At 57.8% G+C, this 115,343-nt stretch carries 96 protein-coding genes (2 of these 96 cut by a window edge); 50 read left to right on the forward strand and 46 right to left on the reverse strand.

Features of this window, described 5'->3' with window-relative positions; translation table 11 throughout:
- The 3 genes in view from DX909_RS05710 to DX909_RS05720 are tightly spaced (at most 44 nt apart) and all read right to left on the reverse strand, a layout consistent with a single transcriptional unit that may run on beyond the window.
- On the reverse strand, positions 1-1,978 hold the 5' portion of the coding sequence (locus tag DX909_RS05710; RefSeq protein WP_128544145.1) for a SusC/RagA family TonB-linked outer membrane protein. 1,478 nt of this gene lie to the left of the window's left edge; 1,978 of the gene's 3,456 nt are visible here — the first part of the coding sequence; its start codon is at positions 1,976-1,978; its stop codon lies off the left edge, out of view.
- A 17-nt stretch (positions 1,979-1,995) separates the two neighbouring features.
- Positions 1,996-2,982, reverse strand: a complete 987-nt coding sequence (locus tag DX909_RS05715) for a FecR family protein (RefSeq protein ID WP_128544146.1) — start codon at positions 2,980-2,982, stop codon at positions 1,996-1,998.
- A gap of 44 nt (positions 2,983-3,026) precedes the next feature.
- Positions 3,027-3,668, reverse strand: a complete 642-nt coding sequence (locus DX909_RS05720) for an RNA polymerase sigma-70 factor (RefSeq protein WP_128544147.1) — start codon at positions 3,666-3,668, stop codon at positions 3,027-3,029.
- Positions 3,669-3,842: 174 nt separating this feature from the next.
- Here DX909_RS05720 and DX909_RS05725 point away from each other — a divergent pair, with 174 nt between their 5' ends.
- On the forward strand, positions 3,843-5,465 hold the full coding sequence (locus DX909_RS05725) for a T9SS type A sorting domain-containing protein (protein WP_128544148.1): 1,623 nt from the start codon (positions 3,843-3,845) through the stop codon (positions 5,463-5,465).
- Between the two features lie 19 nt (positions 5,466-5,484).
- On the opposite strand, the gene DX909_RS05730 is transcribed toward DX909_RS05725, so the two are convergent.
- The 3 genes from DX909_RS05730 to rbfA form a co-directional block, all read right to left on the reverse strand.
- Complete coding sequence (locus DX909_RS05730; protein ID WP_128544149.1) at positions 5,485-8,049, reverse strand: M1 family aminopeptidase; 2,565 nt, start codon at positions 8,047-8,049, stop codon at positions 5,485-5,487.
- A 51-nt stretch (positions 8,050-8,100) separates the two neighbouring features.
- Complete coding sequence (locus DX909_RS05735; protein WP_128544150.1) at positions 8,101-9,327, reverse strand: ABC transporter permease; 1,227 nt, start codon at positions 9,325-9,327, stop codon at positions 8,101-8,103.
- A gap of 100 nt (positions 9,328-9,427) precedes the next feature.
- Entirely contained in the window at positions 9,428-9,811 is a 384-nt protein-coding gene (gene rbfA, locus DX909_RS05740; protein ID WP_128544151.1) for a 30S ribosome-binding factor RbfA, read from the reverse strand.
- A 186-nt stretch (positions 9,812-9,997) separates the two neighbouring features.
- Here rbfA and DX909_RS05745 point away from each other — a divergent pair, with 186 nt between their 5' ends.
- On the forward strand, positions 9,998-11,428 hold the full coding sequence (locus DX909_RS05745; RefSeq protein WP_128544152.1) for a hypothetical protein: 1,431 nt from the start codon (positions 9,998-10,000) through the stop codon (positions 11,426-11,428).
- Here DX909_RS05745 and rpiB read toward each other — a convergent pair.
- Entirely contained in the window at positions 11,425-11,859 is a 435-nt protein-coding gene (gene rpiB / locus DX909_RS05750; protein ID WP_128544153.1) for a ribose 5-phosphate isomerase B, read from the reverse strand. The two genes, DX909_RS05745 and rpiB, sit on opposite strands and share 4 nt — an antisense overlap.
- 214 nt (positions 11,860-12,073) lie before the next feature.
- Between rpiB and DX909_RS05755 the strand changes: the two genes are divergently transcribed.
- Positions 12,074-12,880, forward strand: coding sequence for an LOG family protein (locus DX909_RS05755; protein WP_128544154.1), 807 nt, complete (start codon positions 12,074-12,076; stop codon positions 12,878-12,880).
- A gap of 229 nt (positions 12,881-13,109) precedes the next feature.
- Here DX909_RS05755 and DX909_RS05760 read toward each other — a convergent pair whose 3' ends face one another.
- The gene (locus DX909_RS05760; RefSeq protein ID WP_128544155.1) at positions 13,110-14,063 is read right to left on the reverse strand and encodes a ComEA family DNA-binding protein; all 954 of its coding nucleotides are present in this window, start codon (positions 14,061-14,063) and stop codon (positions 13,110-13,112) included.
- 137 nt (positions 14,064-14,200) lie between these two features.
- Here DX909_RS05760 and DX909_RS05765 point away from each other — a divergent pair, with 137 nt between their 5' ends.
- The 6 genes from DX909_RS05765 to DX909_RS05790 all read left to right on the forward strand — a co-directional run bounded on the left by DX909_RS05765 (position 14,201) and on the right by DX909_RS05790 (position 20,557).
- Positions 14,201-15,700, forward strand: a complete 1,500-nt coding sequence (locus DX909_RS05765; RefSeq protein ID WP_128544156.1) for a glycine--tRNA ligase — start codon at positions 14,201-14,203, stop codon at positions 15,698-15,700.
- A gap of 78 nt (positions 15,701-15,778) precedes the next feature.
- Positions 15,779-16,216: an SRPBCC family protein gene (locus tag DX909_RS05770; protein ID WP_128544157.1), complete on the forward strand. Its 438-nt coding sequence runs from the start codon at positions 15,779-15,781 to the stop codon at positions 16,214-16,216.
- Between the two features lie 173 nt (positions 16,217-16,389).
- Entirely contained in the window at positions 16,390-17,640 is a 1,251-nt protein-coding gene (locus tag DX909_RS05775) for a dicarboxylate/amino acid:cation symporter (RefSeq protein WP_128544158.1), read from the forward strand.
- Between the two features lie 100 nt (positions 17,641-17,740).
- Positions 17,741-18,175, forward strand: a complete 435-nt coding sequence (locus DX909_RS05780) for a chromate transporter (protein ID WP_128544159.1) — start codon at positions 17,741-17,743, stop codon at positions 18,173-18,175.
- Between the two features lie 126 nt (positions 18,176-18,301).
- Positions 18,302-19,216, forward strand: a complete 915-nt coding sequence (locus tag DX909_RS05785; RefSeq protein ID WP_128544160.1) for an ABC transporter ATP-binding protein — start codon at positions 18,302-18,304, stop codon at positions 19,214-19,216.
- Positions 19,217-19,225: 9 nt separating this feature from the next.
- Positions 19,226-20,557: an ABC transporter permease gene (locus tag DX909_RS05790; RefSeq protein ID WP_128544161.1), complete on the forward strand. Its 1,332-nt coding sequence runs from the start codon at positions 19,226-19,228 to the stop codon at positions 20,555-20,557.
- Positions 20,558-20,571: 14 nt separating this feature from the next.
- Here DX909_RS05790 and DX909_RS05795 read toward each other — a convergent pair whose 3' ends face one another.
- The 3 genes from DX909_RS05795 to DX909_RS05805 are packed head-to-tail and all read right to left on the reverse strand — an operon-like array spanning position 20,572 to position 23,167.
- Positions 20,572-21,345: a LytR/AlgR family response regulator transcription factor gene (locus DX909_RS05795; RefSeq protein ID WP_128544162.1), complete on the reverse strand. Its 774-nt coding sequence runs from the start codon at positions 21,343-21,345 to the stop codon at positions 20,572-20,574.
- A 12-nt stretch (positions 21,346-21,357) separates the two neighbouring features.
- The gene (locus DX909_RS05800; RefSeq protein ID WP_128544163.1) at positions 21,358-22,362 is read right to left on the reverse strand and encodes a sensor histidine kinase; all 1,005 of its coding nucleotides are present in this window, start codon (positions 22,360-22,362) and stop codon (positions 21,358-21,360) included.
- 37 nt (positions 22,363-22,399) lie between these two features.
- The gene (locus DX909_RS05805) at positions 22,400-23,167 is read right to left on the reverse strand and encodes a head GIN domain-containing protein (RefSeq protein ID WP_128544164.1); all 768 of its coding nucleotides are present in this window, start codon (positions 23,165-23,167) and stop codon (positions 22,400-22,402) included.
- A gap of 184 nt (positions 23,168-23,351) precedes the next feature.
- On the opposite strand from DX909_RS05805, the gene DX909_RS05810 reads away from it, so the two are divergent.
- Positions 23,352-23,837, forward strand: a complete 486-nt coding sequence (locus tag DX909_RS05810) for a DUF4494 domain-containing protein (protein WP_128544165.1) — start codon at positions 23,352-23,354, stop codon at positions 23,835-23,837.
- Between the two features lie 35 nt (positions 23,838-23,872).
- On the opposite strand, the gene DX909_RS05815 is transcribed toward DX909_RS05810, so the two are convergent.
- A complete protein-coding gene (locus DX909_RS05815; RefSeq protein WP_128544166.1) occupies positions 23,873-27,511 on the reverse strand; it encodes a VCBS repeat-containing protein in 3,639 nt (1,212 codons plus the stop codon).
- A 390-nt stretch (positions 27,512-27,901) separates the two neighbouring features.
- Between DX909_RS05815 and DX909_RS05820 the strand changes: the two genes are divergently transcribed.
- Both DX909_RS05820 and DX909_RS05825 read left to right on the forward strand, forming a co-directional pair.
- Positions 27,902-31,144: a SusC/RagA family TonB-linked outer membrane protein gene (locus DX909_RS05820; protein WP_128544167.1), complete on the forward strand. Its 3,243-nt coding sequence runs from the start codon at positions 27,902-27,904 to the stop codon at positions 31,142-31,144.
- Positions 31,145-31,231: 87 nt separating this feature from the next.
- Positions 31,232-32,980, forward strand: a complete 1,749-nt coding sequence (locus DX909_RS05825) for a RagB/SusD family nutrient uptake outer membrane protein (protein ID WP_128544168.1) — start codon at positions 31,232-31,234, stop codon at positions 32,978-32,980.
- An 80-nt stretch (positions 32,981-33,060) separates the two neighbouring features.
- Here the strand turns inward: DX909_RS05825 and DX909_RS05830 are convergent, their stop codons facing one another.
- Positions 33,061-33,771, reverse strand: a complete 711-nt coding sequence (locus DX909_RS05830) for an SDR family NAD(P)-dependent oxidoreductase (protein ID WP_128544169.1) — start codon at positions 33,769-33,771, stop codon at positions 33,061-33,063.
- A gap of 102 nt (positions 33,772-33,873) precedes the next feature.
- Between DX909_RS05830 and DX909_RS05835 the strand changes: the two genes are divergently transcribed.
- The 8 genes from DX909_RS05835 (at position 33,874) to kynU (ending at position 41,919) form a co-directional block, all read left to right on the forward strand.
- Entirely contained in the window at positions 33,874-34,335 is a 462-nt protein-coding gene (locus tag DX909_RS05835; RefSeq protein WP_128544170.1) for an HYC_CC_PP family protein, read from the forward strand.
- A 77-nt stretch (positions 34,336-34,412) separates the two neighbouring features.
- Positions 34,413-36,635 (forward strand): TonB-dependent receptor, encoded by a 2,223-nt coding sequence (locus tag DX909_RS05840; RefSeq protein ID WP_128544171.1) that lies wholly within the window; start codon positions 34,413-34,415, stop codon positions 36,633-36,635.
- Positions 36,636-36,639: 4 nt separating this feature from the next.
- Entirely contained in the window at positions 36,640-37,218 is a 579-nt protein-coding gene (locus tag DX909_RS05845; RefSeq protein WP_128544172.1) for a helix-turn-helix domain-containing protein, read from the forward strand.
- A gap of 121 nt (positions 37,219-37,339) precedes the next feature.
- Positions 37,340-37,678: a four-helix bundle copper-binding protein gene (locus DX909_RS05850; protein WP_128544173.1), complete on the forward strand. Its 339-nt coding sequence runs from the start codon at positions 37,340-37,342 to the stop codon at positions 37,676-37,678.
- 16 nt (positions 37,679-37,694) lie between these two features.
- Positions 37,695-38,741, forward strand: coding sequence for a sialidase family protein (locus tag DX909_RS05855; RefSeq protein WP_128544174.1), 1,047 nt, complete (start codon positions 37,695-37,697; stop codon positions 38,739-38,741).
- Between the two features lie 25 nt (positions 38,742-38,766).
- Positions 38,767-40,191 carry a hypothetical protein gene (locus tag DX909_RS05860; protein ID WP_229310959.1) on the forward strand — a complete coding sequence of 475 codons (1,425 nt, stop codon included), beginning with the start codon at positions 38,767-38,769 and terminating at the stop codon, positions 40,189-40,191.
- A gap of 45 nt (positions 40,192-40,236) precedes the next feature.
- Complete coding sequence (locus DX909_RS05865) at positions 40,237-40,596, forward strand: heavy-metal-associated domain-containing protein (RefSeq protein WP_128544175.1); 360 nt, start codon at positions 40,237-40,239, stop codon at positions 40,594-40,596.
- Positions 40,597-40,656: 60 nt separating this feature from the next.
- Entirely contained in the window at positions 40,657-41,919 is a 1,263-nt protein-coding gene (gene kynU / locus DX909_RS05870; protein ID WP_128544176.1) for a kynureninase, read from the forward strand.
- Here the strand turns inward: kynU and galU are convergent, their stop codons facing one another.
- From galU to queG, 3 genes are all read right to left on the reverse strand, one after another.
- A complete protein-coding gene (gene galU / locus DX909_RS05875) occupies positions 41,920-42,789 on the reverse strand; it encodes a UTP--glucose-1-phosphate uridylyltransferase GalU (RefSeq protein ID WP_128544177.1) in 870 nt (289 codons plus the stop codon). It abuts the gene before it with no gap.
- Between the two features lie 132 nt (positions 42,790-42,921).
- Entirely contained in the window at positions 42,922-43,917 is a 996-nt protein-coding gene (locus DX909_RS05880) for a mevalonate kinase family protein (RefSeq protein WP_128544178.1), read from the reverse strand.
- A gap of 165 nt (positions 43,918-44,082) precedes the next feature.
- Positions 44,083-45,018 (reverse strand): tRNA epoxyqueuosine(34) reductase QueG, encoded by a 936-nt coding sequence (gene queG / locus DX909_RS05885; protein ID WP_229310960.1) that lies wholly within the window; start codon positions 45,016-45,018, stop codon positions 44,083-44,085.
- Positions 45,019-45,194: 176 nt separating this feature from the next.
- Here queG and DX909_RS05890 point away from each other — a divergent pair, with 176 nt between their 5' ends.
- Together DX909_RS05890 and dnaJ are read left to right on the forward strand one after the other, a co-directional pair.
- The gene (locus tag DX909_RS05890) at positions 45,195-45,782 is read left to right on the forward strand and encodes a nucleotide exchange factor GrpE (protein WP_128544179.1); all 588 of its coding nucleotides are present in this window, start codon (positions 45,195-45,197) and stop codon (positions 45,780-45,782) included.
- A 21-nt stretch (positions 45,783-45,803) separates the two neighbouring features.
- Positions 45,804-46,952, forward strand: coding sequence for a molecular chaperone DnaJ (gene dnaJ, locus DX909_RS05895; RefSeq protein ID WP_128544180.1), 1,149 nt, complete (start codon positions 45,804-45,806; stop codon positions 46,950-46,952).
- A gap of 75 nt (positions 46,953-47,027) precedes the next feature.
- Here dnaJ and DX909_RS05900 read toward each other — a convergent pair whose 3' ends face one another.
- Positions 47,028-47,291: a hypothetical protein gene (locus DX909_RS05900; protein WP_128544181.1), complete on the reverse strand. Its 264-nt coding sequence runs from the start codon at positions 47,289-47,291 to the stop codon at positions 47,028-47,030.
- Positions 47,292-47,354: 63 nt separating this feature from the next.
- Positions 47,355-50,330, reverse strand: coding sequence for a glycosyltransferase family 117 protein (locus tag DX909_RS05905; RefSeq protein ID WP_128544296.1), 2,976 nt, complete (start codon positions 50,328-50,330; stop codon positions 47,355-47,357).
- 338 nt (positions 50,331-50,668) lie between these two features.
- Between DX909_RS05905 and DX909_RS05910 the strand changes: the two genes are divergently transcribed.
- Positions 50,669-50,995, forward strand: coding sequence for a hypothetical protein (locus tag DX909_RS05910; RefSeq protein WP_128544182.1), 327 nt, complete (start codon positions 50,669-50,671; stop codon positions 50,993-50,995).
- A gap of 34 nt (positions 50,996-51,029) precedes the next feature.
- Here the strand turns inward: DX909_RS05910 and DX909_RS05915 are convergent, their stop codons facing one another.
- The 3 genes from DX909_RS05915 to DX909_RS05925 form a co-directional block, all read right to left on the reverse strand.
- A complete protein-coding gene (locus tag DX909_RS05915; RefSeq protein ID WP_374755859.1) occupies positions 51,030-53,123 on the reverse strand; it encodes a M3 family metallopeptidase in 2,094 nt (697 codons plus the stop codon).
- Positions 53,124-53,270: 147 nt separating this feature from the next.
- Positions 53,271-54,017, reverse strand: coding sequence for an FkbM family methyltransferase (locus tag DX909_RS05920; protein WP_128544184.1), 747 nt, complete (start codon positions 54,015-54,017; stop codon positions 53,271-53,273).
- Between the two features lie 5 nt (positions 54,018-54,022).
- The gene (locus tag DX909_RS05925; protein ID WP_128544185.1) at positions 54,023-55,087 is read right to left on the reverse strand and encodes a TolB family protein; all 1,065 of its coding nucleotides are present in this window, start codon (positions 55,085-55,087) and stop codon (positions 54,023-54,025) included.
- Between the two features lie 152 nt (positions 55,088-55,239).
- Between DX909_RS05925 and DX909_RS05930 the strand changes: the two genes are divergently transcribed.
- Complete coding sequence (locus tag DX909_RS05930) at positions 55,240-56,973, forward strand: DUF6909 family protein (protein WP_128544186.1); 1,734 nt, start codon at positions 55,240-55,242, stop codon at positions 56,971-56,973.
- A 39-nt stretch (positions 56,974-57,012) separates the two neighbouring features.
- Here DX909_RS05930 and fumC read toward each other — a convergent pair whose 3' ends face one another.
- Together fumC and DX909_RS29455 are read right to left on the reverse strand one after the other, a co-directional pair.
- Positions 57,013-58,416, reverse strand: coding sequence for a class II fumarate hydratase (fumC, locus tag DX909_RS05935; RefSeq protein ID WP_128544187.1), 1,404 nt, complete (start codon positions 58,414-58,416; stop codon positions 57,013-57,015).
- Positions 58,417-58,638, reverse strand: a complete 222-nt coding sequence (locus tag DX909_RS29455) for a hypothetical protein (RefSeq protein WP_164851175.1) — start codon at positions 58,636-58,638, stop codon at positions 58,417-58,419.
- A gap of 12 nt (positions 58,639-58,650) precedes the next feature.
- Between DX909_RS29455 and DX909_RS05940 the strand changes: the two genes are divergently transcribed.
- Entirely contained in the window at positions 58,651-59,007 is a 357-nt protein-coding gene (locus tag DX909_RS05940) for an Xre family toxin-antitoxin system antitoxin (protein ID WP_262707503.1), read from the forward strand.
- 167 nt (positions 59,008-59,174) lie between these two features.
- Here the strand turns inward: DX909_RS05940 and DX909_RS05945 are convergent, their stop codons facing one another.
- The 6 genes from DX909_RS05945 to DX909_RS05970 form a co-directional block, all read right to left on the reverse strand.
- Positions 59,175-60,143, reverse strand: coding sequence for an AAA family ATPase (locus DX909_RS05945; RefSeq protein ID WP_128544188.1), 969 nt, complete (start codon positions 60,141-60,143; stop codon positions 59,175-59,177).
- A complete protein-coding gene (gene pnuC, locus DX909_RS05950; RefSeq protein WP_128544189.1) occupies positions 60,140-60,808 on the reverse strand; it encodes a nicotinamide riboside transporter PnuC in 669 nt (222 codons plus the stop codon). The genes DX909_RS05945 and pnuC overlap by 4 nt, the downstream gene beginning before the upstream one ends.
- 1 nt (position 60,809) lies before the next feature.
- Positions 60,810-61,418, reverse strand: coding sequence for a pseudouridine synthase (locus tag DX909_RS05955; protein WP_128544190.1), 609 nt, complete (start codon positions 61,416-61,418; stop codon positions 60,810-60,812).
- 23 nt (positions 61,419-61,441) lie between these two features.
- A complete protein-coding gene (locus tag DX909_RS05960; protein ID WP_229310962.1) occupies positions 61,442-62,233 on the reverse strand; it encodes an exodeoxyribonuclease III in 792 nt (263 codons plus the stop codon).
- On the reverse strand, positions 62,217-62,720 hold the full coding sequence (locus DX909_RS05965; RefSeq protein WP_128544192.1) for a DUF6036 family nucleotidyltransferase: 504 nt from the start codon (positions 62,718-62,720) through the stop codon (positions 62,217-62,219). Before DX909_RS05965 ends, DX909_RS05960 begins: the two co-directional genes overlap by 17 nt.
- Positions 62,721-62,996: 276 nt before the next feature.
- A complete protein-coding gene (locus DX909_RS05970; RefSeq protein WP_128544193.1) occupies positions 62,997-64,217 on the reverse strand; it encodes a nucleoside permease in 1,221 nt (406 codons plus the stop codon).
- A gap of 205 nt (positions 64,218-64,422) precedes the next feature.
- Here DX909_RS05970 and DX909_RS05975 point away from each other — a divergent pair, with 205 nt between their 5' ends.
- Positions 64,423-65,547: a hypothetical protein gene (locus DX909_RS05975; RefSeq protein WP_128544194.1), complete on the forward strand. Its 1,125-nt coding sequence runs from the start codon at positions 64,423-64,425 to the stop codon at positions 65,545-65,547.
- A gap of 2 nt (positions 65,548-65,549) precedes the next feature.
- On the opposite strand, the gene DX909_RS05980 is transcribed toward DX909_RS05975, so the two are convergent.
- The 3 genes from DX909_RS05980 to mutS all read right to left on the reverse strand — a co-directional run bounded on the left by DX909_RS05980 (position 65,550) and on the right by mutS (position 69,970).
- Positions 65,550-66,308 carry an SDR family NAD(P)-dependent oxidoreductase gene (locus DX909_RS05980; RefSeq protein WP_128544195.1) on the reverse strand — a complete coding sequence of 253 codons (759 nt, stop codon included), beginning with the start codon at positions 66,306-66,308 and terminating at the stop codon, positions 65,550-65,552.
- 88 nt (positions 66,309-66,396) lie between these two features.
- Positions 66,397-67,311 carry a helix-turn-helix domain-containing protein gene (locus DX909_RS05985; protein WP_128544196.1) on the reverse strand — a complete coding sequence of 305 codons (915 nt, stop codon included), beginning with the start codon at positions 67,309-67,311 and terminating at the stop codon, positions 66,397-66,399.
- 1 nt (position 67,312) lies between these two features.
- Positions 67,313-69,970, reverse strand: a complete 2,658-nt coding sequence (gene mutS, locus DX909_RS05990; RefSeq protein ID WP_128544197.1) for a DNA mismatch repair protein MutS — start codon at positions 69,968-69,970, stop codon at positions 67,313-67,315.
- A gap of 90 nt (positions 69,971-70,060) precedes the next feature.
- Here mutS and DX909_RS05995 point away from each other — a divergent pair, with 90 nt between their 5' ends.
- The 3 genes from DX909_RS05995 to DX909_RS06005 all read left to right on the forward strand — a co-directional run bounded on the left by DX909_RS05995 (position 70,061) and on the right by DX909_RS06005 (position 72,972).
- Positions 70,061-70,603 (forward strand): RNA methyltransferase, encoded by a 543-nt coding sequence (locus tag DX909_RS05995; protein ID WP_128544198.1) that lies wholly within the window; start codon positions 70,061-70,063, stop codon positions 70,601-70,603.
- Between the two features lie 79 nt (positions 70,604-70,682).
- Positions 70,683-71,225, forward strand: coding sequence for a hypothetical protein (locus DX909_RS06000; RefSeq protein WP_164851202.1), 543 nt, complete (start codon positions 70,683-70,685; stop codon positions 71,223-71,225).
- A gap of 490 nt (positions 71,226-71,715) precedes the next feature.
- Positions 71,716-72,972, forward strand: a complete 1,257-nt coding sequence (locus DX909_RS06005; protein ID WP_164851203.1) for a sensor histidine kinase — start codon at positions 71,716-71,718, stop codon at positions 72,970-72,972.
- Between the two features lie 3 nt (positions 72,973-72,975).
- On the opposite strand, the gene DX909_RS06010 is transcribed toward DX909_RS06005, so the two are convergent.
- The gene (locus DX909_RS06010) at positions 72,976-73,185 is read right to left on the reverse strand and encodes a hypothetical protein (RefSeq protein WP_128544297.1); all 210 of its coding nucleotides are present in this window, start codon (positions 73,183-73,185) and stop codon (positions 72,976-72,978) included.
- A gap of 115 nt (positions 73,186-73,300) precedes the next feature.
- Between DX909_RS06010 and DX909_RS06015 the strand changes: the two genes are divergently transcribed.
- Complete coding sequence (locus DX909_RS06015; RefSeq protein WP_128544200.1) at positions 73,301-74,284, forward strand: GlxA family transcriptional regulator; 984 nt, start codon at positions 73,301-73,303, stop codon at positions 74,282-74,284.
- Positions 74,285-74,347: 63 nt separating this feature from the next.
- Here DX909_RS06015 and DX909_RS06020 read toward each other — a convergent pair whose 3' ends face one another.
- The 3 genes from DX909_RS06020 to DX909_RS06030 are packed head-to-tail and all read right to left on the reverse strand — an operon-like array spanning position 74,348 to position 80,152.
- On the reverse strand, positions 74,348-78,133 hold the full coding sequence (locus DX909_RS06020) for a PVC-type heme-binding CxxCH protein (RefSeq protein WP_128544201.1): 3,786 nt from the start codon (positions 78,131-78,133) through the stop codon (positions 74,348-74,350).
- Positions 78,130-79,275, reverse strand: a complete 1,146-nt coding sequence (locus DX909_RS06025; protein WP_128544202.1) for a Gfo/Idh/MocA family oxidoreductase — start codon at positions 79,273-79,275, stop codon at positions 78,130-78,132. The genes DX909_RS06020 and DX909_RS06025 overlap by 4 nt, the downstream gene beginning before the upstream one ends.
- A gap of 16 nt (positions 79,276-79,291) precedes the next feature.
- Complete coding sequence (locus DX909_RS06030; protein ID WP_128544203.1) at positions 79,292-80,152, reverse strand: sugar phosphate isomerase/epimerase family protein; 861 nt, start codon at positions 80,150-80,152, stop codon at positions 79,292-79,294.
- 135 nt (positions 80,153-80,287) lie between these two features.
- On the opposite strand from DX909_RS06030, the gene DX909_RS06035 reads away from it, so the two are divergent.
- Complete coding sequence (locus DX909_RS06035) at positions 80,288-81,160, forward strand: helix-turn-helix domain-containing protein (RefSeq protein WP_128544204.1); 873 nt, start codon at positions 80,288-80,290, stop codon at positions 81,158-81,160.
- Positions 81,161-81,220: 60 nt separating this feature from the next.
- Here DX909_RS06035 and DX909_RS06040 read toward each other — a convergent pair whose 3' ends face one another.
- A complete protein-coding gene (locus tag DX909_RS06040; RefSeq protein ID WP_128544205.1) occupies positions 81,221-82,084 on the reverse strand; it encodes an alpha/beta fold hydrolase in 864 nt (287 codons plus the stop codon).
- A gap of 69 nt (positions 82,085-82,153) precedes the next feature.
- Here DX909_RS06040 and DX909_RS06045 point away from each other — a divergent pair, with 69 nt between their 5' ends.
- Entirely contained in the window at positions 82,154-82,642 is a 489-nt protein-coding gene (locus DX909_RS06045) for a DinB family protein (RefSeq protein WP_128544206.1), read from the forward strand.
- Here DX909_RS06045 and DX909_RS06050 read toward each other — a convergent pair.
- Positions 82,639-83,700 carry a PA0069 family radical SAM protein gene (locus DX909_RS06050; RefSeq protein WP_128544207.1) on the reverse strand — a complete coding sequence of 354 codons (1,062 nt, stop codon included), beginning with the start codon at positions 83,698-83,700 and terminating at the stop codon, positions 82,639-82,641. The genes DX909_RS06045 and DX909_RS06050 overlap by 4 nt on opposite strands.
- A gap of 182 nt (positions 83,701-83,882) precedes the next feature.
- Here DX909_RS06050 and DX909_RS06055 point away from each other — a divergent pair, with 182 nt between their 5' ends.
- Positions 83,883-84,575, forward strand: coding sequence for a hypothetical protein (locus tag DX909_RS06055; RefSeq protein ID WP_128544208.1), 693 nt, complete (start codon positions 83,883-83,885; stop codon positions 84,573-84,575).
- 352 nt (positions 84,576-84,927) lie between these two features.
- Here the strand turns inward: DX909_RS06055 and DX909_RS06060 are convergent, their stop codons facing one another.
- Entirely contained in the window at positions 84,928-85,587 is a 660-nt protein-coding gene (locus DX909_RS06060) for an ABC transporter ATP-binding protein (protein WP_128544209.1), read from the reverse strand.
- A 104-nt stretch (positions 85,588-85,691) separates the two neighbouring features.
- Here DX909_RS06060 and sucC point away from each other — a divergent pair, with 104 nt between their 5' ends.
- Positions 85,692-86,912, forward strand: coding sequence for an ADP-forming succinate--CoA ligase subunit beta (gene sucC / locus DX909_RS06065; protein ID WP_128544210.1), 1,221 nt, complete (start codon positions 85,692-85,694; stop codon positions 86,910-86,912).
- A 66-nt stretch (positions 86,913-86,978) separates the two neighbouring features.
- On the opposite strand, the gene DX909_RS06070 is transcribed toward sucC, so the two are convergent.
- Positions 86,979-87,806, reverse strand: coding sequence for a M48 family metallopeptidase (locus tag DX909_RS06070; RefSeq protein WP_128544211.1), 828 nt, complete (start codon positions 87,804-87,806; stop codon positions 86,979-86,981).
- 146 nt (positions 87,807-87,952) lie between these two features.
- On the opposite strand from DX909_RS06070, the gene DX909_RS06075 reads away from it, so the two are divergent.
- The 9 genes from DX909_RS06075 (at position 87,953) to DX909_RS06115 (ending at position 95,103) form a co-directional block, all read left to right on the forward strand.
- Positions 87,953-88,564 (forward strand): fumarylacetoacetate hydrolase family protein, encoded by a 612-nt coding sequence (locus DX909_RS06075; protein ID WP_128544212.1) that lies wholly within the window; start codon positions 87,953-87,955, stop codon positions 88,562-88,564.
- 31 nt (positions 88,565-88,595) lie between these two features.
- Positions 88,596-90,593 carry a M23 family metallopeptidase gene (locus DX909_RS06080; RefSeq protein WP_128544213.1) on the forward strand — a complete coding sequence of 666 codons (1,998 nt, stop codon included), beginning with the start codon at positions 88,596-88,598 and terminating at the stop codon, positions 90,591-90,593.
- Positions 90,594-90,611: 18 nt separating this feature from the next.
- Complete coding sequence (gene bcp, locus DX909_RS06085) at positions 90,612-91,061, forward strand: thioredoxin-dependent thiol peroxidase (protein ID WP_128544214.1); 450 nt, start codon at positions 90,612-90,614, stop codon at positions 91,059-91,061.
- Between the two features lie 4 nt (positions 91,062-91,065).
- Positions 91,066-91,929 (forward strand): transketolase, encoded by an 864-nt coding sequence (locus DX909_RS06090; protein ID WP_128544215.1) that lies wholly within the window; start codon positions 91,066-91,068, stop codon positions 91,927-91,929.
- A gap of 15 nt (positions 91,930-91,944) precedes the next feature.
- Entirely contained in the window at positions 91,945-92,901 is a 957-nt protein-coding gene (locus tag DX909_RS06095; protein ID WP_128544216.1) for a transketolase family protein, read from the forward strand.
- 55 nt (positions 92,902-92,956) lie between these two features.
- Positions 92,957-93,517, forward strand: a complete 561-nt coding sequence (locus tag DX909_RS06100; protein ID WP_128544217.1) for an RNA polymerase sigma factor — start codon at positions 92,957-92,959, stop codon at positions 93,515-93,517.
- Positions 93,518-93,613: 96 nt separating this feature from the next.
- A complete protein-coding gene (locus DX909_RS06105) occupies positions 93,614-94,012 on the forward strand; it encodes a hypothetical protein (protein WP_229310963.1) in 399 nt (132 codons plus the stop codon).
- Positions 94,013-94,045: 33 nt separating this feature from the next.
- Entirely contained in the window at positions 94,046-94,459 is a 414-nt protein-coding gene (locus tag DX909_RS06110; protein WP_229310964.1) for a hypothetical protein, read from the forward strand.
- Between the two features lie 50 nt (positions 94,460-94,509).
- The gene (locus tag DX909_RS06115; RefSeq protein WP_128544220.1) at positions 94,510-95,103 is read left to right on the forward strand and encodes an HD domain-containing protein; all 594 of its coding nucleotides are present in this window, start codon (positions 94,510-94,512) and stop codon (positions 95,101-95,103) included.
- Here DX909_RS06115 and DX909_RS06120 read toward each other — a convergent pair.
- Positions 95,084-98,332 (reverse strand): cyclic nucleotide-binding domain-containing protein, encoded by a 3,249-nt coding sequence (locus DX909_RS06120; RefSeq protein WP_128544221.1) that lies wholly within the window; start codon positions 98,330-98,332, stop codon positions 95,084-95,086. The two genes, DX909_RS06115 and DX909_RS06120, sit on opposite strands and share 20 nt — an antisense overlap.
- 87 nt (positions 98,333-98,419) lie before the next feature.
- On the opposite strand from DX909_RS06120, the gene DX909_RS06125 reads away from it, so the two are divergent.
- The 6 genes from DX909_RS06125 (at position 98,420) to DX909_RS06150 (ending at position 110,829) form a co-directional block, all read left to right on the forward strand.
- Positions 98,420-101,836, forward strand: coding sequence for a methylmalonyl-CoA mutase family protein (locus tag DX909_RS06125; protein ID WP_128544222.1), 3,417 nt, complete (start codon positions 98,420-98,422; stop codon positions 101,834-101,836).
- A gap of 128 nt (positions 101,837-101,964) precedes the next feature.
- Positions 101,965-105,126, forward strand: a complete 3,162-nt coding sequence (locus DX909_RS06130; RefSeq protein WP_128544223.1) for a SusC/RagA family TonB-linked outer membrane protein — start codon at positions 101,965-101,967, stop codon at positions 105,124-105,126.
- 21 nt (positions 105,127-105,147) lie between these two features.
- Entirely contained in the window at positions 105,148-106,440 is a 1,293-nt protein-coding gene (locus tag DX909_RS06135; RefSeq protein ID WP_128544224.1) for a RagB/SusD family nutrient uptake outer membrane protein, read from the forward strand.
- Between the two features lie 123 nt (positions 106,441-106,563).
- On the forward strand, positions 106,564-106,959 hold the full coding sequence (locus DX909_RS06140; protein WP_128544225.1) for a DUF2267 domain-containing protein: 396 nt from the start codon (positions 106,564-106,566) through the stop codon (positions 106,957-106,959).
- Positions 106,960-107,263: 304 nt separating this feature from the next.
- Complete coding sequence (locus DX909_RS06145) at positions 107,264-109,957, forward strand: MGH1-like glycoside hydrolase domain-containing protein (RefSeq protein ID WP_374755858.1); 2,694 nt, start codon at positions 107,264-107,266, stop codon at positions 109,955-109,957.
- An 89-nt stretch (positions 109,958-110,046) separates the two neighbouring features.
- A complete protein-coding gene (locus DX909_RS06150) occupies positions 110,047-110,829 on the forward strand; it encodes a class I SAM-dependent methyltransferase (protein ID WP_128544226.1) in 783 nt (260 codons plus the stop codon).
- Here DX909_RS06150 and DX909_RS06155 read toward each other — a convergent pair.
- Together DX909_RS06155 and DX909_RS06160 are read right to left on the reverse strand one after the other, a co-directional pair.
- On the reverse strand, positions 110,826-111,719 hold the full coding sequence (locus DX909_RS06155; RefSeq protein WP_128544227.1) for a sugar phosphate isomerase/epimerase family protein: 894 nt from the start codon (positions 111,717-111,719) through the stop codon (positions 110,826-110,828). The genes DX909_RS06150 and DX909_RS06155 overlap by 4 nt on opposite strands.
- A 57-nt stretch (positions 111,720-111,776) precedes the next feature.
- The gene (locus DX909_RS06160; RefSeq protein WP_128544228.1) at positions 111,777-112,685 is read right to left on the reverse strand and encodes a ThuA domain-containing protein; all 909 of its coding nucleotides are present in this window, start codon (positions 112,683-112,685) and stop codon (positions 111,777-111,779) included.
- Between the two features lie 225 nt (positions 112,686-112,910).
- Here DX909_RS06160 and DX909_RS06165 point away from each other — a divergent pair, with 225 nt between their 5' ends.
- Positions 112,911-113,225 carry a hypothetical protein gene (locus DX909_RS06165; protein ID WP_164851204.1) on the forward strand — a complete coding sequence of 105 codons (315 nt, stop codon included), beginning with the start codon at positions 112,911-112,913 and terminating at the stop codon, positions 113,223-113,225.
- Positions 113,226-113,307: 82 nt separating this feature from the next.
- On the opposite strand, the gene DX909_RS06170 is transcribed toward DX909_RS06165, so the two are convergent.
- The 3 genes from DX909_RS06170 to DX909_RS06180 form a co-directional block, all read right to left on the reverse strand.
- Complete coding sequence (locus DX909_RS06170) at positions 113,308-113,652, reverse strand: hypothetical protein (protein ID WP_128544230.1); 345 nt, start codon at positions 113,650-113,652, stop codon at positions 113,308-113,310.
- Positions 113,653-113,835: 183 nt separating this feature from the next.
- A complete protein-coding gene (locus DX909_RS06175; protein WP_206512964.1) occupies positions 113,836-115,173 on the reverse strand; it encodes an MFS transporter in 1,338 nt (445 codons plus the stop codon).
- Positions 115,174-115,210: 37 nt separating this feature from the next.
- Positions 115,211-115,343, reverse strand: the 3' end of a protein-coding gene (locus tag DX909_RS06180) for an SDR family NAD(P)-dependent oxidoreductase (protein WP_128544231.1). Its footprint extends 653 nt past the window's final position; 133 of the gene's 786 nt are visible here — the last part of the coding sequence; its start codon lies beyond the right edge, outside the window — the gene reads right to left on this strand; the stop codon is at positions 115,211-115,213.

The raw sequence follows: 115,343 nt of genomic DNA on the forward strand, positions 1-115,343 counted from the left end.
CGGTGGTCGGCACCCAGCGGTAACGCAGGGTCTGTTCGTTGATCCAGGTGGTGTTGCGCCGATTGTCTTCGTAGCCGGTCGCCACGTTGCCCGGCCCTTTCCGGAGCTGGCTGTCGAAGTTGGCGTTGAAGGCCTGGTTATAGTCGATGCTCCAGCTCGTGCGGAAGAAGAAATTCCGGGCAATTTCGTATTCACCGAAGGTGTTGCTGATCAGACGAAGGCCGCGGCTGGTTTCGTCGAGTTCCCGCACCATCGCCACCGGGTTCAGATACAGCAGGTTATAATTATAGGACCCGTCCGAATTGAACAGGGGATACATATTGGCGGCTCCCAGCCCCACCAGCATGACCCCGACGGAATTATCGTTCGGTGCCGAGCGCCGGAAGGTGGTGGCTACGGTATTGCTGGTACTGATCTTTAGCCGGGGGTTCACGATCTGGTCGATGTTCAGGCGGCCCGTGGCCCGTTCGAAGCCGTAGGGACGCAGGATACCCTGCTGTTTGAACCAGGACCCGCCGATGAAAAACGAGGTATTTTTATCCCCGCCGGTCAGGCTGGCGTCGATGCTGGTCGTAGGGGCCGAACGAAACAGCAGCGGCAGCCGGTCGTAAGTAGATACGCTTTCCGGGTTCGGGTACGGCAGCGGACCGGCCGGCCGGACGCCGTCGGCGATGTCGTTCTGCCAGGCTTCGTTGAGCAGCTGGGCGGTTTGCGGGCCGTTGGTGATTTGGGGCAGTCGCCACGCTTTCGAGACGCCGGTGTAGGCCCCGATTGAGATTTTCGGTTTGGCGTTGTAATTCCCCCGTTTGGTGGTGATGATAACCACCCCGTTCGCTCCCCGCGATCCGTAGATGGAGGTAGCGTTGGCATCCTTCAGCACCTCCATAGAGGCAATGTCGGCCGGGTTGAGGTCGGCCAGCGGGTTGGCAATCTGCTGCTCCGTGCCGTAACCCGAGGTGCCGAGCGGCACGTTATTGACAAACACGCCGTCGATGACGTACAGCGGCTGGCTGGCCGGGGAGTTGGGCGAGAAGGACGACGTTCCCCGGATCCGGACGGTATTGCCGCTGCCCGGCACCCCCGAGCTGCTAGAAATCTGGAGGCCCGACGCGCGGCCCTGCAGCAGCTGGTCCGGGGCCGAAAGCGGAATGTTCTGGATGGTTTCCCCGCTCACCTGCGACACGGCGCTGGTCAGGTTTTTCCGCTCCTTCTGACCGTACCCGATCACCACTACCTCGTTCAGGGCGCGGATGTCGGCTTTGAGGGCAACCGCCAGCCGGGAGCGGTTTCCGACCGCCACTTCCTGGGTTTCATACCCGATGAAGGAAAAAACGAGCGTGGCGCGGTCGTCCGGCACGGATAGTTGGAAAGCGCCCTGGCCGTCGGTGGTGGTCCCGCGCTGCAAGCCTTTGACCACCACACTCACGCCCGGCAGCGGATCGCCGGTTTCTTCGGCCGTCACCACCCCCTGCACCATCATTTGCTGAACCATCGGCCCGGCAGCTTCGGGCGCTTCGGCCGTCAAAGCCCGGGCCGACGATTCGCGGGCGTCCGGCACGGTCAGCAGCGTCTGGTCCCTGTCTTTCGGAGCGGGGACTTCCCCGGCCGGTTTCCGGCCGCGCCGGGCCGGCTGAATCAGGTACGCACCTTCCTTTATTTTCGAAAACCGGAGTGGCGAGGTCTGCAAAATCTGCTCCAGCATCTGTTCTACGGAACGGCTGCGGTCGTAGGTCGGGGCTACCACCCGGAACCCTTTAATGGCTTTGTCCTCATACAGAATGTCTACGTTGTAGAAGGTTCGCAGTTCCTCCAGCACGTCGCGGAGCTGGCGGATCACGGGGGCGGCTTCCTGCCGGCTGAGCGGATGAGCGGAAGCCAGCGTCTGGCTGAACACCGGCGGACAGGCCAGAACAGCCAGCCAGCCCAGGACGATCCGGGCCTGAGTCAGCCGGGAAAGAGGGGGTAAACGGAGACTCATGAATACAGGGGGTTAGGTTATTCGTAGAAAGTCACTCGGTTCTCGATTCGGTCGAAGCTGATCTCCAGCAGATTGGCGATCACACGCAGCAGTTCTTCGGACGTTTCGGCCCGGAACGAACCCGATACGGTCCGCCGGGCCAGCGTATCCCCCCGGATCTCGACCTCCAGACCATAGTTCTCTTTCAGCAGGTCGGCAATTTCCCGGAGGGAGGTTTCGCTGAAGATGTAACGATGGTCTTTCCAGGCGGCAAAGGTCCGGGGGCGGGCCACTTTCCGGTAAGCCAGTTTCCCCCCTTTGTCCAGGCTGACGAAATCGCCCGGTTTGAGGGTCAGCTGGTGTTTTTCGGAGCCGGACGGGTAGTTGATCTTCACCTTGCCGGTATGCAGAACGACTCGGGTTTCTTTCGGGCGATCATAGACGGTAAATTCCGTTCCCAGCACCACCACCTCGAAATCCCGGGCGGTCCTGACCCGGAACGGGCGATGGTCGGGCGTGTGCGTTATCGAAAAGTCGGCTTCACCGGTCAGATACACCTCCCGTCCGAAACCGGTCAGGCTGAAACGGGGGTAACGCAGGCTGGAATGGGCGTTCAGAACCACCTTGCTCCCGTCGGGCAGGGTGAGCTTTTTCAGATTTCCGAAGGCGGTTTCTTCCGTTTTGTACAGGAAAGCGGTTCGGTTCCGGTACAGGCCGGTCAGCAGGCAACCGGCGAGGGCCGCAGCCGCCAGCCACCGAAGCGAGCCGAATCGTTGTTTTCCGACCGGCAGAACCGGTTCCCGCCCCTCTTCCCCGCCCTGCCCTGGCGCCCGGACTTTCAGAAGAGCGGCATCCGGGTCGGCCACATACTGCAGATGGGCAGCCTCCCACTCCTCCAGCCACCGGTAATACAGTTCCTGATGGTCGGGATGCCGGAGCCACTCGGCCAGCAGGGATCGCTGGAGGCTGGTCGTCCGTCCGGCGAAATGATCGAAAAGCGTTTGTTTATTGATTGAATTTTCCATCTACTTATCCTTTAATCGTCATTGCGGAATACCGGTCTCCAGCCTTAGGGGCAGGTAAGGAACAGGGCCAGGAATGCCCCCTCCCGGATGACTTTCCGGAGAAAGCTCAGGGCTTTACCCAGATGGGCCTCCACGGTTTTCAGGTTGATCCGCAACTCGTCGGCAATTTCACGGTGTTTCTTTCCTTCATAGCGGCTCAGCAGAAAGACCCGGCGGCACTGGGGCGAAAGCGTCTGGATGCCGGTTTCGAGCCGGTTGTACAGTTCGGTATATTGCAGAATCTGCTCGGGGTCGGCCTCTCCCGGAACCGGCGAACCGGCCGAAGCAAGCTGGTCGAGAGGTACATTCCGGCCGAACTCCTCCTGAAGGTAAGAATACGCCCGCTTCCGAACGGCCGCAAAGAGGTAGGCCCGGTAGGAGGTCGTGATGTGCCGATGGGCCTGGTTTTTCCAAAAGGTCAGAAACACTTCACTGACCAGGTCTTCGGCCACCTCCCGGGCATAGACGAACCGAACGGCATGGCTGCACAGGACGGTATAGTAGCGCCGGAAAAGCAGTTCAAACCCTTTCCGGGCCTCCTGGTCGAAGGCCTGTTGCAGAAACAACTCGCTGTCCATAACCCGGCCATCCGATTCGGCCGGGAAGCGGGGCAGTCGGGAGCTTTCGTCGGATTCGGTTTCTAACATGGGGTCGGGGAACAGGCATCTGACCGTGTAGTCAGAAAGTTTCCGAAATACCCTTAGTCGGAAAAAAGATTTTTTTACCGGAGGCAGCCCGCGCGTTTATGCGGAGCACGGGAGGATGGAAGGATTTTCGGGAAGAAGTGTACATTTGCACAAAATTTGTTTGTACACCTACCTATGAAGCATTTGTACCTTTCTTCCATTTTGTTCCTTTGCTGTATGGCCGGGCCGCTGGCCGCCCAGCGTTTTGTGGACGGGGCCGGCGGCTGCGGAGGCAACTCGCCCTGTTATACCACCATCCAGGCAGCCGTCGCAGCGGCCTCGGCCGGGGAAACGGTCACCGTTTATCCGGGCACCTACACCGAAAACGTCACGCTCTCCAAAAGTCTGACGGTGGTTTCTACCGGCGGCCGGGGCAGCACCATCATTCAGGGATTTCAGACCAGCCCGGCCCCCAGCGTATACGGCGCCGTGACCATCGAGGGCGTCACTTCCGGCGTCAGCATCGGCACCTCCTCGGCCGACGGGTTCACGATCATCGGCGTCGACTGGCCGACCAACGTCACCGACGTCGGGGCGGTTTACGTCCGGGGCGGGCCGCACACCGGCCTGAGCATCGTCGGGAACGATATCCGGGCCAATGGTGACAACGGCTTCGTGCTCCAGAGCAACACCCCCGTCAGCGGCTTTCTGTTCGACCGGAACATCCTCTCGGGAAAGACCTATCTGGGTTCCCAGCCCGAACAGACCTGCTGCAGTTCATCCTGCTATTTCGACAACACCTCCAGCAACGTCGCCCGGTCGCTGTTTACGCTCAATCCCGGTGCATCCAACGTGACCTTCAGCAACAACCTCATTACGGGATCGGCCGGGGCCGGCAGCAACGGGAACGTGCTGGTGCAGTTCGAAGCCGCCACGGCCCGCATCCAGTACAATACGTTTTCCGGTACGACGGTCAGTCCCGGCGGCACCTGCCTTCGCGGAAACCTGATCGTGCGGGGAAGTGCCGTCAGCGTTCACTGCAACCCCTTCCATGCTGCCGGTCTTTCCGGCAGCAACCGGTTTCATGTCCGGATGGATCAGAATACCGGGCCGCTGACCGGGGCCGACCCGATGGTGGACACCTTTACGGAAATTTCACAACAGAACAACTACGACCGGAACCCGGTGGCTTTCAGTAATGCCCTGCGAACCATTTTCATTTCAATGACCGATGCGAGTTCCCAGGATGGGGCCGCCCGAACGGCGAGAGGTTCCTGCACGGTACCCCTTCCGGTGCAGTGGTTCGGCTTTCAGGGAACCGTCATTGAAAATCGGGCGGTCGAACTGGTCTGGAAAACCGCCTGGGAGCAGGGCAACCTCAGGTTCGAAATCGAGCGGAGCCGGGATGCGGTCACCTATGAACCCATCGGACAGGTACCGGGCGCCGGAACCACCCAGCGGACGAGTACCTACCGCTTTCTGGATAATGAGCCGCCGGCCGGAATCGCCTACTACCGACTGAAGCAGGTCGACGCCGACGGGCAGAGTTCTTATTCAAGACCCATTTCGGTCAATTTCAAAGGGGCCGATCTCCTGACGGTCTATCCGAATCCGGCCTTCGACCAGATCCGGGTCCGCTCCGCTTCCGGCAGCGGCATCGAATCTCTGGGGCTGTATGACGCCGTCGGAAGACCGGTCCGGCAAAGCCGGGGCAGCATGGTTCTTTCCCTGACGGGACTGCCGCAGGGGATGTATCGGCTGGAAATCCGCCTGACGGGCGGTGAGGTTTACTGGAGGAAAGTGGTGAAAAGCCGGTAAGGTCCGTTGACCTTACCGTTTAGAAATCCTTGAACTGCTCATACATCTCCTTGAGCTTCGGATCGCGTTCGCTCAGCCGGATGTCCTTCCGCATGGATTTGACGCCCTCGATGTCCTGAAGCAGGCCCAAAACCTGGTAGGCCCCGAACCGGACGAAATAGGCCGGGTTGGTGCGGGCCATTACCTCCAGCATCGGAACCGACTGCCGCTGCATATCGGCCCCGGACCTGATGAGGTATTTGCCAAACACCTGCAGGAAGTTGTACAGGTCCTGCGACTTCATGGTCTGCATCTTGTTGATGAACCAGGTATATCGGCTCGTATCCGTTGAATTGGCGTAAAAGTTGGCCACCGCCGTGACGATATCGCCGTTGGGCACGTTTTCGAACCGGGCCGCAATCTCACCGGCATCGCCCGGTTTGGACATCAGGTAGGCGTCGAGGGCCGAGGACACCACTGCGTAGGACGTGTCGTTCAGCATTTCGCGGAACAGCGGGTCGTTGACGTTGTCGCCGAAAGAGGCCAGCGTATTGATGGCTTCCTGACGCACGTGGGATTTCTCGTCGTTGCGGGCTTTGCTCTGCACCACCCGCTCCACTTCCGAAAACTCCTGCCCGTCATATTCGGCAAAATTGGCAACGGCCAGCTGGCGAATCTTCCAGAACTTATCCGTCATGGCCGTCAGCATCATGTGCCGGACCGTCGAATCGATCAGGTTGGATTTGTCCTCCAGCCGCGTGACCGACTCATATTTGTCGAGGTAGGAATCCGAGTTGTAATACTGAAAAACCAGTTCGGCCTTGTTCTTTTCCTGGTCCACCGTGCCGACGATCCGGTGGTCGGCGTCGAACAGCACGAGGTCCGGCCGCTGCTCGACCGGGAAGGTCAGCGTCTGTTTGGCCCGGTCGATCAGCACGTCGTAGGATTTTTTCTGCCCTTTCGACCAGACGTCCACCTTCACCGGCAGGCGGTAGATGGGCACGCGGGTCGTATCCTGCTGCTGGAATACCGTCAGGCTGACCTGACCGGAACCGGGTTTGTAATCCTTTTCGACCTTGATCACCGCGTGACCGGGTTTCATGAACCACTGTTCGAAAAACCAGTTGAGGTCCTCGCCGGTCACCTCTTCAAAGGCTTCGCGCAGGTCACTCACCTCGGCGGTGCCGAAGCGATGGCGGTTCAGATACCGTCGGCAGGCTTCGAAAAAGGCGTCGTCGCCGACCTGCCGGCGGAGCAGGTGCAGGATGCGGCCGCCCTTGGCGTAGGAATGGCTGTCGAACATCTGCTCCCTGTCGGTGTAATGATACCGGATCAGCGGCTCCTGCTTGGTTTCGGCTTCGGCGAGGTACTGATTCTGGTCGTCGAGACCGTGCATATCGGCCGAGAAAGCGCCCTCCGTATGTTCCCGCCAGAGGTATTCGGCGTAGGTGGCGAAGGCTTCGTTCAGGGGCAGGTTGGCCCAGGACTCACAGGTGACCAGGTTGCCGAACCAGTGGTGAAACAGCTCGTGGGAGATGACGTCGTCGGAATTACCGTCGATCAGCTGCCGCTCATCCAGCTGGACAGTTTCGGCGTGGACGGTCGCCGTCGTGTTTTCCATGGCCCCGGAAACGAAATCCCGGACGGCGATCTGGCTGTATTTTTCCCAGACGTAGGGCACTCCGAATTTCTTTTCGAAAAAGTCGATCATCGCCGGCGTACGTCCGAAGATGGCGCGGGCGGCTTTTTCATAGGCGGGTTCCACGAAATAGCTGACTTCCAGCCCGCCCCGGTCGGCCGTCGCCGGAATGGAATCCCTGACATAGGCAAACTCCCCGACGGCAATCATAGCCAGATAGGGAGCGTGGGGGAGCGATTGTTTCCAGTAGTCGGTCCGGGTATTGTCGCCGTTGACCGTGGAGGAGATCAGTTTTCCGTTCGACAGCGTCCGGAACTTCGAATCGACGGTCAGGTAGATTTCCTGAGTCATTTTTTCATTCGGGGTGTCGATGGTCGGAAACCAGCAGGAATTGGCCTCGGTTTCGCCCTGCGTCCAGATCTGGCGGGGTTTGTTCCCTTCGGCTCCGTCGTGGTTGATGAAATACAGGCCCTTATCCTGGGTGATGGCTTCGCTGCCGCCGAGGGGTAATTCATTCGGCTTGGCGGTATACACGACCTGAACATCGAACGTATCGGCCCGGGTATACGTCCGCGGCAGAAGGACGTGCAGCTTCCGGCGATCGTTGTAGGTATAATTCAGCGTATCGAAAACCGTTTCGCCGGTTTTGAGCGTATCCAGCAGAAAAACGCCCTTGACGTCGAACCCCTTCGCGTCGATGTCGACGGTATTCTGAGGATAAAAATAGGGTTTGAACCGCAGCCGGGCCACCCCATGGACCCACTGCCGGACCCAGTCGAAGCGGAGGTCCAGGCGGGTATGGAGCAGGTCATTTTTAAGGGTTCGGCTGGGGTTATACGGACCCTGAGAGACGGCGGGGGCCGCTTTTCGGTCCGCGTCGGCTCCGCGGGCGCCCTGTCCTGCGGCCAACGGGCCGGTAAGGACGACCACCAGCAAAACACTAACGATTCGGATAACTGGATTCATAGAGTCGTTTCAACTTTCGGAATTCACAACGTTCTAAAGAGCAAAAACCGCTCAGGCACTGTCGGCGGCTTTGGCGATGGCTGCAGCGCGCCGGGCTGGAAACCAGGACACGATCAGGGTGACCGCAATCACGATCAGCGTGGTCAGCATCAGGTCCCTGGCCTCAAGCTTGACGGGATAGGCGTCGATGATGGCGCTTTCCATTCCCATCGACACCAGACCAAACCGCTGCTGCAGCAAACAGAGCACAATGCCCAGAATCAATCCGACCACCGCCCCGGTCAGGGCAACGATGGCTCCCTCGGCCAGAAAGATTCTCCGGACCAGCGTCGTCGTCGCACCCATCGCATACAGGATGGAAACGTCGGCTTTTTTTTCGATGGCCAGCATTGATAACGAGAAAAAGATGTTGATCGATGCCACCAGCATTAAAAAAGAAAGGGTCAGCGTCACAAAAAGCTTCTCGATCCGGATGGCCCGGAACAGATCGGGATTCAGGTCGTCGCGGTCCTGCACGACGACGGTCGGACCAAGCCGGGTCTGCAACTCCTGCTTAACCGCAGCCAGGTCCGCGCCGGCCTTTAGCTGGAGTTCAAGCGAAGATAGCTGATTTTCCTGATAGCCAACCAGTTCGCGGATCTCCGCCAGTGGAGCTAAAACGTAGTCGTCGAAATTTTGTTCGATAAAAAATACCCCCGAAACAGCCAGATCGGCCCGGTTGAAGGCGTCGGGCGTCAGGGTCGAATACGACTTGCGGTTCTGAGGATACCAGAGTTCGAGGGGCGTCAGGATGTCCTGAGGTGAGATCAGCAGGGCGTTGCGCACGCCTTCGGCCACAATGGCATAATTGACGCCGTTCTCCTGAAGCCGGAGTTTGCCTTCCACCAGGGCGGTATCGAGTTGCCGGCGCTCCAGGTAGGAGTTGTCGATGCCCTTCACTTTAATGACGGTCTGCGAATCGCGATAGCGGGCGAGGGCGTTGTCTTCAATCACCTGGGTTACCAGAGCCACCTCCGGCGTTTCCTGGAGGCTTTTCATCAGCGCCGGGGTAACCGTCAGGCGCTTACCGCTGCGGGGCGACACGGTCAGGTCGGCCTCGAAGGTTTTGAAGATCGTCCGGTTCAATTCCTCCATGCCGTTGAAAACGGACAAAACCACCACCAGCGCCATCGTTCCGACCCCCACCCCAAGCATCGAGATGATGGAAATCAGGTTGATGAAGCTACGTTTCCGCTTCGAAAAGAAGTAACGCCGGGCGATAAAGAGAGGAAGGTTCATGAGAAATTGTTGAATGATTGAATTGTTGAATGATTGAATTGGCTTCGCAAAGCTGGCCTGGCAGCGCGACATTCAATTATTCAACAATTCAACAATTCGATTATTGTGTCTCTTCTTCCTCCTCAGCCGGGGCGGGCGGGATGTCGAGGTTAGCGAAAAGGGCGTCCATTTTGGCGGCATAGTCCGCCGTATCGTCGATGTAAAAATTCAGTTCGGGTACGATCCGGAGCTGATGCCGGACCCGGTCGGCCAGTTGCTGACGGATGGAACGGCCTTTTTCCCGGATCAGGTCGAGCAGCATCTCTCTATTTTTTACAGCCAGAAAACTCAGATAAACCCGGGCAATGCTCAGGTCCGGGGAGATTCGCACACTGGTCACCGTGATGAAGGCGCCGTTGAACAGGTGACGGGCATCGCGCTGAAAGATTTCGCTCAGATCCTTTTGTAACACCCGGGCTACTTTCTGCTGTCTTTTCGATTCCATAGGATTCTTAGGTAATGAATAATCAGCGAAAAGGAGGCCGGAACGGAAACCGCCCACAGGCCGGATTTCGGCAGAATCATTCATCGTATATATCGCAAATATCCGACTTTTGTTCGATTTCTTTTACCACAATCCCGTAATTTCGTCTTTCCAACAGGAGTATCGCTTTTTAACCCGGAACGTCGATTGCTTAGTTTCTTCCGTACTTATTCCACCCTTCAGATTATCAGCCTGCTGGCCTTGCTGGCGCTGATCCGCCTGCCCTTTCTGCTGGCCCCACCGCCCCTTCTCATCCCGGAACTGAACTGGATGCTGGTCGGTGAACAACTCCGGAACGGAAACCTCCTGTATCGCGATATCTGGGACAGCCTCAGCCCGCTGTCGGCACTGGTCTACTGGCTGATGGACCTGGCTTTCGGCCGGTCGCAGCTGGCCTACCACATTGCCGGAACGGCCGTCGGCGCGTTTCAGGTGCTGTATTTCAACTGGGTGACCAACACCCGCGACATCTACCCGGACCGGAACCTCATTCCCGGCCTGATCTACGCCCTGTTCCTCAATATGTCCTTCGATTGCAGTACGCTGTCGCCGGTGCTGCTGTCGACCACCTTTCTGCTGCTGGCCTTCGGGACCCTCATCAAACAGATGGAACGGCGCGGAGCCACGGACGAGGTCTTCGAGGTGGGTTTTTACATCAGCCTCGCCACCCTGTTCTACCTGCCCTCGGCGCTGTTCATCCTCTGGGCGGTCATGGCCCTGCTGCTGTATACGGGCGCCAGTTTCCGGCAGCATTCCCTGTCGCTGTTTGGTTTCGCCTTCCCGATCCTGCTGACGGTCCTATATTATTACATGGCCGACAGCCTGGATGATTTCAACCGCAACCTCCTGGCCTCGGTATTCCGCGTGCGGCAGTACGATCTAACCGATTTCCAGACCCTGCTCGCGTCGCTGTTCCTGCCGCTGGCGATGGGTTCGCTGGGGGTGCTGAGCCTGTTCCGGCAGACCACCCGATTCAACAACTTTCAGCAGCGGTGCCAGCAGATCATGATGCTATGGGCAGTAACGGCCCTGCTTTCGGTGGCCCTGATGCCTTTTCTGGCCCCGATGATGTTCATCAGCTTCGTGCCGACGCTGGCCTTTTTTGCCGCCTATTACTTCCAGGGAATCCGCCGGGAACTGATGGCCGAAGCCATTTTCACGGGCGTGTTTCTCTTTACGCTCCTGATTCTGTACCAGGGCGCCCTTCAGTTCGTGCCCCGCTGGGAACTGGGGCGTCTGAGTGCCCTGCAGGTAAAGCCGTCGGCCATCGACGGGCAGGTTCGTCAGGAGAAGATTCTGGTACTGGGGGAAGACATCAGCCCGTACCGCTACAACCGGGCCGCCACGCCCTACCTGAACTGGGACCTGGCGAAATACGACCTTCGCAACCTCGACAACTACGAGAGCGTCATCAGCGTCTACGACCATTTCCGAAAAGACCCGCCCAATTACATCATCGACCGGGAGAAGGTCATCGAAAAACTATTTCAGCGCGCCCCGGCGCTGGGCGCGCTGTATGAGAAGACCTCCATCGAAGGCGTTTACCGCCGAAAAGGAGAAGCCAGAAAGTCGGTTTAACACGAAATTTTTCCAACTCTGCGTTCGTGACGTCCTCCCTCGAACGGAGTGGCCAGAAAGACTTTCACGCATTCGACGGCTTCTTCGGAGGAGATGTACCGCTCGGGCAGGCACAGGACATTGGCGTTGTTATGCTGCCGGGCCAGTTCGGCCAGTTCCGGCTTCCAGCAAAGGGCCGCCCGGATGCCCTGGTGTTTGTTGGCCGTGATGGCCACCCCGTTTCCGCTCCCGCAGACCAGAATACCGAGGTCGAACTGACCCGCTTCGACCGCCATCGCTACCGGATGTGCAAAATCCGGGTAGTCGGCCGATTCCTCGGAATAAGTCCCGAAATCCTTTATGGTATACCCTTCATTTTCAAGCAGCAGGACGATCTCCTGTTTATAGGCAAAGCCGGCGTGATCGGCCCCAACGGCGATGGACGGTTTCATAGATTGATTTTTGTTTACAGGTGAAACTAAAACGACAATTAAACGTTATTATGTTCCGGCTGAATTTAAGCGGGTTTCCGGCAGGCTTGAGAATCCTCCCCATTTTTTACAAATTAAAGAGGTAAAAAAGGCCCCGCCACGGAAATTGTAATAGAAATTTTACAAACGAGGCCCTACTTTCCTCCCACCCATCTTCAGTTATTTTACGAGGCATATGGAAGCAGAAAAAACAGAAAAAACAGTACAGCGGTCGGAAGCACAAAACGTATCTCAAATTGCAAAGGATCTACCCAAACGGGACGAACTCCTCCTCACTCCGGATGAACAACGAATCAAGGAAGCCTTTCAGGACCGAAACTGGAACGAAATAAAAATTGCGGACTCGTGGGTCATTTTCAAGGTTATGGCCGAGTTCGTGGAAGGATTCGACAAACTTGCCAAAATCGGACCCTGCGTGTCAATTTTCGGGTCGGCCCGGACCAAACCGGACAATGCGTATTACCAGATGGCCGAGGAAATTGCGGCTAAACTGGTCCGGCACGGGTACGGCGTCATCACCGGCGGGGGGCCGGGCATCATGGAGGCCGGCAACAAAGGTGCCTTCGAACAGGGCGGAAAATCGGTCGGGCTGAACATCAAACTTCCCTTCGAGCAGGAAAGCAATATCTACATCGACCCGGATAAGAACATCAACTTCGACTTTTTCTTCGTTCGGAAGGTTATGTTTGTCAAATACGCCCAGGGCTTTATCGTGCTGCCCGGCGGTTTCGGAACGCTCGACGAACTGTTCGAGTCGCTTACCCTGATTCAAACCAAGAAGATCGCCCGGTTCCCGATCGTGCTGGTCGGCCGTTCGTTCTGGAAGGGTCTGGTGGACTGGATCGAGGAGGTCATGCTCAACCAGGAGCATAACATCAGTCCGGGGGATATGTCCCTCGTCTCACTGGCCGACACCCCCGAGGAAGCCGTGAAGGCGATTGATGATTTCTACACGAAATACCTGCTGAAGCCGAACTTCTGAGAAGGACCGGCTTCCCTACTGCACCCCTGCCTAAAGCAGGGGTTTTGTTTTTTGCGAAGGGGCCGGGGGTAGCTCCGCCCTTTTCGTCATACCGAGGAACGAGAGATATTGTGGCTGAATCACCAGCCAGTTACGGGGCCGGGGTATAAGGTCCCTCCTGCGTCGGGATGACAAAGGGTGGCTTCGCACTCCCCCTCCTTGGTAAGGAGGGGGTTGGGGGGTGGTCCTCTCAGAACGCCAGATAAGGTGCCAGCCGCTCGATGGTTTTCGGGTCGAGCAGCCGGAGCGGCCGGAGGGATTCGACGGAGGTATAGGGCCCGTGCTGGCTTCGGTAGCTGACGATGGCTTCCGCCTGACGGCGGTTCAGATAGGGATGCCGGTCGAGCGCTTCGGCGGTGGCGGTATTGACCGCCAGTTTGCTGACGGGGCTATGGATTTGGCCGTAGCGGAGCAGTTCAGTCAGGGCCAGCGAGTCGAGTCCGAAGACTTCGGAGAACTGACCGGTGGAAGCAAAGCCGCCGAGGGCCTCGCGGAACTTCAGGATGCGGGCGGCCAGCCTGGAGCCGATGCCGCGCAGTTTCTTCAGGTCGGTGGTGTCGGCGTTATTGATGTCGAAGGGTTGAAGAACAGGCCGGGAGGGCCGTTCGTAAAGCCGGTTTTCTTTAGGCGGGAACGGATGGGGCTGCCGCTCCGGACGGTTCCCGGCTGCGGGTGTCTCCAGCCGTATCCAGGGTTCGAGTTCGGCGTAGAGTTCGGGCGGAAAATCGTAAATGCGCTTCAGGTCCTCCTTTTTCCGGAACCTGCCGCCCTTCGCCCGATACCGGTCGACCCGTTCCGCGAGCCAGCGGGGCAGGCCGAGTTGCTGCCAGCCCTCCACCGAAACGGTATTGGGATCGAACGGAAACCGCTTTATACGGGAGGAACCGGTTTTCGGTGAGAAAGCCGGAGATTCTTCGCTTTCGGCAGGGTCGGATGCCGGGCCGGCTTCGAGCAGGGCCACCAGACTGTCGAGCTTTTGCCGGTCTTCCCGGCTGGTGTCCTGAACGTGGTCGGGAAGCCAGAGCCGGAGCCCTATCGGCAGGATCAGCAGGAAAGCGATCAGGACCAGCAGCGCCAGCAACCCGCGCGCTTCCTGCTGCGATACTCCAAAAAAATCCCGGAGCAGCGATACTGCCTTTCTCATCACAGGTTAGATCGGAAAGATGGGGAGGACGAAACGGCAGGCGGCCTTTGTTTCGTCCGAACTTAAGACGGGGTGCCGGCCGGAAAGTAACGGAAGCCGGGCGCTTATTTGCCTATCTTTCTTATTTTTGCCGCACCATGGAAGAAGCATCGACGAAACAGGCTCCGGCCACCTCATTGCAAGACATTATTGCCCACGCCAAAGAATACGGTTTCGTATTCCCGTCCAGCGAGATCTACGACGGCCTCCAGGCCGTATACGACTACGGCCAGAACGGCGTGGAGCTGAAAAATAACCTGAAGACGTTGTGGTGGAAAGCCATGACGCAACTGCACGATAATGTGGTCGGCATCGATGCCGCCATTTTCATGCACCCCCTTACCTGGAAGGCTTCCGGCCACGTCGACTCGTTCAACGACCCGATGATCGACAACCGGGATTCCAAGAAACGCTACCGCGCCGACCAGCTCCTGGAAGCCAAAGCCGAAGAGTATGCCGCTGCCGGTCAGCCCGAAAGAGGGCAGGAACTGCTTCAGCAAATGGGCCGGCTGCTCGATGCCGGCGACCTGAACGCCGTCCGCGACCTGATCGTCAGCGAGGGCATCGTCGACCCGATTTCCGGCACCGCCAACTGGACCGAGGTGCGGCAGTTCAACCTGATGTTCTCGACCCAGGTGGGTTCCGTGGCCGAGGACGCCAGCCTGATTTATCTCCGCCCCGAAACCGCCCAGGGCATCTTCGTCAACTTCCTGAATGTGCAGAAAACCGGCCGTATGAAAATCCCCTTCGGCATCGCCCAGATCGGCAAGGCGTTCCGGAACGAGATCGTCGCCCGGCAGTTTACCTTCCGGATGCGGGAGTTCGAACAAATGGAGATGCAGTATTTCGTTCGGCCCGGCACCGAAATGGAGTGGTATGAAAAATGGAAGGAGACCCGGATGAACTTCCACCGGGCGGTGGGCATCCCGGCCGAAAAGCTGAAATACCACATCCACGAAAAACTCGCCCACTACGCCAACGCGGCCGTCGACATCGAATACCAGTTTCCGTTTGGTTTCCGCGAGATCGAGGGCATTCATTCCCGGACGGACTTCGACCTGAAAAGCCATCAGGAGCTGAGCCGGAAGAAGCAGCAATACTTCGACAACGACCTGGACGAGAACGGCAAACCGTACGGCAACTATATTCCCTACGTCGTGGAAACCTCCGTCGGTGCCGACCGGCTGTTCCTGGCCGTGTTCTGCAACGCCTATACGGAAGAGGTGGTAGGGGAAGGCGAAAACCAGAAGACCCGCACTTACCTCCGGCTCCACCCGGCCCTGGCCCCGATCAAAGCCGCCGTGTTCCCGCTGGTCCGGAAGGACGGCCTGCCCGAAAAAGCGCAGGAGATCGTGAAGCAGCTGCGCAGTGAGTTCCGGGTGATCTACGAAGAACGGGACGCCATCGGAAAACGCTATACCCGCCAGGACCTGATCGGCACCCCGTTCTGTATCGCCGTCGACTACCAGACGCTGGAAGACCAAACGGTAACGATCCGGTATCGCGACACCACCGAACAAATCCGGGTGCCCATCGCGGAACTGAAGCAGCGCATCGGTCACGAGGTGTCGATGGAGCGGATTCTGGAGAAGTTATAAGGGAGACAGGGACTTTAGCTCGATGTAAGTTTACGTCCGGCGCCGTAGGCTGATCGGGCTAAAGTCCGCCCTACTCTGATGAAAATAACCATCCGAACCACCGTAGAAAGCGATTACCGCCAGGTATGGGCCGGCTTTACCCGGGACCTGTTCGACGCCCTCAGCCCGCCGTTCCCGCCGGTGCGAGTCGTTCGGTTCGACGGCTGCCTCCGGGGTGACGTCGTTCACCTGGAACTGAATTTCTTGTTTTTCAGGCAAAACTGGATCAGCCAAATTATCGATCAGCAGGAATTGCCCGACGAAATCTTTTTCATCGATCAGGGGACCCGGCTGCCCTTCTTCCTCTCCTACTGGCACCATAAACACCGCATCATCCGGAAAGGAAAGGGTACGGTAATTGCCGACGAAATCCACTTCCGCACCCCGAGCCGCCTGACGGATTTTCTGCTGTATCCGCTGATGTACGCCCAGTTTGCCTACCGGATCCCGATTTACCGGAAATACTTCAGAAAATAAAGCCATCCTCCGGCTGTCCGCCAATAGACTTCGCCCAACCGGAGGTCAGCCGAGGTAAACCGGTTTTTAGCCGCTCTCGCCCGATTGTTGGCCTTTTTGGGCAAGGTTTCCGATTTTCCCTCTATTTTTGTTACAATTCGGCCTGTCGACTATTACACTTCCTGAGCATTTGGATGAAACTCAACATCACCACTAAAATCGTCATCGGCTTTGTGCTGGGCGTCATTGCGGGGCAGATTCTGCACAGTACCTCCGACCCGGAGACGGCCGCCGAAATCGGCAACAAGTTTCAGCTGCTGAGCAAAGTTTTCCTGAAGCTCATCAAGATGATCGTCGGCCCACTGGTCTTTTCGACTCTCGTGGTCGGGATCGCCAAGCTCGGCGACTTCCGGGTGGTCGGTCGGATCGGGATCAAAACACTGGCTTATTTTTACTTCGCCACGATCCTGTCGCTGGTGGTCGGGCTGGTGGTCGTCAACATCACGCGCCCCGGTACCATCCAGAGCTGGCCCCGCCCGGCCGCCGGAACAAGCGTCGGCATCGAGGGCAAAAAGCTGAATACCGTCGAAGACTTCGTCCTTCATATCTTCCCTGACAGTGCCTTCCGGGCGCTGGCGGAAAACGAGATCCTTCAGATTGTGGTGTTCTCGCTCTTTTTCGGGGTGGCGCTGGGAGCCATCGGGGAAAAGGGCAAAGGGCTGATGAAAGCGCTCGACGCCCTGAGCGAGCTGGTTTTCAAGATGGTCGGCTACGTGATGCAGCTGGCCCCGTTTGCGGTTCTGGGGGCTATGACGGCGGTGGTGGCGGCCAAAGGGCTGGAGATTCTGGTTTCCTACGCCTATCTGCTGGTCTGCTTTTACGGCGGTTTGCTTTTCTTCATTTTCGTGATTCTGGCGGGCATCTGCGCCGTGATGCGGATTCCGTTCTTCCGGCTCCTGACCCAGATCCGGGAAGCCCTGCTGCTGTCGTTCAGTACGGCCAGTTCGGAAGCCTCCCTCCCGCAGCAGATCAAAGCCCTCGAAGATTTCGGAATACCGCCCCGCATCATCGGGTTCGTGCTGCCGCTCGGGTATTCATTCAACCTCGACGGGTCGATGATGTACATGACCTTCGCGACCGGTTTTCTGGCACAGGCCTACGGTGTTTCGCTCACGTTGCAGCAGCAGATCGTGATGCTGCTGACGCTGATGATCACCTCCAAGGGGATTGCGGGCGTTCCGCGGGCCTCGCTCGTGGTGATTGCCGGTACGATGGCCATGTTCGATCTGCCGCCGGAGGGGCTTGCCCTGATCCTGGGCATCGACCCCTTCCTGGACATGGGCCGCTCGGCCACCAGCGTGGCCGGGAACGCCGTCGCCACCTGCATCATCGCGAAGTGGGAGGGCGATTCCCAGCCTACCGAAAAAGAGGGGGTAACCGTTTAAGAAAATCGCGGGTCGCAGGCATTGCAATTCATTGGGAGGATGAGTAAGTTTAGGGTTCTTGGAGTAACCGCTATTCCTCAAAACCAAAACTACCTTCCGTATGTCACAAGCAATTCTTGAACCCGAGCTGGCCCCCTACTTTACCGAAAAAGCACCCTTTCAGATTCCGGTCAACATCCGGGAAGGTTTCGTCAAATACTGGCCCATCGTATCCCTGGTTTTCCTGATCCTGGCGATTCCGGCCATTCTGCTCTTCCTGGGTCTGGGAACGGCCCTGCTGCCGGCCAGTTTCCTCGGCGGAATGGGAACCGGGTTCATATACACCATTACGATGGTTCTGTCCATCGCCGGCTTCGTTCTGAGCGTGGCGGCTCTGCCCGGCCTCTTTAACCGGCGCCGTCAGGGCTGGGTACTCAGCTACTATGCCCAGCTGATCAGTCTGGCGACCAGTATTCTCGGGATCAGCATCCTCGGCATTTTCTTCGGATTACTGTGGCTCCTGCTGCTGTTTCAGGTCCGGTCGTACTACAACTGACCGGGCGGCCGCTTGTGGAGCCGGGTAACATTTTATCATTTTCCACCACCAGTCTGCCGGGCTTCCCCTATTTTTGATTCGCAGCCCCGATCTCCTGACGGGGCTGCGAAAACTCAACCGACCCTGATGAATATTCTGGAAACCCGCGACATCGTCAAACAGTATGCCCAGCACCGGGCGCTCGACGGTGTCAGTATCAGTATTCCCCGCGGTACGATTTTCGGTCTGCTCGGACCCAACGGTGCCGGAAAAACTTCTCTCATCCGGATCATCAATCAAATTACCGGCCCCGATGAAGGGCAGGTTTTTTTCGACGGCAAGCCGCTTCACCCCAACCACATCGGCCGCATCGGCTACCTTCCGGAAGAACGGGGGCTCTACAAAAAGATGAAGGTGGGGGAACAACTGCTGTACCTGGCCCAGCTCAAAGGGCTCAGTGAACGGCAGGCGATGGACAAACTGAAAATCTGGTTCACCAAATTCGACATCAAAACCTGGTGGACCAAGAATGTCGAGGACCTGTCGAAGGGGATGCAGCAGAAAATCCAGTTCGTGGCCACGGTCCTGCACGAACCGGACCTGATCATCCTCGACGAGCCGTTCTCCGGCTTCGACCCCATCAACGCCAACCTGATCAAAGACGAGATTCTGGAATTGCGCCAGAAGGGCAGTACGGTCATTTTCTCTACCCACCGGATGGAATCGGTGGAAGAACTCTGCGATCACATCGCCCTGATCAACCGCTCCCGCAAGGTGCTCGACGGCCCCAAGAAAGCCATCAAGGAGCAGTTCAAAACCCACACCTACCGGGTCGAATACCAGGGCAGCCTGGACGGGCTGAACCCGGCCTTCAGCCTTCTGAGTACCAAACCCCTGGAAGACGGATTTCTTCGGTCCGATGTCCGGATACCGCCCGACGCGGCCGTCAACGACCTGGTCCGGGAACTGATCGGACACGTGGCGGTTCGTTCCTTCGGCGAAAACATCCCTTCCATGAACGACATCTTCATCCAGGCCGTCGGCGAGGTTCCGACCACCTAACCCAACCCTATGAAAACCATCTTTCTCATCCTGAAGCGCGAGTACCTCGTGCGGGTCAAGAAAAAGTCTTTTCTGATCATGACGTTTTTGACGCCCCTGCTGGTCTCAGGCATGTGGCTCCTGCCGGCCTATTTCGCCATGCGGGGCATCGACCAGAAAAAAGTGGAGGTGATCGATGAAAGCGGGCTCTTCGGGAAGACCTTCAAAAATACGAAGGAATTGAAATTCGTTCCGGTCAACACGCCAGTCGACCGGGCGAAACAGTCGTTCGCCAAAAGCGGCTATGACGTCATGGTGCATATTCCCAAAAACATCCTCGACGCACCCAAAGGACTGAAAATCTACGCCGAGAAGAACGTCAGTCTGGAGGTAAAAAGCGGTATCGAGAATGCCGTCGAGCGGGAAATTGAAAACATCAAGCTGCTGCAGGCCGGCATCGACCGGCAGGTGCTGGAAAGTACGCACGTCAACGTGTCGTCCGACACGTTCAGTCTCAGCGAGGAAGGCGAAAAAGACAGCAGTTCGGGAGCCGCCACGGTAATGGGTTACCTCGGGGCTTTCATTATCTATATCGCCATCTTTCTCTACGGTGCCCAGGTAATGCGGGGCGTCATGGAGGAAAAAATGAACCGGATCGTCGAGGTGATCATCTCCTCGGTGAAGCCCTTTCAGCTCATGGCCGGCAAGATCATCGGCGTCGCACTTGTCGGCCTGACCCAGTTCATGCTGTGGATCCTGCTCACCTTCGGCATTTCGACGGCGCTTTCGGGGATCCTGGGCGTAGACACCGGGCCGCAGCAACGGGCCCAGATCATGTCCCGTCAGCCCGGCATGGCTCAGGCTCCGACTGAGGAAATCACCAAAACGGAAAGAAAAGAAAACCCGGCCACCCAGGTTCTGAAAGCCGTAAATACGCTGAATATCACTCAGATCGTGATCTGCTTCCTGATCTATTTCATGGGCGGTTATCTGATCTACAGTGCCCTGTTTGCGGCCGTCGGCTCGGCCGTCGACAGCGAGACGGATGTCCAGCAGTTCATGTTCCCGATTACGATTCCGCTGATTCTCTCGTTCATCATGGCCCAGTTCGTCATCCGCGAACCGGACGGCACGGTGGCCTTCTGGATGTCGATGATTCCCTTCACCTCCCCGATCATCATGATGGTGCGGATACCGTTCGGCGTTCCGACCTGGGAGATTCTGCTCTCGATGGCGCTGCTGTTCGGCGGCTTCGTCGGGACCGCCTGGCTGGCGGCCCGCATCTACCGGGTGGGCATCCTGATGTACGGCAAGAAGCCGTCCTACCGCGAGCTGACCAAGTGGCTGTTTTATAAGGCCTGAGACTTCATTGACGCTCAGGTATTCAGCCAGGATTTGAAGGAATCGGCGCGCTCGCGGCTGACGGAGATTTCCTCGTCGGCCGGCCGGTTCCGCAGCCAGAGCCGAAGCCGGCCGTTGAAATACGGCTCGATGCGCTCGATGGCCGACAGGTGGCAGATGTACTTCCGGTTGATCCTGAAAAACAGCCGGGGGTCCAGCTTACCGTCCAGTTCGTCTAGGGTTTCGTCGATGATGTATTTCCGGTTCTGATTCGTCACCAGAAAAACCACCTTGTCGTCGGCATAGATGTACAGAATGTCGGTGGTTTCCACTACGTCGAAGCGTCCTCCCTGTTTGATCAGAAACCGGCTTTTGTAGGAAACCGGTTTGATGCCGAACTCCTCCAGCATCCGGACGAGACTGCCCGGCACGCCCTCCGCCGGTTCGGCCTGGGTCCGCTGGGCCCTGAATTTCCCGATGGCCCGCACCAGCTCCTCTTTTTCAATGGGTTTCAGCAGGTAATCCACGCTGTTCACCTTGAAGGCCCGGAGCGCGTATTCGTCGTAGGCCGTCGTGAAGATTACGGGGGTGCGGACGTCCACCTGCTGGAACACCTCGAAGCTCAGCCCATCGGCGAGCTGAATGTCCATCAGCAGCAGGTCCGGGGCGGGGTGGTTCTGCCACCAGCGGACAAACGCCCTTACGGTATCTATTTTGCCGACGATTTCGGCTTCGGGAGCCACCTCCCGGATCAGTCCTTCGATGCGCTTGACGGCCAGCGGCTCATCTTCTACAATCAATATGTTCATAGTAGTCTGGTTCTAAATCAGGGGTAATTTGACGATAAAATCCTGTTCGGTCTGTTCGATCACGACGGGCCGCCCGGCCAGCTGGGCATAGCGGTTTTGCAGATTTTTCAGACCAATCCCGGTGGAATCGGTTCTCAGGCGGTTTTTCGGCTGGAACGTGTTGGCAACGACGATGTAATCGTTCTCGGCGTATATCCGAAGGCTGAGCGGCTTTTCCATCGAGCACTCATTATGCTTCACCACATTTTCGACCAGCGTGAGCAGCCCCTGGGTTACGATCTGGCGGTGCAGGTCGGCGTCGGGCAGGTCGATGCCGTACCGAAAACTTTCCCCGAACCGCATGTGGTTGATGAACAGGTACGACTCCGCCACTTTCAGTTCCACGGCCAACTCGATCGTGTTCTGTTCCGAATGCTGGAGGCTATACCGGAAGACCTTGGAAAGCCGCTCCACGAACTGCACCGACTTACCGGTATCTTCCGGGATCAGGGCGCTGAGAATGTTGAGCGAGTTGAACAGAAAATGCGGGTTGACCTGGTTTTTCAGGGATTCGAATTCAGCTTTCAGAACCGCCTGCTTCAGCCCTTCTTCCATCAGCAGCAGCGCCTTCCACCGCTGCACGAACGACCGCAGCGAATACACGGCCGCGATCCCGGCGGTGATGAGGGCGAACTGGCCGCAGGTAAAAAAGTAATCGACGGTCCGGAACGTGACCCCGCAGAGCATCTCCAGGCCCCAAAGCGTCAGCAGGCCGGTCAGTACGGCCGAAATACCGCTGGAGGTCACCGTCAGGGCGACGAGTTTTTGGGGGGAAAGCTGCTCGGCCGAACGGTTCAGCAGGTACGGAAGAAACCAGGAAAGGGTCATGTAGATGACCATTCCGCTCCCCAGCACACTGCCGAGAATGAGGAGCTTCACCTCCATCGGAATGGTATTTTCGGTGACCAGAAGAAAATAAACGGTTATTCCCAACAGCACCAGCATGAACAGGGCTCGCCTTCTACTCTGATTTTTCATCGGGTATACATCAACGGCTTACGATGGGCGTCCGGTATTATACTTTTTTGATCGAACTGGCTCCGGTGCTGTCGAACTGCACGCTCGGGTCGCCCTGGTATTTGACCTGGCTGGCCCCGGTCGCGTCGGCTTTCAGAACGCGGGTGGCATGAATCTGGGCGGTGCAGGCCCCGGTCACCTCGATGGTGGCGTCCTCGACCGGATAGTCGAAGGCATATAACGTGGAAGCCCCCGTGATGTCGGCGGTCAGCCGCGTACCCCGCCCGATCAGCGTCAGTTTGGAGGCTCCGGTAATATCGACGGACATCGCCTGCGCTTCGCCCTCCACCGTCACGTTCGACGCCCCGGTGATGTCGATGTTGAGGTGGTTCAGTTCCCGGAAACCGTTCATCTGGACGATGCAGGCGCCGGACACGTCGAGTTCGTTCAGGCTGGGGGCCGTAACCGTCAGGACCAGGTCGCGCTGGCGGTGCCAGAACAGGAATCGCGAGCCGACCTCCAGCCAGCGCCCCCGCTGCCGGACTTTCAGGCTTCGGATGGCCCGGCGGGTTCCCCGGGCGGTGAGGGTATAGGCCGGTCCGGCCGTAATCAGCACGTTCAGCGCTCCCCAGAAATTCAGCTTTTCGAAGGCGGTAACGGAAAAATCCTCGGTAACCTCCTCGTAGGATTCGCGGTCGGCCTGCCACCACACGGTGGTGATCAGGGCAATCAGACCGAACGAAAGCAGGGTGAGCTGAAGGTAGTTCTTGATGGGTTCGGCAGGAAGTACGTCTGCGGCCAGCAGGAAACGGATGGCAGGTTCCATGACAGGGTTTACTTGTTTTTCCTTACAAAGGTGGCGGTTCCGGCCCCCTTCGGCAATCGACCGCCGACGAAACCGCCAAAAAACCGGATGAGCCGTAAGCCTATGGAAAGGTAGCGATTTTTCGGGGCGGTTTGCCTATTTTTGTTACAGCCGCCGTTGCGGTCGGACTTTAGACATTCGTATTATGCCGAGCTGGTATCAGGGAAAAATTCGCTATCAATTACAGGACCCCACAGGTAAACTCAAAACCATCAACGAAACGTATCTCCTCGACGCCGTTTCCTACACCGATGCCGAAGCGCGGCTGTATAAGGAAGTGGCCGCCAATACACCGGACTTTACCGTCACCAGCATCACCCGGATGCGGCTGGCCGACCTGTTCCATTTCGAGGAAGGCGGAGAGACGTGGTTCAAATGCAAGGTCATTTACGTAACCGAAGACGATAAAGGACGGGAGAAGAAGATCGTGAATCAGATGCTCGTCAACGCGGAAAACGTTCGGCAGGCTTACGACCGCATCGCCGAAAGCCTGAAAACCATGCTGATCCCGTTCGAGACGACCGACATCAACACCACGAAGATTCTGGATATTTTCCCGTATTCGGAGGAGGACCGGCTGCCGCCCAACCTCCGGCCCATCAGTGAAGTGGTCGATCAGGAAGAAGCCTGACCAAAAAGGCCCGCTTTCCGGCGGGCCTTTTTGCTTTACCGGCCGACGGCATACACCGTGACCGGAACGATTCTCCGGCGGCCCTTCGAGTCGGTAACCTCCACCGACCGGATGTCGGGCCCGACGGTCAGTTCCCGCGCCGACTGCGACAGGAACGACTGGCCGTAATAGAACTCCGTCCGCTGTTTCCGTATGGTCTGCCCGTCTTTCCCGGAATACACGAGGGTAGCGGCTACGTCGGTCGGCTGGAGCCGGATGGTCTGGCCCGGACGCCGGTAGCGGAACACCTTCAACGGCCCCCGGTTTTGGGTCGCAACGATCATCGAGGCCCCGTCGGCGGCCGTCAGGCGAACCAGCCCTTTGGCGTTCCCAGGAACATAAAAGCCGCTCTCCGCCGGGTTGAGTACCTTAAAGCCGCCTTTTCCGTTTCCTTTCAGAAACAGGCCGTTGAACGCATCCAGCCGCCCGACCAGCAGTTCGTTACTGAAGTCGTTCCCTACCATCAGCACATCGGGGTTGCCGTCCTGATCGAAATCGTCGGCGATCATCCCGAACAGCGGAGCCGTCTGGGCCATCGTGGGCAGTTCGTGCATTTCAAAGGCCCCGTCTCCCTTGTTTTCGATGTATGCCGACTTCATGTAATTGGCCTTCAGCACGATGGCATCCTTCAGTTCATCCTCCTTCAGCAGTTTGTCGGCCGTGGCGTTGGCGAAGTCCTTGTAGTAGGGAAACCGGGCCCGCATGGAAATGATCTGCTTGATGAGGTCTTCCCGGCCGTTGAAAGCCACCTCCCGGCGTTCGCCCTTTTCGTCGGGGAAATACACCGTCGGGATGGCGTCGTAAAATCCGTTGTTATCGAAATCCTTGGCGTATACGGTAATAGGTTCCTTCTCGGAAACCTTGTTGAGCGTATTGACGCCCAGGTTTCCGGCGATGTAATCCATGTCTCCGTCGCGATCGAAGTCGGCGGCTACCAGCGAGTTCCACCATCCGGTCGGGAGGGTTTGGGAGTCGGCGAGTTTGGGCGTCTGGGAGTCGTCCTGCCGGAGCATGCCGTTTTTGTTGCTGAAGACCAGAACCGGCATCCACTCACCGGCCAGCATGAGGTCGGGCCAGCCGTCGGCATTGGTGTCGGTCCAGAGGGCGTCACATACCAGTCCCAGGTTCTGCAAACCCGGAGCCATTGTTTTGGTAACGTCGGTAAATTTCGGCTGACCGGGCCGGGAATCGTTCCGCAGAATGAAGCTGGACACCGGCCGGGGGTACTGGTTCGGCACCACACGACCGCCCACAAACAGATCGAGGTCGCCGTCGCGGTCGAAATCGGCCGCCTTGACGCACGATTTACTGATCAGATTCCGGGGCAGCGCCTGCGCGGCCTCCGCAAAATTTCCTTTTCCGTCATTGACGTACAGCCGGTCCTGGAACGGTGCCGAATTCGGTTCGCTCTCGTAACCTCCGCTGGCGACATACAGGTCGAGGTCGCCGTCGGCATCCGCGTCGAACAGCAGCGTACCCATGTCCTCCTGCGGTTTCTGGTCGCCCCCGGCGCCGGGCAGAAGGTCTTTTTCGATCAGGGCCCCCGTCGCCGTCTGAATCAGGAACGTACCCTTGCGGTTCCGCGAGCCGCCGATGAAGAGGTCGTCGAGACCGTCGCCGTTGACGTCGCCGGTCGCTACGGCCGGCGCATACTGAGACAGTTTGTGGGGCAGCAGTTTTTGCAGGTTGAAGTCGATGTATTCCGGTTCCTGGTGAACGAACTTCACCTTCAGCGAATCCGTCACCTCCCTGAACAGGCGGCCGGCCGGTGCGGGCGACGGCAGCACCGCCGACTCGCGGGCATTGCGGATGTCGACGGTCAGAACCTGGTTGGCCCGGACGTTGCGGAGGGTCTGAACTTTGCCGTTCGGCCAGGTAATTCGCACCTCATCGACCGTCCGGAAAGGCCCGAGGCCGAAATGAGCGGCATTCTCGACCGTCGAGAGGTAACCCCGGTAGACCGTATGTTCGTAGACCTGCCGTTGGTTTTTGCCGTACCGCAGTTCTACCTCCGCCCCCAGGCCCATCCGGTTGAACTCACTGCCGCTGAAGCGGATCCGCAGGTAATTGGCATTTTCGACCTTCCGCTCGACCAGATTGTTGCGGTAGACGAAAGCCGAGTCGTTGATGTTGTTCACGACCAGGTCGAGGTCGCCGTCGTTGTCGAGGTCACCGTAGGCCGCCCCGTTGGAAAAGGAGGGCGTCTGAAGGCCCCAGTCTTTGGTTACGTCCTGAAAGCTCAGGGTACCGCCATTGTTCCGGTAGGCGTAATTGGGAATCCGGACTACCGGAATCTGCTCCAGCATGAACTGCTTGGTCGAGACGGAGGCACTGTTGGCCCGGAACTGCATGAAATCCCGGTCGGTGATGTCCTTCGGAAAACCGTTGGTGATGATCAGGTCCCGGAAACCGTCCTGATCGAAGTCGACCACCATCGGCGTCCAGCTCCAGTCGGTTTCCGCCACGTCCGCCAGCAGGCTGATTTCACTGAACACCGGGTCTTTGGTTCCCGGGCGGAAGCCCTGATTCAGCTGGAGGGTATTCCGGACGAACTGATAGCCGTATCCGAACTCTTCGTTGTTGAGATAGACCTGATAGTTGTTAGGGCCGACCAGCATCTTTTTACGGACATTATCGCGGGGAAGCATATCCACCGCGACAAAGTCCGCCAGGCCGTCGTTGTTGATGTCGGCCACATCGTTGCCCATCGCCGAACTGCTCGTGTGCTTGAAATACTGCCCCGCGCGGTCGGTGAAGGTGCCGTCCTGATTATTGATATAGAGATGGTCGTCGGTCAGGTAATCATTGGTCACATAAATATCCTTCCAGCCGTCGCGGTTGATGTCCGTAATGTTGATCCCGAGGCCGTACCCTTCGAGCAGGATACCGGCCTGGCGGGAAACGTCCACGAACAGGGGTCCGCCGGCCTTAGCTTCCTTTCCGGTGCCGCTTTTCCGCTCGACACTCAGGTTCCGGTACAGCTTGTCGGTAGTCGGGGAAGAGCCGTCGTTGACTTTGGCCCGGTAGACGTTCGGGTATACGTCGATGGTGTTGGTCAGGACATAGAGGTCGAGGTCGCCGTCGTTGTCATAGTCGAAAAAGGCGGAATTGGTCGAGTGCGAATTATCGGCGATTCCGTATTCGCCGGCCTGTTCCTTAAAAACCGGTATTCCCCGGCTGCCCTGATTGATAAACAGAAGGTTCTGACGACGGCCGGGAATTTTACTGACCGAGGCACTGACGTAAATGTCCAGGTTGCCGTCGTTGTTGATGTCCACGAGAGCCACCCCCGTACACCATTTTCCGTCTCCCCCGACCCCGGCCTTGTCCGTTACGTCCTCGAAACGGAAGTCGCCTTTATTTATATACAGGCGGTTGGCGACCTGGTTTCCGGAGAAGAACACGTCCTGAAGGCCATCGTTATTGAAATCGCCGATGGCCGCACCGCCCCCGTTATAGATATACTCGAAATCCAGGATATTCATCGTATCGTTCTCGGTGATCCGGTTCGAGAACGTGATTCCGGTCTGGTCGGCGGGCAGAAGACTGAAAAGAGGCTTGTTGAAAAACTGGCAGGAAGCCGTCAGACAACCGGCCAGAATAAGTAAAAAAAACTGAGTAGAGCGACGAAACATGGTAAAGGGCAAATGAATCGAATGGCTAAAATACAAAAAAGAACCTGAACAATGCTATGAGGAGGGCTGCAAAGTATGTCCAATTTTCAGAAAATCAGGTCGGGGAAGAAAGTGTAGGCAGGCGATCGGAGCCGATTGAGTAGAACCGCTCAGGCAAAGCGGCTTATTTACCTGTCAGACAAATATATTAACACGGAATGTACTCAGGGCCGGAGAATTTATTTAACCGCTTAATTAACTAAAAATCAATACCGTAAAGTACAATTATCCATCAATGACGCCTTTGGGAACAAGATAAAATTTAGAATATTCCAGAGAAAATTTTGAAGAATCTTGAAAGTAACCTTATTTTAGTACGATTTTTAACTTAAATATTTCTAAAGCCTATTTATGAAAGCAAAGATTTACCGTCTCTACCAGTTTGCTTTCCTGGGCGCCCTGATGTTACTCTTAGCTGGTAACATTTACGCTCAGGATCGTCGTGTAACGGGAAAAGTCGTTGGTGCCGATGGCCCGGTTCCCGGTGCAAACGTTGTTTTAAAGGGAACGACTACCGGTACATCTACGGATGCCAACGGTGAGTTTGCCTTGAGTGTCCGGGGAGCCAACCCGGTCCTTGTTATTTCGGCGATCGGTTTCAAATCAACGGAAGTGACCGTCGGCAACCGTAGTTCGGTCGAAGCCCGTCTGGATGACGACGTCACCGCCCTGAGCGAAGTCGTCGTTACGGGTTATACGACGGACAGCCGCCGGGAAACGACCGGCTCCGTCGCCATCGTCAAATCCCGTGACCTTACGGCCGTCCCCACCGGTAACGTTGAACAGGCACTGGCCGGCCGTGTAGCCGGTGTAACCGTAGTTACGAATGGTCAGCCGGGTACGACGAGCCAGATCCGCGTCCGCGGTTTCGGGGCCTTCGGCGGGAACGAACCGCTCTACGTCGTCGACGGGGTGCCGGTCGGTTCTACCGACTTCCTCGCTCCGGACGACATCGAGACCACGACCGTCCTGAAAGATGCCGCTGCCGCTTCCATCTACGGTGCACGGGCTGCCAACGGTGTGATTGTTTACACGACGAAAAAAGGTTCGAAATCAGCCCGCCGGCTGTCGGTTACGTATGACGGCCAGTATGGGGTAACGTTCCCCGGCAAAGGCCAGGAAATGCTGAACCCGACCGAATTTGCCGAGTGGACCTGGAATGCCTTCCGTAACTCCGGCCGCAAGCCGGGTGACGCCGACTGGACGCACCCCCAATTCGGAACGGGCGCTACGCCGGTGATTCCGGACTATATCAACATCGGCGGCCGCTCCGGCGTGGTCGGCACGGTCGATCTTGCTGCCGAAAAAGCCAAGTACAACGTCGATCCGACGGTCGGTTCCGTATATCAGGTGGTTCGTGCCAACAAGGAAGGAACCGACTGGTACAAGGCCATCACCCGCAAAGCTCCGGTACAGCGCCATACGCTGGGCTTCTCCGGCGGTACGGACTACTCCCGCTACTATGTTAGCTTCACCGCTCAGACTCAGGCCGGTATTATCCTGAACAACGACTTCAAACGGTATACCTTCCGGGCCAACACCGAATTCAATATTTCGGACAAAATCCGGGTCGGTGAAAACCTGCAGTTTACTTACCGCTCCGTACTCGGTCTGACGGGTGACAACGGTGGTCAGGGGGTTGCGGACGACGAAAACGACATCCTTGCCGCCTTCCGGATGCCTTCGATCATCCCGGTTTATGACGAATTCGGCGGATATGCCGGTACGGCCGCGAAAGGTTTCAACAACCCGCGGAACCCGGTAGCCTCCCGCCAGGGAGTTGCCAACAACTTCGGTTTCAACGGGAACGGCTTCGGGAACATCTACGCGGAATACGACCCGATCCCGGGCCTGACGCTGCGTTCCAGCCTCGGCGGTCAGTATGACAACTTCTACAACTGGGGTTATTCCCGTCTGCAGTACGAAAACTCGGAAAACAACTCGGCTTTCGGCTATAACGAAGGCAGTGGATATGTGTTCCGCTGGGTACTGACCAACACGGCCAACTATAAGAAGAAATTCGGTGTACACGGCGTCGACCTGCTGATCGGTCAGGAAGCGCTCAACACCGGGAAAGGCCGGAACGTAAACGGGAACGGTCTGAACCCCTTCTCGACCGACATCAACTACGTGACGCTGTCGACGGTATCGGCCAGCGGTCGTCAGGTGAACTCCAACCTCTTCAAGGGCGTCAACTTCTACTCGCTGTTCGCCCGTGCGGTGTACAACTACAACGACAAGTACATCCTGACCGGGGTTGTTCGTCGCGACGGTTCTTCCCGCTTCGGTGCCAACAACCGTTACGGGGTGTTCCCGGCCTTCTCGGCCGCATGGCGCGTTTCCAGCGAAGAGTTCATGAAAGGCCTGACCTGGATTACCGACCTGAAAGTTCGGGGTGGTTACGGTACGATGGGTAACTCCAACAACGTCGACCCGAACAACCAGTTCAGCCTTTATGCCGCCAACATCGGTCAGTCGGCCTATGACATCAACGGTACGAACAGCAGCACGCTGGAAGGCTACTACCGGACCCGTATCGGTAACCCGGACGCCAAGTGGGAAACCTCGATCACCAAGAACATCGGTATCGACGCTACCTTCCTGAACGGGAAACTGGACGTCATCCTCGACCTGTGGCAGAAAGACACCAAGGACCTGCTGTTCCAGGTGCCGGTAACCGCTACGCTGGGCTATCGGGCCTCGGCTCCTTCGGTGAACGTGGGTAAGATGACCAACAAAGGGATCGACATCCAGATCATCAACCGGGGTAAGATCACCGGCGACCTGGCCTACGAAGCTACCCTGACCGGTGGTTTCCTGAACAACAAGATCGAATCGCTGGCGCCGGGTCTGACTTACCTGACGACCGTCAACCCGGGCTACCGGGGCATCAACCCGATCCGGAACCAGATCGGCTACTCGATCTCGTCTTTCTACGGGTATAAGGTAGTCGGCCTGTTCCAGTCGCAGGAAGAAGTGAACGCGGCTCCGGCCCAGGATGGGAAAGGGGTCGGCCGCTTCCGGTATGCCGATCTGAACGGCGACAACAAGATCGACGCCAACGACCGTACGTATCTGGGCAGCCCGGTTCCGAAATTCAGCGGTGGTTTCAACCTGAAACTGAACTACAAGAACTTCGAGCTGAACACCTACCTGAACGCCTTCGTAGGAAACAAGATCTTCAACGTATCGAAGTGGTTCACGGACTTCTATCCGTCGTTCGCCGGGGCCGCCATCAGCGCCCGCGTGAAGGATTCCTGGTCACCGACCAACACCGGTGCCACGACGCCGATCTTCGAAGCCGCGTCTAACTTCTCGACCAACACCCAGTCGAACTCTTTCTACGTGGAAGACGGCGATTACCTGCGGATGCAGAACATCTCCCTGTCCTACAACCTGCCGAGCTCGATCCTGACCAAGGCTAAAATCCAGCGGGTGAAAGTGTTCGTCTCGATCAACAACCTGTTCACCCTGACGAAATACCAGGGTCTGGATCCGGGTGTAGGCGGTAACGTGGATACGCAGTTTGGTATCGACGTAGGAAACTACCCGCTGACCCGTCAGCTCCTGGGCGGTCTGAGCATCGGCTTCTAATCGACAATACCGGGACCGGAGAGGCCGTGCTGACCGACGGCCTCTCCCACCCACCGAAGTAAAAAGTTTTTAAAAGCTAACAGAAACATGAAAGACATATTTAAAAAAGGAGTGATTACGGCGGGCGTGACAGCGACGCTCACCCTGATTGGTTATTCCTGTAAAGATTCCTTCCTGGAAGTGCCGCCCACCGGCCAGGTCAGCGTTTCTCAGCTGACGTCCAAGAAAGGTCTGGAGGGTGCTTTGATTTCGGTCTACGGCCAGATCAACGGCCGGGACAACCGGATGGCCAGTCCGTCCAACTGGGTATGGGGAAGCGTACGCGGGGGTGACGCCAACAAAGGCACCGACCCCGGTGACTTCAGCGACATCAACCCGATTCAGCGCTTCGAGTACCTCTCCACCCAGGGGGTCATCAACGATAGCTGGAACGGCCTCTACGAAGGGATCGCCCGGGCCAACAACGTCCTGAAACTGATCGGCGAGGCCGGTCCGGACGTGACCGAAGCCGACAAAAAGCGAATCGGTGCCGAAGCCCGTTTCCTGCGCGGTCACTACTACTTCCAGCTGAAGCGGAACTTCAACAACACGCCTTATGTCGACGAGACGATGGACTACGGCGGAGGCATCGAGAAGGTCAAAAACGACAAGGATCTGTATCCGCTGATCGAAGCCGACCTGAAAGCCGCCTATGACAACCTGCCTGAAACGCAGTCGGCCGTCGGCCGGGCCAACAAATGGGCAGCGGCTTCCTATCTCGCCAAGGTGTACATGTATGAGAAGAAGTTCGCCGAAGCCAAAGCCCTGTTCGACCTGATCATCGCCAACGGAAAGACCTCCAACGGCAAGAAATACGGTCTGGTGGCAAGATACGCTGATCTTTTCAAAGCGTCGAACGACAACAACGAAGAGTCGATTTTCGCTACGCAGGCAGCCGCCAACACGGGCAGCGTGAACAACGCCAACCCCGAGTTTGACCTGAACTATCCGTACAACACGGGTCCGAATGGTCCGGGTAACTGCTGCGGCTTCTTCGCACCGAGCTTCGAACTGGCCAACTCGCACCGGACCAACGCCAACGGTCTGCCGCTGCTTGACGGCTCCTACAATGCCGCCGGCAATGAAGTGAAAACCGACCAGGGCATTCTGTCGAAGGATGCGTTCACGCCGGATGCCGGCAACCTCGATCCGCGCATCGACCACACGATCGGCCGCCGGGGCATTCCGTTCCTCGACTGGATCGATCACCCGGGCTTCGACTGGATCCGGAACCAGGCCAACGCCGGTCCGTACTCTCCGAAGAAATTCGCTTACTACAAGTCGGATGTAGGTTCACTGCAGGATAACAGCTCCTGGACACCGGGTTACACCGCCCTGAACTTCCCGATCATCCGCTTTGCCGACGTGCTGCTGATGGCTGCGGAAGCCGAAATCGAAGTCGGTTCGCTGACCAAGGCTCTGGAATATACGAACATGGTCCGGAAACGGGCTGCCAACCCGGCCGGTTTCGTGACCAAGGCCGGCGCTCCTGCCGCCAAATACGTGATCAGCGAATATCCGGCCGCCAACTTCGCCAACAAGGATATCGCCCGCACGACGGTTCGTTTCGAGCGGAAGCTGGAGCTGGCCCTCGAAGGCCACCGCTTCTACGACCTGGTTCGCTGGGGTGTTGCCGACAAGGAAGTCAACGCGTATCTGCAATATGAGCAGAAGAAACTGGTAGGTGCCCTGGGCGGTGCGAAGTTCACGCCGAACAAGAACGAGTACCTGCCCCTGCCGCAAGGCCAGATCGACCTTCTGGGAACTGACGTTCTGAAGCAGAACCCGGGTTATTAATCAGTCTGAAAAAAAGTCAGTTTGAAAAGAGATGGAGCGTTTTGCTCCATCTCTTTTTTGTTTCCGGCCGGAAGCCGCCGTTATTTCAGATTGCTCATCCCGCCGTCGACCCCGATCACCTGCCCGGTGATCCATCCGGCCTCCTCGGAGAGCAGGAAAGCCGTCATTCCGGCAATATCCTCAGGCGTCCCGACCCGTCCCAGCGGATGCCGCTTATCGGCCGCGGCCCGGCGGTTATCGTCGAGCAGGCCGGCATTGCGGGCCAGTGGGGTGTCCGTCAGCGATGGCGCCACGGCATTGACCCGGATGCGGTAGGGCGCCAGCTCGGCCGCCAGCGATTTGGCCAGCCCCTCGACGGCCGATTTGGCTACGCTGACCGACGCGTGCAGCCCGAAACCCATTTTGGCCGCCACCGTGCTGAACAGGACGACCCCCGCCGACCTGGACTGGATCAGCGCCGGCATGGCGGCTTTCAGCAGGGCCACCGCCCCCAGCACATTCAGTTCGAAGTCTTCCCGGAACTGTTCGACGGTCAGCTTCCCGAACGGGGCCAGCCGGATCGAGCCGGGGGCGTAGACCAGCCCGTGCAGCGTATCCGGTAACCCACTCAGATCGTTCTCACCGGTCCGGAGCGCGTCCCAGACCAGGTGCGTCGACTGAATGCCTTCGGGCTGACGGCGGCCGGCCGTGAACAGGGTGGCGCCCTCCTTCTGAAGCTGAAGGGCCAGGGTGTGACCAATTCCGGACGAAGCGCCCGCGATCAGCATGTTTTTACCTTGAAATCGACTCATGTTGAGATTTTTAGAACTCCTATACAGAGGGGGCAACCGCCTGTGTAATCCTTCGGTTTCGGATTTGCTTTTTTCCCCGCAGGATTCTACCTTTGGGCCGCTATGAAGCCTGTTTTATTCCGATTGTTCAACCTCCTGATGGCCTTTATCGTGCTGATGAGCAGCACCGGTTTCGGCCTGGTCGAACACTCGTGCCGGATACGCGGGAAACAGGTTTCGCTCGCTGTCAGTTACGAGTCCCGCAAGACCTGCCGGATGCACGAATACCGGAAAACCGCGGCCCAGGCAGGTTCGGATTCCGGTCTGGTGATTAAAAAGACCGACTGCTGTACGGAAGATTCCCGGTACGAAAACGTGGATGTCACCTCCTCCATCAGTCACCTGGTCGCCAAGTTCATCAAGTCCATCTCGGATTCGGCGCTGGCCGGGGTGACCGCCATGATCAGCTGGCTGGCTGATCTGGTGTTCTCCACCGATGCCCAACTGGCCCTTCCCGACAGTAAGGCCCCTCCCCTTCCCTTTGGCCGAACGCTGCTTTCCTTCGTCCAGAGTTTCCTGCTATAGGTCGCTACTGAATTGAAAAAGAGCCGATGCCCCAAGGGCGTGGGCTGTTCGTTTTTTCGATCTTTAGCTGACTTATCATGAAATCCACCATTCGCTATAAAAGTCTGGCAGCGGCCTTCTGGCTCCTGTCCGGCCCTCTGGCCTTCTCACAGGCTCCTGCCGTTCACGGCCTCGTCACCGAACGGGTCAACGGCAAAACCAATCCGCTGACCGGCGTCAACGTCTACTGGGCCGGCACCGGCCTTTCCGCTGTCACCGACTCGTCCGGTCATTATGCCATCCAGCGGCCCGACACCCTGAACCGGCTGGTCTTCCGCTTTGTCGGGTTCAGAGCCGATACCCTAACCGTCACCGACCAGACCCGGCTGGATGTGACCCTGACCAGCGACAATACGCTTCAGGAGGTGACGGTCCAGGGCGCTTCGACGCAGATCGACCGGATGTCGCCGATCCAGACCGAACTCCTGACGACCCGCACGCTGGCGAAAGCCGCCTGCTGCAACCTCTCCGAATCGTTCGAAACAAATGCTTCGGTCAACGTGTCCTACAGCGACGCCGTCACCGGTGCAAAGCAGATCCAGATGCTCGGCCTGAGCGGCAATTACGTCCAGACCAACATCGAAAACATTCCGACCATCCGGGGGCTGGCCTCAACCTTCGGGTTGAATTACGTTCCGGGCACCTGGATTTCTTCCATCGACATCGGCAAGGGCGTCGGTTCGGTGGTGAACGGGTACGAGGGCATGACCGGGGCCATCAACGTGGAGCTTCAGAAACCCGATGCCCGCGAACGGGTCTATGCCAACGCCTACGTCAACAGCTTCGGCCGGGTCGAGGGAAACCTGAACCTGTCGAAACCACTGTCGGAGGCCTGGAGCGTCGGCTTCCTGGGCCACGCCAGCACCCTCCAAACCAGAATCGATCAGAACGGTGACAACTTTCTGGATCTCCCGCTGTACACCCAGTATAACGGCATCCTGCGGGCCAAATACAGCCGGGAGCGGTTCATGACCCAGTTCGGGGTCAAGGCGCTGTATGAAGACCGCACCGGCGGGCAGAACGTTCTTCCCAACGGCCGGCCGGGCTACCGGTTCGGGGCTGAAACCCGCCGGATGGAGTGGTTTTCCAAAACCGCCCGGCTCTACCCCGAAAAACCGTACAAAGGGCTCGGCTTTATCCTGAATGCGGTGGTTCACGACCAGAAGTCGTACTTCGGTTTCATTCCCTACGACGGCCGCCAGAAGTCACTGTATGGGAACCTGATCTACCAGTCGATCATCGGAACTACGAACCACTCCTTCAAGGCCGGGGCCAGCTACCTGCTGGACGATTACCGGGAGTGGTATCGCGACACGCTCATGACCCGCACCGAGTCGGTACCCGGTATTTTCGGGGAATACACCTATAAATACCTCGAAAAGCTGACGCTGGTCGCCGGCGGGCGGCTCGACTTTCACAATCGGTTCGGCACCCAGTTCACCCCCCGTTTCCACGCAAAATACGACCTCACCGACAACCTGACGCTCAGGGCCTCGGCAGGCCGGGGCTTCCGGGTGCCGAATGCACTGGCCGAAAACTACGGTTATCTGGTCAGTTCACGCTCCATCGTCTGGAACCAGAAGCTGCGGCCCGAAATCTCCTGGAATTACGGCGGCAGCCTGACCAACGAGTTTCAGCTGTTCGGGCGAAAAGCCACCTTCACCGCCGACTTCTACCGGACGGACTTCCGCGCGCAGCTGTTCGTGGACCTGGAACATCCGGGCGAGATCCATTTCCATAACCTGTACGGCAAATCATTCGCCAACAGCCTTCAGTTGGAGTTGAACTATGAGCCGGTCAAACGGCTGGAAGTAAAACTGGCCTACCGGCTTTTCGACGTCCGCCAGTCGATGACCGTTCCGTCGGAAGATACGCTGCTGCTGCCGAAGATGATGATCAGCCGCGACCGGGTGCTGTTCAACATCGGGTATGCCCTGCCCTACGACAAATGGAAGTTCGATCTGACGGTGCAGTGGAACGGGCGCAAACGCATCCCCTACCTGCGGGCCGGAGATGCCTACGCCAGCGTGCCGCTCGATTACGCCCCCGGCTTTTACAACATAAATGCCCAGGTGTCCAGGGCGTTCCGGACCTGGGAAGTCTACCTCGGCGGGGAGAACCTCGGCAATTTCCGGCAGGCCAACCCCATCGTGAGCGCGAGCGACCCGTTCGGGAAGGACTTCGACGCGGCCGCCCGGGTGTGGGGGCCGATCACCGGCCGGATGATCTACCTCGGATTCCGGTATAAAATCAAAAACTGACCCCATGAAACTGTTCATCAAACACATGGTCTGCGGTCGCTGCCGGCGGGTCGTCCGTGAAGTTCTGGAAGAGCTGGGGCTGACGGTTCGTCAGGTCGAGCTGGGCAGCGCCGAAGTGGACGAGTTTCCCGAAGGCATCACGCCGGATCACATTCGTCGGGCGCTGGCCGAAAACGATTTCGAGCTGCTCGACGACCGCAAGGCCGTCCTGATCGAGCAGATCAAAAAGATCATTATCAACGAAGTGCATCACAACCGCCGGGAACGCCCTGAGTCCCAGAATCTTTCCGATTACCTGGCCCAGAAGATCGGTTATGACTATTCCTACCTGAGCCACCTCTTCTCGGCCATGGAAGGACTGACCATCGAAAAGTATGTGATTGCTCAGAAAATCGAGAAAGTGAAAGAATATCTGCTGTACGACGAGTTAAGTCTGAGTGAGATCGCCTGGCAGCTCGGCTACAGCAGCACACAGCATCTGTCGAATCAGTTCAAACAGGTGGTGGGCCTGACACCAAGCGACTTCAAACGGAGCGGCCGGGCCTTCCGGAACGACCTCGACAAGATCGGAACTGCCAAATGATGTAAACCCGCAGCACGATTCTGTACGACGGAAGCAACCCGGGCCGGTTACTTTTGCATTACCCACCGTGACGTGAAAAATAAGTGCAACTAATTTTCCAACTATAAAACCAATTCACGTTATGGAAACAATGCAGAGACATGCCCGTCACATTCAGATCTGTTTCGAGTGCGCGGCCGCCTGCGAACACTGCTCCACCGCCTGCCTGCAGGAAGAGCACGTGGACATGATGCGCGACTGCATCCGGCTTTGCCGCGATTGTGCCGATTTCTGTAAACTGTGTGCCAGCCTGACCGCCCGCGACTCCCTGTTCATGGTGCCCTTCATGCTCCAGTGCGCCGAGGTGTGCGAAACCTGCGCGGCCGAATGCGGAAAACACGAGGACGAGCATTGTCAGGCCTGCGCCGAAGCCTGCCGCCGGTGTGCGGACGACTGCCGGCGGATGGCGGCCAACGGATGAAACTTTAAACAAACCCATGAAGAATTCTTTTCTGTACCCCCTCCTGCTGATCTTCTTCGTTCCGGTTAAAATCCAGGCCCAGAAAGCCGTCGGAACGGGCCTCCATCCTTCCGTTTCGGTGGATCCGGGCGGGGCCGTTCATCTGGTGCTGGGGCAGAAAAACACGATTCTGTATAGTGTTTCCAAAGATAACGGGCAAACTTTTTCGGCGCCGGTCGCTATCGACAGCCTGTCCGGATATCATATCGGAGCCTCCCGCGGGCCGCAGATTGCCGCTACTCCCCGGCACGTCGTCATCACGGCCATCGACCGGGCGGGCAACGTGCTGGCCTGGTCCCTCGACCGGCCCTCGGGCCGCTGGACGAAGCGCATTCGGGTGACGGACCAGCCCGACATCGCCAAAGAGGGGTTTGTCGCCCTCGCGGTCGATTCGGCCCTGAATTTTCACGCCGTCTGGCTGGACCTCCGCAACGACCGCCGGAACAAACTTGCCGAAGCCCGCTCGACGGACGGCGGACGGACCTGGTCGGCTAACCGGATTCTGTACCGGTCGGCGGCCGGAACCATCTGCGAATGCTGCCAACCCACAGTAGCCGCCCGCGGCAGACACGTAGCCGTCATGTTCCGCAATAACCTGAACGGCTGCCGGGATATGTACCTGCTGGCCTCCTCCGACTACGGTCAAACCTTCGGCGATACCGTCCGGCTGGGTCAGGGCACCTGGCCGCTCGAGGCCTGTCCGATGGACGGCGGAGGCATGGCGCTCGGTCCGGCCGGCATCCCGGCCACCATCTGGCGCCGGCGCGAGCAGCTTTATACCGTCCATCCCGGAGAGCTGGAAGCCGAAGCGGGGACCGGCCGGAACCCCAAGGTGGCCGTATCGCGCCGGGGTGAAACCTACGCGTGGCAGGCCGACGGTCGGGTCTGGGCCCAGATGCCGGGCAGCAACAGCCCGGTTCCGCTGGGGTCGGGCGGCTTTCCGAAACTGGCGACGCTGGCCGACGACCGGGTTCTCTGCGTCTGGGAGCAGGACGGAAGCGTTGTAAGCCAAATACTTAATTAATTGAATACAACCTGAATACAATCTAATGAACGCCACACTGAAGATTCTCACCGTTCTGGTCCTGACCGCCCTGTATGACGCGGCCGGGGCCGCCACCGGCGAAATGCCGGCCGACACGAGCCGGAAACGTCCGGTCCCTTCCGCCCGAAAAGTGATGCGGCAGGACAGCATGAACCACGCGGCCATGGGCCACGCCATGATGGGAATGGAAATGCAGCACAGCCTGTCGATGATGTCGCATCTGTATTCCCGGAGTCTGCCCATGAACCGGAACGGCTCGGGAACATCCTGGCATCCCGACCAGACCCCGATGTATATGTATATGCTGCATACGCCGAAATGGATGTATATGCTCCACTATAGCGTCTTCCTCCGGCATACGAACCAGAACTTCAACAACCCCGGCAAAAAAGGCCGGGACACCCAGTTCGATGCGCCCAACTGGTTCATGGGCATGGCGCAGCGGCAGATCGGCGCCCGGGGCCTCCTGGCCTTCAAGGGGATGATATCGCTCGATCCGCTGACGGTCGGGGCCAACGGCTATCCGCTTTTGTTTCAGTCGGGCGAAACTTACAAAGGCCGGCGGCTGATCGACCGGCAGCACCAGCACGACCTGTTTTCCGAGCTGTCGGTCGGGTATACGCACGCCTTCAGCCCGACCACCGATCTGTTTGCCTACGTGGGCTTCCCCGGCGAACCCGCCCTCGGCCCCCCGGCGTTCATGCACCGCATCTCCTCGTTCAATAACCCGGATTCGCCCCTGGGCCACCACTGGACGGACGCTACCCATATCACTTTCGGTGTCGCCACGGTGGGCTTCCGTTACAAAATCCTGAAACTGGAGGCTTCGAACTTTACGGGGCGGGAACCGAACGAAAACCGCTTCGGCTTCGACCGGCCGCGTTTCGACAGCTACTCCTACCGCCTGTCGGTGAACCCGTCCCCGACGCTGGCGATTCAGTTTTCGCAGGGGTTTCTGAAAGGTCCGGAAGCCCTGGAGCCGAACGAGAACGTCACCCGCACGACGGCATCGCTTTTGCATAGTAAATCACTGGCCGGCCGGCCGGACCAGTACGTATCCTCGGCGCTGGTGTGGGGCATGAATTCGCACGACGGGCATAACGAGAACGCCTACCTGGCCGAAAGCAGCCTTCAGCTCGGGCGGCTGGCCCTGTTCGGGCGGTACGAGAACATCGCGAAGTCGCCGACCGAACTGGGTCTGGTCAGTTCCGACACGCCGTACATCGGTCCGGAACAATTGACCGTCAATAATTTGACTTTAGGTATAAATTACCGGCTGGTTCAATACCAGCGCACCGACCTGGTGCTGGGCGCGCAGCTGACGGGCAGCAAACCGGAGCGATTTCTGGAACCGATTTATGGTAAAACACCGTTATCAGGACAGATTTACCTCCGTATCACACCGTCCCTGATGCCTCCCATGCGCTGATTGAGGAATTACCAAATACGTTCCGTTAAAAAACAAACCATTCCGATGAAACGACCACTGTTTGGACTGATTGCCGTACTGCTCTTCGCGCTGGGATTCACCACCCGGGCTGAAGACGATAAGGAGAAAGAGGTAAAAATCAAGACCTCGGCCGTCTGTGAGATGTGCAAGGAGCGCATCGAACGCAACCTGGCCTTCGAAAAAGGGATCAAAGAATCGAACCTGGACCTGAAATCGAAAGTCATCACGGTGAAATACAACCCGAAGAAAACGGACGTCAACCGCATCAAGGCCAACATTTCCAAAACCGGGTATGATGCCGACGAGGTAACGGCCGACGAAAAAGGCTACGCCAAACTGCCCTCCTGCTGTAAGAAAGGCGGGATGGCTTCCCACCCTCAGTAATTCCGAAAAGGCCGGTCTGTGCCGGCCTTTTCTCTTTCCCGGCTTTCGTATCTTTGGGGTATGCACTTCCAGAACACCCTTGCCTTTGCCCGGGAACTTGACCAGACCGACCCCCTCCGCTCTTTTCGTGATCGCTTTCACCTCCCGGCCCCCGACGGACGGCCGCTGATTTATTTCTGCGGGAATTCGCTCGGCCTGCAACCCAAAACCGCCGGGCCGGTGCTGGAAAAGGAAATGGCGATCTGGCGAAATCACGGCGTGGAAGGCTGGTTCGAGGGCGGGGAAACGTCCTGGTACACCCTGCACCGCCAGTGCAAGGACCCGCTGGCCCGGATCGTCGGCGGCCGGCTTTCGGAGGTGTGTCCGATGAACAACCTGACCATCAACCTGCACCTGCTGCTGACCACCTTCTACCGCCCGACTCAGGAAAAATACCGCATTCTGACGATCGGTGGAGATTTTCCGTCGGACCAGTACGCCCTGGAAACCCATCTCAAAGCCCGCGGCCTCGACCCGGACCAAACCCTCGTCGAAGTATTTCCCGAAACCGGAAATCAAACCTGGAAAACGGAAGAGATCCTCCGGGCCATCGACGAAAACCGGGAATCGCTGGCGCTGGTGCTGATGAGCGGGCTGCACTACTATACCGGCCAGGTGTTCGACATGGCGGCCATCTCCCGAAAAGCCAGGCAGTACGGCATAACGGTCGGTTTCGATCTGGCCCACGCCGTCGGCAACGTGCCGCTGCGTCTGCACGACTGGGAGGTGGACTTTGCGTTCTGGTGTTCCTATAAGTACCTGAATTCGGGCCCGGGCGGGGTATCCGGCATGTTCATCCACGAGAAACACCACACCGCCGACCTTCCGCGGCTGGCGGGCTGGTGGGGCTATGAGGAGGCCCGGCGGTTCGAGATGACCAAAGGGTTCATACCGATGCCCGGAGCGGACGGCTGGCAGGTCAGCACGCCCAACATTCTGGCGATGGCCGTCCACAAAGCCGCCATCGACATCACGGCCGATGCCGGGATGGAATCCCTTCGGAGCAAAAGCGAACGGCTCACCGGTTTTCTGGAATATGTGCTGAAGGACTCCGGCTTTCCGCTGGAGATCATGACGCCGTCCGACCCGGCCCATCGGGGCTGTCAGCTTTCCCTGCTGGTCCGGAAAGACGGAAAAGCCGTGTTCAACCGGCTGCTCGAACAGGGCATCATCGGCGACTGGCGCGAACCCGACTGCATCCGGCTGGCCCCCACCCCTTTGTATAACACCTACGAGGAGGTGTGGCAGGTGGGGCAGGTTTTCGCGGCCGCCGGCCGGGACTGATCAGGAATGCTGGGCGACGATTTCCTTCAGAAACTTCAGGAATGGCCCGGCGAACTCCTTCCGCTTCAGCGCAAATTCGACGGTGGTTTTCAGGAAGTCCATCTTGTTGCCGATGTCGTGGCGCCGGCCCTCGATGCGGTGGGAGTAGACGCATTCGCGCTTGAGCAGGAGCCGCATGGCGTCCGTCAGCTGGATCTCATTGTTTTTGCCCTTCGGGGTCTGCTCGATAGCCGAAAAAATATCGGCCGTCAGGATGTAGCGACCCGCGATGGCAAGGTTGGAGGGGGCAGACTCAACGGCCGGTTTTTCGACCAGCGTATTCAACTCCATAATGCTGTCGCTCAGGGAAGAACCGCCCACGATCCCGTACCGGTTCACCTTATCGGCCGGCACCTCCTCCACGGCGATGACCGTCCCCCGGTATTGCTCGTAGGTGTCGATCAGCTGCTGGGTCACCGGAATCACCGAGTCCATGATCGTATCGCCCAGGAGCACGGCAAACGGTTCACTCCCGACGTGGTGACGGGCGTAGTAGATGGCGTCTCCGAGGCCGTTCAGCTCCCGCTGGCGGACAAAGTGAATATCGGCCATATCCGACAGCCGGCGCATCTCGTGCAGCAGGGCTTCGTCTTCCTTCTCCTCCAGCCGGGTTTCCAGCTCGTAGTTCCGGTCGAAATGGTCTTCGATGGACCGCTTGCCCTTGCCGGTAATGATCAGAATATCTTCGATACCGGAGTCGACCGCTTCCTGCACCACATACTGGATGGTGGGCGTGTCGATGATGGGCAGCATTTCTTTGGGTTGCGCCTTCGTAGCGGGCAAAAACCGGGTCCCCAGACCCGCAGCAGGGATAACAGCCTTCTTGATCATAAATTTTCGAATTGTTGAATTGTTGAATGATGGTTCGCCGTTGCGATTGAATGAAGCTCTGCAAGGCTGGATTAGCAGCGCCCATTCAATCGCAACGGCGAACCGTCATTCAACAATTCAGTCATTCAACAATTAACTTACGTAGGGTTTGATGACGCGGGCGTTGAGGTGTTTCATTTCGACGAACAGGCGGTTGAGCATCTCGTCGTCGCGGTAAATGCCGACGATGGCCCCGCCCGACCCGGCGAACGAGGCCGAGGCCCCGATCCGGCGGGCCGCCGAGATCATTTCCAGATTGCTCTCGCTGATGTTGTAAATCTTCCGGCGCAGGTCGAAATTCCGATTGACCAGGTCGTGAAGCCGGGCGGTGTCGCCTTCCAGCAGCGCTTCCCGGCCCTGTTCGGCCACCCCGGCAATGTCCTTCAGTGTTTCCACGACCAGTTCCTCCCCTTTCAGCCAGCGCGACCGGACGTCGTTATGCACCCGGCCGGACTGCTTCCCCAGCGAGGTTTTATAGGCGATGTAAAGCTTCGGCAGCAGACGCGGGTCCAGCGATTCGTAAAGGCCATGGCCGCAGGTTTCCACCATTTCCCGGTCGAAATTCATATAGACCAGGCCCTCGTAACACTGAATGACGCGATCCTGAAGGCCGGCCGTGATGCCCAGCTCCTCCGTCTCGGTTTTCATCACCAGGGTCGGAAGATACGGCAGCGGAATGTCCATTCTGTAAAACTTCATCAGGGCCCGGAAGGTCGCCACGATGATGGCGCTGGAGCCGGAAAGCCCCACCTGACGCGGAATGGAAGTGGCATAGCGGATGGTGAAGTTCCGGTTCGGCAGCCGGATGTTCTGTTCGTCGCAATACTCGCAGAACCGCTTCAAAGCCGCCTTGATCAGAGGAATACCGCCGTGATACCCCAGCGAGGCCACGGCGTCCCGCAGGTGGTACAGGCTTTTAAAGGAGTTGGTATCCTGCTCCTGCGGTTCGACGTTCAGCTCCGGCGACTGGTACAGGGAGATGGTAGCCCCGAAATTCCGGACGGAAATGGACATCGTTTTGCCGTAAAAGCCGTCCGATGGGTTGCCCAATAGCCCGGCACGGGCATAGGCGCGGGTTTCAATGATCAAGTCTGTGCGGTATTGGTAAGGTCGGGCGGCAATTTAGGACTTGGAACGGAAAAACGGATACCTTTCAGGCGATAATGGTCACAATACGAGCCCGCGCCAATCGTTTTATTCGTAATTCAACATTCATTATTCAATATTCACTATTCCTCCACTCCGTATATCCACCTACGTTTCCTTCACAAACCCGATATTCCGTTTAAGCCCTTCGAGTTTGGTTCGCTTGACCGCCGACCGCCGGAACAGTTCCTGAAAGACTTCCCCGGTAATTTCTTCCCAATCGGACCCGGTCATGCCGGCCAGCTGCGGATCGGGGTTGAACTCGGGCGTTCGGTGGGGCCGGGCGAAGCGGTTCCAGGGGCAGACGTCCTGGCAGATGTCGCAGCCGAACACCCAGTTCTGAAACTTGCCCTTCACCTCGTCGGGGATAGCCTCCTTCAGCTCGATGGTAAAGTAAGAAATGCACCGGCTTCCGTCGACGACGTAAGGTTCGGTGATGGCGTCGGTCGGGCAGGCATCGACGCAGCGGGTGCAGGTGCCGCAGTAGTCGGCCATAGGTCCGTCGGGTTCGAGTTCGAGGTCCAGAATCAGCTCCCCAATGAAGACGAAACTTCCCATCTCGCGGGTAATCAGGTTGGTATGTTTACCGACCCAACCCAGGCCGCTGCGTTTGGCCCAGACCTTGTCCATGACCGGGGCCGAATCGACGAATACCCGTCCGTTCACCTCCCCGATCTCCTCCTGCACGAAAGCCAGCAGGTCTTTCAGCTTGTCCTTCATCACGAAGTGATAATCGACACCGTAGGCGTATTTGGAGATTTTGTAGTCGTCGTCCCCGGCAGGGAGCGTTTCCGACGGGAAATAGTTCAGCAGAACCGTCACGACCGATTTGGCCCCGTCCACCAGCAGCCGGGGGTCGAGCCGCTTGTCGAAATGGTTGGCCATGTATCCCATCTGCCCGTGCATCTGCCGGTTGAGCCAGGCTTCCAGCCGGGGCGCTTCCTCTTCCAGAAACTCCGCCCGCGAAACGCCACAGAAATCGAAGCCCAGTTCGGCCGCCCGGGTTTTCAGCAAACGCGTATGTTTTTCAATGAGATTCAGCACAAAAACAAACTTCTGATTCGCTTCCACTTATCTTTGCCCGGTAAACCGGACCTACACCCAAATTTACGGGTACCGGCTCAGGAATAAAAATGTCAACTTGTCAGTTTTGCGTAGTTTGGCAGTGAAATTGAGACCGGTACCGTATCATGTGGTGGCGAAGAAATACAACCAAGCGTATGGAAAATAAAGACACTCTGAACACTCAGGAAGAAGAAACGACTCAACACACTGACAAAAACAACGAAGAATCGACGGCTCAGGCTGCCAATCCGGCGGCAGAAGCTCAGAATGACGTAACCGAAGAACAACTCGTTTCGGAGTTCGACAAGGTGAGCCGGGAGTTAGGTGAACTGAAAGATAAATACCTGCGTCTGTACGCAGACTTTGAAAACTTCCGTCGTCGGACGGCCAAAGAAAAGATCGACCTGATCTCGACGGCCAACGAAGGCCTGCTGGTGGCACTGCTGCCGGTGCTCGATGATTTCGAACGGGCGATGAAATCGGCGGAAACTACTACCGAGGTCGATGCGTTGAAAGAGGGAGTGCAGTTGATTTACAACAAATTCAATAAAGTTCTGGAAGCGAAGGGGCTGAAGCCGATGGAATCGAAAGGTCAGGTGTTCGATGCCGACCTGCACGAGTCCATCACCCAGTTCCCGGCCCCGACGGACGACCTCAAAGGCAAGGTGATCGATGAGGTGGAAAAAGGGTACTTCCTGAATGAGAAGGTGATTCGATTTGCAAAAGTGATCGTCGGCAGCTAATCGCCGGATCCGAATTTATACATGGCAACGAAAAGAGACTATTACGAGGTATTGGGGGTTGACAAGAATGCATCTCCGGAGGATATCAAAAAGGCCTACCGGAAGATGGCCATTAAATACCACCCCGATAAAAACCCGAACGACCCGTCGGCCGAGGAGAAATTCAAGGAAGCCGCCGAGGCCTACGACGTGCTGAGCGACGCCCAGAAAAAAGCCCGTTACGACCAGTTCGGGCACGCGGGTATGAACGGGGCGGGTGGGGCAGGCGGTCCTTCCATGGACGATATTTTCTCGCAGTTCGGGGATATTTTCGGTGACGACAGCCCGTTCGGCAGTTTCTTCGGCCGCGGGGGCGGACAGCAGCAGGGCCGTCGCGTCCGGCGCGGTTCCGACCTGCGTATCAAGCTGAAACTGAACCTTCAGGAGATTGCCAACGGCGTCGAGAAAAAAATCAAGGTCAAACGGCACGTCGCCTGTTCGACCTGTGGGGGCAACGGTTCCAAAAATGGCACGGCCACCACGACCTGTACGACCTGCAGCGGCTCCGGCCAGGTGCGGAAGGTGGTCAATACGATGCTCGGGCAGATGGTTTCGACCAGTACCTGCCCTACCTGTAACGGCGAAGGCAAACTCGTGACGGAACGCTGCGACGTCTGCTTCGGCGAGGGCCGCGTCCTGCAGGAGGACGTCATCCCCATCAAAATTCCCGCCGGTGTCACGGAAGGGATTCAGCTCTCCGTAACCGGCAAAGGGAACGTGCCTCCCCGGGGCGGTGTCGCCGGCGACCTGCTGATCGTCGTCGAGGAAGAGGAAGACGAGTTCCTGAAACGCGACGGCAATAACGTCGTTTTTGACCTGCACGTCAACTTTGTCGATGCGACACTGGGAACGTCCGTCGAGGTGCCGACCATCGAAGGGCGCGCGCGCATTACGCTCGACCCGGGTACGCAGGGCGGCAAAATTCTCCGGCTGAAAGGCAAGGGAATCAAGGAACTCAACGGTTACGGCCGGGGTGACCAGCTGATTCACGTCAACATCTGGACGCCCAAAACGCTGACGTCCGAAGAACGGTCGACACTGGAACGGCTGAGAAATTCACCGAACTTCCAGCCGAAACCCGGCAAGAACGAGAAAGGATTTTTCGATAAAATGAAAGACTTCTTCCAGTAAGAACCGGAAGAATGTCGATACGAAAAAGCCCTCCCGAATCGATTCGGGAGGGCTTTTCGCGTCTTAAAAGGGCCGTCAGCGCGGGTTGGGAGGGCTGCCGGGCCGGGTAGCTTTCGGAGGAATCGGAACTTCCGTTCGGTAGGTGCCGTATTTCGGACTCGGCATCGGAATCAGCCGGCTTTCATCCGGTTTCCGAACCGGCATGTTCGACCGGAATTCCGGTCTGGCGTTGGGCATCAACCCGACATTTTCGGTCGTGTCCCGGTCTTTCACGGGGGGCAGCGAATCGGCCCGGACTCCCCCTGGGCCGAAAAGCATCCAGCACAATAGAGTCAGCATAACGAAATGGTTTTAACAGAAAACGGGTAACGGTTCTGCACCGTTACCCGTTTTATCGTTCCGTCATCCCAGAGCGTTCAGGTGCTTCTGGAAGATCGTATCGTACTTTTTGGCCTGCGCTTCGTTTTTGGTTTCACGGAACGCATTCACGATGGTTTGAAGGTTGTAAAGGTCGAAGTTGGCGTCGTTGCTGTTGCCGCCGGACCCCTTGATGTAGGTCAGGCTCTGGTCGGCCCGGGTAGCGATGACGTCGGCCATCTCCTGCGCTTTCTTCGCGTCGCCTACTTCCAGCAGCAGCCGGATGTAGTTGGTCGAAATCTGGTCGTACGGAACGGCCTTGTCCGGAATGACGGCCAGCGACCGGTTCATCACTTCCTTCGCCCGGTCGTTCCGGCCTTCACGGATCAGCTGGTCGGCCAGCCGCAGGAAAGCGATGCGGGCGGAGATGACCGGCGAACCCCGGTAGGTATCGTCATAATAGGAATCCGGGTTATCCATGTCGCGCCAGAACGTCTTCTTCATCATCACGTCGTACATGGCGTCGGTGTTGACGAAGCCGTCCGAAGCGCCCGGCACCTGCACCGGCATCAGCCGGAACGCGTAGCCTTCCAGCTGCATGTGGTCTTTCAGGTTCAGGTAGTTCGACTGAGCCAGCGTCGTCGAGAAATACAGCGGGCGCTTCCAGTTGTTGGTGGCGATGATGTCGAGCATGATCAGGTCCGGCTTGTAGATGTCCTGCTTGCCGTAATTCCAGACCAGCGTGTCGCGCACCGCCGAAGCGAACTTTTGGGGCACGAAACCCAGTTTCTGAACCTCCGCCTTGTCGATCGGCAGGAAGAAGGTCGATGCGGGCAGAATGTTAGTCATTTCCCCGGTCGTCAGGGGCACCTGGATGGCCGGGTTGTTCTGCTTGACCAGGCCGACGTATTCCTTCAGGTTGATGCCGTTTTTAACCGCCGGCACCTCATAGAACGGAATGACGTCGTTCTTCCCTTTATTGAACTGCGCATAGTCGAGCGAGATCGGAAGGGCTTCCGACTGGTAGGTCGGGCGTTTCATCTGCTGGATATACCATTCCGTACCGAGCAGGCTGAGGTTACAGACCCGCACGTCGGTCCGGAAGCCTTCCACCTCCTGAGCATACCAGAGCGGGAAAGTATCGTTATCCCCGCCCACGAACAGGATGGCGTTGGGAGCGCAGGAATTCAGCAGGTTCTTGGCGAAATCCACCGAGTGGTACCGGTGCGAGCGGTCGTGGTTGTTCCAGCTTTTCGCAGCCATCATCAGCGGCACGAGCAGGCAGAGGCCGGCGACCAGCGCCACCCTCGTTTTCTCATTCTTCAGATAAGCCGCCAGCCCGTCGACCAGGGCCACCACGCCCAGACCCACCCAGATGGCGAAGAAATAGAACGAACCGACGTAGATATAATCCCGCTCCCGAGGCTCGGAGGGCGGTGAGTTCAGGAAGATCTGAAGGGCGATCCCGGTAAAGAAAAAGAGCAGCCCGACGATCAGCAGGTCCTTGGGCCGCCGGAAATACTGGATGACGATCCCAAACAGGCCCAGCAGGAACGGCAGCATGTAGAAGTTATCGCGGGCCTTGTTGTTCTTCATCAGGTCCGGAATGCCCGCGTCGCTCGACCAGGGCAGCAGGTAACCGGAACCCTCCTGATCTCCGGCCCGACCGGCGAAGTTCCACATCAGATACCGCCAGTACATATGCCCCAGCTGGTAGTTGAAGAAGAACGTGAGGTTATCGCCCAGGGTCACTTTCCGGGTCGGCTGGCCGGTCTGCGGGTCCAGCGGAATGCCCAGCATCTGGGAGTACAGCTGCGGGTGGTTGTTCTGGCTGCTGTAAATCCGCGGGAACAGCGTCTGTTTATCGCTGTCGTAGACATATTCCGGCGTGTAATCATAAATTTTATACTGGCCGTCCCGCTTCTCAAACTGCGGAGCGCCCTTTTTCTGGTCGACGGGCCGCGAGTAGAACAGCGGACCGTAGATCAGCGAGCGGCTGCCGTATTGTTCCCGTTTCAGGTACGACACGAAGTTGATCACATCGCTCGGGTTGTTCTCGTTGATCGGGGGGTTGAAGTTCGACCGCACCAGCACCTGAATGTAGGAAGCATAGCCGATCAGGACGAAGGCCAGCGCGAGCAGGGCGGTGTTCAGCATCGGCCGGTTTTTACGGGCCGACCAGATGATGCCGTACACCAGGGCGCCGAGGAACACCACCGTAAAGAAGATGATCCCGGACGTAAACGGCATCCCGAAGTTGTTGACGAAGAAACGCTCTACTGCGAAGGCCGCACTCGGCAGCCCCGGAATGATGCCGGAATTGATGATCCAGAGGATGACCATACCGACCCCGAACGCCATCGCACCGCCCCAAAACGAGATCTTTTTGCCTTTTTTGAAGTAGTAGACGAGGGCCAGTGCCGGAAGCGTCACCAGGTTCAGCAGGTGGACGCCGATGGACAGACCGATGAGGTAGGCGATGAACAGCAGCCAGCGGTTGGCGGCCGCTTCGTCCTCGATCAGTTCCCAGCGGAAAGCCGCCCAGACCACGATGGCCGTAAAAAACGACGACATCCCATAAACTTCGGCTTCGACGGCCGAGAACCAGAATGTATCCGAGAAGGTGTAGACCAGCGAGCCGACCAGAGAAGCCCCGATCACCGTCCAGGTTTCGGCCTGGGTCAGGGCGTCGAACTGCTTGCCGATCAGTTTCCGGCCCAGCATCGTAATGGTCCAGAACAGGAACAGAATGGTAAAGGCGCTGGACAGCACCGACATCATATTTACCCAGTAAGCCACCTGAGTCACGTTGCCGAAAGCCAGCAGGGAGAAGATTCTCCCGACCAGCAGGAAGAAGGGCGCGCCGGGAGGGTGCGGTACCTGAAGTTTATACGCACAGGCGATGAATTCACCGCAATCCCAGAAACTGGCCGTCCGCTCGACCGTCAGCGTGTACGTTACCAGCGCCACGGCGAACACCAGCCAGCCGGCATAGGTGTTCAGCCGCCGGAACGACGACAGGGGTTGAGAGGAGTTCTCAATCGTACTTTTAGAATCTGTAGCTTTCGTTGTTTGCATCGGGTTACAGCCTTTGCCGCATGATAATTTCCCCAAAAATAACAAATAAACCCCGCCCGGCTGAGAAGGTGGCCGTTAAAGTTTGTTAAACCCGAATTGTTAGGGAGTTGGGTATGGCCGGTTTCCGCTTCTTATCGCCCGGTTCCCGCCAGTTATACATTTCGTCTTGGCCGGGCCGGAGTATAGATTTAATTTCGAATTATCCGGTTGCCGTTCCAACGGTTTCGGGCGGTTTTGACTCTCTACCCGTACCGGAATATCTCATCACCCATCCTTACTCCATGAAAAACCTTCTTAAACTCGGCGTAACCATCGACTGTGCGGCCGTTCTGCTCGGAGTTTATGACGCGCTCGCCGATGCTTTCGCCTGGCCCGGAGCCATTTCCAGCCATGGCACCCTTCTGGTCCTTCTCGTCTGTACCGGCCTGCTGCTGGCCGTAACGCTTTATCTTAAATCCAGCGACGGCCTGAGCTTCAACACCCTGACCGCCCGGCTTCCGGCTTTTCCCCTGCTCGGCTTCGGGCTGGCCATGCTCCTGATCGTAGCCCTGAAACCGGCTTTCCGTCATTCTTCCCTGAAAACAGTAAAGTCACGGATGAATCCGTGACTTTACCTTTATCCATTCGATAAGACCGTCGGGCCTACATGGTCAGACCGCTTCGGCGGAGCATGGCCTGGGGTGACGGTTCGCGGCCACGGAACTTCTTGTACAGTTCCATCGGCTTTTCGGTTCCGCCTTTCTCCAGCACGTTTTTCCGGAACTTATCGGCCACCTCGCGGTTCGACAGCCCTTTCTCCTTAAAGAACTCGAACGCATCGGCATCCAGCACTTCCGACCACTTGTAGCTATAGTACCCGGCCGAATAGCCGCCCGCGAAGATGTGGGAGAACGCGGTGCTGAAGGCCGTTCCCGGAACCCGAGGGAACAGGTTCACCAGTGAATCCACCTTACTCTCGACGTCGGTCACCTTCTCGCCGTTCGGCTGGTTGCCGTGCCAGTACATATCCACCAGACCGTACCGCAGCTGGGTCAGGTTCGAAATGCCGGCCATGAAATTCTGGCTGGCGCGGATCTTCTCGATCAGGTCGTTCGGGATCACCTCGCCGGTCTGGTAGTGCTTCGCGAACAGCTTCAGGGCTTCGGGGTCATAACACCAGTTTTCCATCACCTGCGAGGGCAATTCCACAAAATCGCGGTAAACGCTCGTTCCCGACAGGCTTTCGTATTTGCTGTTCGCCAGCATCCCGTGCAGGCCGTGCCCGAACTCATGGAAGAGGGTCGTCACCTCGTCGAAAGTCAGCAGCGACGGTTTGGTTTCGGTCGGGCGGGTGAAGTTGCAGACGTTGACCACGTGCGGACGGACGTTTTCGCCGTTGACTACCCGCTGCCCCTGAATATCGTTCATCCAGGCTCCGCTGCGCTTACCGGTCCGCGGGAAATAGTCACCATAAAATACCGCCAGAAATTTACCGTCCTGATCGAATACGTCGAACGTTTTCACTTCCGGGTTGTAGGTCGGGATGTCTTTCCGCTCCTTGAAGGTGATGCCGTACAGCTTGTTGGCGACCGTAAAGACACCTTCCAGCACGTTTTCCAGCTTGAAATACGGTTTCAGGATTTCATTATCCAGGGCATATTTCTCCTTCTTCAGTTTTTCCGAGAAGTAGTTGTAATCCCAGCGCTCCAGTTTTTCGTCCTTAAAGCCGTTCTCCTTCGCATACCGGGTCAGCTCCAGCAGCTGCTTTTCGGCCACCGGTTTGGCATAGCCGACCAGTTCGCTCAGGAACTGCTTCACCTTCTCCGGCGACCCGGCCATACTTTCTTCCAGAATAAAGTCGGCGTGGGTCTTGTAACCCAGCAGTTTGGCGCGGTCGTAGCGAAGCTGCACCAGCTTGCTGATGATCTGCTGATTGTCGTTCTTATCGCTGTGAAATCCGCGCGAGTTGTAGGCCAGGAACAGCTGCTTTCTCAGGTCGCGGTTGTCGGCATACTGCATGAAGGGCACGTAGCTTGGGGCCTGAAGCGTGAACACCCAGCCTTCCTTGCCTTTCTGCTTGGCGGTGGCTTTGGCGGCCTCGCGGGCAAATTCCGGCAGGCCGGCCAGATCCTTTTCGTCCCTGATCTCCAGCACGTACTCGTTGGTTTCGTTCAGGACGTTTTCGCCGAATTGCAGCGACAGCTGCGAGAGTTCCTTGTTGATGGCCCGGAATTTCTCCTTGTCGGCCGCCGACAGGTTGGCGCCGTTGCGGGCAAAGCTCTTGTAGGTCTTTTCGAGCAGCATCCGGTCTTCGCCGTCGAGTTTCAGTTTGGCGCGCTGGTCGTAGACGGCTTTGACGCGGGCGAACAGCTTCTCGTTCAGGGTGATGTCGTTACCGTATTCGGTCAGCAGGGGCGATGCTTCCCGGACGATCTTCTGGAGGTCGGGGCTGGTTTCGGCGCTGTTGAGGTTGAACATCACCGACGATACCCGGCTGACCATCTCACCGGCCCGTTCCAGGGCCACGATGGTGTTCTCGAAAGTCGGTTTGGTGGTGCTGCCGGCGATGGCGTCGATTTCCTTCCGGCCCAGCACCATGGCTTCCTTCAGGGCGGGCAGATAGTGTTCGTTCTTGACCAGATCAAAAGGAACCGTCTCGTGCGGTGTTTTGAACGGTTGCAGCAGGGGATTTTCACTCATTTTCACTTTTTCGGGAGAGGGCTGTGCCAGGGCGGCCGGTGTCAGGGCGGCCAGCATCACAGCGGTTTTTGTCAATTGCCGAAGGGTAGACATGGATTTATGGCTCATAGGGTATAACGCATTTTACAAAAATACGGAAAGATCAGGAAAACAATCTGGTATCAACGGCGGATCTGCCGGAAAAACGGGAGAGACGCCAGGGCCTCACAGGTCGGTCCGGACGTAAACCTCGTTTTCACCGGTGACAGTTCGCCGGAAAGGATAGGAAGAAACCGCTTTTAGAAAGCTGGCGGAGCTGCCGGCTTTCATCCATTCGTGCAGTTCGATGATGAGGGCCCGGGCCTGCGGCAGCCAGCCGTCGGTATTCTGCCGGAACAGTTCGGACTCACTGCCCTCGATGTCCAGTTTCACCACGTCGAAGCGGGGCCAGCCGGTTTGCTCCAGCAGGCTGTCGACGGATTCGGCCGGAACGGCCCCCGGCTCCTCAGAGTCGGTTTCCTCCACCACGAAGCCCCACTCCCCCGCCCCGATGTTCCGAACGGCCAGATGGGCCTTCCGGGGCCAGAGACCGGCCAGAACCGCCCGGATCTGGGGATAACCGGCGATGTTTTTCTGGAGGATGCGGAAGTTTTCCGGCTCCGGCTCGACGGTCAGAATCCGGGTCCGGGGAAACCGGTTGGCGAAATACACAGCCGCCAGACCGATGTTTCCACCCCCGTCCAGAAAGGTTTCCGGCGCAAAATCAAGCCGAACACCCTCATATTCACCGTACAGAAAAATCTGGTTGAAGACCTCATGGTCGGAGGTACCCAGCCGCAGATGGATCGGATGCGGGACCTGCGGGATTCGGAACGACACTTCCCGCTTCCGCTTCGATTTAAGAAGAAAATAGAGATAGCCCCCTTTCAGGACACCGAAACGGCGGAGGTAGATGGGAAGTTTACTGCTCATCGGGTTTATTTCGGAACACCCACCAGATACAGGTCGAAACCGCCTTTCCCACCAGGGCGGTTCGAGGAAAACAGCAGCAGACGCTGTTTGTAGTTCGGCGGCTCGCGGAGGATGGGGCGGTATTCGTCATACGGGGTATTGACGGACGGACCAAAATTAACCGGTTCCGACCATTTTCCGTCCGCAAACCGCGAATAATAAAGATCATAACCTCCCAGCCCGCCGGGGCGGTTCGAGGTAAAAACCATGAGATCGCCCAGAATATAGGGGCATTTATCGTTCGAAGCCGACGACAATTCCGTCACCCGTTCAACGGACGCGGTTTTCAGGGCCGGCAGACGGTGGTGCAGTTCCGTGACCGGAATGCCCGGCAGGGTGGCTCTATAGATGTCGAACGAACCCTGGCGGTTCGAGGTGAAATAAATCGCATCGTATTCCCGGCTGAAGGTCGGATAGGCATCGTCGGCTTCGGAATTCAGGAATGGGAGTGGCACCACCTTGGAAAACAGCTTGTTGCCCGCCCGGTTGCCGCCGGCCGTCGGGGCTACCGGCGTTTCCTGAAAGTTGTGGGTGAAATAGATATCCATATTGCCGGTCCGGTCGCCGGCAAACATCATCAGGTATTCGCCGTAGTGTTTTCCCCAGCCGTCGACGATCAGTTCATGGTCGTACGACCGGAGGTAAGGCCCCAGTTCATTGCCTTCGGAGTTCACCAGGTTGGGCAGCCAGTGGACCGGAGCCTGCTCCCCGAGGATATCCAGCCCGCCGTAAGGCCGATTGTCGAGGGTAAACCTGCCGGTTTTCCGGTCGAAGCTGTAGTTGAAATTTTCAGAAACCAGGTTGAAATCGGACCGGTTGCCGCGTTTGGAGGAAAAGATCAGCGGAACCACTTCCCCATAAAAAGGGATATCGGAATTATAATCATCGTCGGCCGAGTTGATTTCGCCCAGATTGACCGGCCGGTCCGGAAACGAACCCTGATTGTATTTGTACCCGGACAGGCCCCACCGTTCGCAGGAGGTCAGGCCGAGCAGCACCATCAGATAACCGAAAAGGAAAAGGGGTTTCATAAGCCGGACAAAAACGGTTTTCGTCGGTTGTAAGATACCAAATCCCGGTTTCCGGTTGGAAAGGATTCATGAAAATATAAAATGCTTTCCATCCGGGTTTCGGCCGGAACCGATCCGATGTTCTATCTTGCGGCCTTAATGTTTACTTCGTCATGACGACTGATTACTCACCTCCGCTGACCCGTGCCCAGGAATCCCGGCTTGCCATCGAACGGCTTTACATCACGATGCGCCACCTGTTCAACCGGGGCTTTTATAAACCCTCGGGCGTTTCGGGCGAGGAAATGCGTCGCGCTCTGCTGACGCTCAGCCCCGAAATCTACGGGCTGGTCAACGACCCGCAGCGCGTGGAACTCGACGGGCTGGTGTATGTCATGGACCGGCTCCCGAAGGGTATCGAAGCCTGCCGCATCATCACGCTGGCGTCGCGGGAAGGCTACGAAAACGCCCATTTCCAAGTTTTGATCCCGGCCAAACGGCGACGCAACTGTTACCGGATCGACGAGGAACAGATGGTGATCGAGGTCACCAACGGCCGCAGTGAAATCTACGACATCCTGACGCACCTGACCTTCATGTTCATGGAGGCCGACAAAATCCGGCGAAACGCCTTTGAGGAACGGGGCAGCAAGGTACGCGAGTGGCAAAAACTGGAAGCCATCGTGCAGGCCGGCGGAACGGTGAAGGATGAAGACCGCGAACTGGCGCTGACCTACCTGAGTTCGATTCTGGGCCGGACGTTCGAAGAAACCCAGCGGGCCTATCTGCGCTTCGAGGAAACCGCCGGCACCAACAACGGCCTGTTCGGCATCGTCTACAGCCTGGGCCGGACCTCCCTGCTGGAGATGCGGGAGAAAGTCGACCGGGAGATCAATTTTACGCCCATGCTCCGGGAGCGCATCGGCCAGCACCTCTACGGCGGACGATGGGCCACCCGCATCAAAGAGTTCATCCGGAATAACGGCCTGAGCGACCGACCGGTCCATATCATCAGCGCTAACCCGCACAGCGTCGTCAACAGCCTCTACGCCCCGGCCGCCCTGGCCGGAACCGTCAATTTCACCGACCTCAGCGATCTGGTCCTGCAACTGAGCCAACCCACCCAGCGGGCGGTGAACCAGCAGGTGATGCGGTATGCGGCCGAACACGGCCTGCACATTCTGGAAGACCATGCCGGTACCAGCCTCCTTGTTCAGCTGATCGACACCGAAAAACTGGACGTTTCGCAGCTTCCGCCCGAGGTGGCGCATGACCCGAAGCTAATCAGAAAGGAAAAACCGCTGCTTCTGGTGATGGATTACGCCTTTGGCGAGCAGGCGTTCGAAACGATGGACGAGCTGCTCAAACCGCTCGAATACCTCGACGAAACCGGGGAGCCGAAAACCTGTCCGCTGAATGTGGCCTCGATCTCGATCATGGGCAAAGCCGGCATCCTGACCGGCGACAAGGGCGATCTCATGATCCCGACCTCCCACATTTTTGAAGGGACCGCCGACAACTATCCGCTGGACAACGACTTCACGGTCGCCGATTTCGAAGGTTTCGGGCTGGACGTCTACGAAGGCGCCATGATCTCGGTGCTGGGCACTTCGCTTCAGAACAAGGAAATACTGAGTTATTTCAAAAACTCGTCCTGGAAAGCCGTGGGGCTGGAGATGGAAGGCGCTCATTATCAGAAGGCGATTCAGGCGCAGGCCCGAATCCGGGGCAGCGTCTCCCCCGCCGTCAAAGTCCGGTATGCCTATTATGCCTCGGACAACCCGCTGATTACCGGCGCCACCCTGGCCTCCGGCAGCCTCGGCACCGTCGGCGTCAAACCGACCTACCTCATCACCGTGAAGTGTCTGGAGAAGATTTTTACGCAGAAAGGAGAGGAAATCAAATAGGTGGAGTTGAGCCGTTCCGGCTCAACTCCACCTATTTGATCACACCTTGATCTCTCCGACCATATCCTCCGGCCGGACCCACTCGTTGAACTGCTCCTCGGTCAGATAGCCCAGGCCGATGGCGGTCTCCTTCAGGGTTTTGCCTTCGCGGTGGGCGGTCTGGGCGATTTCGGCGGCCTTGTAATACCCGATTCTGGTGTTTAAGGCCGTCACCAGCATCAGCGAGCTGTCGACGTGCTTTTTGATGTTTTCCTCGATCGGACGGATGCCGACGGCGCATTTCTCGTTGAACGAAACACAGACGTCGCCGATCAGCCGGGCCGAGTGCAGGAAGTTATAGATCATCATCGGCTTGAACACGTTGAGTTCGAAGTGACCCGTTGCTCCCCCGACGTTGATCGCCACGTCGTTCCCGAGCACCTGCGCGGCCACCATCGTGATGGCCTCACTCTGCGTCGGGTTGACTTTTCCGGGCATGATGGAAGAACCCGGTTCATTGTCGGGAATGAAGATTTCCCCAATCCCGGCGCGCGGCCCCGACGACAGCATCCGGATGTCATTCCCGATCTTCATCAGGCTGACCGCCACGGTTTTCAGGGCGCCGTGGGCTTCCACGATGGCGTCGTGGGCGGCCAGGGCCTCGAACTTGTTCTCCGCCGTCACGAACGGCAGGCCGGTCAGACCGGCGATGTGTTTCGCCACGTTTTCGGGGTAGTTCGGCGGGGTGTTGATGCCGGTTCCGACGGCGGTGCCGCCAAGGGCCAGCTCGCTCAGGTGGGCCAGTGTGTTGCGGACGGCCCGCAGCCCGTGATCCAGTTGGGACGCATAGCCCGAAAACTCCTGACCGAGCGTCAGCGGGGTGGCGTCCATGAAGTGGGTCCGGCCGATTTTCACCACATTTCTGAATTCCTGCGCCTTGGCGTGCAGGGTGTCGCGGAGCATTTCAATACCCGGGATGGTCACCTCCACCAGAATCTTGTAGGCCGCGATGTGCATGGCCGTCGGGAAGGTGTCGTTCGACGACTGCGACTTGTTGACGTCGTCGTTCGGGTGCAGGAATTTCTTTTCGTCGGTCAGCCGGCCGCCCTTGAGCACGTGCCCCCGGTAGGCGACCACTTCGTTGACGTTCATGTTCGACTGGGTGCCGGAACCGGTCTGCCAGACCACCAGCGGAAACTGGTCGTCGAGTTTGCCTTCCAGAATTTCGTCGCAGACCTGACCGATCAGGTCGCATTTGTCCTGGGGCAGCACCCCGGCGTCGAGGTTGGTCAGGGCGGCCGCTTTTTTCAGGTAGGCAAACGCCCGGATGATCTCGCGGGGCATTTTATTGATGTCCTGAGCAATCCTGAAATTTTCGATGGAGCGCTGGGTCTGGGCGCCCCAGTACACATCGGCCGGTACCTGCACCTGGCCCATGGTGTCTTTCTCAATGCGGTATTCCATTCAAATAAACACGTTTGACTTGACGATTGTGACCGGCCGGGTCCGCCCGGTTCCGGCCGCAAAGGTAAACCAGACCGGGAAGAGATTGCAAGGAATTTGAAGGTTTGTATAATTGTTGTCAATTGACAAGAAGATTACTCGTTTTTGACCATGAATGTTGCCGTCCACCAGATCGTTTCTGCCCTCGGAGGGGAAGCCCTGATCAGCCGTTCCGTGAAGCATGAGTTTGATTAACTGGAAGTTGTACGTTCCGGACTTCCCATGGACTCAGTAGCCTTTCTTCAGAAGAACCTGGGATTTACCAATAAAACGATGAGTCACATTCTGGCCATTTCGGAAAGCACCTACCAGCGAAGAATCAGAAACCACGCCCGGCTGAGTCAGGATGAAACCGAGAAGGCCATTTCCTTATCCGAAGTTTTTGCGAAGGGCATGGAAGTCTTCGAAAACAGGGAGGATTTTGAGGACTGGCTGAACGCGGAGGTGTCGGCGCTCCAGAACCGGAAACCGGTGGCTTTTCTGGATACGATGGTCGGGCGCAAACAGGTCCTGAACGTCCTGAACGCCCTTCTGCATGGTATTTATCTGTAATCGATGCGGTTATACCGGATAACGAAAGCCGTGTTTGCATCCGATCTGAGTGAGACGGGCGGTTTGTACGGTCCCGGCCGATGGCATCGCGAAGGCACCCGGAGCATGAAACCCTTCAGATCATCTCCATTGAATCCCACCCGTTCGATCCTCGTTTAAAATAGTCATTACCCGGCCAGCAATCGGTCGATGGCGTCGGTGACGGTTTTCCGGCGCTGCTCCCAGTTTCCGGAGACGAGCGTGTAATCAATCCCTCGCTCATCCAGGGCGGTCTTGAACCGCTGAAACAGTTCTTCCCGCCGGTGACCGAGGTCCCGCAGGCCGTCCGCTACCCAGGGCACGTCGATGTTCAGGAGGAAATACCGGTCGTAGCGGACCCGCTTCTCCAGTTCATACAATACCGGCGGAACGGCGTTCAGATAATGCTGTGAGTACAACTCGGTAGTAATGGCGTCGGTATCGCAGAACAGGATTTTATTGGCCCTATGGGCAGCCTCCTCCACCGCTTCCGCCTGGGCGTAGCCGATCCGCTCGATGTCCTTCAGGGTAAAATCGTTGGTCGTGATCAGGTCCCTGGCCACTTCATGGACGAATACCGTATCGTAGCGGGCGGCCAGTTCCCGGGCCAGGGTGGTTTTTCCGACGCTCTCGGGGCCATAAAGGCAAACCTTCTTTACGAAAAACGGTCGAACCGTTTGCGGAATATAGTCCCAAAACCGGAACGGATGGTTTCGAATCTGCGTCGCCGAAACCGGAAACTGCTTTCGTTCCCGGTCGAACCAGATACAGGGTCGGCCGAGATGCTGCGCCAGCGGCTCGCCGTATTCCTCGGAACAGAAAAAGCCGTCGAGGTCCGGAAAGCGGCTTCGGATAAAGTCGGCCCAAAGGCGGGTCCGCTCCCACAACGGCAGCGAATCGTCGGAAAAATCATCCTCGACGGCCACCAGTTCCACGTTCGGAATGTTTCCGAATACCGCCTGAAGCCACTCCATCCGGCGTTCCGGGTCGATGGGATCGGCCGGGGTGCAGGTCATGGACACGGTCAGTTGCTCACAACGGGACAGGGCAAACTCGATCAGGGCGATGTGGCCCCGGTGCAGGGGCATGAACTTCCCGAAAACCAGTCCTTTTTTCATGCCGCCGGAACCGAATAACTGCGGTATTCGCGGGTCCAGTGCCAGGCCCCGACAAACGCGATCAGACAATAAAAGCCGTATTCGATACCCAGCACCTTAACGCCTTTGACAAAATACATATACGTGCTGATCAGGTCGACCAGCAGCCAGACGTACCAGCACTCCAGCTTTTTCCGGATCAGCATAAACGTAGCGACGATACTCATCACGCTCGTGAACGAATCCAGATACGGGAAGGCGCTCGGCTGATTGAACAGGATCGGAAACCAGGCGTGCAGATTCTCGGCAATGGTACCGAGCAGGCCGGTCGCCAGGCCGCCCCCGGCCAGCAGCAGGAGAAAATTCCGGGTGGAAAGCGGGGTGATTCTCAGCTCGTTCCGGCGGTCTTCCTCCCCGGCTTTCGGGTGCGTCCACTCCCACCAGCCCAGCAGGTTGGTGATGAAGAAGAATACCTGAAGGAACATATCCGGGTACAGCTGGATCTGGTAAAAAAGAAAGAAAAAGATCGAGACGCTGACCATTCCGACCGGCCAGCTCCAGATATTGGCCCGTGCCGACCACCAGGTAGCGAGGGCGCCCGTCACGGTTCCGAAAAATTCGAGGTAACTCATCGGGTACCCCAATACCGTAAAAAAGATGGAATCGATATCGAACAGGTTTTTCATGTCAGAGGATCGGGAGCCGAAGGCCGGCGGTCAGTTCCCAATAGGTGATTTCACGAATTTCTCCGGGCTGCATCCCTTCGGCAGTCAGGTTCTCGATGGCCCACCGGACCAGCCTCAGCGTCGGGAACCCCACGGCTGCGGTCATTTTCCGGACCTGCCGGTTTTTTCCTTCGTGCAGGGTCAGCGACAGCCAGGAGGTCGGGATGGCGGCCCGGTAGCGGATCGGCGGGTTTCGTTCGGGCAGTTCGGGTTCTTCCAGGGTCAGGGCGCGGGCCGGCAGGGTCTGGTAGGACTTGCCGTCTACGGAAATGGCGACTCCTTCGGTCAGCAGCCGGCAGGCTTCGTCCGTAAGCCGTCCTTCCACCTGGGCATAGTAGGTCCGAGTATGCCGGAATCTGGGATCCAATAGCTTATGGTTCAAACGCTTATCGTTAGTCAACAGAAGCAGCCCTTCACTATCGGAATCCAGCCGCCCGACGGGGTAGACGTCTTTGGGGAAGAGAAAGTCCAGATCGGCCAGGGTGGGCTTTTCCCCTTCCCGGCTGAACTGCGAAAGCATCCCATACGGTTTGTAAATCAGGAAATAACGAAAACCGGGCGTGTCGGCCATGGTACGTTTTGAGCAGGAAAACGTTATAAACAGGCCGGCTCGCGGTGCAGGTTCACCCAGACCGGACCGTGATCGGAGTGAATGGCATCCGGCATCAGCCCCGCGCCCAGAATCTGCTCCCGGAGGGTATCGCTGACCGAGATGTAATCGATCCGCCAGCCTTTGTTGTTGGTGCGGGCACCGGCGCGGTAACTCCACCAGCTGTATTCGATCCGGTCGGGGTTGAGATGACGGTAACAATCGATGAAACCGTTGGCGAACCATCGGCTCATCCACTCCCTTTCTTCAGGCAGAAAGCCGGAGGACGTCTTGTTGCGAACCGGGTCGTGGATGTCGATTTCCGTATGGGCGATGTTGTAATCCCCCACGACGACCAGCTTCGGCCGGGTTTTCCGCAATTCGTCGATATAGCCGTAGAAGTCCTCCAGAAACTGCATTTTGACGCTTTGCCGGATTTCGCCGGTGGTACCGGAAGGAAAGTAGCAGTTCAGCAGCGTCAGTCCCCCGAAGTCGGTGCGCAGAATCCGGCCTTCGCAGTCGTAGGCGGCAATTCCGCAGCCGTGAACGACCTGGTCGGGCTGAAGCCGGGAGAACGTCGCCACCCCGCTGTAGCCCTTCTTTTCGGCCGCGTGCCAGTGATACCGGTAGCCGAGGGCCTCGAAGGGCTGGAGATCGACCACATCGTGTGTGGCCTTCACCTCCTGAAAACAGAGAATATCGAAATCCTGCCCCGCCAGCCACCCGATCAGGCCCTTATTAAGCGCGGAGCGAATACCGTTCAGGTTGTAGGTCAGAATTTTAAGGTTGCTGGTCACGGTGCTGGTCTTTAATTTTTCGTTGTTCTTCCAGGATTTCATCAATCATTATTACATCACTCAGGTCCTTGGGCCGCCTTGCCAATACTTTCAGTTCGCGAAGATCATTGATATGGATGAACGGCACCTGATTTCCCCATTTTGTCGAAAAGGAATTGGCTCTGGCTTTGCATTCATCGAAGTTAAACCGAAAATGAACCTGGGTCATGATATCGATCGGTCCTTCGTGGATTCTTAATACTTGAGGCTCCGTAAAATCTCTGTTGATCAATTCTTCCAGTTCTTCTTCCTGGTAGCCCAGATCAAGCAGTATGGCCACCAGACGATCTTTATTATCATTGGTGGGCTTCACCCACATATCGACATCCCGGGTGAACCGAATGGCTCCGTTCAGAAGCAGGGCAAGGCCCCCGACCAGCAGGTAATCCAGTTTATGTTTCTCGGCTAAAGAGACAAATTGGAGAAAATCGTTATTTTCTACATCCATGGAGGTTTACTGAAGGAAATCCTTCGGTCTTTTTTCGGTGAGCCGGTTTTAAATTGAAGAAAAAGCCTCCGCAAGCGAATGTACTCCTCCCAGCGTTCCTCCGGTGTCATGAGCGCATACCGGCGAATCTGGTCCTGATGAGGCCCGTTCAGGTCCGAATAAAATGTGATCTGGCGCTTCTTTTCCATGATTCAAACAAAGCCGATTTTTCCCTAAAACACAACAGGGCGCGAATTGCTCCGCGCCCTGCCGAAAAAGTTTACCGGTATTTCAGGCTTACAACGGCCCCGGCACCAGTTCGTCCTCGGTCACCACCGGTTTCTTGCGATCGTTGAACAGCAGCACGAAGACCACCAGCACCACGGCGGCAATCCCGGCCGGCACCAGCCAGATGCTCGTCCAGTTCTTAACACCGTTAACCGTATAAAGATCGGCCACGATCCCCGACAGCTTCGAGCCGATTCCCATCCCGATGCCGTAGGTCGCCAGCGTGATGAGCCCCTGGGCGGAGGATTTGATGCGGGCGCCGGCCTTGTTGTCGGTGTAAATCTGACCGGTCACGAAGAAGAAATCGTAGCAGACGCCGTGCAGCAGGATGGCGATGTAGAACATCCACTCGCCGGAACCAGCGTCTCCGTAACCGAACAGCAGGAAGCGCACGATCCAGGCCACCAGCCCGACGATCAGCATGTTCTTCACGCCCAGGCGGGTATAGGCCAGCGGAATCATCAGCATGAAAAACACCTCCGACGCCTGTCCCAGCGACATTTTGTTTTCCACGTTCTGCATCCCGGCGTCCGTCAGCGAGGGGTTTGCCATGGCGTAGTAGAACGACAGGGGAATACAGATCAGCACCGACGACAGGAAGAAGATGGCGAAGGAACGATCCCGAAACAGTTTGAAAGCATCCAGCCCCAGAATCTGGGCAAACGTGGCGCCCCCGGTGGCTTTGGGCGGGGTGTCGGGGAGGGTGAAGGAGAACAGGCCCAGGATGATGGCCGAATACATCGAAATCTGGAAGATTGTCACCTTATCGCCCACGTTCATGAACCCGACGATGTTGGTTACCACGATCCAGGCCACGGTTCCGAGCACGCGGATGCCGGGAAATTCCTTCTCCGGGCTGGTCATGTGCTGCATGGCGATGGAGGTCGTCAGCGACATGGAAGGTGCGAAAGTGAGGCAATAGGCCAGGATCAGCCAGAAGAAATTATCCGGATCGCGTTCCTGGGTCAGAAAGAACAGCAGGGCCGCACCGACCAGGTTCAGCACACCCAGCACCTTCTGGGCGGCAAAATACCGGTCGGCAATCATCCCGACAAAAAAGGGCGCCACCAGCATGGCCAGCGAGAACGCCGTGTAGGCATTTCCGACCTGGTCACCGGTCGCGTTCAACTGGGTAAAAAGGTACTTACTCATCTGCCCGTACCATGATCCCCACATAAAATAAAGCAGGAACATCATGACGGATAGCTGGATTCGGTTTTTTAGGTTCATTGGGGTGATCGATTAGAAAGGTTCCAGGAGCCATTCGACCTTTGAAATTAAAAGAAATGCGCCAAGCATCAAACCGAAAACCCGGGTTTCAACCGGGTCGGGATTTATCGCAGTTCACGTCCAGAAAGTTACGTTTGGTAAAAAGTTGGCTTCTTTCCCGCTGCGGACTCCGTAATTTTACGAAAAAGACCTCCTCTTTACCCGTATGAAGCCTTTTTCGTTTCTCGTTATGGTCGCGCTGCTGCTGTCCGGCCCGCTGGTCAGGGGCCAGAAAGTCGACCTCGACCGGTTTTACTTCGATGCCGGCTACCTGATCCTGCCGAAGGAATACACCCCGCAGGATCGCCGGACGTTCGGCGTCCGGGTTCAGTGCGCTCCCTCGGTGGCCTCCGCCTACCCCGAAGCTCAGATCTACGACAAAATCGGCCTTTCGGGTTTTGAACGGGTCGAGTCGAACCCGACCGTCGGCATCCAGGTGGATTTCGGCAATGTGCGGTTTGAAAAGAGCGAAACCCGCACCCGAACGGAAGAAAAAAAGGACAAGGACGGCAAGGTAACTTCCAAAATCACCTACTACACCATCACCGTCCGCTATAGCATCAGCGGGGGGTACAAGGTGCTGGGGCCGCGGGTGGACGAGAAATCACTGAGCCGGAAGGAGAAGGAGAAAGCCAAAGACCTTCAGAACAACCGGTTTCTGCAATCGGCCTCCCAGACCGACCCGGCCAAAGGCGTCACGACCAGCGGTTACTTCCCTTACGAAGTCTCCTATACGACGCGCGAATATACCAGTTTAGTAGACGCCAACCGGTACATCGAGCAGAACCAGCAGAATATCCGCACCGACCTGGTGACCAAATACGTCACCGACGCGCTGGCCACGATCAATCTGGATGCCAACCGCTGGTACGGCTACGTTCCGGTCCAGACGCGGGAATTTCTCTGGATTCTGGACTCCAAAAGCCACCCCGAGTTTCCGATCCAGCAGGAAGCCATCAAGGCCGTAAAGGAACTTTCGAAACGGATGTCGGCCACGCAGCCCATCGACCGGCTGGCTAAAGACCTTCAGCCGGTTATGGACTACTTTCAGGAGCTGAAGACCAAATACCCCGGCAGCGACAAGCGGGATCAGAAAATGCGGTATTCGGCCTACTATAACCTCATGGTCCTGAACTACTTCCTCGACCGCCCGGACCAGGCCCTTGCCGAAGCCGAAGGTCTGATCAAAAACGGGTACGATACGAAGGACGGGGAGAAATACCAGGAGCTGGCCGTCGATCTGAAAAAGATGCTGGATAAACACCAGATGGACTCCCGGCACGTGATGTAACCTCAGTCGGGCAGGCCGAAACCGCCACTGGCCTCGATGATCTGGCCGGTGATCCAGCCTGCATCCGGGGACGCCAGAAAGGCCACCACTCCGGCGATGTCGTCGGGCCGTCCGATGCGCCGGAAGGCAAACCGGCTTTCGAGGGCTTCCCGAACGGCCGGATTCTTCAGCCGTTCGGCATTCATGTCGGTATCGGTGGCGGCCGGGGCCACGGCGTTGATCGTGATACCCCGCCCCCCGAGCGAGCCCGCCAGCCCGGCGGTCAGGTTGTCGAGGGCGGCTTTCGTCATGGCATACAACCCGACGGCGGGCCGGGGCTGCCGGGCCAGATTGGACGACAGGTTGATGATCCGCCCGCCCTCGTTCAGGAGGCCGAGCGTTTCCTGAATCATAAAATACGGTGCCTTGACGTTGACGTTGATCAGGTGATCGAACTGGTCTTCGACGGTATTGCCGATGCCGGCCTGCGCCAGCACCCCCGCGTTGTTCACCAGAATATCCAGCCCTCGGCCACCGAGTTGTTCTGGGAGCTGCCTGACGAGTTCCCTGACACCCGCAAGGCTTCCCAGGTCAGATTGCAGCAGCGCGGCCCGGCTGCCCCTCGTTTCAATTTCCTCCCGGACGGATTCGGCTGCGGCCCGGTTCCGGGCGTAATGAATCAGAATATCAGCACCTTCTGCGGCCAGCCGAAGGGCAATGGCCCGGCCGATTCCCCGGCTGCCGCCGGTCACCAGAGCGATTTTGTCGGATAAAAAAGACATAGTCCTGCGGTTAGTTACAGCCGCAAAACTATCAGGCGGTTTCCGGACGGGTTTGGACGAATACCGGTTTGCCGGGTACATTTTCCCTTCAGGGTTTCCGGCGGAAGCTGCTGGGAGAGAGGCCGGCCACTTTCCGAAAAAAACGGGCGAAATAGGCGTGATCGCTGAACCCGAGCCGATAGCCGACCTCGGCCACGCTCAGGTCGGTATTCTTCAGCAGGGATTTGGCCTCCATGACGGTCCGGTGCTGGATGAAGTGGGACGGGTGCACCCCGGTTTCGCGTTTCACCACGTCGCCGAGGTAATTGGTCGATACGTTAAGCTGGTCGGCGATTTCGCCGATGGAAAGCAGCTGGCTGTTCCGGCGGACGGCGGCTTCGTAAAAATGCTGTTCGATCAGCCCTTCGAACGCCCGGACCAGCCGGGCAGGCCGGGCGGGTTCGTCGGAAAGAGCCACTTCGGGATGTCGCAGGCGGTGGAGATACCCGGCCTGAAGCAGCAGCAGATGCAGATGGTGGTAGATCATCGCCGGCTTCAGCGGGTGAACCGAGCGGTACAGGTCCAGCATCGTCTCCAGCGCATTCCGGTATGGGCCGGCCTCTTCCTCCTTCAACGGCAGCACCACGTCGGCTCCCATCTGGAAAAACGGGTATTCGACGGTTGGATCGACGGCGTTCCGGGATTGGATGAAATCGTTCATGAAAAGAAGCATGAACCCTTTCAGCGGCCGGATTTTACGCAGGGAGATCAGGTTCCGCGGCCCAAGAAAAAAGAGGGTGCCGCCGTGCAGGTGATAATCCCGCAGCCCCACTTCATAGTAAGCCTCTCCCTCCAGCAGCAAAACGATCCCGAAGGCACAGGTCCGGAACAGCATTTCCCTGCTCTCGGGCCGGTCGACGGCTTCTTCCAGCCGGAATAGGTGAAAGTCGATGCCCTGCACCGGGGGGCCGTCCTGATGCAGGGCCTCGATGAGTGCCGGGATGGTTTTCAGGTACCGGATCATATTACTCGATCATCTTCAGCAGCTCGTTCAGCTTCAGCAGGGCCTCGATGGGCGTCAGCACGTTGATGTCGATGGAGCGGAGCTTTTCCCGAACGGCTTCGGCTTTGGGGTCGCCGGCTTCGAAGATTTTCAGCGTGATGTCGTTCTGCTTCGGCATGTCGCGCAGGGTTTCCCGGCGGTCGTCGCCGGAATCTTCCCGCCGGCTTTCCAGCAACTTCAGAATCTCTCCGGCCCGCCCGACGATTTTGGCGGGCATCCCGGCCATCTGGGCCACATGAATCCCGAAACTGTGTTCGCTGCCGCCTTCCTTCAGTTTCCGCAGAAAGATCACCCGGTTTTCGAGTTCCTTCACGGCCACGTTGAAGTTTTTAATCCGCGGAAAGTCGGCGGCCAGTTCGTTCAGCTCATGATAGTGCGTCGCAAACAGGGTCTTGGGGCGGAATTGCGGGTGGTTGTGCAGGTATTCGGCGATGGACCAGGCGATGGACACGCCGTCGTAGGTGCTCGTTCCGCGCCCGATTTCATCCATCAGCACCAGACTACGGTCGCTGAGGTTGTTCAGGATGCTGGCGGTTTCGGTCATTTCGACCATAAACGTAGATTCCCCCCGCGAGAGGTTATCGGAAGCTCCCACCCGCGTAAAGATTTTGTCGACCAGCCCGATTTCGGCTTCCGAAGCCGGCACGAAGCTGCCCGTCTGCGCCATCAGCACGATGAGGGCGGTCTGGCGGAGGAGCGCGGATTTTCCGGCCATGTTCGGCCCGGTAATGATGATGATCTGCTGCGTCTCGTCGTCCAGGTAAATGTCGTTCGGGACGTAGGGCTCGCCGGGCGGCAGCTGCTGCTCGATCACCGGGTGCCGGCCGTCTTTGATCTGAAGGATTTTGGAGTTCGTAATCGTCGGCTTGACATACCGGTTTTTCTCCGCCACCCGGGCGAAGGAGGCCAGCACGTCGAGGACGGAAACCACCCGGGCGTTCTGCTGAATCTGGGTAACATACTCACCGGCCGCCAGCATCAGGTCGTTAAACATCCGCTGCTCGATACTGAAAATCTGCTCTTCGGCGTTCAGGATCTTATCTTCGTATTCCTTCAGTTCCGGCGTGATATAGCGTTCGGCGTTGACGAGCGTCTGTTTCCGGATCCAGTCGTCCGGCACCCGGCTTTTGTGCGCGTTCGACACCTCCAGATAATACCCAAACACCTTGTTGTAGGCCACTTTGAGCGAAGAGATGCCGGTGCGCTGGATTTCCCGGTTCTGCAGCTGCACGAGATAATCCTTGCCGGTATAGGCCAAAGCGTGCAGTTCGTCAAGCTGGGGGTCCACCCCGCTTTTGATCATTCCGCCCTGATTGGTCACCACCGGCACCTCCTCCTTCAGTTCGGCCTCGATCTTGTCGAGCAGAAAGGTGCAGGGATTCAGTTGATCGGCGTATTTTTTCAGGGAAGAGGTCAGAGGCTGGCGGCTGAGGGCAGTCAGCAACTGCTCCTTGATCGGCAGGATGTGGCCCAGCGACCGCTTGAGCTGCACCATCTCGCGGGGCGAAATCCGGCGCACGGCCACCTTGGAAATCATCCGCTCCAGGTCGCCGATCTGTTTGAGGTGCTGTCCCAGCAGATCGAGCAGGTCCGGGTCTTCCTTCAGAAGTTCGACGGTGTTCAGGCGCTCCTCGATCAGCGATTTGTCCTTCAGCGGCAGCATAAGCCACTTCCGCAGCAGCCTCGCTCCCATCGGCGTCACGGTCTGGTCAAGCACCTGAATGAGTGGAATACCGCCTTCCTGCTGGGCCGCGACCAGCTCCAGGTTGCGGATGGTAAAGCGGTCGAGCCAGACGTATTTATCTTCCTCCAGCCGGGTCAGCCGCAGGATATGGGCCACTTCCCGGTGTTCCGTTTCATGGAGGTAGTGCAGAATGACCCCGGCCGCCACGATACCGTCCTGAAGGGTTTCCACCCCGAAGCCTTTCAGCGAACTCGTCTGAAAATGCCGCGTCAGGAGCGGATAGGCGAAGTCGTAGGTAAAGGCCCAGTCTTCGAGCGTAAACGAATGGAATTTATCCCCGAAAGCTTCGGCAAACTCCTTCCGGTTCCGTTTGCAGTACAGCACCTCCGAGGGATTGAAGCTTTGCAGCAGTTTATCGATATAGGCGGCATTGCCCTGCGAGGTCAGAAACTCTCCGGTCGAAACATCCAGAAAGGCAATCCCGAACCGGTCTTCCGAACCGCCTTTGGCAAAATGGACCGCTGCGAGGTAGTTGTTGCGCCGGGTGTCCAGCACGTTGTCGTTGAACGACACGCCGGGCGTCACAAGTTCGGTAACCCCCCGCTTGACGATGCCTTTGGCCATGGCCGGATCTTCAAGCTGGTCGCAGATGGCGACGCGCTCGCCCGCCCGCACGAGCTTGGGCAGATAGGTATCCAGCGAGTGGTGCGGAAAACCGGCCAGTTCCTCCTGCGCCCCGCCGTTGTTGCGCTTCGTCAGCACGATGCCCAGAATGCGGCTGGCCTTGACGGCGTCCTCCCCGAAGGTTTCATAGAAGTCTCCGACACGGAACAGCAGGATCGCACCGGGGTATTTGGCTTTAATATGATTGTATTGCCGGTTCAGGGGCGTTTCCTTCGTATTTTTTGTGGGTTTTGTCTGTGTCGCCTGTGCCATCGAATCTACTTTTTCGCGGTAAATCACGATTTTTTCGCAGATTTGCCCGCGCCGGTCCGCCGGTCGAAATAAATTCAAAAATACCAAAAAATGCCCAGAAAAGTAAGTGTCGACGAACTCAATCGCCTGTCCGTCGAAGCCTTCCGGCAAGCCCCGAAATACCCCTACTGCCTGATCCTGGACGATATACGCAGTCTGAACAACGTGGGCTCGGTGTTCCGGACGGCCGACGCCTTCCGGGCCGAAAAGCTTTATCTCTGCGGGATTACGGGAACCCCGCCCCATCGCGATATTACCAAGACCGCCCTGGGTGCCACCGAGTCCGTCGATTGGGAACACGTGCCGGACATCATCGGTCTGGTGGCCCGGCTTCGGGGTGAAGGCTGGCGGATCGCGGCCGTCGAGCAGGCGGAGGGCAGCGTGCTGCTTCAGCACTTTAAGCCCACGGCCGGGCAGAAAGTGGCTTTCGTGCTGGGGAACGAGGTGAACGGGGTCCGGGACGAGGTGATTGCCCAGTCGGACGTCGTGCTGGAAATACCCCAATACGGAACCAAACATTCGCTCAACATCGCCGTCAGCACCGGAATCGTCTGCTGGGACTTTCTGCTCAAGCTCGGCCAAAACTTAACATGACGTTTTTGTAATTCCGGTTTTTTGGCTGTTGATTGCAGCCGTTCAGGTATTCAGGCATTCCTAATTAACTTTTTCCATCATGAAGACGAAAAAGAAATCACTGGCCAATGAGATCGCCGGCTCGATCGAGTCGAAGCTGAGCGAGGCCGGGGAGCAGTCCAAAAAGGTAAAAAAAGCCATTGTGAAGTCAGCGGAAAAGCTGGCGGATAAAATCGGCAAACTCTTTAAGAAAGAAGAGGATAAACAGAAGAAGCAAACGGCGAAGGCGAAGAAGAAAGCGGATCAGAGAACGAAGAAAGACGCCAAAAAGGAAAAGAAAAATACCGGCAAGGCAGAGAAAAACGCGAAGCGGGCAGCGGCAAACGCCAAACCGGCCGCCGAACCGATGGTCAGCTCCGCTCCGATCACTCCGCCCTCGCCGATTCCGCCGAAACCGGCGTCCAAGCCCCCGGTCCCGGCTGCTCCGAAACCGGCCCCGACCCGCAGCCGGACCACCGGAACCACCCCGGCCCGGAAGCCGGCCGCCCCCCGGAAGGCCGACACGCCGGCGGCTCCGGCAACGACGCCCTCCGGCACCGTTCCGGCCGCCCCGACCGACCCGTCGGCTTCCACCGAAGCCTGAAACCGGCCCGGCGACATTCTGGTAAATTATTTCTGCGCAGGTCTAACTACCTGCGCTTTATTTTTATTTCAACTTTCCGGTAAAATCCGGGAAGGTTCTGCCGTATTTCCGCAATTTAAGCACTTTTTATACTATTCCGGTTTCCGGAAATGTCTGTTAACCAGATTAAAATTCACCGTAACGGCTTGATATATTGATAAATATTCTATTAATTAGCTGACTATATCTTCACAATACCGTCTGATAAAATTTCACCTCCACGCTATTCTGAAACCTTAAAAGCAAATCAATGGAATGGAGGGGACTATGATGATGTGTTTTACTCAAGTAGGTTTACTGGCTATCCGAAAAAAAAATTATCCTACACGGCTGACTTTTAGACAAGTAATACGTCAAAACGATGTAAGGTCCATCAATCCGATCTAATTTGGTGTTGTTTATGTCGCGACTGACTTCCCGTGTATTGATTGTATTCTCCGTTCTATCGATTATGGGCATTATCTGCACCCAGGTGTATTGGGTGCGAAAGGCTTATGAGCTTCGGGAACGTCAGTTTCTGCAATCCGTCACGAAAGCGCTGACCAAAGCCGCCCACGATATTGCCCGAACCGAAAAGGGCATACCGCTTGGAGTGCAGGTCATCCCGCTTTCTCCTTCCTATTTCCTGGTGAATCTGGATGCCCCGATCGATTCCCGGAAGCTTGATTTCTACCTCGGCGCCCACCTCCAGATCCAGCAGATTCTGGCGGGCTACGAATACGGGGTCTATGATGAATCCAACGGCGAAATCATTTACAGCCAGTCGCCCGACGCATCCGTCCGCCCCCCCGGCGAACGGTTAGGTTTTGCCGTTCGGTCACCCTATTATTTTGTGGTTCGCTTTCCCGATCAGGTCCAGTATCTGACCCAGCAGCTCGACAACTGGATCCTGGCTTCGCTGATCGTTCTCCTGATCACTTCCTATTTCAGCTACCTTCTCTACCAGACCCTGAACCAGAAACGCAGGACGGAAGACCAGCGGGAATTCATCAACAACATGACCCATGAGTTCCAGACGCCGATTTCGTCCATCAAACTGGCTACCGACGTCCTCTCCTCCCCCCGCATCATCGACCAGCCCGACCGGATGTTCAAATACGTCCGGATGGTTCAGGAAGAAACCCAGCGACTTCAGCATCAGGTGGAAACGGTGCTGACGGTGGCGCGTTCGGAAAAGGGAACGTTTCAGCTGCACCCCGAAACCGTCGACCTGCACGAACTGCTCGCCAATATCGCCGACCGGCACGGCGACTACCTGCGGCTCGATCTCCAGGCCCGCTTTCCGGTCATTCAGGCCGACCGGCTGCACCTGACCAACGTCATTTCGAACCTGCTGGACAACGCCGTCAAATACTCCCCGAACGATCCGAAGATCCGGCTGATCAGCCGGACCGAATCGGGCCAGCTCGTTTTGATGGTGAAAGACAACGGCATCGGCATTTCACCGGAACACCAGCCCTACATCTTCAACGCTTTTTACCGGGCGCCGGGCGTCAATGCCCACAGCGTCAAGGGCTTCGGGCTGGGCCTGAGCTACGTCCAGAAGATCGTCAAGGCGCACCGCTGGAAACTTGAACTGTTCAGTGCGCCGGGCCGGGGCAGTTCCTTCTGCATCCGCATCCCGCAACCCGCCCTCCAGCCGGAAAAGTCGTCGCGCTTCTGGTTTCTCAGCCGGCTCGGCCGGGAGCCGGTCCTGGAACAATCCTGAGGCTTACGGCAGAATCTCGCAGTGAAAACCGGAGGACGTTACCAGTTCGATCACCTCTTCCGGACGCACCTCGGCCGCTTCCACCCGAAGCACCCGGTCGCAGTCCTCGGCGTCCAGATTGATGCGGCTTTCCGGGAAATGCCGGCGCAGTTTTCCAACCAGCCATTTCGACTGATCCTTCTCCCCGACGTTCGTTTTGAATACCTCGACCATAGTAGGGCGCATGGATTGATTCCCCCAAATTTACCATCCTTCCGGCCTTTTTTCCGGTGCGAATGCGACAATCTGAGGGGTTGATCACGACACCGGATTTCGTTATATTTGGCCTATGAAGCATATCTCGATCCTGGTTCCGAAAGGGGCCATTCTCGGCAGTATCGAAGGCCCTCGCCAGGTGTTGACAGAGGTAAACAAGTTTCTGAAAAGTACGGGCCGGCCGGCGCTGTTCAAGGTTCAGCTGGTCGGCCTCACGGAAGAGGTTCCGGTCTGCGGTGGCAAATACACGGTGTTTACCGATGCCGTCGTTTCGGATATTCAGAAAACCGACCTGACCATCATTCCCGCCCTCGACGGCGACATGGTCAAAATTATCGAATCCAACCGCGACTTTCTTCCCTGGATCGTGGATCAGTATAAAGCCGGGGCCGAAGTTGCCAGCCTGTGCGTCGGGGCCTTTCTGCTGGCCTCTACCGGCCTGATCTCCGGCCGCAAATGCGCCACCCACTGGATGGCCGCCAACGATTTCCGCCGGATGTTTCCCGACGTCAACCTGGTGGAAGACCGGATCATCACCGACGAAAACGGTATTTACTCCAGCGGGGGTGCTTTCTCCTACCTCAACCTGATCCTCTATCTGGTTGAAAAATACGCCGGGCGGGATGTGGCGATCTTTTGCTCCAAAGCCTTTCAGATCGACATCCAGCGCGACAGCCAGTCGCCCTTTATCGTCTTCAAGGGGCAGAAGGAACACGAGGACGAACCGATCAAAAAAGCCCAGGATTACATCGAACAGAACTTTCAGGACCGCATCACCGTCGACCAGCTGGCCGAATTGCTGGCCCTGAGCCGCCGAAACCTCGAACGGCGGTTTAAAAAAGCGACCGCCAATACGGTGGTGGAGTATATCCAGCGGGTCAAGATCGAAGCCGCCAAGATGAGCCTGGAAACCTCCCGGGAAACCGTCAACGAAGTGATGTACAACGTCGGCTATTCCGATACGAAAGCCTTCCGGACGACTTTCAAACGCATTACCGGCCTGTCCCCGGTCGATTACCGTAACAAGTATTACCGCGAACGACCGAGCCTGAACTAAGCACCATACAAAAGCAAAGAGGAGCCGGTTTCGGCTCCTCTTTGCTTTTGTATGCCCGGCGGCTTATTTGGCCGCCGCTTTGGCATCTGTCGCGGCTTTGACCCGCATGATGCCGTTCATGATCCGCCAGTGGCCGGGGAACGTGCAGACGAACGGATAGTCGCCGGGCTGGGCCGGAGCCGTAAACTTCAGCCGGTAGGTCTGGTCCGGGTTGACGAGCGGGGATGCGGCCACGATCTGCGGAACCGAAGGCACATAATTGCGTTCCGCGCCGTCTTTAGCCGTGATCAGCTTGTCGGCGGCCGCCCCGATGATGTCGAGGGATTTCGGCTTGCCGATCACCACGTTATGCTGCATGGCGTCCGGGTTTTCAAAAACGATCTCCACCTGCTTTCCGGCCGTCACGGTAAACTCCTTCTTGTCGAATTGCAGCGCTTCCCGCACCGATTTCAGCCGGATGGTTTCCACGTTCGGATCGTTCGACTGGTCGGACGACTGGAGGCCCCAGGCCTGAAGCACACGACCCATACGGTCGCGGCCTTCGGTCGGGATTTCGTTCAGAAGACCGGCAACGAACTGCTTGTCCGTATCGCGCAGGGTCGCTTTCCGGCGGGGATTCCAGCCGTCGGAAACGCCCTTCACGATGGCCGCACTTCCGGCCGGGTCGAGCTGCCGCGACATCCGAAGCAGCGAGATGACCGAATCCACCGGAGCCACCGCCATGTAGTTGCGGGTAGCCCGCTCCAGCACGAAGGCATTCATGCTCTGGGGAGGCCGGTAGGTCAGTTTGTGCGTAAACGCGTTGTTGCGCTCGTCGCCTTCCGCCAGCTGGTTATCCCGGTCGGTAACCACCGTAACCGAATAATCGCCCGGCACCTCAAACATCACGTTGAAGTCCGTTGACCAGGGTCCGTTGTTCCCTTTCGAGATCGTAACGGTTTCGCCCGGCTTGATCCCCGCCGTGTGGGCCTGGCTGACGTATTCCAGCTTTCGTCCCTGGCCTTCGATCCGGAGCGCCAGCGGAACCGGCGTTCCTTCCGGCACCGCGGCCCCACCCTTATTGGTCACTTCCACAAAGATTTTGGCCCCTTCGCGAACATAGGGCGATCCCGGTTCCGTCCGCACTTTCGTGATCACCAGATCGGGTTTGTCACCGGCTGTGGAAGCCGTCGTGACCGCAGCCGTACCTCCGTGGTTCATGGCGGCATGATCGTGATTTCCGCTCATGGCCTGACCGGAAGCGGTTTTCGGCAGGGATGCGGCTTTGGCAACCGACTGCTTCAGGAAGGTCTGCATCAGTTTTCCGCCCTGGCTGGTCAGCACACAGGCGAAGGCGTCGGGCAGCCAGCGGTCGTTCAGTTCTTTGGCCTGGTCGAGACGGGTCAGCAGGGCTTTTTCCACCTCGGGCGACATCGGCATTTCGGAGAAGGCCAGCAGGGAGTTCAGCACGACCAGCGGTTCTTTGTCGTTCAGACTCCCGGCCTGAAGCAGGGCACCGGCCGAAGCCGCATTCCGGGGAAGTACCTGAACGGCCGTTTTCCGAACCCCGGCGCAGGCGTGTTTCAGCGCGGCCGTGGCTACCTGTACGGCATTGGCGTCGGAGCCTTCCAGTACGCCCAGACCTTTCAGCGTCCAGAGCGCGTGGATGGCGGCCGGGTTGATCCCGATCTCATCCAGCGACTGATCTTTCACCAGTTCGAGCAGTTGCGGAACCACGTCCGTATTGCCCCGTTCGACCAGCAGGCGCTGGGCCGTCTGGCGCCAGAACATATTCGAATTCTTCAGGGCAGCTACCAGTTCGGCGGGCCGGTCTTTGCTCAGGGAGAGCGGGGTATAGGCCGGTGCGTTCCTGTAGGCGACCCGGTAAATGCGGCCGTGCGTAAAGTCCCGCAGGTCGGTCTGGTACGCATTGCCGGGGCCGTTATCGGCACCCCTCGGCGTCGGGTTGTGCTGGATGATGAAACTGTACCAGTCGACCACCCAGACGGCCCCGTCCGGTCCTACTTCGGCAAACACCGGTGCTACCCACTCGTCGGCCCCGGCCAGGAGGTTGAAGCCGAGCCCTTCGTTATCCTCGAAGTCGGTTCCTTTCTTCACCATGATGTTCTGGTGCAGGATATGGCCCGTCGGCTCCGATACGAAGGCCACCCGGTTCCAGTAGGGTTTCGGGAAAGCCCGGGCGGTATAGAAGTTATGCCCGGCAGCCGCCGTAAAACCGCCGAAGACGTCCACCTGCCGCACCTTGCCGGTGATGGGCTTCATGTCCTTGTGCGTATCGGTGCTGCGGCTTCCGGCGCCCTGGTTGCCGGGGAAATACCGGTGCGGAATCGCCAGGTACCAGCCGTGGGAGTTGTTGGCCGTCGAGCCGAACACGTCGCCGGTTTCGTTGAAGGCCAGCCCCCAGGTGTTGTTGGAGGTACTGGTCACGTATTCCAGCTTCGAGCCGTCGGGTTTAAACCGGAAAAAGCCCTGCCCGAACTTCACGCTGTCGGCCCCGATTTTCCCGGCAAAACCGGAATAGCCGACGCTGCCCCAGATCCAGTTGTCGAAGCCGTAGTGCAGGTTGGAAGGGCCGGCGTGCGTATCGAACGTGCCGAAACCCGAGAACAGGATTTTCTTCTCGTCCGCCTTGTCGTCGCCGTTCGTATCCTTGAGGTACAGCATATGCGGAGCCTGCGACACGATCAGCCCGCCGTTGTAAAAGACCATGCCGGTCGGAATGCTTAGCCCCTCGGCGAAGTTGGTAAACTTGTCGGCCTTACCGTCCTTGTTCGTGTCTTCGCAGATGACGATGTAGTCGCGGCCGCCTTCCGGTTTCCGCTCGTTCGGGTAGTCCTTGGTAATCAGCACATAAAGCCGCCCTTTTTCGTCCCAGGCCATTGCGATGGGGTGCATCACGTCGGGCTCGTGAGCGAACAGTTCGAGCGTGAAGTCGACCGGCACCTGAATGTGTTTGAGCGACTCCTCCGGGGATAGCGGAAGTTGCTGGTACTGTTTCCCGGCGCGTTTTTCATAGTTCGGCAGATTGGCTTCCCGGTAGGCGAACGGCTGCGGGTTCAGGCCGTCGTGCAGCTGTTTCACGCGGTCGCCGACGGCCCACAGGATGCCTTTTTCCAGCAGATCCTGAAAACCGGGTACGCTCCAGGTCCGTTCATCGTGTCCGTAGGCCGTGTAGAACACCCGTCCTTTGCCGTAGGTCCGCGTCCAGGTGTACGGCTCGGTTTTCTGACCCGGTTTGTCCTTTTCCTGATCGGCCTTGATATCACGGACCGCCAGTACGTTGTTGTCGGCCTGAAGCTTCTCGTGCAGGTAGGTTTCATCGTAGGCTTTGAACGGTTTCAGGCCCATGACGGCCGGATGTTCGGGCTGGACGTGCAGCGTCTGGATGGTATCCATCCGGTGCCGCCAGAATTGCCCGCCCACCAGCTTGATATATTCCTCCGAGTTCCGGAAGCAGTAGGACGCACAGTGAACCGGAATCAGCCCCTTGCCGCTCGCGACGAAGTCGAGCAGGGCTTTTTCCTGAGGTTTGGCCAGGCTGTCCCAATTGGCATAGATCAGCAGGCCGTCATATTTGGCCAGGGTTTCCGGATTCAGGTCTTCCAGCCGGTCCGTGTAAGTCAGGTTGATGCCCCGGTTGCCGAGAGCGGCCATCAGCTGGGGCACCCGTTCGGCCGGCCGGTGGTGGCCGTTGTCGCCCAGAAACAGGATTTCGGTCCGGCGCGGTTTTTCGACGGCGGACGAGACCCGGGCTCCGCCGGCCGAATCCCCGGCGGTTTGACGACGGGAGCACTGGGTCAGGACGGCCAGCAGGCTCAGGGTCAGAAGGAAATACGTTGGCTTTTTCATGCTTCCGATTCGACAGATTCCGCCACGCTCTTGAAGTCGGGCAGGTTTTTCAGTTTTCCGCCGTCGAGGGCCGACTCGTGCGCCAGAATCCCGACGCTGGTCCAGTTGGCCGACTGCCAGGCATTGGGGAACGGTTCGCGGTCTTCGACGATCGCCGTTACAAACTCGTGGACCAGGTGCGGGTGTGAGCCGCCGTGGCCGCTACCCTGCGTGAACGACAGGTGCGTATTTTCGGCAATATCATAAACGCCCTGCGTCGTAAACGGCTGGATTTCAGCCGGCAGGTAGTGCGCAAAGTCGGGCACTTTCACCCGCTCCGGAATTTCGTGTTCCTGTTTTTTGGCCGTATGAATGACCGCATCCTCTCCTTCGATCAGCGGCCATTCGAACGATTTCTTCGAGCCGTATACCTCGAAGCTCTCCCGGTATTGCCGGGCCGTGTCGAACAGGGAACGGTACACGTAAGCCGCCAGGTCGCTGTCCTTGAACTTGATATGCGCCGACTCGACGGCGAAGGGCGAGTTGTAATGCGAAATCAGTTCCTCCCGGATGGTACCCGAGCCGAAGCAGGAGACATATTCGGCTTCGAGTTTGAGCAGGGCCGAAACCGGTCCGACGCAGTGGGTGGCGTAGTGCATCGGCGGCAGGCCGGGCCAGTAGCCGGGCCAGCCGTCCATATCCTGCTGGTGGCTGGCTTTCAGAAACTGCACCTTGCCGAGTTCCCCTTTCTCATATAACTCCTTGACGAACAGGAACTCCCGGCTATACACGACGGTTTCCATCATCATGTATTTCTTGCCAGATTCCTTGCAGGCCTTCACGATCTCCATGCATTCCTCCACCGTCGTCGCCATCGGCACCGTGCAGGCCACGTGTTTGCCGGCCCGCAGCGCCTTCAGGCTCTGTTCCGCGTGGTTGTGAATCGGGGAATTGATGTGAACCGCATCGACGTCCGGATCGGCCAGCAGGTCGTCGATGTTGTTATACCGTTTTTCGATGCCGAAGGCGTCGCCGATCTCGTTCAGTTTTTCGGTATTCCGCTGGCAGATCGCATACATACGGGTATGCGGATGCCGCTGGTAAATGGGGATGAACTCGGCGCCGAAGCCGAGTCCGACAATGGCAATGTTGAGCTTTGACATGGTCAGGGTCAGAAGGTTAGGATGAAATACTATGGATCATCAATTTCTCTTTCAGAAAAGCCAGCCCATCCTGCGCCAGTTGTTCGGGCGAGGGGAACATCTTCCGGACGATATGGGCCGCTGCGGCCAGGTCGGTCGGCGTCAGGCCGAACGCTTCGATGGCGATGGCGCCTTCGTAATCGATTTCCTGCAACACCTGAAAGACCCGGTCGAAATCGACATGGCCCCGGCCGGGGGTGCTGCGGTCGTTCTCGGAAACCTGCACGTGAACCAGGTAGGGCGCACACCGGCGAAGGGCCTCCGCGAGGTCTTTTTCCTCGATGTTGGCATGGAAGGTGTCGAACATCAGCCGGCAGTTCGGGTGGTCGACGGCCTCCACGTACCGGATCAGGTCGTCGGCACAGGTCAGCAGGTAGGTTTCGAACCGGTTCAGGTATTCGAGGCCGAGCATAATACCCTGATTAGCAGCATGATTGGCGATTTCGCGCATGGCTTCCACCGACCGGTTCCATTCTTCCGCCGTCGCGGGTTTTCCGGTAAACGTTTTGAAACCGGAATGATACGGGCCGGTCAGGAGCCGGGCGCCCATGGCTTTGGTGCAGTCGATCACCCCCTTCATCCGCTCGATTCCGGCCCGACGTACAGACTCGTCCGGGCTGATCAGGCTGTATTCCGGCCCCAGAATGGAGCAGGCCGCCCGGTCGAGCCCGAGAGCATCCAGCCGGCGGCCGATGCCCTCCCACCGCGCCACGTCGGTGTCGGCGATCGGGATCTCCACGAAGTCAAAACCGGTATTTTTCAGGAAGGTAAGGGTGTCGGAAAGGTCCTCCTGCATGGTAGTGGTCCAGAGGAACAAATTGATTCCGAGCTTATTCATATTTTTTCTTAATCAGTTACTACAAAAATAGGGAACGATCCGTCAGTTTACTCGGCTTTTCTTGTCAAATGATGATTTTATTTTAACCAAAAAAGATTAATATCTTTGCGAACCATGTAAAAAGACAGCAATCCCATGCGAAACGCCCTACGGAAAGAGCTGGAACCGGTAGCGTCCTCCTTTATCGTCAAAGAGCTGGTCGAATCCCATTTTGACCCGAACTGGCACTTTCATCCCCATTACCAGCTGTTTCTGGTGGAGGAAGGCACCGGCACCCGGTTTATCGGAGATTCGATCCGGCCTTTCACGGAAGGGGATCTGGTATTTCTGGGGCCGAACCTCCCCCACCTCTGGCGGAGCGATCAGGTGTATTTCAACCGGGATTCAGGCCGGATCACGCGCGGCATCGTCCTGTATTTCCCGGAAGATTTTCTGGGTACCGATTTTTTTCGGAAACCGGAAATGAGTCTGCTTCATCAGTTGCTCGAACATGCCCGGCGGGGGCTGGAGTGGACCGGGCCAACCCAGGAATATGTCCGGGAAGCCCTCCGCCGATTAGCCGCTCAGCCGGCGGGGTTCAGCCGGGTCCTGGCGCTGCTTGAACTGCTGCACACTCTTTCGCATCGGCCCGATTACCAGTTCATTACCAGTCTGGGGTATACCAATACCGTAAAGCCTTCCGAAACGGACCGGATGCAGATCGTTCATGATTACGTGCTGGGGCATTTTCAGGAGGACGTCAGCCTTGACATGGTCGCCGACCTGGCCGGAATGACCCCGCCGGCTTTCTGCCGGTATTTCAAGACGCGCGCCAACAAGACCTTTTCGGAATTTGTCTCGGAGGTCCGGATCGGCCATGCCTGTAAACTTCTGATGGAGGGGCGGTTGAGCGTCACGCAGGTTAGTTTTGAGAGCGGTTACCGGACGCTGTCGAATTTTAACCGCCAGTTCAAGGGCATCACGGGACAGACGCCCTCCGAGTACGTGAGGACGATCCGGGTCGTCTGAGAATCACGAATTTTCAGAAGAAAAGGCCCCCGGTACCGGGCGCGATACCGGGGGCCTGAATCAGGAGGCCGGCTGCGACACCGGCTGGTCGGCGGTGATGAATGCAATCAGGTCTTCGTTCAGGCGGTCCTTTTCGGTGTAAAACAGCCCATGCGGGGCCCCCTCATAGGTCAGCATATGGGATTGGGGGATCAACTGGTGCGTCAGCTTTCCCGACGCTTCGATGGGAACGATCTTATCGGAGTCGCCGTGGATGACCAGCGTGGGAACCTGGATGGCCGGCAGGTCGTTGCGGAAATCGGTTTCCGAAAACGAACGCACACAGTCGAGCGTCGCTTTCGGCGAACCGAGCAGGGCCAGCCCCTGGTTCCAGGCCAGCAGCGATTCACTCACGGGGTGGTTCAGCATACTGACTCCGTAAAACATTTTACCGAAGTTGGACAGGAAATCGGCCCGGTCTTTCTGCAGTTGTTCCAGGATCTGGTCGAACACCTGCTTGTCGACCCCATCCGGGTTGTCGGCCGTCTTCAACAGGAAAGGCGTCACGGCCCCGACGAAAATCACCCTGGACACCCGCGCTCCGCCATACCGGCTCATGTAGCGGGCCACTTCACCCCCACCCATCGAAAAGCCAACCAGCGTCACATCCTGTAGGTCCAGTTCATCCAATACCGCCTTCAGGTCATCGGCCAGCGTATCATAGTCGTAGCCGTCCCAGGGTTTCGACGACTTCCCGAAACCGCGCCGGTCATAAGTGATGCAGCGAAGCCCGTGCTTCGGCAGTTCGGTCAACTGGTATTCCCACATTTCATGGCTGAGGGGCCAGCCATGAATCAGCACCACCGGCCGGCCGGTTCCCCAATCCTGATAAAACAAATTCACCTTCTGCCCGGAATGGTCGACGGACGACGGAACATAACTCATAACGCTGATCGGTTTGATGAAAAATAGGTTTCGATATTGTAACTGAGGTTACCGGAAATAGTTACACCGATGGCTTTTTCCTATTTTGGCGGAATGAATCCCTCTCTGCTCCTACGTCTCCGGCATCAGCCCGTTGCGCTCGATACTCTGTTAGCCGGTTTGACCGAAGCTCAGGTACGGAGCCGTCCGCAGCCCGAAAAGTGGTCCATTCTGGAAAATATCGCCCACCTGGGCCGCTATCACCTGGTTTTTCTGGAGCGGATGGAAACCATTCTGAAGGAAAACCGTCCGGCCTTCGACCGCTATGTGGCCGACACCGACCCGGGTTTCGGGGAATGGCGGACGAAACCGACGGAACGCCTGCTGGCGGAATACCGGGAGACCCGTGCCGCTGTTTTGGACTTTCTGGCCGGACTGACGGTCGACCAGCTGCGGAAAACCGGGGTTCATCCCGTCTACGGGCCGATGTCGGTCGAAGGCTGGGCCGAGTTTTTTCTGCTCCACGAAGCGCACCACTATTTCACGATCCTGAAACTGGCGGGACCGCTCCGGGCCTAATCGAACAGGTTCAGCTGATTGCCGCGTCGAAACCGGGAGGTGTCGAGTTCAGGCAGTCCGGCTTCCGGCAGGTATTTCCGGCAGGCGATCCGGTGCAGCTGGCGGATCTGTTCGGCAAACCGCCCTTCGCCGGCCATGCGCGTTCCGAAGCGGGAGTCCTCCAGACTTCCGCCGTGGCATTCCCGAATCTGGGAAAGCACCTTGTCGGCCCGGTCCGGAAAGGTCTTCCGGAGCCAGTCCTCGAACAGCGGCCCGATGGCTCCGTTCAGCCGGACCACCGTATAGCCGGCCCAGATCGCCCCACTGCCCCCAGCGGCTTCGATCAGTTTCGGAATTTCGTGATCGTTCAGTCCCGGTATGATCGGGGCCGTCATGACGCCGACCGGCACCCCGGCTTTGGTCAGGGTTTCGATGATCTGGAGCCGACGGCGGGCCGTGGCGGTGCGGGGTTCCATCACCAGCCGCAGGTCTTCGTTGAGGGTGGTCAGGGAGATCAGTACGAAGGCCAGGTTTTGATCGGCCAGTTGTCTCAGCAAATCCACATCCCTCAGAACGAGCGCGTTCTTGGTCAGGATGCTGATCGGGTGGCGGTGTTGCAGACAGATTTCCAGGATTCTCCGCGTCAGCCCGAATTCGCGTTCGGCCGGCTGGTAACAGTCCGTATTGCCGGAAAGATGAATCACTTCCGGGCGGTATTTTTTCGACTGAAAGGCTTTTTCCAGCAGTTCCGGCGCATTTTTCTTTACCAGAATTTTGCTTTCGAAATCCAGCCCGGCCGAGAAACCCCAGTATTCGTGCGAGTTGCGGGCATAGCAGTAAATACATCCGTGCTCACAGCCCAGGTAAGGATTGATGGAGGCCGAGAAGCCGATGTCGGGGCTTTCCGGGCGGCTGATGATCTGCTTCGGGAAGTCTTCGATAAACTGGGTCCGGATCCGGGGTTCCGGAAAATCGTCGTCCGGAACATCCTGCTCCGGGTCGAATTCCGTCTGCCGCGACTGAAACCGGTTGTGCGGATTGAACTGTGCTCCCCGCCCCTTTTTGTAGGCGTCTGCCATGCCGATGAAGTTTCCGGCAATATAATACAGGTAAAATATAAATACCAGTCGGACTAACAAAGATTTGTCAGCGCAAAAGGCGGACGGGAGCCCCGTCAATCCTGTTAATTTTTCTTAAATCCAATGACAAATTCTTCATTTCTTTCCATTAAACCGGCCGAATGTCGAACTTGCCTTTCCATATGAGACTCCTATTGCTGTTTCTTCTGCTGTCTTTCGGGGCCTGGGCTCAGACGCCGAGGTATATCATCGGCAAGGTTCTCGACCAGGAATCGGGTCAGGGCGTCAACAATGCCAGCGTGATCAACAAACGTTCGCAGGCGGTGGGGCGCACCAACCCGGCCGGGTCCTATTACCTCCAGGTCAAACCCGGAGATTCGGTCATCATTACCAGCCCGACCCACGGTCGGGCGGCTTTTCAGTGGGACGGACAGGAGCGGCAGCCGCTCCTCCGGATGAAGCGGCAACTGGCCGACGACGTCATCAACCTTCAGGAAGTCACGGTACGGGGAAAACGGGAGGCCGAACTGAAGCGGGAACTGGAACAGATTCTGAGTGAGCCGGAAGCCCGGCGTAACCTGTCGGCCGGGGAAATCGTCAACCTGGCGCAATCGCCGGTTACCCTGCTTTACGAGCTGTTCAGCAAGCGCGCCAAGGCCGACCGGAAGCTGGCCGTTCTGATGCAGGAAGACCGCCGGGCTAAGCTGGCCGGATATCGCTTTGAACTCGTGGCCGGCAGGGCCACCGATCTGAAAGGGGACGAAATGGAACAATTCAGGGCGTTCTGCCGCTTCGATGATCTGTTTATTCTCCAGGCCAGTGAGTACGAACTCACCTATGCCATTCTGCAGCGATTAAAGGAATTTAAACGGTAAAAACCGGACGTTCGGCCACTCCCCGACCACAGGTTTCTTATAGGAAATATTTCGGAAAACGGCCGGACCAGGACCATTTACAATAGCCTACCCAATTTATAGGTATATCCACCTACAAAAACGAAAAAGCCACGTGGGACGACCCTCATGGCTTTCTGATTTACTCAACGTTATGAAAAACTTTTCTTTTCGATGCAAATATAACATAAGTTGCAATATAAAGTTCAATTCCTTTAAAAATTTTTTACAGAGTCATTATCTAATTGTCAAACCGTTGATTTACAGAGTATTAACGTTGTAACCAATACCGACAAGTAAGCAACATTATAAGTAATATTACTCAAAAAACCGCCTAAACGATCTGTCCGTCGCGGATAGTCAGCTGCCGGTCGGCCATGTGGGCCAGCAAATCGTTGTGGGTTACAATCACGAAAGTCTGGTTCAGCTCGTCGCGAAGCCGGAAAAAAAGCTTGTGCAGTTCTTCGGCATTGTGCGAATCCAAGTTTCCGCTGGGCTCGTCGGCGAAGACGATGGCGGGTGAATTAACCAACGCCCGGGCGACGGCCGTACGCTGCTGCTCTCCGCCCGACAGCTGGGAAGGCAGGTGGTTTTTGCGGTCGCCCAGGCCCAGTATATTCAGGAGTTCTTCGGCGCGGGCCCGGACCTCCTGTTCGTTTTTCCCGCCGATGAACCCGGGCAGGCAGACGTTTTCGAGGGCACTGAATTCGGCCAGGAGGTTATGAAACTGAAAGACGAAGCCGATGCGGTCGTTACGGAAGCGGGCCAGGTCCTTTTCATTCAGGTTGAAGACATTTTCCCCGCCGAGCGTCACCTGGCCGGCGTCGGGCCGGTCGAGCGTTCCCAGAATGTGCAGCAGCGTACTCTTGCCGGCGCCCGATGCCCCTACGATGGATACGATCTCTCCGGATTGGATCTGGAGGTTGATGCCCTTCAGGACCGGCAGATCGCCGTAGGAGCGGGTAATATCGGAAGCTTGCAGCAGAGGAGTCATCGAATTGATGTCTGAATCGGATCAAAGGAAGCCGAACGAAACCATTTATTGGCTAACTTGCCGCGAAAATAGTCTTTTTTTCACCATTCCTTGTTCCGGTCAATATGAACATTCACGAGTACCAGGGTAAAGAGATACTAAAACATTACGGTGTCCGCATACAGGAAGGCATCGTTGCCGAATCGCCCGAAAAAGCCGTTGAAGCCGCCAAAAAAATCATGGCAGAGACCAACTCCAAGTTTGTGGTGGTCAAATCCCAGATTCACGCCGGCGGCCGGGGAAAGGGGAAGATCCGGGGCACCGAGCAGCGGGGCGTTCAGCTGGCGAAGTCGGTCGACGAGGTTCGTGATATTACCAAGAACATCATCGGTAACGTGCTCGTGACGCATCAGACCGGCCCGGAAGGGAAGAAAGTCAACAAGGTACTCGTGGCTCAGGATGTATATTACCCCGGAGCTTCGGAGCCGAAAGAATACTATATCGGTATCCTGCTCGATCGGGCTAGAGCCTGCAACGTCATCATGGCCAGCACCGAAGGCGGTATGGACATCGAGGAAGTAGCGGAAAAATCACCCGAAAAAATCGTGAAGGAATGGGTCGACCCGGCCATCGGCCTCCAGCCGTTTCAGGTCCGCAATCTCGCCTTCGCCCTCGGCCTGAAAGGGGATGCCTTCAAGGAAATGGTAAAATTCATCTCGGCCCTCTACCGGGCCTATGTCGAGACGGATTCGTCCATGTTTGAAATCAACCCGGTTCTGAAAACCTCCGACGATAAGATTCTGGCCGTCGACGCCAAGGTGAATCTGGACGACAATGCCCTGTATCGTCACCCGGATCTGCAGAATCTCCGCGATATTACCGAGGAGGATCCTCTGGAGGTGGAAGCCACCGCCAACGATCTGAATTACGTCAAACTGGACGGAAACGTGGGCTGTATGGTCAACGGTGCCGGACTGGCCATGGCGACCATGGACATCATTAAGCTCTCGGGCGGTGAGCCGGCCAACTTCCTCGACGTGGGGGGTGGAGCCAACGCCAAAACCGTTGAAGCGGGTTTCCGGATCATCCTGAAAGACCCCAACGTCAAGGCCATTCTGATCAACATCTTCGGGGGAATCGTGCGGGGCGACCGCGTGGCGACCGGGGTTGTGGAGGCCTATAAAGCCATCGGCGACATCAAAGTCCCCATCATCGTCCGTCTGCAGGGCACCAACGCCGAAGAAGGCGCCCGGATCATCGACGAATCCGGCCTGAAAGTTTTCTCCGCGGTCCAGCTGAAAGATGCCGCCGAGAAAGTGAAGCAGGTGCTGGCCGGGCAGGCGTAACCTCTTTCAGGGATTAAAATGAAGGGGATCGTTTTTAAAAACGATCCCCTTCATTTTAATTAATATTTACCGTCGCGCCCGCTGGTAATACTTCATCGCGTCGGGCATCTGTTTCTGAAGATCCCGGATCCGGCGTTCATCGGAAGGGTGAGTCGACAGGAACTCGGGCGGTTTTTTGCCACCGCCGGCCTTCGCCATCCGTCCCCAGAAATCGACGGCCTCCTGCGGGTTATACCCCGCCAGGGACATGAAAATCAGCCCCAGCCGGTCGGCTTCCGACTCCTGGGAGCGGCTATGGGGCAGCCCGCGGCCCACCTGATAGGCAATAGGAGCGCCCACCCCGTAGGCATTCATGAACAGCGCCTGGGTCTGCTGGGGTTTTTCGGCCAAAGCCGCCCCGAGGGCCACCTGCCCGGCGGACAACAGCCCCTGAGCGAGCATGCCCTCACTCATCCGTTCGTTCCCGTGTTCGGCGATGGCGTGCGAAACCTCGTGGCCCATGACCGTAGCCACTCCGGCCTCATTCTGCGTATAGGGAAGGATTCCCGTGTAAAAAGCCACCTTTCCACCAGGCATACACCAGGCGTTGACCTGCGGACTTTCGATCAGGTTGAACTCCCACTGGAACCCTTTCAGCCGGGACGAAAAATTATTGGCGGCCATATAGCTTTCCACCGCCTGCCGGATCCGGCCTCCCACTCGTCTGATCATGTCGGCCTGCGATCCCGAACGGACCACCCGGCTCGTATCGAGCACTTCCTTATAGTTTGAAAAACTCAGGGGAAGCATTTGTTCGTTGGGAATCAGAACGAGCTGCTTACGGTTCGACAGGGGTACTTTCTGGCACCCGATTGCAAAACCGATCAGCAACATAGCAATGATTGATCTTTTCATAGGTCGAAAAATGGTTTGTTGTATAGACGTCAAAACTATCAATAAGAGACTGTTGACCTCCGTCCTTTGTTCAAAATTTTTAGGGATGGCGTGGTAAGGCCGTCTTTCCTGTTTAGATTTGCGGATCATGTAAAAGTTTAAGGTCCATGAAAATCATTGCCGTCGGGCGCAATTACGTCGAGCACATTAAGGAACTGAATAACGAACAACCTGACGATCCAGTCATTTTTACAAAACCGGAAACGGCCATTCTCCGCAATAACGAAACGTTTTATTACCCGGATTTTAGCCAGGACATCCACCATGAAGTGGAAATCCTGATCCGGTTCAGCCGGACGGGCAAAAACATCGAAGAGAAGTTTGCCCATAAATATTACGATGAGATCGGGATCGGCGTGGACTTTACGGCGCGCGACCTCCAGTCGAAACTGAAAGCCAAGGGGCTGCCGTGGGACCTGGCCAAAGGCTTCAACGGCTCCGCTCCCGTCTCGGCCTTTCTCCCCAAAACCGAATTTCCGGACCTTCAGAACCTCTCGTTCCGTCTGGACGTCAACGGCGAAACCCGGCAGCAGGGCAATACGGAACTGATGCTGTTCCGGATCGATTACCTGATCGCCTTCGTCTCCCGCTATTTTCTGCTGCATCAGGGTGATATTCTGTTTACCGGAACGCCCAAAGGCGTCGGGCCGGTGCAGGCCGGCGACCGACTGACGGCCTTCATCGAAGACCGGAAGATGCTGGAATTTGACGTTAAATAACCGATCGAATCGCGTGCCGGGAAGTGGGTTTATGGTAGATATCAATCGATGCGGGATTCCGGGCCGGGTGTGGACGGCCCTGGTTCTGCTGTTTCTGGGGCCGGCGGGTTTTCCGCAGACGCAGGCTCCGGACAAAGAAATATTGAAGGCCGTTCAACCGGGCTATTTTATGTTTCCGATCATGCCGGGCGAGGCCAACTCCCTCTCGGGTGGGCTTGGCGACCTGCGTCCGAACCATTTCCATGCGGGCATCGACATTCGCACCATGCAGCGCGAAGGTCTGGACGTGTACGCAGCCGCCGACGGTTACGTATCCCGGATCGCCGTGTTCACCGGCGGGTACGGAAACGTAATTTTTATTAAACATCCCAATGGCCTGACCACCGTGTACGGCCACCTCCGGGAATTGAAAGACACCCTGGCGAATTACCTCCGTTCGGAACAGTACAAACAGCAGACTTTTGAAATCGACCTCCGCCCTGCCCCCAACCAGTTTCCGGTAAAAAAGGGTGAGATCGTGGCGCTTTCGGGCAATACCGGCGGGTCGGGCGGACCCCACCTTCATTTTGAAATCCGGGACGAAAAGAACCACCTGCTGAACCCGTTGCTTTTCGGGTTTCAGGAACTGGCCGATGAGATACCACCCTTTTTCGAACGGATCGCCATCCAGCCCCTGACGCCCGGTTCGACCGTCAATGGGCAGGCAGGCCGGCTGGCCCTGACGCCGGTTCGGAAACCCAACGGTGACTATACTCTGCCCCAGCCGGTGACAGCCTCCGGTCTGGTTGGACTGGAGGTGCTCGGTTTCGACCGGGCCAACGGTTCTCCCTTCAAAAACGGGCTGAGCTGCATTGAAATCCGGCTCGACGATCAGGAAGTGTTTGCCTATAACATGACCAATTACCCGAACGACCTCACCCGGCTGATCAATCTCCACATGAACTATGGGATCGAGCAACTGACCGGGCAGCGGTTTCACCGGTGTTATCTGGCCGACGGAAACACCCTGAACCTCTACCGCACCGACGGCCGGAAAGGCCGCCTTCCGCTCTTCGACGGAAAACCGCACGAGGTCACCATCACGCTCTACGACACGTTTCAGCAGGCCAGTACCCTTAGGTTCACCGTCCTGCCCGAACCCCCGGCATCGGAGACAGGGCCGTTAAAACCCAGTAAATTGCCGACCAGGATCTTTTATTCGGCCGAGGAAAACACGCTGATCATCCGGGCGGCCAATTTCCCGACCGCCGTCGCTCCGCCCGCCGTTCTTTATGCCGATGGTGGGGAATCCGACCTCCCGGTCCGTTACGTTCGGGCCAACGAGGCCTATTACGTCGTCGATCTCCGCCAACAGCTGCCTGATTCGGTGCAAATCGGAAGTGCCATGGCGGCCCTGAATTACCGGACACACGTCATTCCCGGAAAGGAAACCGCCTACCGGGATTCGACGGTTCATATTACCTTTCCGGCCGGGGCCGTCTACGACACGCTCCACCTGGCCGTGAGCCATAGCGGAAACCGGCTGGACGTCGGGCAGGTGACGGTGCCGCTGAACGATAAGATCGAGGTGGATTTTGTACCCGGAGGGCCCGTGGCCGATCCGAAACGGACCCAGATGTACCTGGTCAGCGGAGGTCGAAAGGCTTATATCGGCGGTTTCTGGAAAGACAACCGCATCCGGTTCCGAACCCAGCTGCTCGGCAGTTTTCAGCTCATGACGGACGTCAACCCGCCCACGGTCAGACTGCTGCGGAAAGACCATGAAGCTCTGGTGGCGACGGTGAAAGACGACCTTTCAGGCCTGGACACGGTCCGGGCCATGGTGAATGGAGCGTGGGTGCTGATGCAGTATGATTACAAACGGGCCCTGATCTGGTCGGATAAACTCGACCCGAAAAAGCCGTTCGAGGGCAGCGTGGTGCTGGAGGTGAAGGATCGGGCCGGCAACCTGACCACCGTCACGGCCACCCTGCCGCCGGCTCCGGTACAGCCGCCGACGGACACGACGGCCACGGAAGAAAAGAATTAAACCAACTATATTTCCACTATGGCACTCCAGATCGGCGACCCGGCTCCCGACTTCGAAACCCGCGACCAGAACGGCCGGCCCGTCCGGCTGTCGGACTTCCGGGGCAGAAAAGTAGTTCTTTATTTTTATCCGAAGGACGACACCACCGGCTGCACGGCCGAAGCCTGTAGTCTGCGGGATAACTATGCGGAGCTTCGTCAGGCAGGTTATGAGGTCCTTGGGGTCAGTGTCGACGATGAAAAGTCGCACCGGAAGTTCATCACCAAATACGAACTGCCGTTCTCCCTCCTGGCCGATACCGACAAAAAGGTGGTCGAAGCCTACGACGTCTGGCAGGAGAAGTCCATGTACGGACGGAAATATATGGGCATTATGCGGACGACGTTCCTCATCGATGAAAACGGTATTATTACCGATATTATAGAAAAAGTGGACACAAAAAACCACGCCGGTCAGATCTTAAAATAGCAGTATGGAAATCGAAAACTTACAACACATTGCCACCCAGGTCCGGCGCGATATCGTCCGGATGGTTCACGCGGTCAATTCCGGCCACCCGGGCGGTTCGCTCGGCTGTACGGACCTGCTGGTCGCCCTGTACTTCGACGTGATGCGGCTGAAACGGGACGAGGAAGGAAAGGCCATTTTTGATATGGATGCCCGCGACGAAGATGTCTTCTTCCTGTCGAACGGCCATATTTCCCCGGTCTTTTACAGCGTCCTGGCCCGGAGCGGGTATTTCCCGGTGTCGGAACTGGCCACCTTCCGGAAGCTCGACAGCCGCCTTCAGGGGCACCCCGCCACGGCCGAACACCTGCCGGGCATCCGGGTGGCTTCGGGTTCGCTCGGCCAGGGCCTTTCGGTAGCCTGCGGGGCCGCCTTCGCCAAAAAGCTGAACAAAGACCCCCACTTCGTTTATGTGCTGATGGGCGACGGCGAGCAGCAGGAAGGCCAGGTCTGGGAAGCCGCCACGTTCGCACCTCACCATAAGCTGGACAACCTTATTGCCGTCATCGACCTCAACGGACAGCAGATCGACGGCCCGACCAACCTGGTGATGAACAACCGCGACCTCGGCGAAAAATACCGGGCCTTCGGCTGGGAGGTGATGGAAATGAAAGGCAACGACCTCCGGAACGTGATCGACACCCTGAAGGAAGCCCAGGGCCGGGCCGGTCAGGAAAAGCCGATTCTGATTCTGATGCACACCGAAATGGGCTACGGCGTCGATTTCATGATGGGAAGCCACAAATGGCACGGGGTTGCGCCGAACGATGAGCAACTGGCCGTCGCCCTGAATCAACTGCCGGTCACTGCCGGAATGGAGGATTATTAATCGCTGGAAAAGTAGATGAAAAAATATACATACACTGAGAAGAAAGACACCCGTTCCGGCTTCGGCGCGGGTATTCTTGAGCTGGGCCGCACGAACCCGAACGTCGTGGCGCTGACCGCCGACCTGGCGGGTTCGCTGAAGCTGGAAGGCTTCATCAAGGAATTTCCCGACCGTTACGTCCAGTGCGGGATTTCGGAAGCCAACATGATGGGCGTTTCGGCCGGCCTGACCATCGGGGGCAAGATTCCGTTTGCCACCACCTTCGCCAATTTCGCCACCGGGCGCGTGTACGACCAGATCCGCCAGTCGATCTGCTATTCAAACAAGAACGTCAAGATCTGTGCTTCGCACGCCGGTCTGACGCTGGGCGAAGACGGGGCCACCCACCAGATTCTGGAGGACCTGGGTATGATGAAAATGCTGCCTAACATGACCGTCATCAACCCCTGCGACTTTAACCAGACCAAAGCCGCCACCATCGCCATTGCGGAATTTGTCGGGCCGGTGTACCTGCGGTTCGGGCGGCCGGTGGTGCCGATCTTTACCCCCGCCGACCAGAAGTTCGAAATCGGAAAGGCGCTGGTGCTGAACGAGGGGCCGGACGTTTCCATTTTTGCCACCGGCCACCTGGTCTGGGAGTCCATCAAAGCCGGTGAAATCCTGGCCGGGCAAGGAATTGAAGCTGAAATTATCAATATTCACACGATAAAACCGTTGGATGAAGAGGCCATCCTGAACTCGGTCCGGAAAACCCGCTGTGCGGTATCGGCCGAAGAACATCAGCTGAACGGCGGTCTGGGCGACAGTGTGGCGCAGACGCTGGCCCGCAACTATCCGGCTCCGCTCGAAATGATCGGGGTCCATGACAGTTTCGGGGAAAGCGGAACGCCCGACCAGCTGATGAAGAAGTATGGGCTGACGGCCGAAGCGATTGTGGAGGCCGCCAAACGGGCCATAGCAAGAAAAATGTAGGATTCAGTGGCCGGCCGGCTGCGACCTGAACCGCAGCCGGCTGCCTGCTTACCGTATGACTGACGAGGAACTCCTTGAGAAATACCGTGATCCGCAAAGCCGGAACTATGCCTTCAATCTGCTGATTCGAAAGTATCAGCAGAAGATATATTGGCATATCCGGAAGATGGTCATCGACCACGACGATGCGGATGACCTTACCCAGGAGACCTTCATCAAGGTGTGGAATTCGCTCGAAAAATTTCGGGGAGATTCGCAGCTCTTCACCTGGATTTATCGGATCGCCACCAACGAATGCCTTAACTTTCTGAACAAGAAACGCCGGAAGTTCTTTCTTCCGATCGGGGATGTGGAAGGCGAACTGCTCGAAAAACTGGAAACCAATTCCGATTATGTCACGTCAGGCGGAGAGCCCAGCGGGGAGGAGATTCAGCTCAAACTTCAGAAGGCTCTGCTTAAGCTTCCTGAAAAACAGCGCCTTGTCTTCAACATGAAGTATTTCGATGACATGAAATACGAGGAAATTTCCGAAATTACGGGAACGTCGGTGGGAGCGCTGAAAGCCTCCTATCATCTGGCCGTTAAAAAAATAGAGGATTATCTGAATGGGGATTAAACCCCGGAACCGGCATGTTTGTCAAACCGTTGTATTAATAGGACAATGGAACCGAGGAAACCAATACGACTTGAGGATTTAGACCGGCAGGAACCTTTGCGGCAGCTACCGTTTACGGTGCCTGAAGGTTATTTCGATGCCCTGCCGTCGCGCATTCAGGCCGAAACCGTTCGCCGGTCCGGGCGTTTTACCATTAGCTGGTCCTGGCCCCGGACGGTGGCCACCCTGGGTGGCGCTACGCTGGTGGCCGCCCTCCTCTGGCTGACTTATCCCCAGAAACAGAATTCGCTGGGACCGGACGTCCTGAGCGAAGTCAGCGAGGAGTCGGTCCGGGATTATCTCTACGATCAGGACATCTATCTGGAAGATTATTCGGACCTGCTGAAAGACCACGCCGTCCCGAACGATTCAACCCTGATTCATGAACTGCACGTCTCGCCCGAAGCCATCGAGCAGGCGATCGAAGAAGATCAACTGGGCCGGGGAGCGATCTGATACCATTTACCTGAAATGATTGAAAAGAGAACTATGAAACGGATATTGTTTCTCCTGGCCTGCTGCCTGGGTCTGCTGCTTTCCCGGCCGGCCGCAGCTCAGGATCAGGACCGCCAGAAGATAGAAAGTGCTAAAATAGGATTGATCACGAACCGCCTGAACCTGACCACCGATCAGGCGCCCCGCTTCTGGCCCATCTACAACGAATACAACGAACGGAGGAAGGAAATTACGCGGCAACTGCGCCGGCCTTCCAAAACCGGAAGCAACGATGCCCTGGAGGATATTAACGAATCGGTGGAACTGAAGCAGAAACTGGTCGACCTCGATAAGGAATACAACGGCAAATTTCTGAAGGTCATCACCGCCCAACAGCTTCAGGAACTGCACAATACGGAGCGGATGTTCAACAAGATGCTGATCGACCGGCTGCATCCACAGAATTAGGAACAGTTGTTGCTTTATGTTCGGCAGCCGCCTTTTGATTTCCTACGTGGATGAATCTACAACAAGCTGAAGCGTTTATTCTGACCGAACTGCGGGAACACCTTTCGCCTACCCTCTACTACCACGGTATTCACCACGTTCTGGATGTGGCGGAGGCCAGCCGGCGACTGGCGGAAGCCGAAGGGATTACCGATGTCGGGACGCTGGCTTTGATCCGGACCGCAGCTCTTTATCATGACTGCGGTTTTGTCTCCACCTATCAGGGCCATGAGGAAGCGGGCTGCCGGCTGGCCCGCCAAAGCCTGCCCCGGTTCGCGTATTCTCCCGAAGAGATCGAAACCGTCTGCGGCATGATCATGGCGACGCGGATACCGCAAACCCCTCAAAATCTGCTGGAAAAGATTGTCTGCGATGCCGACCTGGATTACCTGGGCCGTGACGATTTCGAACCCATCGCCCAGACGCTGTTTCAGGAACTGAAGGTTCGGGAGATGGTGGCCGACGAAGCCGCCTGGAACCGCATTCAGGTCCGTTTTCTGGAAAGCCACCGGTATTGGACCCCGACGGCCGTCTGCTGGCGTGAAACCCGCAAACTGGGCCATCTGGAAGAGCTGAAACGGATCGTCAGCCATTTCCCGGCGTAAAGGTCGCCGTCTGTAGTTTCTCGTTCTGCGACCGGATGCGCTGACAAAGGATCCGGATCACGTTCCGCAGCACCTCATCGCGTTCCTCCATCAGATCGTAAAAATCCTCCTGATCGATCCGGAACAGCAGCGCGTCTGCACCCACCACCGCCGAAGCCGAACGCGGCTCGGAATCCAGCAACGCCAGTTCACCGAACACGTCGCCCTTTTCAAAGCGGGCCAGCCACTTCTGCCGGTCGTAGATATCGACCGTTCCCGAGTAGATGACAAACATACAGTTTCCGATCTCCCCCTTCTGAAAGATGGGCTGTCCCTGCGGGAACGTCACCTCCTTCATGATCGGGGCAATGCTGCTCAGCACGTTGGCCGGCGTATCGGCGAAAAGCCGGGTGCTTTTCAGGACCATCACCCGTTCGAAGTCGGAAATATGGGAAGCGGATTCTTTGGTTTTCATGATCGTATCGGAAACGGTAGGATGGTCGGTCAGGAACTGCCGGTGCCATTCCGGATGCTGGGACCGGACCTGATCCAGCACCCCGGCCGCGCTTTCACTCAGAATCTGAACCGGGTGGTGCAGATAGTCGCTCAGCAGTTTGGCGGTGGCCGGCGAACGGGGAGACCAGTGTCGGAGCGCCACGCTGATCGTCCAGTCCGTAAACCGGGTGACGCCCTGGTGCAAAATATAGGAAACAAGCGATTCATGGGCATGAAACGGCCCGAGCTGCGCGTCGATCAGCCGGACTTTTTCCTGCACCGACTCGTTGTCAACGATGGCCTGAAGGCACTGGTAGACCCAGCGCGGAATCAGGTTTTCCAGCATTTCGAGTGCGTTGGCGCGCCGTTCGCGGGAGACGTGATCCAGGCCCACCCGCACGCGGTCGATGACCTCCCGGTCGTAGAGCTGCATCAGGAGATAAAACACCCGCTGCAGCAACAGCCCCATTTCGTAATCGAGGCAGGCGAGAAGCTCCCGGTCGCTTTTGTGCAGACTGCCGTGCAGAAGCCGCTGGGCAAGCTGCATCTCCTCCTCCAGAACCGCCTGAAAAACCGGAGATTCCGAAACCGTTTCCTCCTGGCGGCCTAAAGCCCGCAAAGCCGCCAGCCGAACGGTCAGGTCTTGATGGCCGACCAGCCCGGTCAAAAGCCGACGGGCATCCGGATGGTCGATTTTCCCGTAGATGCCGGCAATCCGCCGAAGCACGCTGGGGTGACCCGTTTGGGCAGCTTTCTCCAGCAACGGTAAAGCCGGCCCCTGCATACCGCTGAGGCTCCGGGCCGCCGACCGCCAATGGGTTTTGTCGCCGAGCAGGGTAGGTAACTGCCGGGTCAGGCCGGGATCTTTCAGCAAGCCGGCGGTCCGGATGGCGGCCGCCACCACTTCCGGGTCCCTGCTCTGTAAAAGCGCTCCGACCGATTCGGAATAATTGGCAAGCTGAAGCGAACCGATCAGTTCGAGGGCGGTTTTCTGCTCAGCGGTCTGGTCGGAATTGGCCAGGGCGACGAAGCTTTCCGTCCCCTGGTGGTTGAAACGCTGGACGTTCCGGCTTCCCTGAATGGCTCCTTTCCGGATGGAAAGATCGGCATGAAACAGCAGCTCCGACACCCGCTCCGGGTCGGCAGCGGGCAGCCGGCAATAGAATTGCGCAGCCAGTTCCCGGTTGACCGGCTCCGGGTCCGACAGGATCATCTGGTGAAGCACCCCGGCTTCCAGCACCGCCTGGGTCTCCAGAAAAGCTTCCAGAACCTTTCGGCGGACCCGGGCATCCTCATGCCGCAGCAGGTTCGGAGCCTGCCCGGCCAGCGTCTTCGGGTCCTGCTGTTTCAGCCAGTCCACGGCGTTGAGGACCTCCTCGATCCGGGAACTGCTCAGGTTCGGAATGACTATTTTGAGCATCTCGTCCGGGACCGCCAGCTGATCGCCCTCCATGAACCGGCGTCCGAGGGCGGATTTCAGCTCATCGAGATACTGGAAGTAGGTCCGGCGAAGCAGAACCACGGCCACGACGGCCCCTACCCCCATCCACACGAACGGAATCCATTCGTTCAGTTCGGGCGATTGCCGGAAGGCGTAGATCAGCACCCCGGCCAGCGCCATCCCGAGCGGTTCGAAGTAGCCTTTGACGAGCGTATGCCCTTTCAGCCGCTGCTGGGTGGTGAGCGGCTGGAAAAGCACCAGAAAGACCGGATCGAACAGCGACCGGCGAAGGACCTCAAAAGTGAGATACAGTGCACAGTAGTAGAAAAGCCAGGTGCTTTCCCCGACACCGGTCAGCCACAACACCGCAAAGGCGATGAACCCGGCGAAAGCCGTCAGCGGCAGCAGTTGCAGGGAATTCCGGATGCCGAGCCGGTCGAGGGCCTGCCGCGACACCAGCAGTTTGACGCCCATCGCTACGAAATAGGTCAGGGCGAGCACCTTACCGACGTATTGAAGCAGCGAAGTTTCGGCGTGGATCTTATACTTGACGTTGATGAAAAACGCGTACTCGATGCCGGACGCAATGGCCGCCACGGGAATCAGGCTCAGACACATGGCACCGATCAGCCGGCTGTTTCCGAACCATTTCTCGACATAGGCCGGCTGGGTTTCCCGCCGGTTCCGGCCGGCTCCGTGCGAGGTGTGAATATCGTGGGACCGAAACGTCAGGTTCAATACGGAAATGGCCGCCAGGAAGGCCGCAAAGGCGACCAGCAGCAGGGAAGCCATTTCCGTGTGTGCGTGCACCAGAGCCGCCAGGACGGCCCCGATGGCTTTGGCCGGCATATCCCCCGAGCTAATGACGCTGAAAAGCCGCTTGCCCTGCCGTACGTCGAAAACCAGAGCCGATACCCCCCAGAATTCCAGGTTGGTCAGCAGGTAGATCATCCGGTACCCCACCATAATGGAGACGGCGGCCCAGACCGAATAGCCCGCCACGACCAGCACCGCAATAACCGCCGTCAGGACGATCACCGTCAGCAGAACCCGGACCGTCAGGCTGCGGAGGGCCAGATGGTGTTCGAAATGAGAATAAACCCGTCCGACCAGCATCATGCCGGCAGCCGAAGCGACGTAGGCGATGGGGAGACTGGTTTCCGGGTGATTTTCAAGCAGGATGACGTTGGCCGAAACATATACGAGGATGGTCCCGATGCCGAGGAAAAAGTTATGAAGGAAAAAAAGCCAGACCGTTCGGGCTTCCTGGTGGCGGATACCCAGCGAGCGGTAGACCTGATGAGCACGCGACATGCCGGTTTAATATCGTGGTAACAAGGATCAATAATACTGTATTTCCGCCGTTCTGCCTATTTTTACCTAACTTTTTGCAATTTCATCATGGTATCGCAACAAACCGCATCTCCCTATCAACCCAAAAATCCGATCCGGATCGTCACGGCGGCTTCGCTGTTCGACGGACACGATGCGGCCATCAACATCATGCGCCGGATCATGCAGGCGTCGGGGGCGGAGGTAATCCATCTGGGCCATAACCGCTCGGTGGCCGAGATCGTCGACTGCGCCATTCAGGAAGATGCCCAGGGCATTGCCGTGACCTCCTACCAGGGTGGCCACCTCGAATATTTCAGGTACATGATCGACCTGCTTCGGGAACGGGGCTGCGGACACATCCGGGTCTTCGGGGGCGGGGGAGGCACCATTCTCCCCTCCGAAATCGAAGAACTGCATGCCTATGGCGTTACCCGCATCTATTCGCCCGACGACGGCCGGGCCATGGGCCTGCAGGGCATGATCAACGACCTGCTGGCGCAGTGCGACTTCCCGACACGGCTCTGGGAACTGAACGGACAACTGGCCCGACTCCCGCAAACCAAAGACAGCAAACTGATTGCTCGGCTCATTTCCGTCGCCGAAAACGACCCGGACAGCCGGGTGCCGGAAACCCTGACAACGCGGCCGGCTTCGGAACCATCGGCCGGGACCCCGGGGCTCCCCTCCCCGGTTCTCGGCATTACCGGCACCGGCGGGGCCGGCAAATCCTCGCTGGTCGACGAACTGGTGCTGCGGTTTTTACGGAACGTTCCCGACAAAACCGTCGCGATCATCTCCGTCGATCCCTCTAAACGGAAAACCGGCGGGGCGCTCCTGGGCGACCGCATCCGGATGAACGCCATCCACAGCCCCCGGGTATATATGCGCTCGCTGGCCACCCGGCAGTCGAACCTGGCGCTGAGCAAATACGTCCGCGACGCCATCGAGGTCTGCAAAGCCGCCCGCTTCGATCTCATCATCGTGGAAACTTCCGGCATCGGGCAGTCGGATACCGAGATCACCGAACACTCCGACCTGAGCCTGTACGTCATGACGGCCGAATACGGGGCCGCCACCCAGCTCGAAAAGATCGACATGCTCGACTTTGCCGACCTGATCGCCATCAATAAATTCGACAAACGGGGCTCGCTGGATGCCCTGCGGGACGTCCGGAAACAATACCGCCGGAACCATACCCTCTGGGAGACGCCCGAGGAGGAGCTTCCCATTTTCGGCACCATTGCCTCCCAGTTCAACGACGAGGGCATGAACGCCCTGTTTACCCGGGTCATGCAACTGATCGAACAGAAAACCGGGGTGCCGCTGCTGCCGGCGGAAGCAGAAAAGTCAGTAGCCGGGCCCTCCCGGGCGGCTTCCGTCATTCCGCCCGACCGGGTTCGCTATCTGGCCGAGATCGTCGAAAACAGCGATCAATACGATGCCTTCGTCCAGGAACAGACGGTATTGGCGCGCCGGCTGTACCAGATCAACGGCACGCTGGAGGTGCTGGCCTCCCGGCGGCCGGACAATTCGGCATCCGGAGAGACGACCGGCCCCGACCTGGCATCCGAACTGAAACAGATTTACACCGACCTGGAAAACCGGCTCCACCATGAATCCCGCCGACTGCTGAAGGAATGGCCGGAGATGCAGAAAAAATACCGGGCCGACCACTACCAGTACCGGGTTCGGGACAAAGTCTTCGAACAGGCCCTGTTCACCACTTCCCTGTCCGGCCTGCGCATTCCCAAAATCAGCCTGCCGGCCTACGAGGACTGGGGGGACGTGCTCCGCTGGCTGATGACCGAAAACGTTCCCGGTGAGTACCCCTACACCGCCGGGGTATTCCCGCTGAAGCGCGAAGGCGAAGACCCCACCCGGATGTTTGCGGGTGAGGGCGGCCCCGAACGCACGAACCGGCGATTTCACTACGTCTCGAAGGATATGCCCGCCCGGCGGCTCTCGACGGCCTTCGACTCGGTGACCCTCTACGGCGAAGACCCCGATTACCGCCCCGACATCTATGGAAAGATCGGCAATTCGGGGGTCAGCATCTGCACCCTCGACGACGCCAAAAAGCTTTACAGCGGCTTCAACCTCTGCGACCCGGCCACCTCGGTTTCCATGACCATCAACGGCCCGGCGCCCATGCTTCTGGGCTTCTTCCTGAATGCCGCCATCGACCAGCAGTGCGAACTCTGGCTCCGGCAAAACGAATCCATTAACGAAACCGGTACCGGCGATGAAAACCGGCCGATTTATAACGGCCCGCTTCCCGACGGAAACGACGGCCTCGGGCTGCGGCTGCTCGGCACCACCGGCGATCAGGTACTGCCGCGCGAAGTGTACGAAAAGATCAAAGCCGATACGCTGCGGCAGGTGCGTGGAACGGTGCAGGCCGATATTCTGAAGGAAGACCAGGCCCAGAACACCTGCATTTTCTCCACCGAGTTTGCGCTCCGCATGATGGGCGACATTCAGCAGTATTTCACCGACAACCAGGTCCGGAATTTCTACTCGGTGTCCATTTCGGGCTATCACATCGCCGAAGCCGGGGCCAACCCCATTTCGCAGCTGGCCTTTACCCTCGCCAACGGGTTTACCTTCGTGGAGTATTACCTGGCCCGGGGGATGCACATCGACGATTTTGCGCCCAACCTGTCGTTCTTTTTCTCGAACGGCATGGACCCCGAGTATTCGGTGCTGGGCCGGGTGGCGCGCCGGATCTGGGCCAAAGCGATGAAATACAAGTACAAGGGCAACGACCGGTCGCAGAAGCTGAAATACCACATCCAGACCTCCGGCCGGAGCCTGCACGCGCAGGAGATCGCCTTCAACGACATCCGAACCACATTACAAGCCCTGCTGGCCCTGTACGACAACTGCAACTCCCTGCACACCAACGCCTATGACGAAGCCATCACCACCCCGACCGAAGAAAGTGTGCGCCGGGCCATGGCGATCCAGCTGATCATCAACAAAGAGTTCGGTCTGGCCCGCAACGAAAACCCGCTCCAGGGCGCTTTCATCATCGAAGAACTGACCCACCTGGTCGAGCAGGCCGTTCTGACCGAGTTCCGTAGCCTGAATGAACGCGGGGGTGTTCTGGGAGCGATGGAGCGGATGTATCAGCGAAGCAAAATTCAGGATGAATCCATGCATTACGAGATGCTGAAACACAGCGGCAGGCTGCCCATCGTCGGCGTCAATACCTTCCTCGATCCGAAAGGCTCCCCGACCATCGTCCCCCAGGAAGTCATCCGGTCGACGGAGGAGGAAAAGCGGTATGCCGTGGAGTCCCGGAAACGGTTTCAGGAGCGGAACCGCCGAAGCGCCGAAACCGCCCTGCAACAGTTGCAGCAGGTCGCGCTGGCCGGGGGCAACCTGTTCGGGTCTCTGATGGAAGCCACCAAAGTCTGCTCGCTGGGGCAGTTGTCGCAGGCTCTGTATGCGGTTGGGGGGCAATACCGGCGGAATATGTAACAGGTTAGATAAAGATAGTAACCGTTCGTCACAAGCGGGTTCCGGAAAAAATCTGGAACCCGCTTTTTTGTTAACTTGACCTCCATCGTAAACAACATTCTTAACACTCACCCCCAATCCAACCTATTATGATGCATCTTTATCGACGAAACGTCCCCTGGCTGGGGAGTTTCCTCCTCCTTCTCTGTCTTACCTGTACCGCCCTCGCTCAGGGCCAGCGCTACACGCTCAACGGCCGCGTCACCGACGCCAACGGTCAGGGGTTACCCGGAGTTACGGTCGTCGTGGTCGGCACCACGCTCGGTTCCGCATCCGACGAAAACGGGAACTATTCCTTCGGCGTCTCGCTTCCGCCCGGTTCCTACAATCTCAGTTTCAGCTACATCGGATACGGCCCGGTCCGGCAGCCGCTCACGCTCGGCAACCAGACGACCATCACCACCAATGCCTCGCTGAAGGAAGACGTCATGAACCTCGACGAGGTGGTCGCAACCGGCTCCACGATCCAGACCTCCCGGCGGGAACTGGGCAACGCCATCAGCACCATCCGGGCCGACAACCTCACCCAGACCGGCTCGGGCGGCCTGCTCAACAGCCTCCAGGGTAAGGTGCCGGGCGCCCAGATCACCCAGACCTCCGGCGATCCGTCGGGCGGGATCGCCATCCGGCTGCGGGGGATCAAGTCCCTGACCGGCTCCTCCGATCCGCTTTACGTCATCGACGGGGTTATCGTCAGCAATGCCAGCACGAACGTGGCGCAGCTGGCCGCAGGCAGCCAGATCGGGTCCGCCAACCCCAGCCAGAACCGCCTGGCCGACCTCAACCCGGCCGACATCGCCAGCATCAACGTCCTGAACGGGGCCGCGGCTGCCGCCCAGTACGGATCCCGGGCCGCCAACGGGGTCGTCATCATCACAACGAAGCGCGGGCAGTCGGGCGCTCCGCGGGTTTCGTTTACGACCAGTGCCAACATCAACGAACTGCGCAAGAAGGTGTATATCACCAGGTATCCGAAACAGTTCGGCTTTGCCGGACTGCGGCTTCACACCATCGGCGCACCGACGCCCGCCCAGATTGCCGCCAACCCCGGCATAACCACCACCCCCATCATCCGGGACGGCGTTCCGACCAACCTTGCCACGAACCTTGTGGACGTGACGCGCTACGACTATTTCGACGAGATTTTCCGGACCGGCTACGGCACCGACAACGGCATCAGCGTCTCGGGCGGCCGCGACAACACCCAGTATTACGTCTCGTTCGGGTACCTCTACAATCAGGGCATCATCAAGAACACGGACTTTCAGCGGTACAGCCTGCGGGCGCGCATCGACCAGCGGCTGACCAACTGGGCCAAAATGACCGCCGGACTCAGCTACAGCAACAGCTTCTCGAACGAGAAGGCCAACGGCAACGTGTTCTACAGCCCGATCAACTCGGTCAACATCACCAACAACATCTGGGACATCACCCAGCGGGATGCGGCCGGGAACCTCCAGGCCGTGGAACCGACCCGGGTCAACCCGCTCTCGACCATCGAGGACATGCGGTCTACCCAGACTACCAACCGCACCATCGGCGACGTGCAGCTGAACCTGACCCCGGTGAAGGGGCTGGCCATCGACTGGATTCTGGGGGTCGATACCTACTCGCAGGTCGGGCAGAACTACATCCGGCCCTACCCCTACCAGGCCACGGCCGGGTTGCCGCTCGAACGGTATCCGAACGGGTTTGCGGCCACGGCCAACAACCAGGTGCTGCTGCTTAACTCCGACGTGAACGTCTCCTACGAACGGCAGTTTTCGGAGAATTTCAAGCTCAACGCCATCGTCGGTTTCAGCTACCAGTATAACCAGCAGGACATTACCATTGCCAACGGCCAGAATCTGGCGCCGTTCATCGAAACCGTCAGCGGGGCCGCCAGCACGACCGTTCAGGCGACCTACACCCTCGACCGTTACAATCTGAGCGGATATTTCGGGCAGGCCACCTTCGGCTTCCGCAACCTGGCGTTCCTGACGGCGGCCGTCCGTCGCGACCGCTCCTCGAAGTTCTCCCCCACGGAAACCAACCAGATTTACCCGAAACTCAGCGCGTCGTTTGTCGTGTCGGACCTGGATTTCTGGAAGAACATTTCGTTCAACAACGTCTGGAACGGTCTGAAACTGAGAGCCTCCTACGGTGAGTCGGGGAACCTGTCCGGCATCGGAACCTACAGCCGGTTCTGGCAGTTCTCGCCCACCCCCTTCCTCGGCAAAAATACCATCATCCCGGGCGGTACGCTGGCCAACCCGCGCGTGCGGCCCGAACGGATGGTCGAGGTGGAAGGCGGGGCGGACCTCTCCTTCCTGAACAACCGCCTGAATCTGACGGCAACCGTATACCACCAGCGTATCAACGATCTGGTCGTCAACCGGGTGCTGGCGCCCTCTTTCGGCGGCACGAACATCGTCAACAACGTCGGGGAGATGGAAAACCGGGGTTTCGAACTTTCCCTCGATGCCGCGGCCGTCCGCACCAAAGACTGGAACTGGGACGTAACCCTGATCTATAACCGCAACCGCAACAAGGTGCTCGAACTGGGCAGTCCGGTCATCAACATCCCGACGGCGGCCGGTTCCATCTACCTGCTGAAAGGACAACCCGCCGGGGTCTTCTACGGAACCACCTACGCCCGCAATCCGGACGGCTCCCTGCTGCTGACGCCCCAGGGCTTTTCGCAGGTCGAACGGGGCACGCAGACACCGGGTTCGGTCGATTATGTCGTGGACCACAGCGGCCCCGACGGACAGCCGAAGGGAACGCCCGTCAATGCGGTCATCGGCAACCCTAACCCGAAATGGACCGGCTCGTTCGCCAGCAACGTCTCCTTTAAACGGGCTTCGCTGCGCGTGCTGCTCGATGCGGTTCAGGGCGCCGACGTCTACAACTCCGACAAACGGACCCGGCAGGGTGTCGGCATCGGTGAATTTGTCGAGAAGGAACTGAAAGGCGAACTGCCGAGGGGCTACATTTTCTCTATTTACAACACCGAAGCCTGGCGCATCGACGATGGCTCGTTCGTCAAACTCCGCGAAGTGTCCCTGAGCTACCGGTTCCCGCAGCTGATCAAGGGCATGAACAACTTCAGCGTGTCGCTCATCGGGCGGAACCTGATCTCCTGGGACAATTACCCCGGCTTCGACCCGGAAACCAACGCCGGCGGTACGTCGGACCTCGTCCGCGGCCTCGACTTCGGAAACGTGCCCATCCCGCGGACGTATCAGCTTCAGCTTTCGGCCACGTTCTAATGTTTAACCATCGCCATCCCCATGAAAAAATATAGCCTTTATGTCGGGCTGATCGCCCTGCTGATCAGCCAGAACGCCTGCCGGGAAGAATACCTGAACCCGAGCGCAGCCAGCGAACAGCAGGTCATCAACTCTCCGGACGGCCTTATCGCCCTCTGCAACGGCCTGCAATCCCGGTATACCTCCGGGCGGCTCGGAGCGATCTACAACTACGTGGCCGCCAGTGGGCTTGCCACGCGCGAATTTCGGGTGCTGAACGCCGGAAACGTCGATGAAATCGCCCTCGAATCGGGTCTTGCCAACGTCACCAATGCCAACTCCATCGTCCGCCAGCTCTGGACGAGCTGCCTGATCGTGAACTCCAACGCCGACATCATCCTGGCCAATGCGGACAAGGTGGCCGAGGCCGGTACGCGCAGCGGAATCGTGGCCTATGCCGCCATTTTCAAAGCCATGTCGCTCGGCACCCTGGCCCAGTTTTTTGAGCAGGCCCCGGTCAAATCGGCCGAAAACGCCCCTTTCGTAGGCCGCAACGAACTCCTGAAGCAGGCCGTCGCCCAGCTGGAAGCCGCGGCAACCGAGGTGAACGCCAACCCGGTTTCGGCTAAATTCAATCTTGCCATCGTTCCGGGCATCGATATACCGAACACCATTCAGGCCCTGATCGCCCGCTACAGTCTCTTTGCCGGCGACTACGACAAGGCCATTGCGGCCGCCGGCCGGGTGGACCTGACGAAGCGGTCGTTCTTCTCGTTCGACGACAATACCCGGAATCCGATCTTCGAAACCGCCTTCAGCAACCGGAACGTCATCGAGCCGACCAATATAAATCTGGGCTTGCCCGCTCTGCTGGCACCCAATCCGGCGGACAAGCGCGTGGCGGTTTATGTCCGCTCGAACCCCAGCGCCACGCTGAATCTCGGAACGGGTTTCGCCACGGCGAATAATTCGCCCCTGCCGGTCTACCTGCCGGGTGAAATGATGCTGATCCGGGCCGAAGCCTACGCCCGCAAAAACGACCTCGCCAATGCCGTTACGGAACTGAACCGGGTGCTGACCAAAACCACCGACGCCTGGGGGCTGGGAGCCTCGCTGCCGGCCTATTCGGGCCCGCAGACCGCGGAGGCTATCCTGACGGAAATCTACCGAAACCGGGCCATCGAGCTGGCCTACAGCGGCTTCCGGCTGGAAGATGCCCGCCGGTTCGGTCGGTCGGGTCCGAGCGTGACGGGCGAACGAAACCGCAACTTCATGCCGTATCCACGGACGGAACGGGACAATAACATCAATACCCCGCCGGACCCGGCCGTGTAACCGCCGATCTTCGATTTGAAGGACCGCCCGGCCGGGCGGTCCTTTATTTTTTGCCGGAAATCAAAACCCTGCTCCGAAACGAACCGTTGTCTGAAAGAGGAAAAATCAAACGGTAGAGGAGTTATGCATTACAACGAATTCATCCATGCGGCCAAGGACCAGCTCGGGCTGGATACCGCCGAAGACGTCGTCCGGGTTTCCAGAGCGGTGCTGCACACTCTGGTCGACCATATGGCCGGAAACAGCGCCGACAACCTGGCCGCCCAACTGCCGGCCGAACTGGGCCACATCATCCGGGAAGTCAGCCCGGAAGACCGGGATCAGGGCCGGCGGTTCTCCCTGAAGGAATTTTACGAACGTGTCGGGCAGCGGGCCGGAGTCGAACCCACCCAGGGCAAGCATTACACCCACGGGTTTATGAAAGTCCTGGTGCAGATGGTCACGGAGGGCGAGACCGTCAAACTTCAGAAGATTCTGGGCGATAGCTATGCCCCACTTTTTGAGATCGCATCGACGTAATCCGATGCCGAATAAAAACATTTTTTGTCTTCATGAAACACTGGCCCGGATTATGCTCTGGGCCTTTATTGTTTCTATTGGGTTCAAATTCATTGTCCGGTAAAACAGAGCGACTCCAACCTTCGCGGGAAGGAGGGCGTTTAAGAAGGGACTTCCGGTTGAAAAACCAAGGGAAATTATGCCTGCATAATTTTTTCAATTTTCTTACTGACGATTAATTTAACGGGATGATTTTATTCGAAACCGTTTGAGCTTCCAGCGATTAACCGGTTTTGAAAACGTAACTTTGTACCTGTAGCTAACCATGGAATACAATCTGAAGATGGAACAGAACATCGAACGCGAACGCCTGTACTCGCGCTCCGATAACAAAGGGTGGAAAAAGTGGGGGCCGTATCTGTCGGAACGTTCCTGGGGGACCGTTCGGGAGGATTACAGCGTTCACGGCAACGCCTGGAGCTTCATCACCCATGACATGGCCCGGTCGCGTGCCTATCGCTGGGGGGAAGACGGCATCGGGGGCCTTTCGGACAACAAGGGGCACGTCTGCTTCGCCTTAGCCTTCTGGAACCATAGGGACAGCATCATCAAGGAGCGGCTTTTCGGCCTGACCGGCCCGGAAGGAAACCATGGTGAGGACGTCAAGGAGCTGTATTACTACCTGGACAGCACGCCCACCCACTCGTACATGAAGATGCTCTATAAGTATCCGCAGCAGGCCTATCCCTACGCCCGGCTGGTCGAGGAAGGCCGCAAACGGAACCGCCTGGAGCCGGAGTTCGAGCTGGTCGAGACGGGCATCTTCGACAACGACCAGTATTTCGACATCTTCATCGAATACGCCAAGAATAACGAGAACGACGTTCTCATCAAGGTGACGGCCCACAACCGTTACGCCAAAGCCGCCAAACTGACCCTGCTGCCCACCATCTGGTTCCGCAATACCTGGTCGTGGGGCTACGAGCAATACGCCTACAAACCGATCCTGAACGGCATTTCCACCACCCAGATCGCCATCGACCACAAGCTGCTGGGGAAATACAAACTGTATTGCGAAGGCGCCGACGAACTGCTGTTCTGTGAGAACGAAACCAATACCGAGCGGCTCTACGGCATCCCGAACGAATCGCTTTACTGCAAGGACGGCGTCAACGACTACATCATAACCGGCGACCGGAAATACGTCAATCCCAACCATATCGGCTCCAAGGCCTCGGCCCGGTATACCCATACGGTGGAAGGCGGCTCCTCGGTGACCATCCGGCTGCGGTTCAGTCAGGATACGCACATGGCCCATCCGTTTGCGGACTTCGACGCCATTTTCGACAAACGCATCGGGGAAGCCGACGAGTTTTACGACCACCTCCAGCGCAACATCGCCGACCCCGAACTGCGGACCATCCAGCGACAGGCGTACGGGGGGATGCTCTGGAACAAGCAGTTCTATTACTACAACGTCAACGAGTGGCTGAAAGGCGACCCGAAAATGCCGACGCCCTTCCACGGACGGGCCTTCCAGCGCAACTCTACCTGGCGGCACATGTATACGGCCAACATTCTGTCCATGCCCGACAAGTGGGAATATCCCTGGTTTGCGGCCTGGGATCTGGCCTTTCACACGCTGACGCTGGCCCGGCTCGATCCCAACTTCGCCAAACGGCAGCTGGCGGTCATCCTCCGGGAATACTACATGCATCCTACCGGTCAGATTCCGGCCTATGAGTGGAACTTCAGTGACGTAAACCCGCCCGTCCATGCCTGGGCTACCTGGAAGGTCTACGAGATCGACCGGGAAATGAACGGCAAAGGCGACGTGGCGTTCCTGGAGCGCGTGTTCCATAAACTGCTGCTGAATTTCACGTGGTGGGTGAACCGGAAGGACGTCAACGGTAACAGCATCTTCGGGGGCGGCTTCCTCGGCCTCGACAACATCGGGGTGTTCGACCGCAGCCAGCCGCTGCCCATGGGCGGCCACATCGAGCAGGCCGACGGCACGGGCTGGATGGCGATGTATACGCTCAACATGCTCCGCATCGCCTGCGAAATTGCCCTGACCCGACCGGTGTATCAGGATATGGCGTCGAAGTTCTTCGAACACTTCCTGCACATCGCGGCCGCCATGAAAAACCTCGGCGGTCAGGGCATCAGCCTGTGGGACGAAGAAGACCAGTTCTACTACGACGCCCTGCATACCAACGACAACAACAGCATGCTGCTGAAAATCAGGTCGATGGTCGGTCTGATTCCGCTGTTTGCGGTCGAGGTGCTGGACGATGCCCTGCTGGAAAAACTGCCGGACTTCAAACGCCGGGTGGAATGGGTGCTGACCAACCGGCCGGACCTGGCCTCCCTGGTTTCCCGCTGGCACGAACCGGGCAAGGGGGCCACCCACCTGCTCTCGCTGCTGCGCGGCCACCGGATGAAAATGCTGCTGAAACGGATGTTCGACGAAACCGAATTTCTGTCCGACTACGGCATCCGGGCGCTCTCGAAATACCACGAAAAGCATCCGTACGAATTCAACCTGAACGGCGAGATTTTCCGGGTAAAATACGTACCGAACGAGTCGGAAACCAGTCTGTTCGGAGGTAATTCTAACTGGCGCGGGCCCATCTGGTTTCCGGTCAACTACCTGCTGATCGACGCCCTGCTGAAGTTCTATAACTATTACGGCGACGATTTCGAGATCGAATACCCCACCCATTCCGGGGAGATCATGAGCATCAAGGACGCGACCGTGCTGGTGGCGGAGCGGCTGGTCAATATTTTCCGTCGCGACGATACGGGCAATATTCCGGCCTACAACGGCTACCGCAAATACCAGGATGACCCCTACTTCCGGGATATGCATCTGTTCTTTGAATACTTCCACGGCGACAACGGCAGCGGCCTCGGTGCCAACCACCAGACCGGCTGGACCGGCCTCGTCGCCGACCTGATCGAGTTCCTTTACCAGCACAAGCTTCAGGAAGAACCCGTTCAGGCGAAGGTGCTTTAAATAAAAGCCGGTGGAAGTTTTCCACCGGCTTTTTCATTTCCGCCCCCGGAAAGCCGATATTTCGTATCTTGGCTTTCTTCCCTCCTCCCATGGCCTACACCATCGACGAAAAAAACTTCGAACGGCAGATCCTGCTGGCGCAGGTCCTCGCCCCTCACACGCGGCCGGCCCTGTCGGCGATTCCACTGCCGCCGGGCGCCCGGATTCTGGATGTCGGATGCGGCATCGGGGAAACGACCCGACTGCTGGCCGAGGTGTATCCGGACGGCACCGTGACCGGACTGGATCAGGACGAAAACCTGCTCGCCGTGGCCCGGCAGAAGTCGTTTCCAGCCGGGGTGAAGGTAGAATTTGTTCAGGGGGAGGCCGGCCGCCTGCCGTTTGAAGAAGGCCGGTTCGACTTTGTGTTCAGCCGGTATATTCTGATGCACGTTCCCGATGTGCCCCTCGTCCTGCAGGAGATGAAACGGGTTTGTAAGCCGGGTGGGCTCGTGTTCGCTCAGGAGCCCGATGCCACCGCCATCCAGTGTTTCCCGGAACGACCGGCTTATACCCGGCTGGGCGGTTTTTTCACCAAATTGTTCAACGATGCCTACATCGGCCGGAAAATGGAAAGCTATTTCCGGGCCTTGGACCTGGAGGAGGTCGGCGTTCTGGGTACCCTGAAATACGAAACCGGCGAAGAAGCCGCCCTGAAACGGCTCTACCGGCTCACCGCCGAAGCCGTCGGGCCGACGCTTCTCCGCCGGGACCTGATCTCGGAAGCCAAACTGGAGGCTCTGCTCCGCGAATTCAGACAGGTCGAAGCCGAAACCCGGACGTTCGTCCTCTCCCACCCGATCATCGCGGTCTGGGGCCGGAAAGGGGGTTAGTCGGCGTACCGGTCGCGGTTCGTTTTAATGAAGCGAAACCCGCTTTCGGCCACATCCCAGGGGTCGTTGTATTCCCGCCAGACATTGATGCCGTTGGCGAAATCGACGTCGTTGCGCGTGAAAGCCTCGATGGTCAGCCAGCCGCCGTAATTCAGTTCGGCCAGGGTGCGGTAGGTGTCGTCCCAGGGCACATGGCCGTCGCCCGGCGTGCCGCGGTCGTTTTCGCTGATATGCACGTGGGCCAGCACTGGTGCAATGGTCCGGATAGCTTCCGGAAACCGCTTTTCCTCCATGTTGGCGTGGTGGGTGTCGAACATGGCCCGGACGTTGGGATGATCGGCCCGCCGGACCAGTTCGCGGAGCTGGGCCATGGTATTGCAGAGGTAACACTCGAACCGGTTGAGGGCTTCGACCGCCAGCACGATACCGGCCTGCCGGGCATACTCTCCGACCTGATTCAGCACCTCGGCGCTCCGGTCATACTCCACATTCTGCGGCTCCCGGCGGCTGAAGGTGGCAAAAGCCGAGTGAATGGGACCGCAGAGGACGGTGCCGCCCATGGCGTGGGTCCGGTCAACGACGCCCTTCAGGAAATCGACGGCCTGCTCCCGCACCCACGCCGAATCCGAAACCGGGTTGGCATCCGGCCCGACCACCGTCACGGCCGTGCTTTGCAGACCCAGTTGCTTCAGGTGGTCGCCGAATTTCCGGTATTCCGACACGTCGGTGGAGTCGATGAAACATTCGACTCCGTCGTACCCGATGGTTTTGAGCCGCTCGACGATGGGGTTCAGTTTTTCGGACATGACGGCCGTCCAGGCCAGCACGTTGAATCCTATGGGAGAAAGCCGCTTTTCAGCCGGCTGAGAAGACGCATTCGACTCCGACATAATAACAAATCAGGATTTTGGGTTAGGAGAAGCCGGCCGAAACCGGCTTTTTGCCGATCAGGATTTTTTGGGATGGCCGTAGGGGACGTCGATGCTGATTTTGCCCTTCCACTTCTTCGGGACCGGCTTTCCGAGTTCCCAGTGAATGGCGTTGATGACCAGACGCTGAAACGCTTCGATCTGAAAGTCTTCGGGGTGGCCGAGGGTGGTTATGAAGGCCCGGCCGCCGAAGCCGTTCTGCCAGGTCCAGGCCACCGGGTTGTCGATGGCCGCCTTGTCCGGATTGACGGATTTGCCCATCAGCAGCGGCACGGCTCCTTTGGCCGGATAATCGGGCAGCACCCGGTACAGCCAGGAAGCCGCATGGAACGAGGGAGCCACCCCGGTCAGGATCGGGTGGCCGGCCGCTTCCGGGATGACGGTGACGTCGGTGGTACTCTGGTGGCCGTAGTGAGTATGTTTGGCCGCCCCGCCCCAGCCCGGCGGACTGCCGAACGCCGTTTCCCCGAAGGCGTTCCACTTCTGCCGCTCATCCCCTTCCGGATAATTGAAGGCGTGGGTGGTGGTCCGGAAGCCCATCACCGGTTTGCCGGATTTCAGATAATCCTCGATATGCTGAAGCTGTTCTTTGGGCAGAAGCCGCCAGCGCAGGTAAAACACCGCCAGATCGGCCTCCTTCAGGGCTTCCAGTCCCGGAATGTCTTTTTCCCCGTTATAGTCCGGGTACGACTTCAGCACCTTCGTCCGCATCCCGTAATTCTTTTCCAGTTCGGCGGCAATCAGCGGCAGGGTCAGCTCGCTGCTGTATTCATGATCTCCCGTTACAAATACGACGTAGGGTTTTCCGGCTTTCGAGCCGCCGGACGGGGAACCGGCCAGGGCCTCCACGCCGGCCGCCGTCATGAGTCCGGCCGCGCCGAACAGGCCGGCGGTTTGTTGCAGAAAAGTTCTGCGATTGGTTTTCATACGGTAACGATTTTGGGATTTCTATGCCTGTAAAAGCGGAAAACCGGCCGTTTCTACCGCCGTTCCGGCCCGGCCCGGCCAACCGGTAACTCAAAGATTTTGTCCGGGAGGAAAGGGTTACCAAACAAACCGGCTCCGAATCGGTCAATGATTCACAATGATAGGTAACTTACGCCCAAATCGCCAAAAATTCGGATAGAGTTTATGAGTACAACAAACAACCCCTTGAACTACAATGAATTTACCCTTCGTCTTTATAAAGTCCCTGACGACCAGTACAGCCGGAAGGTGTACGCCCTGACCACCATCAGCCCGTATTCCGACATTCTCCTCGAAAAATACCGGGAGGCATCCCGCACCTTCCCGGAAGATCCCAACAAACGGGTCGTGGCCTGGTGGGAATCACTGGAGGAGGAAGAGAAGGCCTCACTGGCCCTGGAGTTTCCGCTGGGTTCGCTCAACACCGAAATCGACCCCGAAAACCTGGTTCGGAGCAACGATTTTATCCAGGTGATGCGGGCCCCGGAATTCAAACGCTGATAGCGGCTGCCGAACAGCCCGTTGGCGATCGTCGGCGCACCGACCAACCGGCTCGCGACGGACAGAAATCCCGGAAATACTCTCAGGAAGCGTACGAAACCAGGCGGTGCAGAGCGCTTTCGGTCAGGCTCAGTTCCTCGCCGTATACCTCAAGATACCAGTCCTGCAACTCATGCACAAACTTGATGTACCGGCGGGTGGCGACGCAGACCCAGCAGTTGAGGCCGGGCACCAGCCGGCTGTCATCCCGAATCCAGGAGTGGGCGGAGGCATCGGGCCGGAAACCGAAGGAGGTGAGCCAGGGTTTGGTCAGACGAATCGGCTGGGGACGGTTCGGCGGCTGAAGGGTTTTCAGAAGCGATTCGGTCAGTAAGGAAGGCTGGCTGTGGATGTAGTAATACCGGCCAGGTTCAGGACGGTGATTCATGGTGGGTATTCCTTCAAAAGTTCTCTCAAGGTACAAAAGATTGTAACCGGTAGTTTACTTAAGCAGAAATATTTTCCTACTTATGAGTAAACGGCAATTCCCATTTAGAAGGAAAAAACCCGGAAGGGTCACAAAAAAGGCGCCGGAGGGACCGGCGCCTTTTCCTTTGATGATGAGTGAGAACTATTTCGTTTCGGTCAGCAGCGCCCCGGCTTCCTTGTCCTCACCCGATGGCAGCCGCTCGATCTTCCCGACGATAAAAGTGTACGACAGCGCCCCGACCAGACCGAGCGCCCCGATGAACACCAGCGCCGGCCGGAAATCGCCGTCCTTCGCCAGGAAACCGATTACGATCGGCACCACGATGGAAGCCAGGTTTCCCATGAAATTGAACACCCCGCCCGTCAGCCCGATCAGGTGCTTCGGCGACAGAAGCGAGACGAATACCCAGGAAATCAGCGCCATACCGGCTCCGAAGAACGACAGCGACATGAAGAAGATGACCATGGCGGTACTATTGGTATAATTGGCGCCGACGATGGAGATCGATACCAGCATCCCGAGGATGATGGGCGTACGCCGGGCCATCCCGACCGAGCGGCCATTCTTCACCAGACGATCCGACACGAAGCCTGACAGCAGCAGACCGGCACAGGCGGCCAGAAAGGGAATGGACGACAGAAAGCCGGATTTGATGTAGTCCATGCCCCGGTATTTGACCAGATAGGTCGGAAACCAGGTCAGAAAGAACCAGAGAATGGCGTTCACGGCAAACTGACCGATGTAGACGCCCCACAGCATCCGGCTGGAAACCACCTGCTTCAGCTGGCTCCACCGAAAACCGCCCTCTTTTCCTTCGACCAGTTTCCGGCCGTGGAGCATTCCTCCCCCCGCTTCGATGTAATCCAGTTCGGCCCGGTTGGCCTTCGGATGGTCGAGGGGATCGCGGTAGAGAACATACCATACCACGCCCCAGACCAGGCCCACCATCCCGGTGATCAGGAACAGCCCCTTCCAGCCGAAATACACCTGAATGGCGGCCAGCGCCGGCGCCAGGAAAGCCAGCCCGATGAACTGCCCCGAAACGTAGATGGCAATGGCCGAGGCCCGTTCGTGGTCCGGAAACCAGCTGGTCACGATGCGGTTGTTGATCGGGTACGAGGGGGCTTCGAACGCCCCGGTGGCGAGCCGCAGTCCGAACAGGCTCGTAAACCCGCGGGCGAACCCCTGCGCCAGCGTCGCCAACGACCAGGTGATGAGGCAGAACGCATACAGAAAACGAGGCCCGTAGCGGTCGGCGATCAGCCCGCCCGGAATCTGAAGCAGGGCGTAGGTCCAGCCGAAAGCGGAAAAGATCAGGCCCAGTTCCACGGTGGAAAGGTTCAGGTCTTTGCTCAGGGCGGTTCCGGCCACCGAGATGTTGGCCCGGTCGAGGTAGTTGATGACGATGTTGAAAAACAGGAGGGCCAGCATACCATACCGAACCCGGGTTCGTCTGGTGGTTCCGCTTGTGAGGTTCATAGTCGGGGGTTGGGGTCAGGAAAAGGTTTGGGTTGAGTTACCGGGCCGTCCAGCCGCCGTCGACGGTGATCAGCGAGCCCACCATATAGGAGGCCGCATCGCTCGCCAGGAAAATGGCCGCCCCCTGAATTTCGCGCAGGTGGCCCCAGCGACCCAGCACCGTGGCCCCG

The sequence above is a fragment of the Larkinella soli genome (assembly GCF_003703975.1).
Taxonomy (GTDB): domain Bacteria; phylum Bacteroidota; class Bacteroidia; order Cytophagales; family Spirosomataceae; genus Larkinella; species Larkinella soli.

Excerpts from the sequence above, each read along its gene's own strand:
- DX909_RS05715 (WP_128544146.1), bottom strand. The coding sequence starts at position 2,982 with ATGGAAAATTCAATCAATAAACAAACGCTTTTCGATCATTTCGCCGGA.
- DX909_RS05720 (WP_128544147.1), bottom strand. The coding sequence starts at position 3,668 with ATGTTAGAAACCGAATCCGACGAAAGCTCCCGACTGCCCCGCTTCCCG.
- DX909_RS05725 (WP_128544148.1), top strand. The coding sequence starts at position 3,843 with ATGAAGCATTTGTACCTTTCTTCCATTTTGTTCCTTTGCTGTATGGCC.
- DX909_RS05730 (WP_128544149.1), bottom strand. The coding sequence starts at position 8,049 with ATGAATCCAGTTATCCGAATCGTTAGTGTTTTGCTGGTGGTCGTCCTT.
- DX909_RS05735 (WP_128544150.1), bottom strand. The coding sequence starts at position 9,327 with ATGAACCTTCCTCTCTTTATCGCCCGGCGTTACTTCTTTTCGAAGCGG.
- rbfA (WP_128544151.1), bottom strand. The coding sequence starts at position 9,811 with ATGGAATCGAAAAGACAGCAGAAAGTAGCCCGGGTGTTACAAAAGGAT.
- rpiB (WP_128544153.1), bottom strand. The coding sequence starts at position 11,859 with ATGAAACCGTCCATCGCCGTTGGGGCCGATCACGCCGGCTTTGCCTAT.
- DX909_RS05755 (WP_128544154.1), top strand. The coding sequence starts at position 12,074 with ATGGAAGCAGAAAAAACAGAAAAAACAGTACAGCGGTCGGAAGCACAA.
- DX909_RS05760 (WP_128544155.1), bottom strand. The coding sequence starts at position 14,063 with ATGAGAAAGGCAGTATCGCTGCTCCGGGATTTTTTTGGAGTATCGCAG.
- DX909_RS05765 (WP_128544156.1), top strand. The coding sequence starts at position 14,201 with ATGGAAGAAGCATCGACGAAACAGGCTCCGGCCACCTCATTGCAAGAC.
- DX909_RS05770 (WP_128544157.1), top strand. The coding sequence starts at position 15,779 with ATGAAAATAACCATCCGAACCACCGTAGAAAGCGATTACCGCCAGGTA.
- DX909_RS05775 (WP_128544158.1), top strand. The coding sequence starts at position 16,390 with ATGAAACTCAACATCACCACTAAAATCGTCATCGGCTTTGTGCTGGGC.
- DX909_RS05780 (WP_128544159.1), top strand. The coding sequence starts at position 17,741 with ATGTCACAAGCAATTCTTGAACCCGAGCTGGCCCCCTACTTTACCGAA.
- DX909_RS05785 (WP_128544160.1), top strand. The coding sequence starts at position 18,302 with ATGAATATTCTGGAAACCCGCGACATCGTCAAACAGTATGCCCAGCAC.
- DX909_RS05790 (WP_128544161.1), top strand. The coding sequence starts at position 19,226 with ATGAAAACCATCTTTCTCATCCTGAAGCGCGAGTACCTCGTGCGGGTC.
- DX909_RS05795 (WP_128544162.1), bottom strand. The coding sequence starts at position 21,345 with ATGAACATATTGATTGTAGAAGATGAGCCGCTGGCCGTCAAGCGCATC.
- DX909_RS05800 (WP_128544163.1), bottom strand. The coding sequence starts at position 22,362 with ATGAAAAATCAGAGTAGAAGGCGAGCCCTGTTCATGCTGGTGCTGTTG.
- DX909_RS05805 (WP_128544164.1), bottom strand. The coding sequence starts at position 23,167 with ATGGAACCTGCCATCCGTTTCCTGCTGGCCGCAGACGTACTTCCTGCC.
- DX909_RS05810 (WP_128544165.1), top strand. The coding sequence starts at position 23,352 with ATGCCGAGCTGGTATCAGGGAAAAATTCGCTATCAATTACAGGACCCC.
- DX909_RS05815 (WP_128544166.1), bottom strand. The coding sequence starts at position 27,511 with ATGTTTCGTCGCTCTACTCAGTTTTTTTTACTTATTCTGGCCGGTTGT.
- DX909_RS05820 (WP_128544167.1), top strand. The coding sequence starts at position 27,902 with ATGAAAGCAAAGATTTACCGTCTCTACCAGTTTGCTTTCCTGGGCGCC.
- DX909_RS05825 (WP_128544168.1), top strand. The coding sequence starts at position 31,232 with ATGAAAGACATATTTAAAAAAGGAGTGATTACGGCGGGCGTGACAGCG.
- DX909_RS05830 (WP_128544169.1), bottom strand. The coding sequence starts at position 33,771 with ATGAGTCGATTTCAAGGTAAAAACATGCTGATCGCGGGCGCTTCGTCC.
- DX909_RS05835 (WP_128544170.1), top strand. The coding sequence starts at position 33,874 with ATGAAGCCTGTTTTATTCCGATTGTTCAACCTCCTGATGGCCTTTATC.
- DX909_RS05840 (WP_128544171.1), top strand. The coding sequence starts at position 34,413 with ATGAAATCCACCATTCGCTATAAAAGTCTGGCAGCGGCCTTCTGGCTC.
- DX909_RS05845 (WP_128544172.1), top strand. The coding sequence starts at position 36,640 with ATGAAACTGTTCATCAAACACATGGTCTGCGGTCGCTGCCGGCGGGTC.
- DX909_RS05850 (WP_128544173.1), top strand. The coding sequence starts at position 37,340 with ATGGAAACAATGCAGAGACATGCCCGTCACATTCAGATCTGTTTCGAG.
- DX909_RS05855 (WP_128544174.1), top strand. The coding sequence starts at position 37,695 with ATGAAGAATTCTTTTCTGTACCCCCTCCTGCTGATCTTCTTCGTTCCG.
- DX909_RS05860 (WP_229310959.1), top strand. The coding sequence starts at position 38,767 with ATGAACGCCACACTGAAGATTCTCACCGTTCTGGTCCTGACCGCCCTG.
- DX909_RS05865 (WP_128544175.1), top strand. The coding sequence starts at position 40,237 with ATGAAACGACCACTGTTTGGACTGATTGCCGTACTGCTCTTCGCGCTG.
- kynU (WP_128544176.1), top strand. The coding sequence starts at position 40,657 with ATGCACTTCCAGAACACCCTTGCCTTTGCCCGGGAACTTGACCAGACC.
- galU (WP_128544177.1), bottom strand. The coding sequence starts at position 42,789 with ATGATCAAGAAGGCTGTTATCCCTGCTGCGGGTCTGGGGACCCGGTTT.
- DX909_RS05890 (WP_128544179.1), top strand. The coding sequence starts at position 45,195 with ATGGAAAATAAAGACACTCTGAACACTCAGGAAGAAGAAACGACTCAA.
- dnaJ (WP_128544180.1), top strand. The coding sequence starts at position 45,804 with ATGGCAACGAAAAGAGACTATTACGAGGTATTGGGGGTTGACAAGAAT.
- DX909_RS05900 (WP_128544181.1), bottom strand. The coding sequence starts at position 47,291 with ATGCTGACTCTATTGTGCTGGATGCTTTTCGGCCCAGGGGGAGTCCGG.
- DX909_RS05910 (WP_128544182.1), top strand. The coding sequence starts at position 50,669 with ATGAAAAACCTTCTTAAACTCGGCGTAACCATCGACTGTGCGGCCGTT.
- DX909_RS05915 (WP_374755859.1), bottom strand. The coding sequence starts at position 53,123 with ATGCTGGCCGCCCTGACACCGGCCGCCCTGGCACAGCCCTCTCCCGAA.
- DX909_RS05920 (WP_128544184.1), bottom strand. The coding sequence starts at position 54,017 with ATGAGCAGTAAACTTCCCATCTACCTCCGCCGTTTCGGTGTCCTGAAA.
- DX909_RS05925 (WP_128544185.1), bottom strand. The coding sequence starts at position 55,087 with ATGAAACCCCTTTTCCTTTTCGGTTATCTGATGGTGCTGCTCGGCCTG.
- DX909_RS05930 (WP_128544186.1), top strand. The coding sequence starts at position 55,240 with ATGACGACTGATTACTCACCTCCGCTGACCCGTGCCCAGGAATCCCGG.
- fumC (WP_128544187.1), bottom strand. The coding sequence starts at position 58,416 with ATGGAATACCGCATTGAGAAAGACACCATGGGCCAGGTGCAGGTACCG.
- DX909_RS29455 (WP_164851175.1), bottom strand. The coding sequence starts at position 58,638 with ATGCTTCACGGAACGGCTGATCAGGGCTTCCCCTCCGAGGGCAGAAAC.
- DX909_RS05945 (WP_128544188.1), bottom strand. The coding sequence starts at position 60,143 with ATGAAAAAAGGACTGGTTTTCGGGAAGTTCATGCCCCTGCACCGGGGC.
- pnuC (WP_128544189.1), bottom strand. The coding sequence starts at position 60,808 with ATGAAAAACCTGTTCGATATCGATTCCATCTTTTTTACGGTATTGGGG.
- DX909_RS05955 (WP_128544190.1), bottom strand. The coding sequence starts at position 61,418 with ATGGCCGACACGCCCGGTTTTCGTTATTTCCTGATTTACAAACCGTAT.
- DX909_RS05965 (WP_128544192.1), bottom strand. The coding sequence starts at position 62,720 with ATGGATGTAGAAAATAACGATTTTCTCCAATTTGTCTCTTTAGCCGAG.
- DX909_RS05970 (WP_128544193.1), bottom strand. The coding sequence starts at position 64,217 with ATGAACCTAAAAAACCGAATCCAGCTATCCGTCATGATGTTCCTGCTT.
- DX909_RS05975 (WP_128544194.1), top strand. The coding sequence starts at position 64,423 with ATGAAGCCTTTTTCGTTTCTCGTTATGGTCGCGCTGCTGCTGTCCGGC.
- DX909_RS05980 (WP_128544195.1), bottom strand. The coding sequence starts at position 66,308 with ATGTCTTTTTTATCCGACAAAATCGCTCTGGTGACCGGCGGCAGCCGG.
- DX909_RS05985 (WP_128544196.1), bottom strand. The coding sequence starts at position 67,311 with ATGATCCGGTACCTGAAAACCATCCCGGCACTCATCGAGGCCCTGCAT.
- mutS (WP_128544197.1), bottom strand. The coding sequence starts at position 69,970 with ATGGCACAGGCGACACAGACAAAACCCACAAAAAATACGAAGGAAACG.
- DX909_RS05995 (WP_128544198.1), top strand. The coding sequence starts at position 70,061 with ATGCCCAGAAAAGTAAGTGTCGACGAACTCAATCGCCTGTCCGTCGAA.
- DX909_RS06000 (WP_164851202.1), top strand. The coding sequence starts at position 70,683 with ATGAAGACGAAAAAGAAATCACTGGCCAATGAGATCGCCGGCTCGATC.
- DX909_RS06005 (WP_164851203.1), top strand. The coding sequence starts at position 71,716 with ATGGGCATTATCTGCACCCAGGTGTATTGGGTGCGAAAGGCTTATGAG.
- DX909_RS06010 (WP_128544297.1), bottom strand. The coding sequence starts at position 73,185 with ATGGTCGAGGTATTCAAAACGAACGTCGGGGAGAAGGATCAGTCGAAA.
- DX909_RS06015 (WP_128544200.1), top strand. The coding sequence starts at position 73,301 with ATGAAGCATATCTCGATCCTGGTTCCGAAAGGGGCCATTCTCGGCAGT.
- DX909_RS06020 (WP_128544201.1), bottom strand. The coding sequence starts at position 78,133 with ATGAAAAAGCCAACGTATTTCCTTCTGACCCTGAGCCTGCTGGCCGTC.
- DX909_RS06025 (WP_128544202.1), bottom strand. The coding sequence starts at position 79,275 with ATGTCAAAGCTCAACATTGCCATTGTCGGACTCGGCTTCGGCGCCGAG.
- DX909_RS06030 (WP_128544203.1), bottom strand. The coding sequence starts at position 80,152 with ATGAATAAGCTCGGAATCAATTTGTTCCTCTGGACCACTACCATGCAG.
- DX909_RS06035 (WP_128544204.1), top strand. The coding sequence starts at position 80,288 with ATGCGAAACGCCCTACGGAAAGAGCTGGAACCGGTAGCGTCCTCCTTT.
- DX909_RS06040 (WP_128544205.1), bottom strand. The coding sequence starts at position 82,084 with ATGAGTTATGTTCCGTCGTCCGTCGACCATTCCGGGCAGAAGGTGAAT.
- DX909_RS06045 (WP_128544206.1), top strand. The coding sequence starts at position 82,154 with ATGGCTTTTTCCTATTTTGGCGGAATGAATCCCTCTCTGCTCCTACGT.
- DX909_RS06050 (WP_128544207.1), bottom strand. The coding sequence starts at position 83,700 with ATGGCAGACGCCTACAAAAAGGGGCGGGGAGCACAGTTCAATCCGCAC.
- DX909_RS06055 (WP_128544208.1), top strand. The coding sequence starts at position 83,883 with ATGAGACTCCTATTGCTGTTTCTTCTGCTGTCTTTCGGGGCCTGGGCT.
- DX909_RS06060 (WP_128544209.1), bottom strand. The coding sequence starts at position 85,587 with ATGACTCCTCTGCTGCAAGCTTCCGATATTACCCGCTCCTACGGCGAT.
- sucC (WP_128544210.1), top strand. The coding sequence starts at position 85,692 with ATGAACATTCACGAGTACCAGGGTAAAGAGATACTAAAACATTACGGT.
- DX909_RS06070 (WP_128544211.1), bottom strand. The coding sequence starts at position 87,806 with ATGAAAAGATCAATCATTGCTATGTTGCTGATCGGTTTTGCAATCGGG.
- DX909_RS06075 (WP_128544212.1), top strand. The coding sequence starts at position 87,953 with ATGAAAATCATTGCCGTCGGGCGCAATTACGTCGAGCACATTAAGGAA.
- DX909_RS06080 (WP_128544213.1), top strand. The coding sequence starts at position 88,596 with ATGGTAGATATCAATCGATGCGGGATTCCGGGCCGGGTGTGGACGGCC.
- bcp (WP_128544214.1), top strand. The coding sequence starts at position 90,612 with ATGGCACTCCAGATCGGCGACCCGGCTCCCGACTTCGAAACCCGCGAC.
- DX909_RS06090 (WP_128544215.1), top strand. The coding sequence starts at position 91,066 with ATGGAAATCGAAAACTTACAACACATTGCCACCCAGGTCCGGCGCGAT.
- DX909_RS06095 (WP_128544216.1), top strand. The coding sequence starts at position 91,945 with ATGAAAAAATATACATACACTGAGAAGAAAGACACCCGTTCCGGCTTC.
- DX909_RS06100 (WP_128544217.1), top strand. The coding sequence starts at position 92,957 with ATGACTGACGAGGAACTCCTTGAGAAATACCGTGATCCGCAAAGCCGG.
- DX909_RS06110 (WP_229310964.1), top strand. The coding sequence starts at position 94,046 with ATGAAACGGATATTGTTTCTCCTGGCCTGCTGCCTGGGTCTGCTGCTT.
- DX909_RS06115 (WP_128544220.1), top strand. The coding sequence starts at position 94,510 with ATGAATCTACAACAAGCTGAAGCGTTTATTCTGACCGAACTGCGGGAA.
- DX909_RS06120 (WP_128544221.1), bottom strand. The coding sequence starts at position 98,332 with ATGTCGCGTGCTCATCAGGTCTACCGCTCGCTGGGTATCCGCCACCAG.
- DX909_RS06125 (WP_128544222.1), top strand. The coding sequence starts at position 98,420 with ATGGTATCGCAACAAACCGCATCTCCCTATCAACCCAAAAATCCGATC.
- DX909_RS06130 (WP_128544223.1), top strand. The coding sequence starts at position 101,965 with ATGATGCATCTTTATCGACGAAACGTCCCCTGGCTGGGGAGTTTCCTC.
- DX909_RS06135 (WP_128544224.1), top strand. The coding sequence starts at position 105,148 with ATGAAAAAATATAGCCTTTATGTCGGGCTGATCGCCCTGCTGATCAGC.
- DX909_RS06140 (WP_128544225.1), top strand. The coding sequence starts at position 106,564 with ATGCATTACAACGAATTCATCCATGCGGCCAAGGACCAGCTCGGGCTG.
- DX909_RS06145 (WP_374755858.1), top strand. The coding sequence starts at position 107,264 with ATGGAATACAATCTGAAGATGGAACAGAACATCGAACGCGAACGCCTG.
- DX909_RS06150 (WP_128544226.1), top strand. The coding sequence starts at position 110,047 with ATGGCCTACACCATCGACGAAAAAAACTTCGAACGGCAGATCCTGCTG.
- DX909_RS06155 (WP_128544227.1), bottom strand. The coding sequence starts at position 111,719 with ATGTCGGAGTCGAATGCGTCTTCTCAGCCGGCTGAAAAGCGGCTTTCT.
- DX909_RS06160 (WP_128544228.1), bottom strand. The coding sequence starts at position 112,685 with ATGAAAACCAATCGCAGAACTTTTCTGCAACAAACCGCCGGCCTGTTC.
- DX909_RS06170 (WP_128544230.1), bottom strand. The coding sequence starts at position 113,652 with ATGAATCACCGTCCTGAACCTGGCCGGTATTACTACATCCACAGCCAG.
- DX909_RS06175 (WP_206512964.1), bottom strand. The coding sequence starts at position 115,173 with ATGAACCTCACAAGCGGAACCACCAGACGAACCCGGGTTCGGTATGGT.